Origin of the sequence: Paramesorhizobium endophyticum (assembly GCF_014640615.1) — a bacterium.
Lineage (GTDB): Bacteria > Pseudomonadota > Alphaproteobacteria > Rhizobiales > Rhizobiaceae > Paramesorhizobium > Paramesorhizobium endophyticum.
Genome location: NZ_BMHH01000010.1, coordinates 1 through 112,738, shown reverse-complemented (window position 1 = coordinate 112,738; position 112,738 = coordinate 1). Strand labels below are relative to the sequence as shown.

At 61.5% G+C, this 112,738-nt stretch carries 108 protein-coding genes, 1 tRNA gene and 1 other RNA gene (1 of these 110 cut by a window edge); 48 read left to right on the top strand and 62 right to left on the bottom strand.

All coding sequences use genetic code 11. The features are described 5' to 3' along the window. Both IEX53_RS13625 and IEX53_RS13620 read left to right on the top strand, forming a co-directional pair. Positions 1-1,441 carry the 3' portion of an aminopeptidase P family protein gene (locus tag IEX53_RS13625; RefSeq protein WP_188824720.1) on the top strand. It extends 428 nt beyond the left edge of the window, so only the last 1,441 of its 1,869 coding nucleotides appear in the window; its start codon lies off the left edge, out of view; its stop codon occupies positions 1,439-1,441. A 25-nt stretch (positions 1,442-1,466) separates the two neighbouring features. Next, positions 1,467-1,682: a hypothetical protein gene (locus IEX53_RS13620; protein WP_188824719.1), complete on the top strand. Its 216-nt coding sequence runs from the start codon at positions 1,467-1,469 to the stop codon at positions 1,680-1,682. A gap of 114 nt (positions 1,683-1,796) precedes the next feature. On the opposite strand, the gene IEX53_RS13615 is transcribed toward IEX53_RS13620, so the two are convergent. From IEX53_RS13615 to mraZ, 24 genes are all read right to left on the bottom strand, one after another. Then, a complete protein-coding gene (locus IEX53_RS13615; protein ID WP_188824718.1) occupies positions 1,797-2,096 on the bottom strand; it encodes an AzlD family protein in 300 nt (99 codons plus the stop codon). 2 nt (positions 2,097-2,098) lie between these two features. Next, on the bottom strand, positions 2,099-2,827 hold the full coding sequence (locus IEX53_RS13610) for an AzlC family ABC transporter permease (protein WP_373288647.1): 729 nt from the start codon (positions 2,825-2,827) through the stop codon (positions 2,099-2,101). Positions 2,828-2,981: 154 nt separating this feature from the next. Next, positions 2,982-3,683 carry a DUF2461 domain-containing protein gene (locus tag IEX53_RS13605; protein ID WP_188824717.1) on the bottom strand — a complete coding sequence of 234 codons (702 nt, stop codon included), beginning with the start codon at positions 3,681-3,683 and terminating at the stop codon, positions 2,982-2,984. Further along, entirely contained in the window at positions 3,680-5,839 is a 2,160-nt protein-coding gene (ligA, locus tag IEX53_RS13600) for an NAD-dependent DNA ligase LigA (RefSeq protein ID WP_188824716.1), read from the bottom strand. Before ligA ends, IEX53_RS13605 begins: the two co-directional genes overlap by 4 nt. Positions 5,840-5,977: 138 nt before the next feature. Then, positions 5,978-7,651 carry a DNA repair protein RecN gene (recN, locus tag IEX53_RS13595; protein ID WP_188824715.1) on the bottom strand — a complete coding sequence of 558 codons (1,674 nt, stop codon included), beginning with the start codon at positions 7,649-7,651 and terminating at the stop codon, positions 5,978-5,980. Between the two features lie 10 nt (positions 7,652-7,661). Continuing rightward, positions 7,662-8,504 (bottom strand): outer membrane protein assembly factor BamD, encoded by an 843-nt coding sequence (locus IEX53_RS13590; RefSeq protein WP_188824761.1) that lies wholly within the window; start codon positions 8,502-8,504, stop codon positions 7,662-7,664. A gap of 295 nt (positions 8,505-8,799) precedes the next feature. After that, entirely contained in the window at positions 8,800-9,708 is a 909-nt protein-coding gene (gene lpxC, locus IEX53_RS13585; protein WP_188824760.1) for a UDP-3-O-acyl-N-acetylglucosamine deacetylase, read from the bottom strand. Positions 9,709-10,217: 509 nt separating this feature from the next. Next, the gene (ftsZ, locus tag IEX53_RS13580; RefSeq protein WP_188824714.1) at positions 10,218-11,873 is read right to left on the bottom strand and encodes a cell division protein FtsZ; all 1,656 of its coding nucleotides are present in this window, start codon (positions 11,871-11,873) and stop codon (positions 10,218-10,220) included. A gap of 93 nt (positions 11,874-11,966) precedes the next feature. Further along, a complete protein-coding gene (ftsA, locus tag IEX53_RS13575; RefSeq protein WP_188824713.1) occupies positions 11,967-13,289 on the bottom strand; it encodes a cell division protein FtsA in 1,323 nt (440 codons plus the stop codon). Further along, positions 13,286-14,215, bottom strand: a complete 930-nt coding sequence (locus tag IEX53_RS13570) for a cell division protein FtsQ/DivIB (RefSeq protein WP_188824712.1) — start codon at positions 14,213-14,215, stop codon at positions 13,286-13,288. Before IEX53_RS13570 ends, ftsA begins: the two co-directional genes overlap by 4 nt. Next, positions 14,203-15,129 (bottom strand): D-alanine--D-alanine ligase, encoded by a 927-nt coding sequence (locus IEX53_RS13565; RefSeq protein ID WP_188824711.1) that lies wholly within the window; start codon positions 15,127-15,129, stop codon positions 14,203-14,205. Before IEX53_RS13565 ends, IEX53_RS13570 begins: the two co-directional genes overlap by 13 nt. Before the next feature lie 299 nt (positions 15,130-15,428). Next, a complete protein-coding gene (locus IEX53_RS13560) occupies positions 15,429-15,791 on the bottom strand; it encodes a hypothetical protein (protein ID WP_188824710.1) in 363 nt (120 codons plus the stop codon). Beyond that, entirely contained in the window at positions 15,754-16,749 is a 996-nt protein-coding gene (gene murB, locus IEX53_RS13555; RefSeq protein ID WP_188824709.1) for a UDP-N-acetylmuramate dehydrogenase, read from the bottom strand. Before murB ends, IEX53_RS13560 begins: the two co-directional genes overlap by 38 nt. Continuing rightward, entirely contained in the window at positions 16,749-18,155 is a 1,407-nt protein-coding gene (murC, locus tag IEX53_RS13550; protein WP_188824708.1) for a UDP-N-acetylmuramate--L-alanine ligase, read from the bottom strand. The genes murB and murC overlap by 1 nt, the downstream gene beginning before the upstream one ends. Then, on the bottom strand, positions 18,152-19,279 hold the full coding sequence (gene murG / locus IEX53_RS13545) for an undecaprenyldiphospho-muramoylpentapeptide beta-N-acetylglucosaminyltransferase (RefSeq protein WP_188824707.1): 1,128 nt from the start codon (positions 19,277-19,279) through the stop codon (positions 18,152-18,154). The genes murC and murG overlap by 4 nt, the downstream gene beginning before the upstream one ends. Before the next feature lie 3 nt (positions 19,280-19,282). After that, positions 19,283-20,446: a putative lipid II flippase FtsW gene (ftsW, locus tag IEX53_RS13540; RefSeq protein ID WP_188824706.1), complete on the bottom strand. Its 1,164-nt coding sequence runs from the start codon at positions 20,444-20,446 to the stop codon at positions 19,283-19,285. Positions 20,447-20,683: 237 nt separating this feature from the next. Beyond that, positions 20,684-22,069 (bottom strand): UDP-N-acetylmuramoyl-L-alanine--D-glutamate ligase, encoded by a 1,386-nt coding sequence (gene murD, locus IEX53_RS13535; RefSeq protein ID WP_188824705.1) that lies wholly within the window; start codon positions 22,067-22,069, stop codon positions 20,684-20,686. A gap of 4 nt (positions 22,070-22,073) precedes the next feature. After that, the gene (gene mraY, locus IEX53_RS13530) at positions 22,074-23,156 is read right to left on the bottom strand and encodes a phospho-N-acetylmuramoyl-pentapeptide-transferase (RefSeq protein ID WP_188824704.1); all 1,083 of its coding nucleotides are present in this window, start codon (positions 23,154-23,156) and stop codon (positions 22,074-22,076) included. 361 nt (positions 23,157-23,517) lie between these two features. Continuing rightward, the gene (locus tag IEX53_RS13525; RefSeq protein ID WP_188824703.1) at positions 23,518-24,951 is read right to left on the bottom strand and encodes a UDP-N-acetylmuramoylalanyl-D-glutamyl-2,6-diaminopimelate--D-alanyl-D-alanine ligase; all 1,434 of its coding nucleotides are present in this window, start codon (positions 24,949-24,951) and stop codon (positions 23,518-23,520) included. Further along, positions 24,948-26,402: a UDP-N-acetylmuramoyl-L-alanyl-D-glutamate--2,6-diaminopimelate ligase gene (locus IEX53_RS13520; protein ID WP_188824702.1), complete on the bottom strand. Its 1,455-nt coding sequence runs from the start codon at positions 26,400-26,402 to the stop codon at positions 24,948-24,950. Before IEX53_RS13520 ends, IEX53_RS13525 begins: the two co-directional genes overlap by 4 nt. A 55-nt stretch (positions 26,403-26,457) precedes the next feature. Continuing rightward, positions 26,458-28,164 carry a peptidoglycan D,D-transpeptidase FtsI family protein gene (locus IEX53_RS13515; protein WP_236016187.1) on the bottom strand — a complete coding sequence of 569 codons (1,707 nt, stop codon included), beginning with the start codon at positions 28,162-28,164 and terminating at the stop codon, positions 26,458-26,460. Next, positions 28,161-28,547 (bottom strand): cell division protein FtsL, encoded by a 387-nt coding sequence (gene ftsL / locus IEX53_RS13510; RefSeq protein ID WP_188824701.1) that lies wholly within the window; start codon positions 28,545-28,547, stop codon positions 28,161-28,163. The genes IEX53_RS13515 and ftsL overlap by 4 nt, the downstream gene beginning before the upstream one ends. Positions 28,548-28,550: 3 nt before the next feature. After that, the gene (gene rsmH, locus IEX53_RS13505) at positions 28,551-29,573 is read right to left on the bottom strand and encodes a 16S rRNA (cytosine(1402)-N(4))-methyltransferase RsmH (RefSeq protein ID WP_188824700.1); all 1,023 of its coding nucleotides are present in this window, start codon (positions 29,571-29,573) and stop codon (positions 28,551-28,553) included. Continuing rightward, positions 29,570-30,043: a division/cell wall cluster transcriptional repressor MraZ gene (mraZ, locus tag IEX53_RS13500; protein ID WP_188824699.1), complete on the bottom strand. Its 474-nt coding sequence runs from the start codon at positions 30,041-30,043 to the stop codon at positions 29,570-29,572. Before mraZ ends, rsmH begins: the two co-directional genes overlap by 4 nt. 599 nt (positions 30,044-30,642) lie before the next feature. Here mraZ and IEX53_RS13495 point away from each other — a divergent pair. From IEX53_RS13495 to IEX53_RS13460, 8 genes are all read left to right on the top strand, one after another. Then, positions 30,643-30,927: a FeoA family protein gene (locus IEX53_RS13495; protein WP_188824698.1), complete on the top strand. Its 285-nt coding sequence runs from the start codon at positions 30,643-30,645 to the stop codon at positions 30,925-30,927. Next, positions 30,920-32,791, top strand: coding sequence for a ferrous iron transport protein B (gene feoB / locus IEX53_RS13490; protein ID WP_373288646.1), 1,872 nt, complete (start codon positions 30,920-30,922; stop codon positions 32,789-32,791). The genes IEX53_RS13495 and feoB overlap by 8 nt, the downstream gene beginning before the upstream one ends. A 195-nt stretch (positions 32,792-32,986) precedes the next feature. Continuing rightward, positions 32,987-33,697 (top strand): J domain-containing protein, encoded by a 711-nt coding sequence (locus IEX53_RS13485; protein ID WP_188824697.1) that lies wholly within the window; start codon positions 32,987-32,989, stop codon positions 33,695-33,697. Further along, positions 33,694-34,473 carry an N-acetylmuramoyl-L-alanine amidase gene (locus IEX53_RS13480; protein WP_188824696.1) on the top strand — a complete coding sequence of 260 codons (780 nt, stop codon included), beginning with the start codon at positions 33,694-33,696 and terminating at the stop codon, positions 34,471-34,473. Before IEX53_RS13485 ends, IEX53_RS13480 begins: the two co-directional genes overlap by 4 nt. A 368-nt stretch (positions 34,474-34,841) precedes the next feature. Next, complete coding sequence (locus tag IEX53_RS24265; protein ID WP_308429143.1) at positions 34,842-35,528, top strand: lytic transglycosylase domain-containing protein; 687 nt, start codon at positions 34,842-34,844, stop codon at positions 35,526-35,528. A 92-nt stretch (positions 35,529-35,620) separates the two neighbouring features. Next, positions 35,621-36,056: RNase P RNA component class A (rnpB, locus tag IEX53_RS13470), an RNA gene on the top strand. A 53-nt stretch (positions 36,057-36,109) separates the two neighbouring features. Continuing rightward, positions 36,110-36,385 carry a BrnT family toxin gene (locus IEX53_RS13465; RefSeq protein ID WP_188824695.1) on the top strand — a complete coding sequence of 92 codons (276 nt, stop codon included), beginning with the start codon at positions 36,110-36,112 and terminating at the stop codon, positions 36,383-36,385. Continuing rightward, positions 36,354-36,632: a helix-turn-helix domain-containing protein gene (locus tag IEX53_RS13460; RefSeq protein ID WP_188824694.1), complete on the top strand. Its 279-nt coding sequence runs from the start codon at positions 36,354-36,356 to the stop codon at positions 36,630-36,632. Before IEX53_RS13465 ends, IEX53_RS13460 begins: the two co-directional genes overlap by 32 nt. 83 nt (positions 36,633-36,715) lie before the next feature. Here the strand turns inward: IEX53_RS13460 and IEX53_RS13455 are convergent, their stop codons facing one another. The 3 genes from IEX53_RS13455 to IEX53_RS13445 all read right to left on the bottom strand — a co-directional run bounded on the left by IEX53_RS13455 (position 36,716) and on the right by IEX53_RS13445 (position 39,890). After that, positions 36,716-37,117 carry a DUF1801 domain-containing protein gene (locus IEX53_RS13455; protein WP_210311649.1) on the bottom strand — a complete coding sequence of 134 codons (402 nt, stop codon included), beginning with the start codon at positions 37,115-37,117 and terminating at the stop codon, positions 36,716-36,718. A 101-nt stretch (positions 37,118-37,218) separates the two neighbouring features. Next, positions 37,219-38,544, bottom strand: a complete 1,326-nt coding sequence (locus tag IEX53_RS13450; protein WP_236016190.1) for an Nramp family divalent metal transporter — start codon at positions 38,542-38,544, stop codon at positions 37,219-37,221. A 434-nt stretch (positions 38,545-38,978) separates the two neighbouring features. Continuing rightward, positions 38,979-39,890 carry an NmrA family NAD(P)-binding protein gene (locus IEX53_RS13445; protein WP_188824692.1) on the bottom strand — a complete coding sequence of 304 codons (912 nt, stop codon included), beginning with the start codon at positions 39,888-39,890 and terminating at the stop codon, positions 38,979-38,981. 235 nt (positions 39,891-40,125) lie between these two features. On the opposite strand from IEX53_RS13445, the gene IEX53_RS13440 reads away from it, so the two are divergent. Then, positions 40,126-41,109: a 3-hydroxybutyryl-CoA dehydrogenase gene (locus tag IEX53_RS13440; RefSeq protein WP_188824691.1), complete on the top strand. Its 984-nt coding sequence runs from the start codon at positions 40,126-40,128 to the stop codon at positions 41,107-41,109. Between the two features lie 34 nt (positions 41,110-41,143). Here the strand turns inward: IEX53_RS13440 and IEX53_RS13435 are convergent, their stop codons facing one another. Together IEX53_RS13435 and IEX53_RS13430 are read right to left on the bottom strand one after the other, a co-directional pair. Next, complete coding sequence (locus IEX53_RS13435) at positions 41,144-41,431, bottom strand: hypothetical protein (RefSeq protein WP_188824690.1); 288 nt, start codon at positions 41,429-41,431, stop codon at positions 41,144-41,146. Between the two features lie 198 nt (positions 41,432-41,629). Then, positions 41,630-41,827, bottom strand: coding sequence for a hypothetical protein (locus tag IEX53_RS13430; RefSeq protein ID WP_188824689.1), 198 nt, complete (start codon positions 41,825-41,827; stop codon positions 41,630-41,632). 364 nt (positions 41,828-42,191) lie between these two features. Here IEX53_RS13430 and IEX53_RS13425 point away from each other — a divergent pair, with 364 nt between their 5' ends. From IEX53_RS13425 to IEX53_RS13405, 5 genes are all read left to right on the top strand, one after another. Then, positions 42,192-42,566, top strand: a complete 375-nt coding sequence (locus tag IEX53_RS13425) for an SPW repeat domain-containing protein (RefSeq protein WP_188824688.1) — start codon at positions 42,192-42,194, stop codon at positions 42,564-42,566. A 124-nt stretch (positions 42,567-42,690) separates the two neighbouring features. Next, the gene (locus tag IEX53_RS13420; protein WP_188824687.1) at positions 42,691-43,935 is read left to right on the top strand and encodes a BtaA family protein; all 1,245 of its coding nucleotides are present in this window, start codon (positions 42,691-42,693) and stop codon (positions 43,933-43,935) included. A gap of 1 nt (position 43,936) precedes the next feature. Then, on the top strand, positions 43,937-44,596 hold the full coding sequence (locus IEX53_RS13415) for a class I SAM-dependent methyltransferase (protein ID WP_188824686.1): 660 nt from the start codon (positions 43,937-43,939) through the stop codon (positions 44,594-44,596). A 137-nt stretch (positions 44,597-44,733) separates the two neighbouring features. Then, positions 44,734-45,555 carry a glycoside hydrolase family 25 protein gene (locus IEX53_RS13410; protein ID WP_188824685.1) on the top strand — a complete coding sequence of 274 codons (822 nt, stop codon included), beginning with the start codon at positions 44,734-44,736 and terminating at the stop codon, positions 45,553-45,555. Positions 45,556-45,683: 128 nt separating this feature from the next. Further along, entirely contained in the window at positions 45,684-46,913 is a 1,230-nt protein-coding gene (locus IEX53_RS13405) for a lytic murein transglycosylase (protein ID WP_188824684.1), read from the top strand. Positions 46,914-46,997: 84 nt separating this feature from the next. Here IEX53_RS13405 and IEX53_RS13400 read toward each other — a convergent pair whose 3' ends face one another. Continuing rightward, complete coding sequence (locus IEX53_RS13400; RefSeq protein WP_373288645.1) at positions 46,998-47,267, bottom strand: helix-turn-helix transcriptional regulator; 270 nt, start codon at positions 47,265-47,267, stop codon at positions 46,998-47,000. A 273-nt stretch (positions 47,268-47,540) separates the two neighbouring features. Between IEX53_RS13400 and IEX53_RS13395 the strand changes: the two genes are divergently transcribed. After that, on the top strand, positions 47,541-47,936 hold the full coding sequence (locus IEX53_RS13395; protein ID WP_188824682.1) for a helix-turn-helix domain-containing protein: 396 nt from the start codon (positions 47,541-47,543) through the stop codon (positions 47,934-47,936). Positions 47,937-48,018: 82 nt separating this feature from the next. After that, on the top strand, positions 48,019-48,327 hold the full coding sequence (locus tag IEX53_RS13390; RefSeq protein ID WP_188824681.1) for a HigA family addiction module antitoxin: 309 nt from the start codon (positions 48,019-48,021) through the stop codon (positions 48,325-48,327). Positions 48,328-48,330: 3 nt separating this feature from the next. Here IEX53_RS13390 and IEX53_RS13385 read toward each other — a convergent pair whose 3' ends face one another. The 3 genes from IEX53_RS13385 to IEX53_RS13375 all read right to left on the bottom strand — a co-directional run bounded on the left by IEX53_RS13385 (position 48,331) and on the right by IEX53_RS13375 (position 53,447). Beyond that, a complete protein-coding gene (locus IEX53_RS13385; RefSeq protein WP_188824680.1) occupies positions 48,331-50,802 on the bottom strand; it encodes a putative bifunctional diguanylate cyclase/phosphodiesterase in 2,472 nt (823 codons plus the stop codon). Positions 50,803-51,507: 705 nt separating this feature from the next. Then, positions 51,508-52,437 (bottom strand): methylenetetrahydrofolate reductase [NAD(P)H], encoded by a 930-nt coding sequence (metF, locus tag IEX53_RS13380; RefSeq protein WP_188824679.1) that lies wholly within the window; start codon positions 52,435-52,437, stop codon positions 51,508-51,510. Continuing rightward, positions 52,437-53,447, bottom strand: a complete 1,011-nt coding sequence (locus IEX53_RS13375; RefSeq protein ID WP_188824678.1) for an ArsR/SmtB family transcription factor — start codon at positions 53,445-53,447, stop codon at positions 52,437-52,439. The genes metF and IEX53_RS13375 overlap by 1 nt, the downstream gene beginning before the upstream one ends. A gap of 121 nt (positions 53,448-53,568) precedes the next feature. On the opposite strand from IEX53_RS13375, the gene IEX53_RS13370 reads away from it, so the two are divergent. Both IEX53_RS13370 and IEX53_RS24385 read left to right on the top strand, forming a co-directional pair. Then, complete coding sequence (locus IEX53_RS13370; protein ID WP_188824677.1) at positions 53,569-53,886, top strand: DUF2293 domain-containing protein; 318 nt, start codon at positions 53,569-53,571, stop codon at positions 53,884-53,886. Positions 53,887-54,027: 141 nt separating this feature from the next. Then, on the top strand, positions 54,028-55,041 hold the full coding sequence (locus IEX53_RS24385) for a glycine-rich protein (protein WP_188824676.1): 1,014 nt from the start codon (positions 54,028-54,030) through the stop codon (positions 55,039-55,041). A gap of 241 nt (positions 55,042-55,282) precedes the next feature. Here the strand turns inward: IEX53_RS24385 and IEX53_RS13360 are convergent, their stop codons facing one another. The 5 genes from IEX53_RS13360 to ettA all read right to left on the bottom strand — a co-directional run bounded on the left by IEX53_RS13360 (position 55,283) and on the right by ettA (position 58,988). Continuing rightward, entirely contained in the window at positions 55,283-55,906 is a 624-nt protein-coding gene (locus IEX53_RS13360; RefSeq protein ID WP_188824675.1) for an MOSC domain-containing protein, read from the bottom strand. Between the two features lie 94 nt (positions 55,907-56,000). Further along, positions 56,001-56,795, bottom strand: a complete 795-nt coding sequence (gene tam / locus IEX53_RS13355) for a trans-aconitate 2-methyltransferase (RefSeq protein ID WP_188824674.1) — start codon at positions 56,793-56,795, stop codon at positions 56,001-56,003. Further along, the gene (locus tag IEX53_RS13350; protein WP_188824673.1) at positions 56,792-57,055 is read right to left on the bottom strand and encodes a type II toxin-antitoxin system RelE family toxin; all 264 of its coding nucleotides are present in this window, start codon (positions 57,053-57,055) and stop codon (positions 56,792-56,794) included. Before IEX53_RS13350 ends, tam begins: the two co-directional genes overlap by 4 nt. After that, on the bottom strand, positions 57,036-57,278 hold the full coding sequence (gene relB, locus IEX53_RS13345; RefSeq protein ID WP_188824672.1) for a type II toxin-antitoxin system RelB family antitoxin: 243 nt from the start codon (positions 57,276-57,278) through the stop codon (positions 57,036-57,038). Before relB ends, IEX53_RS13350 begins: the two co-directional genes overlap by 20 nt. 60 nt (positions 57,279-57,338) lie before the next feature. Next, positions 57,339-58,988 (bottom strand): energy-dependent translational throttle protein EttA, encoded by a 1,650-nt coding sequence (gene ettA / locus IEX53_RS13340; RefSeq protein WP_188824671.1) that lies wholly within the window; start codon positions 58,986-58,988, stop codon positions 57,339-57,341. Between the two features lie 480 nt (positions 58,989-59,468). On the opposite strand from ettA, the gene IEX53_RS13335 reads away from it, so the two are divergent. The 5 genes from IEX53_RS13335 to IEX53_RS13315 all read left to right on the top strand — a co-directional run bounded on the left by IEX53_RS13335 (position 59,469) and on the right by IEX53_RS13315 (position 64,486). Beyond that, positions 59,469-60,401, top strand: coding sequence for an alpha/beta fold hydrolase (locus IEX53_RS13335; RefSeq protein WP_188824670.1), 933 nt, complete (start codon positions 59,469-59,471; stop codon positions 60,399-60,401). Between the two features lie 92 nt (positions 60,402-60,493). Beyond that, positions 60,494-61,672 carry a CaiB/BaiF CoA transferase family protein gene (locus IEX53_RS13330; RefSeq protein ID WP_188824669.1) on the top strand — a complete coding sequence of 393 codons (1,179 nt, stop codon included), beginning with the start codon at positions 60,494-60,496 and terminating at the stop codon, positions 61,670-61,672. Beyond that, positions 61,669-63,318, top strand: a complete 1,650-nt coding sequence (locus tag IEX53_RS13325) for a thiamine pyrophosphate-binding protein (RefSeq protein ID WP_188824668.1) — start codon at positions 61,669-61,671, stop codon at positions 63,316-63,318. Before IEX53_RS13330 ends, IEX53_RS13325 begins: the two co-directional genes overlap by 4 nt. 126 nt (positions 63,319-63,444) lie before the next feature. Continuing rightward, positions 63,445-64,164: a glycosyltransferase family 2 protein gene (locus tag IEX53_RS13320; protein WP_188824755.1), complete on the top strand. Its 720-nt coding sequence runs from the start codon at positions 63,445-63,447 to the stop codon at positions 64,162-64,164. After that, positions 64,157-64,486, top strand: a complete 330-nt coding sequence (locus tag IEX53_RS13315; RefSeq protein ID WP_188824667.1) for a lipid-A-disaccharide synthase N-terminal domain-containing protein — start codon at positions 64,157-64,159, stop codon at positions 64,484-64,486. Before IEX53_RS13320 ends, IEX53_RS13315 begins: the two co-directional genes overlap by 8 nt. Before the next feature lie 8 nt (positions 64,487-64,494). Here the strand turns inward: IEX53_RS13315 and IEX53_RS13310 are convergent, their stop codons facing one another. From IEX53_RS13310 to IEX53_RS13295, 4 genes are all read right to left on the bottom strand, one after another. Then, positions 64,495-64,791, bottom strand: coding sequence for a type II toxin-antitoxin system RelE/ParE family toxin (locus IEX53_RS13310; protein ID WP_188824666.1), 297 nt, complete (start codon positions 64,789-64,791; stop codon positions 64,495-64,497). Positions 64,792-64,793: 2 nt separating this feature from the next. Then, positions 64,794-65,045 carry a type II toxin-antitoxin system ParD family antitoxin gene (locus IEX53_RS13305; RefSeq protein ID WP_188824665.1) on the bottom strand — a complete coding sequence of 84 codons (252 nt, stop codon included), beginning with the start codon at positions 65,043-65,045 and terminating at the stop codon, positions 64,794-64,796. Positions 65,046-65,145: 100 nt separating this feature from the next. After that, on the bottom strand, positions 65,146-66,189 hold the full coding sequence (gene mgrA / locus IEX53_RS13300; protein WP_188824664.1) for an L-glyceraldehyde 3-phosphate reductase: 1,044 nt from the start codon (positions 66,187-66,189) through the stop codon (positions 65,146-65,148). Between the two features lie 73 nt (positions 66,190-66,262). Further along, positions 66,263-66,952 carry a D-lyxose/D-mannose family sugar isomerase gene (locus IEX53_RS13295; protein WP_188824663.1) on the bottom strand — a complete coding sequence of 230 codons (690 nt, stop codon included), beginning with the start codon at positions 66,950-66,952 and terminating at the stop codon, positions 66,263-66,265. A gap of 170 nt (positions 66,953-67,122) precedes the next feature. Here IEX53_RS13295 and pncA point away from each other — a divergent pair, with 170 nt between their 5' ends. The 4 genes from pncA (at position 67,123) to IEX53_RS13275 (ending at position 71,521) form a co-directional block, all read left to right on the top strand. Then, the gene (pncA, locus tag IEX53_RS13290; protein ID WP_188824662.1) at positions 67,123-67,722 is read left to right on the top strand and encodes a bifunctional nicotinamidase/pyrazinamidase; all 600 of its coding nucleotides are present in this window, start codon (positions 67,123-67,125) and stop codon (positions 67,720-67,722) included. Positions 67,723-67,813: 91 nt separating this feature from the next. After that, positions 67,814-69,208 (top strand): MATE family efflux transporter, encoded by a 1,395-nt coding sequence (locus IEX53_RS13285; RefSeq protein ID WP_373288652.1) that lies wholly within the window; start codon positions 67,814-67,816, stop codon positions 69,206-69,208. A 169-nt stretch (positions 69,209-69,377) separates the two neighbouring features. Then, a complete protein-coding gene (locus IEX53_RS13280; protein ID WP_188824661.1) occupies positions 69,378-70,214 on the top strand; it encodes a DUF5131 family protein in 837 nt (278 codons plus the stop codon). 53 nt (positions 70,215-70,267) lie between these two features. Further along, the gene (locus IEX53_RS13275; RefSeq protein WP_308429145.1) at positions 70,268-71,521 is read left to right on the top strand and encodes a three-Cys-motif partner protein TcmP; all 1,254 of its coding nucleotides are present in this window, start codon (positions 70,268-70,270) and stop codon (positions 71,519-71,521) included. A 21-nt stretch (positions 71,522-71,542) separates the two neighbouring features. Here the strand turns inward: IEX53_RS13275 and IEX53_RS13270 are convergent. Next, positions 71,543-71,619: transfer RNA gene (locus IEX53_RS13270), tRNA-Ile, on the bottom strand. A gap of 216 nt (positions 71,620-71,835) precedes the next feature. Between IEX53_RS13270 and IEX53_RS13265 the strand changes: the two genes are divergently transcribed. Then, positions 71,836-72,585 (top strand): SIMPL domain-containing protein, encoded by a 750-nt coding sequence (locus tag IEX53_RS13265; RefSeq protein WP_308429144.1) that lies wholly within the window; start codon positions 71,836-71,838, stop codon positions 72,583-72,585. 124 nt (positions 72,586-72,709) lie between these two features. Here IEX53_RS13265 and IEX53_RS13260 read toward each other — a convergent pair whose 3' ends face one another. From IEX53_RS13260 to dnaG, 5 genes are all read right to left on the bottom strand, one after another. Further along, a complete protein-coding gene (locus IEX53_RS13260; RefSeq protein WP_188824658.1) occupies positions 72,710-73,066 on the bottom strand; it encodes an antifreeze protein in 357 nt (118 codons plus the stop codon). A 121-nt stretch (positions 73,067-73,187) separates the two neighbouring features. Then, positions 73,188-73,646: a YcgN family cysteine cluster protein gene (locus IEX53_RS13255; RefSeq protein WP_188824657.1), complete on the bottom strand. Its 459-nt coding sequence runs from the start codon at positions 73,644-73,646 to the stop codon at positions 73,188-73,190. Further along, the gene (locus IEX53_RS13250; protein ID WP_188824656.1) at positions 73,643-73,933 is read right to left on the bottom strand and encodes an HlyU family transcriptional regulator; all 291 of its coding nucleotides are present in this window, start codon (positions 73,931-73,933) and stop codon (positions 73,643-73,645) included. The genes IEX53_RS13255 and IEX53_RS13250 overlap by 4 nt, the downstream gene beginning before the upstream one ends. 264 nt (positions 73,934-74,197) lie before the next feature. Further along, positions 74,198-76,219 (bottom strand): RNA polymerase sigma factor RpoD, encoded by a 2,022-nt coding sequence (gene rpoD / locus IEX53_RS13245; RefSeq protein WP_188824655.1) that lies wholly within the window; start codon positions 76,217-76,219, stop codon positions 74,198-74,200. A gap of 336 nt (positions 76,220-76,555) precedes the next feature. Continuing rightward, complete coding sequence (dnaG, locus tag IEX53_RS13240; protein WP_188824654.1) at positions 76,556-78,514, bottom strand: DNA primase; 1,959 nt, start codon at positions 78,512-78,514, stop codon at positions 76,556-76,558. 255 nt (positions 78,515-78,769) lie between these two features. On the opposite strand from dnaG, the gene IEX53_RS13235 reads away from it, so the two are divergent. Next, a complete protein-coding gene (locus IEX53_RS13235) occupies positions 78,770-80,434 on the top strand; it encodes a Na/Pi cotransporter family protein (protein WP_188824653.1) in 1,665 nt (554 codons plus the stop codon). Positions 80,435-80,438: 4 nt separating this feature from the next. Here the strand turns inward: IEX53_RS13235 and IEX53_RS13230 are convergent, their stop codons facing one another. Beyond that, a complete protein-coding gene (locus IEX53_RS13230) occupies positions 80,439-80,948 on the bottom strand; it encodes a GNAT family N-acetyltransferase (RefSeq protein WP_188824652.1) in 510 nt (169 codons plus the stop codon). Positions 80,949-80,957: 9 nt separating this feature from the next. After that, the gene (locus IEX53_RS13225; protein ID WP_188824651.1) at positions 80,958-81,410 is read right to left on the bottom strand and encodes a GatB/YqeY domain-containing protein; all 453 of its coding nucleotides are present in this window, start codon (positions 81,408-81,410) and stop codon (positions 80,958-80,960) included. A gap of 243 nt (positions 81,411-81,653) precedes the next feature. Between IEX53_RS13225 and carA the strand changes: the two genes are divergently transcribed. Continuing rightward, complete coding sequence (gene carA / locus IEX53_RS13220; RefSeq protein WP_188824650.1) at positions 81,654-82,868, top strand: glutamine-hydrolyzing carbamoyl-phosphate synthase small subunit; 1,215 nt, start codon at positions 81,654-81,656, stop codon at positions 82,866-82,868. Positions 82,869-82,931: 63 nt separating this feature from the next. Here the strand turns inward: carA and gstA are convergent, their stop codons facing one another. Beyond that, the gene (gstA, locus tag IEX53_RS13215) at positions 82,932-83,567 is read right to left on the bottom strand and encodes a glutathione transferase GstA (RefSeq protein WP_188824753.1); all 636 of its coding nucleotides are present in this window, start codon (positions 83,565-83,567) and stop codon (positions 82,932-82,934) included. A 145-nt stretch (positions 83,568-83,712) separates the two neighbouring features. Between gstA and IEX53_RS13210 the strand changes: the two genes are divergently transcribed. Together IEX53_RS13210 and IEX53_RS13205 are read left to right on the top strand one after the other, a co-directional pair. After that, the gene (locus IEX53_RS13210) at positions 83,713-84,036 is read left to right on the top strand and encodes a winged helix-turn-helix transcriptional regulator (RefSeq protein WP_188824649.1); all 324 of its coding nucleotides are present in this window, start codon (positions 83,713-83,715) and stop codon (positions 84,034-84,036) included. Positions 84,037-84,344: 308 nt separating this feature from the next. Beyond that, a complete protein-coding gene (locus IEX53_RS13205; protein WP_188824648.1) occupies positions 84,345-84,764 on the top strand; it encodes a type II toxin-antitoxin system HicB family antitoxin in 420 nt (139 codons plus the stop codon). A 35-nt stretch (positions 84,765-84,799) separates the two neighbouring features. On the opposite strand, the gene ypfJ is transcribed toward IEX53_RS13205, so the two are convergent. Both ypfJ and IEX53_RS13195 read right to left on the bottom strand, forming a co-directional pair. Beyond that, entirely contained in the window at positions 84,800-85,723 is a 924-nt protein-coding gene (ypfJ, locus tag IEX53_RS13200; RefSeq protein WP_188824647.1) for a KPN_02809 family neutral zinc metallopeptidase, read from the bottom strand. 127 nt (positions 85,724-85,850) lie between these two features. Continuing rightward, on the bottom strand, positions 85,851-87,032 hold the full coding sequence (locus IEX53_RS13195) for an MFS transporter (protein WP_188824646.1): 1,182 nt from the start codon (positions 87,030-87,032) through the stop codon (positions 85,851-85,853). A gap of 121 nt (positions 87,033-87,153) precedes the next feature. Here IEX53_RS13195 and IEX53_RS13190 point away from each other — a divergent pair, with 121 nt between their 5' ends. Further along, positions 87,154-87,501: an ArsR/SmtB family transcription factor gene (locus IEX53_RS13190; RefSeq protein ID WP_188824645.1), complete on the top strand. Its 348-nt coding sequence runs from the start codon at positions 87,154-87,156 to the stop codon at positions 87,499-87,501. A gap of 21 nt (positions 87,502-87,522) precedes the next feature. Here the strand turns inward: IEX53_RS13190 and IEX53_RS13185 are convergent, their stop codons facing one another. Further along, a complete protein-coding gene (locus tag IEX53_RS13185; protein ID WP_188824644.1) occupies positions 87,523-88,761 on the bottom strand; it encodes an MFS transporter in 1,239 nt (412 codons plus the stop codon). 299 nt (positions 88,762-89,060) lie between these two features. Between IEX53_RS13185 and carB the strand changes: the two genes are divergently transcribed. From carB to IEX53_RS13165, 4 genes are read left to right on the top strand one after another with little or no spacing between them, the layout of a single operon-like run. Further along, complete coding sequence (carB, locus tag IEX53_RS13180; protein ID WP_188824643.1) at positions 89,061-92,543, top strand: carbamoyl-phosphate synthase large subunit; 3,483 nt, start codon at positions 89,061-89,063, stop codon at positions 92,541-92,543. 30 nt (positions 92,544-92,573) lie between these two features. After that, positions 92,574-92,858: a hypothetical protein gene (locus IEX53_RS13175; RefSeq protein WP_188824642.1), complete on the top strand. Its 285-nt coding sequence runs from the start codon at positions 92,574-92,576 to the stop codon at positions 92,856-92,858. Next, entirely contained in the window at positions 92,855-93,034 is a 180-nt protein-coding gene (locus tag IEX53_RS13170) for a hypothetical protein (protein WP_188824641.1), read from the top strand. The genes IEX53_RS13175 and IEX53_RS13170 overlap by 4 nt, the downstream gene beginning before the upstream one ends. Positions 93,035-93,081: 47 nt before the next feature. After that, positions 93,082-93,222 (top strand): AbrB/MazE/SpoVT family DNA-binding domain-containing protein, encoded by a 141-nt coding sequence (locus IEX53_RS13165; RefSeq protein WP_188824640.1) that lies wholly within the window; start codon positions 93,082-93,084, stop codon positions 93,220-93,222. Between the two features lie 44 nt (positions 93,223-93,266). Here the strand turns inward: IEX53_RS13165 and IEX53_RS13160 are convergent, their stop codons facing one another. After that, complete coding sequence (locus IEX53_RS13160) at positions 93,267-94,991, bottom strand: ABC transporter ATP-binding protein/permease (protein WP_236016189.1); 1,725 nt, start codon at positions 94,989-94,991, stop codon at positions 93,267-93,269. Between the two features lie 389 nt (positions 94,992-95,380). Here IEX53_RS13160 and IEX53_RS13155 point away from each other — a divergent pair, with 389 nt between their 5' ends. Next, positions 95,381-95,590, top strand: coding sequence for a cold-shock protein (locus IEX53_RS13155; protein ID WP_188824638.1), 210 nt, complete (start codon positions 95,381-95,383; stop codon positions 95,588-95,590). Positions 95,591-95,652: 62 nt separating this feature from the next. Here IEX53_RS13155 and IEX53_RS13150 read toward each other — a convergent pair whose 3' ends face one another. Then, entirely contained in the window at positions 95,653-96,267 is a 615-nt protein-coding gene (locus IEX53_RS13150; RefSeq protein ID WP_188824637.1) for a glutathione S-transferase family protein, read from the bottom strand. Between the two features lie 255 nt (positions 96,268-96,522). Here IEX53_RS13150 and IEX53_RS13145 point away from each other — a divergent pair, with 255 nt between their 5' ends. After that, positions 96,523-97,725 carry a pyridoxal phosphate-dependent aminotransferase gene (locus IEX53_RS13145; RefSeq protein WP_188824636.1) on the top strand — a complete coding sequence of 401 codons (1,203 nt, stop codon included), beginning with the start codon at positions 96,523-96,525 and terminating at the stop codon, positions 97,723-97,725. A 748-nt stretch (positions 97,726-98,473) separates the two neighbouring features. Here the strand turns inward: IEX53_RS13145 and IEX53_RS13140 are convergent. Together IEX53_RS13140 and trxB are read right to left on the bottom strand one after the other, a co-directional pair. Beyond that, a complete protein-coding gene (locus tag IEX53_RS13140) occupies positions 98,474-99,379 on the bottom strand; it encodes a LysR family transcriptional regulator (protein ID WP_188824635.1) in 906 nt (301 codons plus the stop codon). Between the two features lie 36 nt (positions 99,380-99,415). Further along, entirely contained in the window at positions 99,416-100,390 is a 975-nt protein-coding gene (gene trxB / locus IEX53_RS13135) for a thioredoxin-disulfide reductase (RefSeq protein ID WP_188824634.1), read from the bottom strand. A 315-nt stretch (positions 100,391-100,705) separates the two neighbouring features. Here trxB and IEX53_RS13130 point away from each other — a divergent pair, with 315 nt between their 5' ends. Then, on the top strand, positions 100,706-101,176 hold the full coding sequence (locus IEX53_RS13130; RefSeq protein ID WP_188824633.1) for an Lrp/AsnC family transcriptional regulator: 471 nt from the start codon (positions 100,706-100,708) through the stop codon (positions 101,174-101,176). Positions 101,177-101,203: 27 nt separating this feature from the next. Here the strand turns inward: IEX53_RS13130 and IEX53_RS13125 are convergent, their stop codons facing one another. Both IEX53_RS13125 and greA read right to left on the bottom strand, forming a co-directional pair. Continuing rightward, positions 101,204-102,268, bottom strand: a complete 1,065-nt coding sequence (locus IEX53_RS13125) for a glycosyltransferase family 4 protein (protein ID WP_188824632.1) — start codon at positions 102,266-102,268, stop codon at positions 101,204-101,206. Positions 102,269-102,588: 320 nt separating this feature from the next. Continuing rightward, positions 102,589-103,062, bottom strand: a complete 474-nt coding sequence (gene greA, locus IEX53_RS13120; protein ID WP_188824631.1) for a transcription elongation factor GreA — start codon at positions 103,060-103,062, stop codon at positions 102,589-102,591. Positions 103,063-103,272: 210 nt separating this feature from the next. Here greA and IEX53_RS13115 point away from each other — a divergent pair, with 210 nt between their 5' ends. Together IEX53_RS13115 and IEX53_RS13110 are read left to right on the top strand one after the other, a co-directional pair. Next, the gene (locus IEX53_RS13115; protein ID WP_188824752.1) at positions 103,273-104,403 is read left to right on the top strand and encodes a PQQ-dependent sugar dehydrogenase; all 1,131 of its coding nucleotides are present in this window, start codon (positions 103,273-103,275) and stop codon (positions 104,401-104,403) included. A 240-nt stretch (positions 104,404-104,643) separates the two neighbouring features. Next, positions 104,644-105,528 carry a DMT family transporter gene (locus tag IEX53_RS13110; RefSeq protein ID WP_188824630.1) on the top strand — a complete coding sequence of 295 codons (885 nt, stop codon included), beginning with the start codon at positions 104,644-104,646 and terminating at the stop codon, positions 105,526-105,528. On the opposite strand, the gene IEX53_RS13105 is transcribed toward IEX53_RS13110, so the two are convergent. Beyond that, positions 105,525-105,875 (bottom strand): DMT family protein, encoded by a 351-nt coding sequence (locus IEX53_RS13105; RefSeq protein WP_188824629.1) that lies wholly within the window; start codon positions 105,873-105,875, stop codon positions 105,525-105,527. The genes IEX53_RS13110 and IEX53_RS13105 overlap by 4 nt on opposite strands. Before the next feature lie 223 nt (positions 105,876-106,098). Here IEX53_RS13105 and IEX53_RS13100 point away from each other — a divergent pair, with 223 nt between their 5' ends. Further along, positions 106,099-106,872, top strand: a complete 774-nt coding sequence (locus tag IEX53_RS13100; RefSeq protein WP_188824628.1) for an extensin-like domain-containing protein — start codon at positions 106,099-106,101, stop codon at positions 106,870-106,872. 161 nt (positions 106,873-107,033) lie between these two features. Here IEX53_RS13100 and IEX53_RS13095 read toward each other — a convergent pair whose 3' ends face one another. Then, the gene (locus IEX53_RS13095) at positions 107,034-107,417 is read right to left on the bottom strand and encodes an acyl-CoA thioesterase (RefSeq protein WP_188824627.1); all 384 of its coding nucleotides are present in this window, start codon (positions 107,415-107,417) and stop codon (positions 107,034-107,036) included. 195 nt (positions 107,418-107,612) lie between these two features. Here IEX53_RS13095 and IEX53_RS13090 point away from each other — a divergent pair, with 195 nt between their 5' ends. The 3 genes from IEX53_RS13090 (at position 107,613) to uvrB (ending at position 112,651) form a co-directional block, all read left to right on the top strand. Then, positions 107,613-108,770, top strand: a complete 1,158-nt coding sequence (locus tag IEX53_RS13090) for an alpha/beta hydrolase (RefSeq protein ID WP_188824626.1) — start codon at positions 107,613-107,615, stop codon at positions 108,768-108,770. A gap of 122 nt (positions 108,771-108,892) precedes the next feature. After that, on the top strand, positions 108,893-109,459 hold the full coding sequence (locus IEX53_RS13085) for an SH3 domain-containing protein (protein ID WP_188824751.1): 567 nt from the start codon (positions 108,893-108,895) through the stop codon (positions 109,457-109,459). A 543-nt stretch (positions 109,460-110,002) separates the two neighbouring features. Continuing rightward, complete coding sequence (uvrB, locus tag IEX53_RS13080; protein ID WP_373288651.1) at positions 110,003-112,651, top strand: excinuclease ABC subunit UvrB; 2,649 nt, start codon at positions 110,003-110,005, stop codon at positions 112,649-112,651. Positions 112,652-112,738: the final 87 nt, after the last annotated feature.

The window sequence follows — 112,738 nt, the reverse complement described above, 5'->3', positions numbered from 1 at the left end:
GGTGCCGGTCACCGACAATCTGGTCGATCTCGTCTGGACAGACCAGCCCGCCGCGCCGCTGGAGCCGGTCACCATCCAGCCCATCGCCTTTGCAGGAAAAGAGGCGAGCGTGAAGCTCAGGGAATTGTCCGAGGCTGTCGCCAAGGCAGGGGCTCAGGCGACCGTGCTGACGGACCCGTCTTCCATCGCCTGGGCGTTCAACATCCGCGGCAAGGATGTGAGCAACACGCCGCTGCCGCTCTCCTTCGCCATCATCCCCTCGGAAGGCGAGCCGTCGCTGTTCATCGACAAGCGCAAGCTGCCGATCGAAACGGAGGCCTATCTGACCCAGCTTGCCAAGCTGCGCTCGCCGGGGTCACTGGAGGATTACCTCAAAACCTGCGCGGCGGGGTCCCCACCATCGACCGAAGGGAGCTTAAAGGCGGGGCAGAAAAACGAAGCGATCTTGCTCGACCCCGCGCTCGCAGCGGAAAAGCTGCGCATGATCGTTACGGATGCGGGCGGCAAGGTGATCGAGGGCAAGGACCCTGCGCGCCTGCCTCGGGCGCTCAAGAACGCGGCGGAGCTTTATGGCGCGCGGCGGGCGCATGAGCGCGACGGCGTGGCCATGGCCTCCTTCCTCTCCTGGCTCGACGAGCAGGAGCCGGGCAGCGTCGATGAGATTGCCGCCGCAACGAAGCTGGAGGAAACCCGCCGCAGCGTGGCCGAAAGCTTCCAGATGCCACTGGAGGATATTTCCTTCGACACCATCTCCGGCGCCGGGCCGAATGGCGCGGTCATCCACTACCGCGCCAATACCAACACCAGCCGCGTGTTGCAGGGGGGAGAGCTTTATCTTGTCGATTCCGGCGCGCAATATCGTGACGGCACCACCGACATCACCCGAACCGTCCCCATCGGTACGGTATCGGCTGAACTGAAGCGCGCTTTCACCCTGGTGCTGAAGGGAATGATCGCCATTTCCACGGCGCGTTTCCCGAAGGGCACGCGCGGCATGGATATCGACGTGCTCGCCCGCATCGCGCTTTGGAAGCATGGGTTCGACTATGCCCATGGCACGGGGCATGGAGTGGGTTCGTATCTCGCCGTGCATGAGGGGCCGCAAAGCATTTCGAAGCGCGGCGCGCAGGAACTCCTGCCCGGCATGATCATCTCCAACGAGCCCGGCTATTACAAGCCCGGCAGCTTCGGCATTCGCATCGAGAATCTCATAGTGGTGACGGAGCCGGAAATGATCGAAGGCGGCGATATTCCCATGATGGGCTTTGAGACGCTCACCTTCTGCCCCATCGACATCAGGCTGATCGATACCAGCCTGCTGACGCGGGAAGAACTGGTATGGCTCGATGCATATCACGCTAAGGTGCGCGAAAAGCTGTTGCCGCATGTGGAAGGCAAGACGCGCGAATGGCTGATCGCAGCGACGGAGGGACTCGGCTAGGGGATATTTATCAAGGGAGGGGGAGATGAATACGATCTATAATGAGCAGACCAAGCTCTCGGCGAACAATCTGGACCGGTTGTCGACGGCTGTGATAGCCGTCGGTGTCCTTGGAGAGACGTTTGATCTGACACCGGGAAGGGGGCTGATGGTATCGGTTCTCACCGTGACAGCTTGGCTTTCTCTTGCCAGTGGACTACATTTAATTGCAAGACCCGTTCTCGGGAGAATGAAACCATGACCGGTCAGGAATTTATGTGGTTTGTATTCCCATGGATTGGGACAGCGGTATGTCTTGCCTGGCTTTTGTACGATAAGTACCTCGGCAAATACGCGGATCATCGCACCAATAAAGCTAAACCGGGAAAAAATATCGAAGCAGAATGATGCATGCTGCGCCGAGGCAGAACATCGGCACCATGCTGAGCCTAGTGGCGATCAGCCCGGCGAAAAGCAGCGTGACGAATTCCTTCCAGCCATTGGTGAAGGCGGCGGGGGCGACGAGGGTAGTCAGGACGGCTGCCGGCACCGCATTCAATCCCGCCTCGACGCGCGGGTGAATCCGGTCGAAGCGCGAGAGGACCAGATGGCCGCCGACGCGGGTCAGGAATGTCATCACGGCGCCGGCGAGGATGATCCAGGTGATGGTGGACATATTCAATTCTCCTGCTTCTCAGGCTTTGTCAGCGCAGCGCCCACCAATATGCCGGCGATAGCCCCGAGGCTGACATGCCAGGGCGAGCCGACGGTCTTGTAGGCGAGGACGGAAGCCGCGCCGCTCGCGATCACGACCGGCAGCCAGTTCTGGCGGGTGCGGAAACTCATGACCAACCCGAGGAAATAGACCGGCAATATCACATCCAGTCCCAGCGCATGCGGATCGGAGATCAGATTCCCGAACATGCTGCCGATATAAGCTTCCACGATCCACATCAGATAGACGGGCAGCCCGAGTCCCATATACCAGGCGAAGGTGACGGGACGGCCCGCCTCGGCGCGCTTTTCCGTCTCGGCATATTGCGGATCGACCAGCACGAAGAAGGCGGCCATTTTCTGCCAGAAGGTAAAGTGCCGGATACGCCGCCCGACCGCCGCTGAGTAGAGGACATGGCGAAAATTGACCGCGAAGATCGACAGCACGATCATCCACGGGGCAATTTTCTGACCGAAGAGTTCGAGCCCCACCATCTGGCTTGCTCCGGCATAGAGCGCGGTGCTCATCAACACCGCCTCGGGCATGGTGAAGCCATTGTCGATAGCCACAGCTCCGAAGAGCAGACCGAACGGCGCGATCGCAGCGACGAGGGGAAGCGCCAGGCGAACCCCTTCCCAGAATTCAGCGCGCGGGCTGCGCGCCACGCTTTCAGCGCCTGACATCTGGTCCATGATTGCTCCTTGAGGTGAAGGGCCGGGAGACAGTCACGAAATGGCGTGCGCCGGCTGGATGATCTTGATCTAAATCAAGCCGGAGGGGAATGTCACATCAGAACTGTTGATGGATGCGTCAAAAATATTGGATGACGGTGTCGGCTGAGCGCCCTCACGCCACCAACTTCTCTATCCTCTTTCCCCAGTCGATCAGCGGCTTCGACCGCATGGCGAAATCGAACAGCCGATCCGCGAGGTCCGGCGAGGTGATGCTGTCAGGATCGATCTCCATGCGCACGAAGAAATGCTTGTTGCGCACGGCTTCGGCGAGGTCCGGCTCCTGCACATGCTCGAACCCACGCGGCAGGCGCTTCAGCCGGTCGGTGTCGCGCAATTCCAGCCCGCCCTGCTTCAGCGCTTGGACCATCGCACGATACTCCCAAGGCTTTTCCACGATCGCCCTGCGCATGGCCAGGAGCAATTCCGGCCTCTGCTGCCACCAGGCGACACCCGCATAGCAATCGCGCACGCCCGGCAGGCCGATGCAGACATAGAAGCAGCCGCTCTCCGTCCGCTTGCTGCCATCGGCGGAAAGCAGCGCCGAGAGATGCCGGTTATAGGGGCTCTTGTCCTTGGAGAAGCGGGCATCGCGATAGATGCGGAACTGCGATTTCACCCGGTCACCCCGGAAGGGCAAACCGGCTTCGGCAAAGCGCTCCGTCAGATCCTCGACGAGATCGCCCAGCGGCTCCTTCAAATGCGCCTCGAACAGGCTCTTGTTTTCCTGAAACCATTCGCGGTTCTGGTGGAAGTCGAGTGCCTTCAGGAAAGGCAGCGCCTTGTCACCAAATCCTCTAAACTTCCGCTCGCTCATGGTTGTTCACCCACCAAGACAAACCACGCATCCTCGTCTATCACCTCGACGCCGAACTCCTGCGCCTTGGCGAGCTTCGAGCCCGCACCCGGCCCAGCCACGACGAGATCAGTCTTCTTCGACACCGAGCCCGACACTTTCGCGCCATAGCGCTCCGCCATGGCCTTGGCCTCGTCGCGCGACATTTTCTCGAGCGAGCCGGTGAACACAACCGTCTTGCCCGCAACCGGCGAGCCGGAGGCGATGCGCAGTTCTTCATCGAGCGGCGTCACCTGCGCGAGCAGCGCGTCGAGCACTTCCAGATTGTGTGGCTCGTTGTAGAAATCCACCACCGCTTCGGCGACGATCGCGCCGATGCCTTCGATATCGTTGAGCTCGATCCAAGCCTCGTTGCCCTTGTCCGCTTTGTCGGCAGGCGCTCGGGCGTCGCGCACTGCCTTTTCGAACGCCGCATAGGAGCGGTACGCCCGCGCCAGCCGCTTGGCGTTCACCTCGCCCACATGCCTGATGCCGAGCCCGAACAGGAAGCGGGAGAGCGCGATCTCGCGCCGCTCATCGATGGCGTCGAACAGCTTCCTCACCGAAACCGCGCCAAACCCTTCGATATTCTCCAGCTTGGTCAACGACCGGTTCTGCCGCTCGCGTAGCGTGAAGATATCGGCGGGCGAGCGCACACGCAGCGCCGGATCGGTGGCATGGAAAAAGAATTCCACCTGCTTTTCGCCCAGCCCCTCGATGTCGAAGGCATTGCGCGAAACGAAATGGCGGATGCGCTCCACCGCCTGCGCGGCGCAGATAAGACCGCCGGTGCAGCGGCGCACCGATTCGCCTTCCTCGCGCACCGCATGGCTGCCGCAAACGGGGCATGTGTGCGGAAAGACATAAGGCGCCGCCGAGGCCGGGCGCTCATCCATCGCCACATCGACGATCTGCGGAATGACGTCCCCTGCCCGCTGCACGATGACCATATCGCCGACGCGGATATCCCTGCCCTCACGGATCGGTTGGCCGCTATTGCCGATGCCCTTGATATAATCCTCATTGTGCAGCGTCGCATTGGTCACCACGACGCCGCCCACTGTGATCGGCTCCAGCCGCGCCACCGGCGTCAGCGCCCCGGTGCGGCCCACTTGAATGTCGATGCCTGTCAGCCGGGTAAACGCCTGCTCGGCGGGAAATTTATGCGCCGTGGCCCAACGCGGGGAGCGCGAGCGGAAGCCGAGGCGCGTCTGCAGATCGAGCCGGTCCACTTTGTAGACCACACCATCGATGTCATAGTCGAGATCCGGTCGCACCCGCTCGATATGGTGGTAGTGCTCCAATATCGCATCAAGCGTCGAGAGCCGATTCATCAGCGGATTGATGGGAAAGCCCCACGCGCCGAAAATCTCCACCATGCCCAATTGCGTATCGGCGGGCATATCCGACATTTCGCCCCAGCCATAGGCGAAGAAGCGCAGCTTGCGGCTCGCGGTCACCTTGGGGTCTAGCTGGCGTAGCGAGCCGGACGCGGTGTTGCGCGGATTGACATAGGTCTGCTTGCCCTCCGCCGCCATCTGCGCGTTGAGCGCCAGGAAGTCGCTCTTGGCCATATAGACCTCGCCGCGAATCTCCACCACATCGGGCACATCAGCCGGCAGCACGTCAGGTATTTCCCGGATCGTGCGGATATTGGCGGTTACATTCTCGCCCGTCGTGCCGTCGCCGCGCGTCGCAGCGCTCACGAGTCGCCCGCGCTCGTAGCGCAGCGACATGGAAAGCCCGTCGATCTTCGGCTCGGCGGTAAAGGCGATGGAATTGTCCGGCAGCCTGCCGAGGAAGCGATAGACGCTGCCGACGAAATCCCGCACATCCTCATCGGAAAACGTATTGTCCAGCGAAAGCATCGGGCGCGAATGGACGACCGTCGCAAACTGCCCGGAAGGCGCCGCCCCGACCTTACGCGACGGGCTATCAGGCCGAACGAGCTTCGGAAACCGCGCCTCGATCGCATCATTACGCCGCTTCAGCGCATCATATTCGGCATCCGAAATCTCCGGCGCATCCTTGCCATGATAGAGCGCATCGTGCCGCGCCAGTTCCCCGGCGAGAAACGCCAACTCCTCCACCGCTTCGGCTTCGCTCAACTCGGTGACAGGCTTTTGATTAGTGGGCATGCATGGAGACTCCGGTCATTCGGAATCGTTTTATTGAAAAATGGGAGATTGGCAAAGGTGCGAGAGGAGGATGCTGACAGGCAGAGCGCCACGCCATACCCCTCATCCGATGACGGGCGGCGACGTGCGCAAGCAAACTCACCCCGCCCCGCTCAACAGCCTCGCCGCCGCCGCTCGCGCTTCCTCGGTGATGGACGCTCCTGCAAGCATCCGGGCGATTTCTTCCTTGCGCGCTTCATGCTCCATATGCGTCACGCGGGTGACAATCATATCCGAGCCCTCACCCGCCGGGCCCTTGGAAATCAACATATGCGTGGTCGCACGGGCCGCCACCTGCGGCGCATGGGTGACCGAAAGCACCTGCACATTGCTCGACAACCGCGCCAACCGCTGGCCAATCGCATCAGCAACCGCGCCGCCGACGCCTGTGTCAATCTCGTCGAAAACCAGCGTCGGCGCAGAACCACGATCCGCCAGCGCCACTTTCAGCGCCAGCAAGAAGCGTGAGAGTTCGCCGCCCGAGGCAACCTTCATCATCGGCCCGGCGCGCGTACCGGGGTTGGTTCGCACCCAATATTCCACCGTGTCGATGCCGTCAGGCCCGCGCGTCTCCGGATCGCTCGTCATCTCGACGATGAATTCGGCGCGCTCCAGCTTCAAGGCAGGCAGTTCGGCCATGACGGCGGCTTTCAAATGCGCCGCCGTCTCGCGCCGCTTTTCGGAAAGCGCGGCGGCAACTTCGTCATAGGCAACCCGCGCCGCGACGGACTCTTTCTCCAGCGCCGCCAGCCGCTCGGTTCCGGCGTCGAGATCGAGGAGATCGGCGTCCATCCGGTCGCGTAAGGCGGCAAGGCCGCCCACCGGCACGGAGAATTTGCGCGCCGCCGCCCGCAGGGCGAACAACCGCTCCTCGACTTGCTCCAGCACGCGCGGGTCAAAATCGATGGCCCGCATCGCCGCCTCGATGCCGCTCTGCGCGTCGCTCAGGCTATCGAGCGCCTGGTCGATGGCCTTGATGACAGGCTCCAGCAATTGCGGCGCTTCACCCATCTTACGCTCCAGACGCCGCACAAGACTGGCGAGCGACGGAATCGGCGAGGCCGAGCCGGACAGAAGCTCCGCAGCCTCGTTCACATCAGAGGCGATCTTTTCGGATTTCATCATCGTCGCGCGCTTTTCGGCGAGCGATTCTTCCTCCTGCGGCTGCGGATCGAGCTTGGAAAGTTCCTCCACCGAGGCGCGCAGGTAATCCGATTCGCGCGCCGCCGCCTCCACCTTGGCCCGGTGGCGGGACAGCGCCTGCGCGGTATCGCGCCATATCTTATGGCGGCTACGCACCAGCGACACATCCGCCTCAAGCCCGCCGAAGGCGTCGAGCAGGTTGCGATGCAGATCCGTGTCGATCAGCGCCCGGTCGTCGTGCTGACCGTGGATTTCCACAAGCCGCCGCCCCAGTTCGCGTAGGAGCGACACGCTCGCCGCCTGGTCGTTGATAAAGACGCGGCTGCGCCCATCCGCCGTCTGCACGCGGCGCAGGATGATGTCGGCATCATCGTCGATTTCATTGTCGCGCAGGAAAGCCCGGGCCGGATGATTGCCGGGCACATCGAAAGCGGCGATCACCTGTCCCTGGTCCGCGCCATGGCGAACCAGCGAGGCGTCGCCGCGCGCCCCGAGCGCCAGCGAAAGCGCGTCGAGCAAAATCGATTTGCCCGCGCCCGTTTCGCCGGTCAGCACGGTAAGACCGCTGCGAAATTCCAGATCGAGCCTCTCGATCAGGACGATATCGCGGATCGACAGGTGCGAAAGCATGGGATGAAACTTACGATCCGCCGCCGCCGGTGATGAGCGCAGACGCCTTCGCCATCCAGGAACCGGAGTTCTGGCGCGGCTCAAGCCCGCCGCTCTGCAACAGCTTGTAGGAGTCCTTGTACCACTGGCTGTCCGGGAAGTTCTGGCCCAGCACCGCCGCCGCCGTCTGCGCCTCGGAGACGAGGCCGAGCGCGTAATAGGCCTCGACCAGACGCGCCAGCGCCTCTTCCACATGGCGGGTGTTGGAATATTCCTCGACCACGGTGCGGAAGCGCTTGATCGACGCCAGATATTCCTTGCGCTCCAGATAATAGCGCCCGACCTGCATTTCCTTGCCGGCGAGCTGGTCGCGGGCGAAACGGATCTTCGCCTTGGCGTCCTCGACATATTCGGATTGCGGGTAGCGCTCGACCACCTCGTTCATCGCCGCGATGGCCCGGCGCGTCGCTGCCTGGTCGCGCGTAACATCGGGAATTTGACGGAAATAGGAAAGGCCGATGATGTAATAGGCGTAGGCGGCTTCCTTCGACGTCGGATAAAGCGTCGTGTAGCGCTTCGCCATATTGATGGCTTCGTCGTAATTGCCCTGCCGGTAATTGGTGAACGCCGCCATCACCAGCGCCTTGCGGGCATATTCCGTATAGGGGTGCTGGCGGTCAATGGCCGCGAACTTCTTCGCCGCCTCGTTCAGGCGTCCAGCTTCGAGATTGGCGAGGCCCTGATTGTAGAGCTTGTCGGCGGGATCGATCGTTTCGACATATTTGGTCAGGTCGACATCGTCATCCTTGCTGGCGCAGCCCGCCAGGGGAATCGCCAGTGCGAGGAGACCTGTCAGCACCGCCTTGCGCAGCATGGCATTACGGCTTGAATCGGGGCTGACTTGGACGTTGAGCATAATGTTCACCGGCAAATTCGAACTCGTCATGCTGTCTTGGCCCCTCTCGGCGCTCGCAAATCTGATAGCGTCGGTCGCTCATAAACCACAGGTCGGGAAAATCAGCAACGCCGTTACCGCCAATTAACCCTGATTTTGTGATTCAAGGCGACCCCTACTGCGCCATCCATTGACGGCTCAATTATGGCTGGATTGCCACAAATCATCGTGGCAAAGGCAATCCACAAATTAAATGCAAAATCTGAAGATTAGGCTACCGTCCGAGACTTGCGGCAGCCCGCCCGACCGAACGCCAACCAGCGGCTTCGATGACTTCAAAGGCCGTGTGATCTGCAAGCAGCGCCTTAAGCGCCGCCGCGTTCAGACGGTGCCCGCCGCGATAGGAGCGGAAGCAGCCGACGAACGGGCTCCCCGCAAGCGCCAAATCCCCCACAGCGTCGAGCGTCTTGTGCCGCACGAACTCGTCCGGAAAGCGCAAGCCGCCCGGATTGATGACCGTATTGTCCTCGCCGATGACAAGAGAATTGTCGAGCGAGGAGCCGAGCGCGTGGCCGGCGGCCCATAGCATCTCGACATCCTTCATGAAGCCGAAGGTCCGTGCGTTGGCCAGTTCCCGGCGGAAAATCTCGCCGTTCATGTCGCTGGCAAACAGCTGCCGCCCGATCAGCGGACAATCGAAATCGATCTCCACCTCGAAGCGCATGCCGTCATAAGGACGGAACTCCGCCCAGGACGCACCCGCCTCCACGCGCACCGTCTTCAGCACGCGGATGAACCGGCGGTCGACCAGCTGGGAAACGATCCCCGCCTCATCGAATGCGTTGATAAAGGCAGCGGACGCGCCATCGAGAATAGGCACTTCCCCGCCCTCGATCTCGACGATGAGATTGTCGAGTTCCAAGGCCATCACCGCAGCCATCAGATGCTCGACGGTATCGATCCTGACGCCGCGATTGCCCAGCGACGTGCAGCGGTCCGTCTGGCCCACTTCCGAGGCAAGCGCCTTGATCTCGGTATAGCTGCCATCCGCATCCATGCGATGAAAGACAATGCCCGTATCCGGATCGGCGGGAAGAAAATGAACCGTTGACGGCTGGCCGCTATGGACGCCGATTCCGGATAGCATGACCGGATTCGCCAGCGTCTTCTGATATCCCAACACGATCCCCATGATCGGCCCACCTTGTGATTTTTTATAGTTTGGCAGACATGGCGGCCATGTCCAGCTTTTGTATACCCTAGGAAATCATTGTCCCCAAGCGGACATTGGCCTTTTTCGAAGGGCACGCCATCTCGGGGGCGAAAATAGTACTCGACCCGGACGCGTCCAAATCACGCTTTCTTTACGATTGTTAAGAAGAGGTTTCGTCCACAGCGCGCTTTATTGGCGACAGGCGGCTTGGCGCGCAGGTCGACGTCGGCGGGACAGTACCCCCCTCTGCCCTGCCGGGCATCTCCCCCACAAGGGGGGAGATTGGCCTTCATTGATGACACCGCTTTATTCTGTCACATCGACAGTTGGCGAAAGCCGATCTGATAGCCGATCTCCCCCCTTGTGGGGGAGATGCCCGGCAGGGCAGAGGGGGGTGGTGAAGCGCACCCACGTCAAAACAAAAACCCCCGCCAGCTTTCACCGGCGGAGGGTTATCTATGCGTAAATTTTCAAACGGCTCAGTTGGCCTGGCGGCGCAGGAAAGCCGGAATTTCCAGCTGATCCTCTTCCGAAACCTGGCGCGGCTGCGGGCGGCCCTGACCGTCGAGCTGTCCCTGGCGCGGCGCGTAGATCGAGGCATCCTGTGACAGCGGACGGCGCGGTTCCGCCGGGCGCATCGCCGGCTCGCGGTGCTGGGCGGGCTCGAGACGCGCCTGCGGCTCTTCCTCACGGCGGCCCGACAGGCCACGGGTCAGGCGGTTTAGCAGACCGCGCGGGCCGCGATCTTCAGCCGGAGGCGTATGCTGCGCGTTGAATTCGGCCTGTGCCACTGGCGGCAGGTCGGAAACGCTGGGCATGCGCGGCGCGGGGCGAGGAGCCGGTGCCGCCTGCATCGGATGCGGATGCTGCTGCTGCGTGGCGTATTGTGGCATCTGCGGACGCGGAGCGGCGGCTGCAATTCCGGCGGGAGCGCGGTTGTCGAAGGCTTCCGGCGCGGGAGCATTGAAAATGCGGCTCTGCGGACGGAAATCCTGCTCCAGCGCCGAGGCCATCTGCTGCGTCAGGTCGGCTTCGGCGGCATGGATTGCCTGTGCGACCGGGTCCGGCTGGACCGGCTGCTGCACGGGACGCTGGATCGGCGCGGCGGGCTTCGCGGCAGGCTTCAGCGCCTGGCGAAATTCCAGCGGCGCAGGCGCCGCGTCTCCAATCTGTTTGTCAATGCCCGTTGCCACGACCGAAACGCGGATGACGCCTTCCAGCCCTTCGTCAAAAGTCGCGCCAAGGATGATGTTGGCCTCCTGGTCCACTTCCTCGCGGATGCGGGTCGCCGCCTCGTCCACCTCGAACAGCGTCATGTCGCGTCCGCCGGTGATCGAGATGAGCAGGCCCTTGGCGCCCTTCATCGAGGTTTCGTCGAGCAGCGGATTGGCGATCGCAGCCTCGGCGGCGGCCATCGCGCGGTTCTCGCCGGAAGCTTCGCCCGTGCCCATCATCGCCTTGCCCATCTCGCGCATCACCGAGCGCACATCGGCGAAGTCGAGGTTGATCAGGCCTTCCTTGACCATGAGGTCGGTGATGCAGGCAACACCCGAATAGAGCACCTGATCGGCCATCGCGAACGCGTCGGCGAAGGTGGTCTTGTCGTTGGCAATGCGGAAAAGGTTCTGGTTCGGGATGACGATGAGCGTATCGACATTCTTCTGCAGTTCCTCGATGCCCATCTCGGCGGTCTTCATGCGTCGGGCGCCTTCGAAATGGAACGGCTTGGTGACGACGCCGACCGTGAGAATGCCCTTCTCGCGCGCGGCCCGCGCCACAACCGGAGCCGCGCCCGTGCCCGTGCCGCCGCCCATGCCGGCGGTGACGAAGCACATATGCGTGCCAGAGAGGTGGTCGTTGATCTCGTCGATGCATTCCTCGGCAGCGGCGCGGCCAACCTCGGGCTGCGATCCCGCGCCCAGGCCTTCCGTGACGGCGGCGCCGAGCTGGACGAGGCGCTCCGATTTCGACATTGCCAGCGCCTGCGCGTCGGTGTTCGCGACCACGAAATCAACACCGCGCAGGCCGGCATTGATCATGTTGTTGACGGCGTTGCCGCCGCCGCCGCCGACACCAAACACGGTGATGCGCGGCTTCAGCTCGGTGATGTCCGGCTTTTGCAGATTGATAGTCATCGTTCCTCGTCCTTTTTGCCTTTCCACCGCTTCGCCGCCGCGGTGCTGAATTTCAAGTTCGTTTTTGCCCTGATGTCTTTGTCTTGTCTGGTGTTAGAAGCTCTCTCTCAGCCATTGGCCCATGCGATGGATGCGCCCGCCCGTTCCCGTCATGCGGTTCACCGCATTGGCCGCCACGGCGCGCTCATCGATGCCTGCGATCTGCGGATAGATCAAAAGCCCGATGGTAGCCGCGAAAGCCGCCCCCTTCGCCGCCTCGGGAAGCCCCGCTATTCCCAGAGGACGACCGATCCTGACATTACGCGCGAGAATCCGCCGCGCCGCTTCGGACATGCCGGTAAGCTGGCAGGCGCCGCCCGTCAGCACCACCCGCTTCCCGACGATATGGCCGAGGCCCGACTGGTTGAGCCGGTCGCGCACCAGTTCCAGCGTCTCCTCGACCCGCGCGCGGATGATCCGGTTCAGCACCGAGCGCGGATATTGGTTCGGCACATCGTGGTCGTCCTCGCCGATGGGCGGAACGCTGATCATGTCGCGGTCGTCAGCCGAGCTGGACAGCGCCGAGCCGTACATCACCTTCAGCCGCTCCGCATCGTCCATGCGCGCCGAAAAAGCCTTTGCGATATCCATGGTCACATGGTTGCCGCCGATGGCGATGGCGTCGGCATGGATGAACTTGCCTTCGGAGAAAACCGAGATCGTCGTTGTGCCGCCGCCCATGTCGATGCAGGCCGCGCCCATCTCCGCCTCGTCATCGACGAGAACCGCCAGGCCGCTGGCATAGGGCGTGGCGACGATCGCCTCGACCGAAAGGTGGCAGCGGTTGATGCAGAGCTCCAGATTGCGCAGCGGCACGCTGTCGGCGGTCAGGACATGCATGTCCACGCCGAGCGAATCGCCGAGCATTCCGAGCGGGTCGCGAATGCCGCGCTCGCCGTCGAGCGTATAGCCCACCGGCAGCGCATGAACGACATGGCGTTCCGCGGCCAAGGCCTGCTTGGCGCCCGCGGTCAGGACGCGGCGGATATCCGCCTTGTCGATCTCATGGCCGCCCAGGCTGACGCTGGCGCTGAATTTCTCGCTCCTGAGCCGCCCGGCGGAAATGTTGACGATGAGCGACTCGACCGTCAGCCCCGCCATGCGCTCCGCCGCATCCACCGCCAGGCGGATGGACTGCTCGGCGGCGTCCAGATCGGTGATAACGCCGGACTTTACGCCGCGCGATTTCTGATGCCCGATCCCGAGCACTTCCATGCGATGAGTCCGCCCCGGCAGGAGCGTGCTTTCCTCGCGCGGCTTCAAGCGCGCGATCAGGCAGGAAACCTTGCTGGAGCCGACATCCAGAACGGTCAGCAGGCGCACGCGACGCCCTGAAGAACCGGCCTGGGAAGTGTTTTTTCCGCCAAGAATACTCATACGCGTTTCCTCGCACGGGCCAACTCTTTGTCGCGATCCTTAAGCACCTGCTCGCGGCGCTCCATCGCTGCAGGCGTGAGGCGGACACTCACGCGGTCCTCGATGCGCATATCCACGGCAAGGATATCGCGGGACAGCAATCCTTTTTCCTGGTCGAGCTTTTCGAGAGCCGCCAGCGTCGCCTCGGCCCCATGCTCCGGCAGCATCACGCGGACGCCGTTCTCAAGCATGAGATCCCAGCGGCGATCAGCAATGCGGATATAGGCCCGCACCTTGCCCGCCAGATGCGGATAGGAAGCAACCTTGGCAACGAAATCCTTGGCGGTGCTGCCCGCCCCCTCGCCCACGACCAGCGGCAGATCCGCATGACGGCCGGAAAAGGAAACGATGGGCATGCCGGCATCGTCGATCAGCGCGAGATCCTTGTCGCGCTGCCAGATGGCAAACGCCTTGCGCTCGGCGATGGAGACATTGACCGTTCCGGGATAAACCTTGCGCACATCAACGGTCTCGACCCAGGGCAGCCTCGCGATTGCCGCGCGCGCCTCTTCCGCGCTCATGCCGATCAGCGAGGTTTCGCCGTCGAGCGCCAGCGCACCCAGCACGTCGATCTCGGAGGTCTCGCGGTTGCCCGCCACATCGACCTTCTCGATCGCGAAACCCAAGGTGGACGTGGTCGCCTTGACGACTTCCGGCGTATGACCGCCGAGCTGCATGCCATAAAGCCCGGTGAGGCCAAGGAAGCCCAGCGCGCCGAGCGTACCGAAATGGCGCGGCACCGTGACATTGCCCTCGATGAGGCGCATGGCGAGACGAAACGGCTTGCGGAGGAATCTCGGCAGAACGAACGCACCCTGGGCCGCCGACGCCTGACGCGTCGCAGCCGCCCTATCGGCGCTGTAGGCTCTACCGTTCAACGCAGGCACGATGCGTCCTCCACCATCCAACTCAACAATTCGCCGAAGGAATGCCCCGCGGCCTTGGCAATATCCGGCACCAGCGATGTGGGCGTCATGCCGGGCTGGGTATTGATCTCCAGCCAGACAAGTTCGCCATCCTCCGAAAAACGGTCGTCATAACGGAAGTCGGAGCGGCTCACGCCCTTACAGCCAATCGCTTGATGTGCCCTGAGCGCCATTGTCTGTATTTTTTGGTAAATTTTCGGTAAAATTTTCGCCGGGCATTCATGTTTTGATGCGCCGGGAGCGTATTTGGAATCGTAATCGTAGAACTGATGGCCAACCGGGATGATCTCGCAGACACCTAGCGCCACATCCCCCATGACAGCACAGGTAAGCTCGCGCCCGGCAATATAGCGCTCCACCATGACGAAATCGCCATATTTCCACTCGGACGAGGTAATGATCTGCGGCGGATGCGACTGATCCTCCTTGACGATCACCACACCAAAGCTCGACCCCTCGCGCACCGGCTTCACCACATAAGGCGGCTTCATCGGATGGCTGGAGGTGAAATCGAAACGGTTCATCACCTTTGATTCGGCGACGGAGACACCGGCAGCGGCCGCGACGATCTTCGCCCGCCCTTTGTCCATGGCGAGCGCGGAAGCCATGACGCCGGAATGCGTATAGGGAATTTTCAGATATTCGAGGATACCCTGGATCGAGCCGTCCTCACCCAAGGGACCATGCAGCGCGTTGAACGCGACATCCGGCCTGAGCTCGGCCAGCACATGCGCGACATCGCTACCGACATCGACCCGGGTGACCTGATAGCCCTCCGCCTCCAGAGCCTCGGCGCACGCCGCACCCGACGAGAGGCTCACCGGGCGCTCCGATGAGAATCCCCCCATCAACATTGCGACATGCTTTTTCGCCATGCAAGAAACCCCTCTGCGTTCTGGATACCTGGAATCAACGCAATACTGATAGCGTCCCACAACCCCCACGACGAGGCCGTAGACAGACGAATAATCCGCCGACTCAAATCAGTTAACGCTTGTCCTATAAGAATCAGAGAGTTGATTCCGTGGCAACCCCCTTCGTCAAAAGGAGAGGATTGGGATCCAGTCGACTCAAAAAGCCCCAGCGGCTATTTCCCCACGGAGCCGCATGTCAGGGCCAGCCAACACCCTTCACGACAGGAAGCTACCGGAACAAATTAGGGTAATGAAGCGGGTTAAAGACCGGCCAGCCCAAATCTGATGAACGCAAAGGTTGCACCCATAATCGCGAATACCATCCCCAACAGCTGGAATATCGTAGGCATTTGAGAAACCCGGCCTTTGAGTTCGGCAACATCGCTCGTAAGCCTGTCCACCTTATCTGCCACCTTCTCTACCGTACTCGCAAGCGAATCAATTTTCGCTTCGATACGGACAAGCTCCCGCCCCATGCTGTCCAGCGTATTGCGGGTGCCCTCAGCGAGGCTTTCCAGTTTGGCGACACGTGCTTCCATGCCATCAAATGTGCCATCGCCGCCGCCCGTTTTCAAGGCGGCTGCTTCATCTGTCCGTTGAACTGTTGCCTTCCTGGTCACCATAATTTCCCCCCGGAAATTCCGGCACGTCTTTTCCCGCTTCGAATAAGCCTATACGCTTGATCTCCCAGTGCAGCCTTATGCCCGAATTCTCCAGCACGCGCGCCCGCACCGTCTCGCCCAGCGTTTCCAGATCGTGTCCGGTCGCATTGCCGGTGTTGATCATGAAATTACAATGCATCTCCGACATCTGCGCCCCGCCGACCCTCTTCCCTCTGCAGCCGGCCTTGTCGATCTCCTTCCAGGCCGAGGTGCCCTCGGGATTCTTGAAGGTCGAGCCGCCCGTCTTTTCGCGGATCGGCTGCACCGTCTCGCGATGATGCTGCACGGCGTCCATCGCGGCGCGGATTTCGTCGTGCGCGCCCGGCATCCCCTCGAACAGCGCAGAGGTGAAGATCAATTCCGGCGACGCGGATGAGTGGCGATAGGCATAGCCCATATCGGCATTGGAGAGAATGTGCAGGTCGCCCTTACGGTCGAGCGCTCTCACCTCGACCACGCGCTCGCGCGTCTCGACGCCGTTCGCGCCCGCATTCATGCGCAGCGCGCCGCCGATGCCGCCGGGTATGCCGTGGTAAAAGTGGAAGCCCGCAATCCCAGCCTCGAGCGCCGCCGCCGCCAGCCGCTTGTCGGGCGTCGCCGTGCCGGCACGAAGCTGCGTCTCGGAAACACGCTCGATCTCGCCGAACCCCTTGGCCGAAAGCCGCACCACGAAGCCCGGAATGCCCCCGTCACGCACCAACAGATTGGAGCCGATACCGACGACCATGACGGGGATTTCCTCCGGCACGGCTTTCAGAAACGCCGCCAGATCCTCCTCATCCGCCGGCTGGAACAGCACTTCCGCCAGCCCGCCGGCGCGGAACCAAGTGATCTTGTCCATCTCCGCATTGGGCGTGATTCGGCCCCGCAGCCCGGAAAGCCTGTCGCCCAGCTTCGCTATCAGCGCCGCGCCATCCATTATTTCGCTCCTCCCGACAATTCCTTCGGCAGCGCATACGCCCATTGCGTGATATTCCCCGCGCCCAGACACACGACGAAATCGCCTGAACCGGCAGTCGAAGCCACCAGCGGCGCCAGCGCGTCTGCGCCCGTCAAATACCGCGCATCGCGATGACCCGCCGTCTTGATGCGGCTGACCAGCGCTTCGGAATCGATGCCCTCGATCGGTTCCTCGCCCGCTGCATAGACCGGCGCGATGGCGACGACATCCGCATCGTTGAAGCAGGAGGCGAAATCGTCGAACAGGCTCGCCAGGCGGCTGTAGCGGTGCGGCTGGACGATGGCGATGACGCGGCCCTGCGTCGCCTCGCGCGCGGCTCTCAGCACCGCCTTGATCTCCACTGGATGGTGCCCGTAATCGTCGAAAATCTCGACGCCATTCCATGTGCCCGTATGGGTGAAACGCCTTTTCACCCCGCCGAAAGACGAAAGCCCCTTGCGGATGTCGTCGGCGGAAATGCCAAGCTCATGCGCCACGGCAACCGCCGCGGTGGCGTTGGAGACATTGTGCCGCCCCGGCATCGGAAGGGTCAGGCCGGTGATTTCGATGAGCTCGTCGTTCTTGCGCGAGCGGATCACCACGTCGAAGGTGGACGAAGCGCCCTTATAGGCGTGGTTCGTGAAACGCACATCCGCCTGCGGGTTCTCGCCATAGGTGATGACGCGGCGGTCCTCGATTCGGCTGACCAGCGCCTGCACTTCCGGATGGTCGAGGCACATCACGCCGAAGCCGTAAAACGGTACATTTTCCACAAACTGGCGGAACGCCTCACGCACATTGTCGAACGAGCCGTAATGGTCGAGATGCTCAGGGTCGATATTGGTGACAACGGCGATATCGGCGGGCAGTTTCAGGAAGGTGCCGTCGCTCTCGTCCGCCTCGACCACCATCCAGTCGCCCGCGCCCATGCGCGCATTGGTGCCATAGGCGTTGATGATGCCCCCATTGATGACGGTCGGGTCGAGATTGCCGGCTTCGAGCAGCGCCGCCACCATCGAGGTGGTGGTGGTCTTGCCATGGGTGCCGCCGATGGCGACCGCCTGGCGGAAGCGCATCAGCTCGGCCAGCATCTCGGCGCGGCGAACCACCGGCAGCAGCTTCTCGCGCGCGGCGACCAGTTCAGGGTTGTTCTTCTTGATCGCCGTCGAGACGACGACCACTTCGGCGTCGCCCAGATTCTCGGCATTATGACCGACGAACACCGCAATACCCTTGTCGCGCAGGCGCTGGACATTGGCGCCGTCCGACTGGTCCGAGCCCTGCACCCGGTAGCCCAGATTATGCAGCGCCTCGGCAATGCCGCTCATGCCAATGCCGCCTATGCCGACGAAATGCACGAGCCCGATGTTCAGCGGCATCTTCATGGCCGGGTTCCTTCCTTGAATTCCTTGATGGTTCTGCCCGCTGCAATAGCCTCTGCCAGATCGGCGAGCAACTGCGTGGCGTCCGGTCGGCCCACACTGCGCGCCGCATTTGCCATCGCCGCCAGCCGCTCCGGCTCGTTCATCGCATCGGTGATGATCTGCGCCAGCCGCTCCGGGGTAAGCTCCTGCTGGCGAATGACCTGCGCCCCGCCCGCCGCTTCCAGCGCCGCCGCATTAGCCGCCTGGTCATGATCGAGCGCATGTGGAAACGGCACCAGCACGGCGGGCCGCCCGATTGCCGCGATTTCCGAGACAGTGGACGCGCCGGAACGAGAGATGACGAAATGCGCCTTGGCGATGCGCGCGGGCATGTTGGTGAAGAACGGCGCGACCTCCGCCGCCATGCCCATTTCCCGATAGGTGGCTTTTACTTGCGCCTCGTCGTCGGCCCGAGCCTGCTGCGTCACTTGCAGCCGCGACCTGACCTCCTCGGGCAAAAGCTTGATCGCTGCCGGAATGGCTGACGAGAAGAAGCCTGCCCCCTGACTGCCGCCGAACACGAGGAGCTGAAACGGTTCACCCGGGCGTGCCTGATGGTACGGTTTATCGGTCTCGGCCAGTACCGCAGGGCGCACCGGGTTGCCCGTTTGCACGGTCTTTGCCGCAAAACTCTCCCCCCTCTCGGGCAGAAAGCCCCCAGCAATGGCGTCCACACGGGGGGCTAACCCCCTGTTTGCCCGCCCCATCACCGCGTTCTGCTCATGGATGAGGGTAGGAATTCCCATGCGCGTGGCCGCATAGAGGGGCGGCAGGGTCGGGTAGCCGCCAAACCCGGCGACGAGCTTCGGCTTCAAATCGCGGAAGAGTTTGCGGGCGTCGAGATTGCCCTGCCAGAGCCGCCACATGGTCCGGGCAATCGCAATCGGATTGCGCCCGGAAATGGTCGCGGAGCGGATAACGTGCAGCGACTTGGCGGGAAAGCTCCCGGCAAAGCGCTGCGCCCGCGTGTCGGTGGCAAGATGCACCTCCCACCCCCGCGCGGTCAGTTCATGCGCCAGCGCCTCGGCGGGGAAAAGATGACCGCCGGTTCCCCCGGCGCATAGAACGATGGCCCCCTTCGACATCTGTTACCCTCCGATCAGGGGAAGCTGACGGCCGCCGGAACCGAAATCGAGCGAGGCGGACATGCGCGCCTCGGGTCGGCGCCGCGTCAGTGCCAGCAGAATGCCCATGGTGATCGCCACCGCGATAAGCGACGAGCCGCCATAGGAGATGAAGGGCAGCGTCATGCCCTTGGCCGGCATCAAGTGAAGGTTCACCGCCATGTTGATGATCGACTGGAAGCCGAACAGGATGACGATGCCGGACACCGCCAGACGGGTGAACTCGTCGCGTTCTTTTAGCGCAATCGTGAGGCCGCGCACCACGATGAAGGCGAAGAGCAGCATGATCAGCAGGCAGAGGATAATGCCATATTCCTCCGCCGCCACCGAAAAGATGAAGTCCGTATGGCTGTCCGGGATGATGCGCTTGATCGTCCCCTCGCCCGGCCCCTGCCCGAACCAGCCGCCGCGCACGATTGCCTCGCGTCCCGCATCCACCTGAAACGTATCGCCCTCTCCGGTCAGGAAGCGGTCGATACGGCCCGCGACGTGCGGGAAGAAAGTGTAGGCGCCGAACCCGCCGGCAATCGCCCCTGCCCCGAGCACGACGATCCAGAACCACGGCATCCCCGCCATGAAGAACATCGCCCCCCACGTCGCCGCCGTCAGCATGGTCTGGCCCAGGTCCGGCTGGGCAACAAGCAGCGCCGCGACAAGTGCAAAAAGCAGCATGGCGAAGAGATTGCCGGGAATATCCGGCCGCCGCTCATGCTCCGCGAAAAGCCACGCGCAGATGACGACAAAGGCGGGCTTCATGAACTCAGAGGGCTGGATCGATATGCCCACAAACGAAATCCACCGCCGCGAGCCCTTGACCTCGACGCCGAAGAGCAGCGCGGCGACCATCATGAGCAGCGACACGCCCAGCAGGATCAGCGCAAAGCGCCTGATATCCCGCTGCCCCATGAAGGAAATCGCGATCATCACCACCAGAGCCGGGATCATGAACACGATCTGCCGCTCGACGAAATGGAAGCTGGAGAGCCCAATGCGTTCCGCCACCGCCGGGCTGGCGGCAAAGGAAAGCAGTATGCCCAGCCCCATCAGCGCCAGGCAGGCGGCCAGGAAAAAGCGATCAATCGTCCACCACCAATTCGCGACAGGCCCCCGGTCGACGCGGCTTACCATGGGTGGGCTCCTTTACTCTCGGACGGAAGCGTCTGCGGGACAGTCCTCCCCTCTGCCCTGCCGGGCATCTCCCCCACAAGGGGGGAGATTACGCTTTCAGAAACGCTCTGCACCAATCGCGGATGTTGCAGGATGAGCGCCGTGGATGATGCCAGCCGATCTCCCCCCTTGTGGGGGAGATGCCCGGCAGGGCAGAGGGGGGTGTTGCGCCAAGCGTGGGAATATAAAGTCGTCATCTCAAACCCGCACCGCTCCCAATTCCATCACCGCTTCCCGGAACGCCTCGCCTCGTTTCTCGAAATTCTGGAACTGGTCGAAGCTCGCACACGCAGGCGATAGCAGCACCACAGGCTCGGCCGCCTCATCCTGCCCCGCGTCGCGCGCCGCATGCTCCACCGCCGCAGCAATCGTGCCGGAAATTTCGTAAGAAACCGCTTCGCCCAGAGTCGCGGCAAATTGCGGGGCGGCTTCGCCGATAAGATAGGCCTTGGCGATACGCGGGAAGAAGCCGGAGAGCGACGCGATGCCGCCTTCCTTCGGCAACCCGCCCGCGATCCAGTAAATGCGCGGGAAAGACGACAGCGCGGGTGCGGCGGCGTCCGCATTGGTCGCCTTGGAATCGTTGACGAACAGCACCTTGCTTAAGCGAGCCACCTGCTCCATGCGGTGCGCGAGGCCGGGAAAGGATTGAAGCCCGGCGCGGATTTCCGCGATATCGAGACCCGCCGTGAGACACGCCGCCACCGCCGCCAGTGCATTTTGTGCATTGTGCTCGCCGCGCAGGGAGCCGATGCCCTCGAGCGAGGCAATTTCCTCCACCCTGCCCCCGCTCACCCGCATCAGCCGCGCTCCGTCGGCATAAAGCCCATCGGCCAAGGGCTGGCGCTTGGAAATGCGGATGACCGTCTTCCCCGTCCGCTCCAGCCGGTCGGCAATTTGGGCACAATAGCTGTCATCGACGCCGACAATGGCCGTGCCGCTCCCGGCCACGAGCCGCTCCTTGATATCGGCGTAATGCTGCATGGTGCCGTGCCGGTCGAGATGGTCAGGCGTGAGGTTCAAAAGGATACCGGCAGTCGGGTTGATCGAGGGCGCAAGGTCGATCTGGTATGAGGAGCATTCCACCACATAGTGCCGCTCGTCGGACGGCGCCTCCAGCGTCATAACAGCCGTGCCGATATTACCGCCAAGCTGCACGTCCCGGCCCGACGCCCTGACGATATGCGCGATGAGCGCCGTGGTGGTCGATTTGCCATTGGTGCCGGTGATGGCGATGAACGGGCAATCCGGCGCGGTCCGATTCCGCTCGCGGACGAAGAGTTCGATGTCGCCGATGATCTCCACCCCAGCCGCCCGCGCCAGATCCACGCTCCAGTGCGGACGCGGATGAGTGAGCGGCACGCCTGGCGAAAGCACGAAGGAGGAAAACCCCTTCCAGTCCGCCTGCCTCAGATCGCCTGTCGGGATGCCCGCCCCATTGGCCCGTTCCACGCTCGCCGGATTGTCATCCCATGCCAGCACAAGGGCCCCGCCCTCCTGGATGGCCCGCGCCGTGGCGATGCCGGAGCCGCCGAGCCCGAACAGCGCAACCGATTTGTCCTTGAAGGAATGGGCGGGGATCATGCGTTTATCTCAGCTTCAATGTAGACAGGCCGATGAGGGCGAGGATGATCGAGACAATCCAGAAACGGATCACCACCTGGCTCTCGGTCCAGCCCTTCTTTTCGAAATGGTGATGGATCGGCGCCATCAGGAATACGCGACGGCCCGTACGCTTGAACCAGCCGACCTGGATGATGACAGACAGTGCCTCGACCACGAACAGGCCGCCAATAATGGCAAGCACGATCTCATGCTTGGTTGCGACAGCCACAGCGCCGAGCAAGCCGCCCAGCGCCAGAGAACCGGTGTCGCCCATGAAGATTGCGGCGGGCGGGGCGTTGAACCAGAGAAAGCCCAGGCTGGCGCCGATCACCGCGCCCAGAACCACGGCAAGCTCGCCCGTGCCGGGGACGAAATGGATCTGCAGATAATCCGCGAAGATCGCATTGCCCGAGAGATAGGCGATGAAGCCGAAGGAGGCGGCGGCCACCATGACAGGCACGATGGCCAGCCCGTCGAGGCCATCGGTCAGATTGACCGCATTGCCCGCGCCGACCATGACGAAGGCGGCGACGGGAATGAAGAACAAGCCGAGATTGATGACGAGCTGTTTCATGAACGGAAAGGTCAGCGACGAGGAGAATGGCTCCTGCCCGGCATGCATGATGAACCACCCGGCGATGGCCGCGATGATGAATTCGATGCCGAGCCGCGCCTTGCCGGAAAAGCCCTTGTCCGACTGCTTGGTGACTTTGAGGTAGTCGTCGTAGAAGCCGATCGCGCCGAAGCCGACCGAGACGAGCAACGCCACCCAGACATAAACGCTCGTTAAATTCGCCCAGAGGAAGGACGAAGTGAGAATGCCGAACATGATCATCAGCCCGCCCATCGTCGGCGTCCCCGCCTTCTTGAAATGGGTCTGCGGGCCGTCGGCGCGGATCGGCTGGCCCTTGCCCTGCCGGATGCGCAACGAGTTGATGATCATGGGTCCGAACAGGAAGACCAGCAGCGCCGACGTGATCAGTGCCCCGCCGGTGCGAAACGTGATGTATCGGAACACGTTGAACCCGGGCACATAATCGGAAAATTGGGTCAGAAACGTCAGCATAAGGATTGCGATCCCCCTAGCAAACCCCCGAAAAGTTGCCGGCTTCCGGGGGAGATCATTCGGCTGGAATTTTTCATTTTCACTTGGAAACGCTGGCGAAAGCCACCCCCCTCTGCCCTGCCGGGCATCTCCCCCACAAGGGGGGAGATTAGGCCTTCATCAACTCTTGGCACCAAACGCGAACCTTGAAGAATGAGGGAAGCGGACCGTGTCAGCCAATCTCCCCCCTTGTGGGGGAGATGCCCGGCAGGGCAGAGGGGGGTGCCTGGCACTTCCATCAAAATAAGAATCCGTTTTTTAGAACCGAGTTCAAGAACAGGACGCACGAAACTGTTTCTACATCCCGCTCTGGAGCTGCGGGCTACTCAGCCGCTTCCATGGAGTCGGCAGGCGGGTACTTGTCGAGCAACGCCTTGACGATCCGGGAGAATCCGATCCCTTTCGACGATTTCACCATGACGGCATCGCCCGGGCGGAGCGCCTTGATCACCAGCGGCTGCAACTCCTCGACGCTCTGCCTGTATTCTGTGTGAATTTCAACCGGCAACGCATCGGGAAGCACAGACATCTCCGGCCCGCCGATAAAAAGTACGTCGACACCCGCCTCCTTGATCGGCTTTACCAGGTCGCGGTGCAGCTGCGCCGAATGCTCGCCCAGCTCCAGCATATCGCCGAGAACGGCGATGCGCCGCCCCTCGCCTTCCGGCTGGGCGGATTTCAACAGATCGAGCGCCGCCCGCATCGAAGTCGGATTGGCGTTGTAGCTTTCGTCGATCAGCGTGATGTCGCCTTGCGGATGGCGCAGGCGATAGCGCGCCCCGCGGCCTTCCTCGGCCCTGAGCGTGGCGAGCGCCATAGCCACCTTGGCCACATCCGCGCCCACCAGATGCGCGGCGCCGAGCGTCGCGAGCGCGTTCCACACGATATGCCGTCCCGGCGCGCCGATCTTCACCACCGCTTCCTGTCCGGCCAGGGATGCCGTCAGGCAGGAGCAATTGGGCAGAAGCTTCACCTTCTCCGCGCGATAATCGGCCCCCTCGCTCTCGCCGAAGGTGTGGACATGCGGGACGCCGGCCTTTTCCGCCAGTTCCTTCAACAGGCCGAAACGCTCGTCGTCGCGGTTGAGCAGCGCATAGCCGTCCGGCTCAACGCCTTCGAAGATTTCCGCCTTGGCCGCCGCGATTTCGTTCATGTCCTTGAAATGGCCGAGATGGGCGGGCGCGATCAGCGTGATAACAGCCACATGCGGGCGCACCATCTTCACCAGCGGACGGATTTCATTGGCATGGTTCATGCCGATCTCGAACACACCAAATTCGGTATCGTCAGGCATCCGCGCCAGCGTCAGCGGCACGCCCCAATGATTGTTGAACGAGGCGATCGAGGCATGGACCTTCCCGGCCTCGGATAGCACATGCCGCAGCGCTTCCTTGGTCGTCGTCTTGCCGACAGAACCCGTCACGGCGATGATCTTCGCCTTCGAGCGCGCCCGCGAGGCGATGCCGAGCCGCGCCAGGCTCTCCAGCACGTCCTCGACCACGATCATCGGCACATGCAATTTGCCGAGCGCCGGGAGCTTCGCCTCCGCCACCACGATCAGTCCCGCGCCTGCCGCCATGGCGATGGAAGCGAAATCATGGCCGTCGAATTGCTCGCCCTTAATTGCGAAGAAGGCATCGCCCGGCTTCAACGTACGCGTATCGATGGAAATGCCGTTTATGCCTTCCGGCAGCGTGCCGAACGGCCTGCCGCCCATCGCTTCCACCATATCGGCGGATGTCCATAGCCAGTTCATTTCAACCGTTCCTTGAGCGCAGCGGCCACTTCGGCGTGGTCGGAGAAGGGATGCGTCACCCCGCCGATGGTTTGGCCTTCCTCATGCCCCTTGCCCGCGACGATGAGCGTGTCGCCCGATTGCATCATGTTGACTGCCGTGCGGATTGCCTCGCGCCGGTCGCCGATCTCGGTGGCTCTCGGCGCCGCCGCCAGAATCTGCGCGCGGATGCTTGCGGGCACTTCCGAGCGCGGATTGTCGTCGGTGACGATGACCACATCGGCAAGGCGCGTCGCGATTTCGCCCATCATCGGGCGCTTGCCCGTGTCGCGGTCGCCGCCGCAGCCGAAGACGACGATGACGCGGCCTGTTGTAAAGGGACGCACGGAGGTGAGCACATTTTCCAGCGCGTCCGGCTTATGTGCGTAATCGACATAGGCGGGCGCGCCATCCTCGGTCGCCCCGACGAGATCGAGACGGCCCGGCGCGCCTTTCAGCCGCTCCAGCGCCCGCATCGCCGCCGCCGCCGGAACGCCCGTGGCAATCGCCAGCCCCGCCGCGACCAGCGCATTGGCCACCTGGAAATCGCCCGCCAGCGGCAGGCTGATTTCATGGATCTCATCGCCGATCCGAACTTCCGCATGCTGCCGGAAGCGCTCGTGCTCCACGCGCTTCAGTACGATGAACGTGCCCTTGCGCCCGACGGTCAGCACCTCATTGCCCGCCGCCTTCGCCACTTCGATGGCGCGCTGCGAGAACTCGTCATCGGCGAAGATGATCGCCGGAGCGCCCTTCGGCAGCAGCGTATCGAACAGCCGCATCTTGGCGGCGAGATAATCATCGACGGTCGGATGGTAATCCATATGGTCGCGCCCGAGATTGGTGAACGCGCCCGCCGCCAACTTCACCCCGTCGAGACGGCGCTGATCGAGCCCGTGCGAGGAGGCTTCCATCGCCGCGTGAGTAACGCCCTCTTCGGCAAGCTCGCGCAGGACGCGGTGCAGTTCCACCGGGTCCGGTGTCGTCAGCGAGCCGTAATCGCTGCGCGTCGGCGAGAACACGCCGGTCGTGCCGATATTGGCTGCCGGGAAGCCTGCATCCGCCCAGACTTGCCGCGTGAACGAGGCAACGGACGTCTTGCCGCTCGTGCCTGTCACCGCGACCATGATTTCCGGCTGCTTGCCGTGGAATGCCGCAGCAGCGAGCGCAAGGGTCCGGCGCGGGTCTTCCACTCGGATGACCGGCACATTCGGCGAGCCCAGCTCCGCATCCGGCCCGGCGATGACAGCGACCGCGCCACGCGAAACGGCGTCGGCGGCAAACCTGCCGCCATCCGCCTTCACGCCCTTCAGCGCGGCGAAGAGATAGCCCTCGCGCGCATTGCGTGAATCCGACGTAAGCCCGGCGATGTCCAATTCTCCGATTGCCTTATCGGGAACGCTGGAAAGATCGGCGATTTCCTTCAATTTCATTTGGAGTCCAGACATTTTTCTCTACGGGCTGTCTATAGGCTATGCGCGCCGCGAATCAGTCGTCGGCGTTAAGGTCGTATGAAACCAGCATGGGCGCGCCTTCTTGGCTGAAATCGGGCTTTACCCCCAAAAATGAGGCGGAACGGCGAATAATGTTGGAGACCATCGGCGCTGCGTTGAGACCGGCGGTGGCGGTGGCCTTGCCCGGCTCCGGTTTCGGCTCGTCGATGATCGTCAGCACGATATAGGTCGGGTCGTCCATCGGAAAGGCGGCGAGGAAGGCGTTGAAGCGCACATCCTTGGCGTAGCGCCCGCCCACGACCTTTTCCGCCGTGCCTGTCTTGCCGCCCACGCGATAGCCCGGCACCGTCGCCCGCTTGCCCGAGCCGCCCGGCGCCGTCGCGTTGAGGCGATAGAGATAGCGCATGTCGTTGCTGGTCTTCGGATTGATCACCTGCTTGGCCAGTGCGTTGGCCTGGTCTTCGCTGCGCGGCAGGAAAGTGGGCTGGATGAGCTTGCCGCCATTCATCAGCGCCGCCGCCCCCACCGCCACCTGCAAGGGCGTCGTCATCATGCCGTGGCCGAAGGAGATGGTCATGGAATGGACCTTCTTCCACACTTTCGGCTCCACGGGACGGGCGATTTCGGGCAGTTCCGTCTCCATGCGGTCGAGCAGGCCCATGCGCTTCAGGAAAGCGCGATGCCCGTCCACCCCCACCAGCTGCGCCTCATGGCCGGAGCCGATGTTGGACGAATAGAGGAACACTTCCGTCAGCGTCAGCGGGCGACCCTTGCCGTGGAAATCGCGGATCATCTGCCGCCCGAACCGGAGCGGCTTCGACGCGTCGAACACCGTGTTCAGTGTCGCCCCGCCATCGTTCAGCGCCATGGCGGTGGTGAAGCTCTTGATCGTCGAGCCCATCTCATAGGTGCCCGCCGACATGCGGTTCAGATGGTCCTTGTCGAGCGCGTTGACCGGGTTGTTCGGGTCGAAGTCGGGCACCGACCCCATCGCCAGCACCTCGCCGGTCTTGACGTTCAGCACCACCGCGCCCGCCGCGATGGCGCGATAGCGCTGCATCGCCTGGACGAGTTCGTCGCGCACGATATGCTGCACCCGCAGGTCGATGGACAGCTTGACCGGCTCCAGCGACTCCTGCGCCGCAAGGCCCGTCGTTTGCAAATCCGTCAGCCCCTGGCTGTCGATATATTTCTCCATCCCCGCAATGCCCTGATTGTCGATATTGACAAGGCCGAGAATGTGCGAGGCGGTCGGGCCACCCGGATAGAAGCGCATTTTTTCCGTGCGGAAGCCGACGCCGGGAAGCCCCAGCGCCATGATCTGGCTCTGCTGCCTGGGCGTCAGCCCGCGCTTGACCCAGACGAAGCCCGCGCCGCTCTTCAATTTCTTATAGGTCGATTCCCAGTCGAGATCGGGCAGCACCGTGGAGAGCATCTCGATGGTCTCGTCAGGATCGACGATGCGCTTCGGCTCGGCATAGAGCGAGAAGGTCTTGATATCGGTCGCCAGCACCTCGCCATTGCGGTCCACGATGTCGGGCCGCGAGGCGAGGTTCTGCACTGCAGGCCCCGAGGAGCCATTCTCGTCGTCCTGAATACCATAATAGACGAGCCGCCCGCCGATGACGGCGTAAATGCCGATGAAGCAGCTCATCGCCATGATCAGGCGGTTGCGGGCGCGGTTGCCGTTTTTCTTGCGCACCCCTTCGAAGGCGATCGGCTTGGGAGTGGGAGCGTTCACTGGCCCTGCTCCACGCTGCCGGTTTTCATGCTGTCGGTCTTGTTGATGGCCGCCAGAAGCTCGTCGCTGGAGGAGATGATGTTCTCGATATCATCAGGCGCGCGCTCGGGCACCTCGTCGATGCTGACGATCTGCCGGGGATCGATCGGCGCGAGATTGAGCTCCGAATGGTAGATTTCGGAAAGCTTCTGCAAGCGGTTCGGCTGGGTAAGCAGGCTCCAGTCCGCCTTGAGCAGCGTGATGGTGTCTTTCTCGGAATCGATCTTGCGCTGGAGCGTACGAATATCCGCCATCCGCTTTTCCGCGTCATATTTGATCTTGTAGGTCACGGTCGCCGCCGCCAGCATGATCGTGATCAGGATGATATCGAAGGTACGCAGCACTGGTTAATCCCTCAAACTATACGCATCGGGCAACTTGGGCAGCCCGAACAGGGAGAAATCCGCCTTGAGCGGCGGATTGGCGGTCCTGACCCCGGCGCGCAGCTTGGCCGAGCGCGCCCGCGGATTGCGTTCCTCCTCTTCCCTGGTCGGGCCGACAGCGCCCTTGGTCAGCGGCGTGAAACTGGCCTGCCTCTCATGAACCTGCGGCAGATGGCGCGAGCCGCCCGCGCCCCCTTCCCGGTCGGCGAAGAAGCGCTTGACGATCCGGTCCTCGAGCGAATGGAAGGTGACGACCACCAGCCGCCCGCCCGGCTTCAAGACCTGTTCCGCCGCGAACAGCGCGCGGGCAAGCTCGCCCAGCTCATCATTGACAAAAATGCGCAAGCCCTGGAAAACCCGGGTCGCCGGATGGATGCGGTCTTTCGGATTGCGCCCGACCAGCGCCTCGATGGCATTGGCGAGGTCGCGGGTGCGCGTGAACGGCTCGGTCGCCCGGCGCTTCTCGATCATCCGGGCGATGCGGCCGGCATGCCGCTCCTCGCCGAGGAAATTGAAGATGCGCGCGAGGTCCCCCACTTTCAAGCGATTGACCACATCGGCGGCGCTGACGCCCTCGCCCGACATGCGCATGTCGAGCGGCCCGTCCTTCTGGAAGGAGAAGCCGCGCTCCGCCTCGTCGATCTGCATGGACGAGACGCCGATATCGAGCACGATGCCGTCAGGCTCGCCCGCAACAAGCGTATCGAGATCGGAAAACCGGCCCTGCACCAGCGTCAGCCGGCCGGGAAATTCCTTTTCCATGGCGCGGCCCGCCGCAATCGCGGTCGGATCCCGGTCGATGGCAGTGACGGAAGCGCCGAGGTCGAGGATGCGCCGCGTATAACCGCCCGCCCCGAAGGTGCCGTCGACGATATGCCTGTCCGGCTGCGGCTCCAGCGCCGCAATGACTTCGTCGAGGAGAACCGGAATGTGGCGGGCCGGTCCGCCATCGGCATGAGAAGCATCTCCGCCGTGGCCCGCCATCATTCCGCTCCCCCTTGGGGTGGGAGTGCCACCCCGCCTGCCATCTGCCGCCGCGCGGCCAGCCTTGCACGCACCGTCGCGCGATGTTCCTCGAAACGCTCCGGTTGCCACATCTGGAAATGCGTATTCGCCCCCGCGAATGTCACATCCGTGCCGATACCCGTATGTTCCCGGATGAAATCCGTCACCGTAATGCGCCCATCCTGATCGAGCTTGAGAAACGTTCCGTCCGCATGGAGATAAAAAGACATGTCGTCCGCCGTTTCTGCAAAAGGGTCTTCGCTTGTGAGCCGTCCGTCGTAGCGCGTCAGGAAATCCGGCCCGCCGACGTCCAGCGCCGGGAGATGGAGCGAGCGCAAGGCGTAAAGCTCCAAATGTCCGGCCTTCTGGATCAATGAACGGAAATGCGCCGGAACGGAGACCCGCCCCTTCGCATCGATCCTGTTCGTTACATGACCCAGAAACCGGTCCACCAACAATTACCGCCGTTTCCGCTGCATCTATCCCGCAACCTCGATTAGTCGAGGTTGCATGCCGTCCCAAGGGCAAAACCCTGGCGCGGCCATAAAAATTCGCACGAACGAGCGGCATCCGGGCTGCAAGCCTAGCCTGACGGCCCCACACGACCGCCCCTGACCATGTCGGGAAACACCGCATCGAACGAAGATCATCGATGTTACGAATGGTTATCATGGGACACTATGGGCGTCAACGGGATCAGGCTACACACACATGGGAACGCGACCGGTCACGGGCGCATTTCCCCTCTTCCCGATTTATCGAATATTAAGCTTAAAGAAGCGTTAGCCGGGCTCGCCTTTCCCTTCCCCTTGCGGGGAGGGTGGCCCGAAGAGTCGGGTGGGGGTGGTGCCGCGTGCGCTTTTGCCGGAGACCTTGGTGTAACGTCACCACCCCCATCCGTCCGCTGACGCGGCCACCTTCCCCGCAAGGGGGGAAGGAAGAGCGAGCGCTCCTCCTCTCACCATCCTCACAAAATCCTGATTTGAACGGTCAACTTAAATATGCCCTGTAGCGCCGCGTGGGGACGCAACCTTTAGAGGAAACGTCAAACATGGCACAAGAACGGGAAGAACTGACGCCTTTGGGCCTTGCGTCACGCGGCTATCGCGGCGTCATTCATGAGATCACGCCTCTAATCTCCTCCAGCCTTTCGCCCGAGGAAATCGAGCGCCGGCTGCTGGAGCTGGGCTTCAGCGAGGGGGCGGAAGTCGCCGTACTGCATGAAGGCCCGATTTCCCGCGATCCGATTGCCGTGCGCGTCGGCGGCGTCGTGGTGGCGCTGCGGCGGCAGGAGGCGATGGCCATTCTCACCCGCGAAGGCCCCTATCATGCTTGAAGTGAACATGCAGAAGGTCCGCCGGATCGCGCTCGTGGGCGCGCCCAATTGCGGCAAGACCGCCCTCTTCAACGCCCTGACCGGCAGCCGGCAGAAGGTCGGCAACTATGCCGGCGTCACCGTGGAGCGCAAGAAGGGCATTGCCCTGACGCCCGGCGGTCGCTCGCTCGAAATCGTCGACCTGCCCGGCACCTATTCCCTGCGCGCCCGCAGCCCCGACGAGGAAATCACCCGCGACGTGGTTCTGGACCGCAGGCCGAACGACACGCCCGACCTTCTCCTCGCCGTCGCCGACGCCACCAATCTGCGCTCCGCCTTCCGCCTTGTTTCCGAGTTGATCCAAACCGGCAAGCCGCTGGTGCTGGTGTTGAACATGATCGACATTGCCCGCCATCGCGGCATAGAGATCGATACGGATAAGCTTTCAAGCCTGCTCGGCGTCCCCGTCGTCGCCGCCTGCGCGGTCCGCCGCGCGCACATGGCCGATCTCTGGCAGATGCTCGACCAGCTCTCCGAGAACGGCGCATCCGCGAAACGCGAAAACAGCTGGTCCGAGCCGTCAGCAGCACAGCTGCGTGGCCTGCAGCGTGAGGCCGACCGGCTCATCGCGGAAACGGTGCGCTATCCCGAAAAGCCCGACACGTTGACCACCCGGATCGATTCCGTGCTGCTTCACCCCATCGCCGGGCTGGCCGTGCTCCTGACCGTGCTTTTCCTGATGTTCCAGGCGGTCTTCGACTGGGCGCAGCCGGTGATGGACCTGATCACGGCTGGTTTCAATTTCCTCGCCACCATGATCCAGCAGGTGATGGGACCCGGCCTTGTCGAGAGCTTCCTCGTGGACGGCGTCATCGGCGGGGTCGGCAATGTCATTACCTTCCTGCCGCAGATCCTGATCATGTTCCTGTTCATCCTCCTCCTGGAGGATCTGGGCTACATGGCCCGCGCGGCCTTCCTCATGGACCGCATCATGGGCGGCGTCGGCCTGCACGGACGCGCCTTCATTCCGCTCCTGTCGAGCTTCGCCTGCGCAATCCCCGGCATCATGGCGGCGCGCGTAATCGACAACAAGCGCGACCGGCTGACGACCATCCTCGTCGCTCCGCTGATGACCTGCTCGGCTCGTATCCCCGTTTATACACTCATCATCGCCGCCTTCATCCCGGCCACGCGCGTCGCGGGGTTCTTGAGCCTCCAGGGCCTCGTCATGTTCGGCCTTTATGCGGCGGGCATTGCCAGCGCGCTCGGCGTGTCCCTCCTCGCCAAGCTCATGTTCTGGCGGAATGAGCCGGCCCCGCCCTTCATGATGGAACTGCCCGATTACAAGCTGCCCCGCCTGAAGAACGTGCTGATCGCGCTGCTGACGCGAGTGAAGATGTTCCTGCACCGCGCGGGCACGACCATCTTTTCCATGGCGATGGTGATCTGGTTCCTCGCCTCCTTCCCGGCGGCTCCCGCCAACGCCACCGAGCCCGCGATTTTCTACAGCCTCGCCGCAACCATCGGCCGGGTGCTGGAGCCCCTCCTCGCCCCCATCGGCTTCACCTGGCAGATGAGCGTCGCGCTCGTCCCCGGCATGGCCGCACGGGAGGTTGTGGTCGCGGCGTTGGGCACGGTCTATTCCATCCAGGGCGGAGATTCGGCGGCGGCCCAGGTCGGGCAGGCCCTCGCCCACAACTGGACGCTCCCCACCGCGCTCTCTTTCCTCGCCTGGTACATCTTCGCCCCGCAATGCACCTCGACCCTCGCGGTGATCAAGCGCGAAGCCGGCGGCGCGCGCTGGATGTGGATCAGCTTCGGCTACATGCTGGCCATGGCCTATATCGCCTCCTTCATCGTCTACCGCACGGCGCTGATGTTTTAGAGCATGATCCCCGAGAGTTGCAGGTAAGACCATGCGACAAAACAAAGACAGGAGCGGCAGGGTGATCCCCTGCCGCTTTCGTTCATTCTGAAAACACTATTCCCGAAAACGGACTCCCGCTTTTCTCAACGCTCATCTATAGATAGGCCTTGTTTCGCATGTTCTCTTGCCCACCCCTGTCTATAAGAAAGCCCTATGTCGATCTGGGTTCGTGTCGGTGATTTCATAGCCAATCTAGCGTCGTGCGCTCTGACGAGCCTCGTCGAAGGCGTGCGCACGGTGTTCGAAGGCGATCCCGAGACGCGCCGCCGGGTTGCCTTTTCCATTGCCATGATTGCGCTTTCGGCCAAGATGGCGCGGGCGGATGGCATCGTCACCGACCAGGAAATCCGGGCGTTCCAGCAGATTTTCATCGTCCCACGGGAAGAGCAGGCGCATGTGGCGCGGCTCTATAATCTCGCCAAGCAGGATATAGCGGGGTATGAGAGCTATGCCGCGCAAATGGCGAAGCTCTGCGGCACGCAGGACCGCAACTGCAAATGCCTCGAGGATATTCTCGACGGCCTGTTCTACATCGCCAAGGCGGACGCCTATGTCCACGAGAAGGAGATGGCGTTCCTCTCGCGCGTCGGCGAGATCTTCGGCTTCGACGAGGCGCATTTCGAGGCCATCGCCGCGCGCCACGTCGATCTGGGCGAGGCCGATCCCTACCGGGTGCTGGGCCTGCCGCGCGGCGCCAGCTTCGATGAGGCGCGACGGCGCTATCGCCAGCTCGCGTCGGAGAACCACCCTGATCGCCTGGTGTCGCGCGGGGTCCCGCAGGAATTTCTTGTCATCGCCAACAATCGCATCGCTGCCATCAACGGCGCATGGGAAAAGATCGAAAAGGAATTGAAGGCCGCATGAGCGACAATGAGAATGCCGCCTTCGCCCCGGATTACCGCGGCGCCACGCTTCGCCCCTCCCCCAATTTCGGTCCGCGCAAGGATGGCAAGCAGGTCTCCATCCTGATCCTTCATTATACGGGCACGGAAAACGGCGCGGTGGCCGAAGAGCTTCTTCGCACACCGGAGAGGGAGGTTTCGGCGCATTATGTCGTCCATGAGGACGGCCGCATTGTGCAGATGGTCGCCGAAAGCGAGCGGGCCTGGCATGCGGGACAGAGTTTCTGGCTCGGCGAGACCGACATCAACTCCTGTTCGGTCGGCATTGAGATCGTCAATCAGGGGCCGCTTGCTGATTTTCCGGAATTCCCCGATGCGCAGATCGAGGCGGTGATTGCGCTCAGTCGGGATATCTGTGCGCGCCATTCCATAGAGCCGCGAAAAGTCCTCGCGCATTCCGATATAGCCCCTCTGCGCAAAATCGACCCCGGCGAAAAATTCCCCTGGGAGCGGCTTTCTCGCGCCGGTCTCGGCCATTGGGTAGAGGCGTCGCCGATCCGTGGCGGCCGCTTCCTGGCGCTGGGCGACCAGGGGCAGCCGGTCGAGGCATTGCAATCAATGCTGGCGCTTTATGGCTATCACACTCCGGTCGATGGTACACTCGGCATGGAGACGGAAGCGGTCATCAAGGCCTTCCAGCGCCATTTTCGCCCGCAAAAAGTCGACGGTGTCGCCGATGTCTCGACCATTGAGACACTGCACAGGTTGCTTTCTGCACTTCCCGCCCTCACTAGCTAAGACATTGAAAATAAGTAGTTTATTAACCTACCATTCCGGTAGGCATGGTCCATTTGTTACGAAAGTTAATGGAAAGTTACTTGCCCGGCCAATCTCTGGCTGCATTTCGCCGCCAGATCAACGGGCAGTTTCCTGAGGCAATCTTCGTGGTTCAACTCCACCGCCTCGTAAAGGAACGACACGGGCCGGCGTTTTAAAGAAAGGGGCGGTCCACTACCGAAACAGTGTAAAACGGTTAGGGTATGAGTAAAAAAATTAGTTTTGTGTGCGCCGTCGTCGGCGCGATGGGAATGCTTGGCCTCAACGCGGCACAGGCTGCACCTCACCCCGAGAAACGGCACGTTACCGAGAAACGTCCGGTTCACGCAATGAAAAAGGCCAAGAGGGAGGGCGTGGCGCACATCGTCAAGACCTCCGAAGCCAAGGTGGAACACCGCGCGAAAGCCCGCCATGCGGTGCGCAAGGTGAAGCCGGTGAAGCGCGCGGAGAAGGCGCGTCTCGAGCCGGTTGCCCTGCGGAGGGTGCCGGTGCCGAAGGCCCGAGAAGGCCGGGTCGAGCATTGGGGCAAAATCCCCGTCAGCATCAAGGTGCGCGACGAGGTCATCACCAAGAAGAGCACCGAGGGCGGAATCTTCGGCAAGCTTTTCCCCGTCTCCAACAAGGTTCCGGCGGACGCGGAAAACAAGCCTTTCTCCGGCATCATCAACCATTATGCCGAGACCTATGGTGTGCCGCTGCCGCTTGCCCATGCGGTGGTTCACCACGAAAGCAATTACGATCCCGATGTGCGCGGATCGGCGGGCGAGATCGGCCTGATGCAGGTCAAGCTCTCGACGGCGCGCAGCCTTGGCTACACCGGATCGGCGCGCGAGCTCTACAATCCCGTGGTCAACGTGCAATATGGCATGAAGTACCTGGCCATGGCGCGCGATCTCTCCGGCGGTTCGGTTTGCGGCACCATCCTCAAATACAATGCCGGCCATGGCGCGACGCGCATGAACCCGATCTCCGCCAGGTACTGCAACCAGGTGAAGGTTTATATGCGCTCGTTCTAAAATAACTGAATATGCGTATATGAAAAAAAGCCGGGCTTATGTCCGGCTTTTTTATTGCGTTTTCCCGGCAAAGCACCTTTATAAGGCCGATGTCAGTTGGCTGGGCAGCCGCGCCTGTCATATGCCGAAAGGCGGCAGGTGAGGAAAGTCCGGGCTCCATGGAAACACGATGCCGGGTAACGCCCGGCGGGGGCGACCCCAGGGAAAGTGCCACAGAAAGCAGACCGCCCCGCCTGCAAATCGGCCTGTTCATTGCGTTGCGAAGGACCGATTTGCTGGCGGGGTAAGGGTGAAAGGGTGGGGTAAGAGCCCACCGCGCCTCCGGCAACGGCGGCGGCAAGGTAAACCCCATCGGGAGCAAGACCGAATAGGGACGGCGTGCCGGGTGAAAGCCCGGCGATCGGTTTCCGGATCAGCCGTCCGGGTAGGTTGCAAGAGGCGGGTGGCGACATCCGTCCCAGATGAATGGCTGCCACGTTGGGCGAAAGCCCAGCCATACAGAACCCGGCTTACAGGCCAACTGACATTATAGATTTCGCGAAGATTGCAGGATATACGGAAATCCCGTATAATATCCCTCCATGGGGGAAGACAGATACGATCTTGTAAAGGACGCAACCAACCGTGAGAAGCATAAGCTATCTCTGGCCTTTGGCGATCGGATTTTCGAGGACGGTTACCATCTAATGCTTCCATCTTTTCGTCTCGAGGATGGTGAAAAGCGGTACAAGGTAATAGGCCGAGTTGGTGAGAAGCTTTTTACTGGCGTGTTCGTTTGGCGCGATGCGCTACCCCGATTCATCTCGGTAAGAAGGAGTAACAAGGGTGAAGAAAGACAGTATCGTTCTGCCCGCTGACCCGGATGACGCCGAAGATTTTGACGTAACCGCTGAAGCGTTGGAATGCGGTCAGCGCGCCCGGCTGATCCGCATGACGAGAACCGAACTTGGTCTCTCACAAACCGAATTCGCCAGCCGTTTCCGCGTTCCCGTAGGCACGCTGCGCGATTGGGAACAGGCGCGCGCAACCGCCCCCGACTTTGCCGTCGCTTATGTGCGGGTGATCCGGCAGCATCCGGATCTGGTGGCGAAGGCGGTTGCGTAGGAGAGATTAAAGCTTCTCCCCCGGAAATTTGCCGATTTGCGAACTGCCGCCTGAGAGGAGCTTGGGTTCGCCTCGCCATCCGCCTACTTTGCGGTGGATGGCTTGCGCTTTTTCGTTTCAAAATTCAGCGCCGCCGCCGCGCGGATCAACTCCGCCAGCGCTTTCTCATCGATCGCCTCGCCCTCACGAATATCGATAGCGCGCCGCACCTTGCCTTCGATGCTGGAGTTGAACAGGCGCGCGGGGTCTTCCAGCGACGCGCCCTTGGGAAAGGTCAGCTTGATGGCGGTCTTATAGGCCTCGCCCGTGCAGATGATACCGCCGTGCGACCAGACCGGGGTTTCCCATTTCCATTCCTCGACGATTTCCGGATCAGCGGCCCTGACGATCGCGCGAACCTTCGCCAGCGTCTCCCCGCGCCAGCCGCCCAGTTCCGCGATCCTTGCATCGATCAGCGCCGATGCCGGTTTTTCCTCGTCCGCCATGCGATCCTCCTTTACGGTTCCGGCGGAATCATAACGCATTTCAGGGATGAAGCGACAGGCCCTTATGATCTTGTCGATCGCCTTGCGGTCCGCATGAGGCCTTAATTCCCCGCCACGAAATCGATCACCAGCTTGATATTGAGCACCACAATGATGGCGGCGGTGATGGTGGCCAGCACGGTGACCCAGCGCGAGGCGGCGAGCGTGCCCATCTTCGCCCGGTTGGCGGTGAAGATCACCAGCGGGATCACGGCGAAGGGCAGTTGCAGGCTCAGCACCACCTGCGACAGGATGAGAAGCTTCGCCGTGCCGCTCTCCCCGTAGAGGATGGTGACCACCGCCGCAGGTACGATGGCGATGACGCGGGTGAGCAGCCGCCGCAGCCAGGGAACGAGCCGGATATGCAGAAAGCCTTCCATGGCGATCTGCCCCGCCATGGTCGCGGTCACTGTGGAGTTGAGCCCGCAGCATAGAAGCGCGATGGCGAAAAGGCTGGGCGCGATTGCCGATCCGAGCAGCGGGCTCAGCAGATTGTGGGCGTCGCCCAGTTCCTCGACATTGGTATGGCCGGTGGCATGGAAGCTGGCGGCGGCGAGAATCAGGATCGACGCGTTGACAGCAAGCGCAAATGTCAGCGCGATGGTGGAATCGAGCGTCGCATAGCGGATCGCCGAGCGCTTTTCCTCCACCGTGTCGCCATGGTCGCGCGTCTGGACGATGCCCGAGTGAAGATAGAGATTGTGCGGCATGACGGTCGCGCCGATGATGCCGAGCGCGATATAGAGCATGTCCGGATTGGTGACGATTTGCGTCGTCGGAGCAAAGCCGCGCAGCACCGCGCCCCATTGCGGGTGCGCCATCACGATCTGGACGATGAAGCAGACCGCGATCACCCCCAGGAGAGTGATGATGAGCGCCTCCACCTTCCGGAAGCCCTTGTTCTGGAGATAAAGCACCAGAAACACGTCGAGCGCCGTAAGGACCACGCCGATCTCCAGCGGTATGCCGAAAAGCAGGTTGAGGCCGATTGCCGTGCCGATCACTTCCGCAAGGTCAGTGGCGCAGATGGCGATTTCGGCGAGGAACCAGAGCGGCCAGTTCACCCAGCCCGGATAGGCGTCACGGCAGGCCTGCGCCAGATCGCGGCCCGTGGCGATGCCCAGCCGGGCGCAGAGCGATTGCAGGATCACCGCCATGATGTTGGAAAGGAGGACGACGACCAGCAGCGAATAGCCGAAGCGCGATCCGCCCGCCAGCGACGTCGCCCAATTGCCGGGATCCATATAGCCGACGGCGACGAGATAGCCGGGACCGAAGAAGGCAAGCGCCTTGCGCCAACCGGGGCCGGTCTTGCGCACCGCAATCGATCTGTGAACCTCGGAAAGCGAAGCCTCCCCCCGCTCCCGCCGCCATCCCGCAAGCGTCATCTCACGTCCGGCCTCGACCGCCGCGGGCTTCATCGATGCCGATGCATGCTGGTCCATGTGAGTTAATCCAAGATATGCAATTGCAAATTATTTGCAATTAATAGGGAGAAGCGGACAATTGGTCAAGGGGCGCTGGGAACTGGAAGCCTGGGCGTGTTTTGCTTTTGTATGAAGCGATGTGCTTCCAGAGTGGTTCGTGATTTGATGGAATTGCCAAGCGCCCTCGCCCTTCGAGGCTTCGTTCCGCTGCGCTCCACTACACACCTCAGGATGAGGGCTACTGCGGCGTTGCGGTCCCTTCACCCTCATGGTGAGGTGTGAATGGAGCGCAGCGGAATTCGCCTCGAACCACGAGGGCGAAGGGCGCACAGTTGGTTCCGTATAAATACGAATGCTCTATCGGCGCGGCTGGTTCACCATCGTGGCAGAGAGCGTTAGAGATGAACCAGTGGATGCACCTCGGCAGCCGAAGGCGACGCCTTGCTGCCGCCGAACTTCTCCGCCAGCCAAGCCGCGACGGTCCGCGGCTGTATGTTCAGCAGGCGTTGCGCGCTGGTCTTCTCGGCGATGACATCCTCTGGCACCTTTGCCAGCGTGTCGTAGAATTTCACCACGCCCGACGCCGCTGCCGCGCCCAATATCGGCGAGATCAACGCGCCGAATTCCTGGGGCTTTATCGTTTCGTAGGAGACATCATGCCCGAGCGCGCTTGCGAACCCATCCGCAAGCTGCGGCCCGGTTAGGCCCGGCAATTGTCCCACGCCTACAATGCCGCTGATGGCGGTGTCGGTGAGCAGGCGTGCGGCGACATCGGCCACGTCGAGATGCGAGCACCACGAGGCAGCGAAGTTCCCGGCAAGCGGATAGCGCAGCGCGTCCTCCAGTTTTATCGGCTTGAATACCGGCGGCAGAAGAAGGTTTTCCAGATAGAGCCGCGTCGCCATGATGGCATGGGACACGCCGCTTTCCTCGACGCCGCGTATCAGGATTGCAATCGCGCTATCTTCAGGCGTTTGCAGCGGCGTGTCCGGCTGGTCGATGACGGCTCCGCTCGTGGTGATCACCACTCGCTTCGGCCTGCCCTGCCGGATGGCTTCGACAATGTTGCGAGCATATTGGACGCGCCCCGCCTCGGCTCCTAAAGGGATATGGATAAACACGCCGTCAGCGTCCCGATAGGCAGCAACCAGTGAGTTGACCGAACCGAGATCCACCTTGATGGCCGGCTGTCCCTTGAGATTTGAAACGTCCCGGACCGCGCCGAGAACAGATTTTCCGCTTTTCAGCAGGAGGTTATATAGGGGCGCGCCCTGCGCGCCTGTCGCTCCATGAATGATATAGGCCATGATGGTCTCCTATGTTCATCCTCTCCTGGCCTTTCACATAGGCACATGGCGGGCATAGTCATCAAGCAAACTGTCAAATGGAAGTGATCGCAGCGCAAAAACACGCGGTATTATCCAGCAAAATCCATAAGATAATATTTTTATATTTAAATTCTCATCACCTCCATTTGAAGAAACAGCGCCGTAACTGAACCTATATCCACAGGAGGACAGGCATCAACACAGGGAAACTCCCATGACCAATCCTGAACCAATCGCCTGCCTCGGCGCCGGGCGCATGGGCTGCGGCATCGCCGTGGTGTGGGCCTATGCCGGGCATCCGGTCAAGCTCGTGGACTTCAAGGAGCGCAACGAAGACGATTTCAAGACGCTCGAAGCCGGCGCGCTCAGTGGAATTCGCGGCGTCCTCTCCAACCTCGCCGGCTTTGGCATGTTCGATGCCGCAGTGATCGACACTATTATGTCGCGCGTCGGCATCGTGCCCAGGCAGGGTGCGAAGGATGCGCTTTCGTCAGCCGCCCTCGTCATTGAAGCCCTGCCCGAAGTGCTCGACATCAAGCGCGGAGCGCTGGCAAGCGCCTCGGAGCTCGCCGGCCCCACCCCGATCATCGCATCGACCACATCGACCATCCTCGTCGACAATCTCTCCAGCGCCGTTTCCCATCCCGAGCGTTTCCTCAATGCCCATTGGCTGAACCCGGCCTATCTCATGCCTCTCGTCGAAATGTCCCCGGGCAAGGAAACCGATCCGGCGGTGACAGCACGCCTTAAGACCATGCTCGAAACCATAGGCAAGGTGCCCGTCGTCTGCACCGCCTCGCCCGGCTATATCGTGCCACGCATCCAGACACTGGCGATGAACGAGGCCGCGCGCCTTGTGGAACAAGGTGTCGCCAGCACCGAGGACATCGACAAGGCGACCAAATATGGCATCGGCTTTCGCTTCGCCGTGCTGGGCGTGCTGGAATTCATCGATTGGGGCGGCGGCGACACGCTGTTCTATGCCAGCCGCGACCTTGCTAAGGAGCTGAACAGCCCCTGCTACGCCTCTCCCGAGATCATCGATAGCAACATGGCGCAGGGCCGCATCGGCCTAAAGACCAAACGCGGTTTTCTCGATTATGAAGGCATGGATATAAATGCATATCGCGACGAACGCCTGAAGGCATTCGTCGCGATGCTGCGTCATCTGGATCTGGTCAAGCCGCCGGTGGTGTAGAGTCCCCCGGCCAACCTCACAGACCGAACCGCTCTTACTGCACGCCAAGCGCCTTCTTGGCTTCCATCGCCGCGGCGTCGCCTGCCTGCTGCACCAGCGCATCGCTCTGGCCGGCAGCCTTGGCGGCAGATTCCGCGGCGGAGCGCGCCTCGTTGACGGCGGCAGCCTTCTGCTGCGGCGTCATCGAGCTTGCCAGCGTCTGATCGATCTTGGACACTGCACCCTCAACCGCCGCCGCCGTGTTGCCGCCCGTCTCGCTCTCCGAGCAACCGGCAAGAGCGATAAGCGAAACCGCGGTTATCGCAAGAATGTACTTCTTCATGGTATAATCCCTCTTAAGAAGAATATCTCTCAATTTTCCGCAGTCTCACTGCGGGAAATCGCCGGGATTATTAAAGTACAATCATGAGATAAGCTTTAAATACAGCGATAAATATTTAATTTTACAAACGAAAACGCTCCGACATTTCTGCCGGAGCGTTTCCTTGATGCCGCATCTCCTTGGAGATCGAACCCGACCTTACTGGCTGGGCGTCGTCGTGCCGGGCTGCGACGGCGTCGTGTTGTTGGCCGGCGGCTGCGACGGCGCCGGGCTGGGCTGGGTTGCCGGGGGCTGCTCGGCCGGCGGGTTGGCATTGTTGTTGTTGCCGCTATCGTTGCAAGCGGCGAGGCCGAGCACCGAAAGCGCGGCAACGGATGTGATCAGAAACTTCTTCATAATACTCTCCTTTATCATCCAAAGATTAGACAAATCCCCACAGGGCGAAAGAGTCAGGGACAAAACGGGCAATATCGTGGAAGGTTCCTCTCAACTTCCGTTACATGCCGTTACACGAGCGAATACTGGGAAGTGCGGGAGCCGAATAAAAGGATGCAGTTTCGCTCCGCCGGAAAACGATCCAATCAAGCCATTGTCATCGCCTGTTACCGGCTTTTGCCCTGAAATCATTGCATAAAAGGCGATATTCCGGCAGAATGCGGGCAGTGCGTACGAACATCCGCTGAGGAGTTCGGACCTATCGCACAAGAACCTCCTCACGGATATCCGGTTACGCATAACGTAGCCTGAAGGAGGATTTATCATGGCTATGACCAACCCTGTAGGCCGCCCGGGGCTGATTCAGCACCGTAGCTGGGAGGATAATGCCATCATGGCTCTCGGGGCCATCATTTTCCTTTCATCGCTGTTCTTTCCCGCAACCGACAATATAGCCATCGTCATCAACACCATGCTGGTAGGAGCCGTCATCACGGCTCTCGGCATCATGGAGGTGGCCCGGCTGCGCCGCTGGCAGGAGGTTCTGGCGTTTCTCGCCGGCCTGTGGGTGATCGCTTCACCCTATGCCTTCGATTATGCGGATGCGCTCCGCTCCTGGCATGTCGCGCTCGGCGTTATCGTCGCCGTCATCGCTGCGCTGCAGTTGTGGCAGGATCGCCACCGTCGGTTCGAGGCATAATCAGCCGGTTGATTGGCCGCTGGAGCTTCGGTTCCGGCGGCTATTCCCCTGCCCGCGTCACGGCGCTGTTACATGCGGGTGCTAGGCGAGGCGAAATTCCCCGGAACCTAGGGATTCGCGCTCCATGCCAGCAATCAGGACCAAGCAGGCCCGCAATGAAAAGGTGAAGCGCGCGATGCAGCGCAATTCGCTCTTCTCCCGCGCCGGCCTTTCCGAACGGCTCTTCGCCCATTTGTTCAAGGGCCTGGTCTATCCGCAGATCTGGGAAGACCCGGAAGTGGATATGGAGGCGCTTGAGATCGGCCCCGGCCATCGCATCGTCACCATCGCCTCCGGCGGCTGCAACGCGCTGTCCTATCTGACCGCCGACCCCGCAAGCGTCGAGGCGGTCGACCTGAACCCGGCGCATGTCGCCTTCAACCGGCTGAAACTCGCCGCCCTCGCCCACCTGCCCAACTATGACGCCTTCTACCGCTTCTACGGCACGGCTGACGACAAGACCAACTGGCAGGCCTATCAGCGCTTCATCCGCCCGCATTTGGACGCGCAAAGCCGCGCCTATTGGGAGAAGCGGATGCTCTCGGGCCGCCGCCGCATTTCCATCTTCTGGCGCGATCTCTACCGCCACGGCCTGCTCGGCATTTTCATCGGCATGGGCCACCGCGTCGCCCGGCTCTATGGCATCGACCCGCGTGATATACTGAAGGCGCGCACCCTCGAAGAGCAGCGCACCTTCTTCGACACGGCCCTGAGCCCCCTTTTCGACAAGCGCATGATCCGCTGGGCCACCGCGCGAAAGTCTTCGCTCTTCGGCCTCGGCATTCCGCCGCAGCAATATGATGCGCTGGCGACATCAGGCAATGGTGACATGGCGGCTATCCTGCGCGGACGGCTGGAGAAACTCGCCTGCGGCTTCCCGCTGAACGAGAACTATTTCGCCTGGCAGGCATTCGGCCGTGGCTATAGCGAGGACGCCGAAACCGGTCCTCTACCGCCCTATCTCTCCCGCGCCAATTTCGAGAAAGTGCGCGCGCGTGTCAGCCGCATGAGCGTCGTCAACGCCTCCTACACCGAGCTGCTGGCCGCCAAGCCCGATGCCTCGGTGGACCGTTTCATTCTGCTCGACGCGCAGGACTGGATGAATGACACCCAGCTGGGCGACCTCTGGCGCGAGATCACCCGCACCGCCGCCCCCGGCGCCCGCGTCATCTTCCGCACCGCCGCCGAGCCCAGCATCCTTCCCGGTCGTGTCGATCTCGCCATTCTCGACCGCTGGGACTATCGCGAGGAACAGTCGCGCGAACTCCACGCCCGCGACCGCTCCTCCATCTATGGCGGCTTCCATCTCTATTGCCTGAAGGACGCCTGATATGTTCGGCAAGGCGCAAAAGCTCGACCATGGCAGCCTGATGGACCGCGTCTATCGCCGCCAGCGCCATGTCTATGACGCGACGCGCAAATATTATCTGCTAGGGCGCGACGAGATGATCGCCAGCCTGCGCGTCCCCCCAGGCGGCAGCGTGCTGGAAATCGGCTGCGGTACGGGAAGAAACCTCATCAAGACGATGAATCATTTTCCCAATAGCCAACTCTACGGCATTGATATTTCTCATGAAATGCTCGACACTGCGAAGAAAGCGGTCGAAAAGGCAGGTATAAGCGACAAGGTCCGCCTCGCCCATGCCGACGCCGCAAGCTTCGACCCGCAAGCGTTGTTCGGACAGAAGGATTTCGACCGCATCTTCATCTCCTACGCCGTTTCGATGATCCCGCAATGGCAGGCGGTCATGCGCGAGGCGGTGGCGCACCTGGCCCCCGGCGGCGAACTCCACATCGTCGATTTCGGCGACTGCGGAAGACTGCCGCGCTGGTTCCGCGCGGCGCTTTATCAGTGGCTTGAATGGTTCCACGTAACGCCGAGGAACGATCTTTTCCAAGTAACGGGTAATATCGCCGCGCAGACGCAAGCCTTGGCGCAGGCACGCGTCCTTTATCGCGGGTTTGCGTGGATATCGAAGATAGTGAGATAGGGAATAGTGAGGTAGTGAGGTAGTGAGGTAGAATTTTTCCCCTACTCACTATCTCACTATCTCACTATCTCACTATCTCACTGACCCTCGAATCGCGTAACGCTTTATCAACCCTGTTTCCTCTATGGCCTTGGTTCATGAAGCGCATCGTCCCCGTCCTCATGTCCCTGTTTTTGTCCGCCTGCACGTCGGTGGACTATGATCTGTCGGAGGCGACGAAGACGGTCAGCATCGAACGGAAGGCGACCTTCGCCTACCCCGCCGTGCGCGCGCCGAAATTCGGCGACCGCGACCCACATGACTGGAAGGGCCGAACGCCCTGGCACTATGCCGTCCACGGCACCGACGTATCCAAATACCAGAGCAAGGTGGATTGGAAGACGGTGCGCGACAGCGGCATCTCCTTCGCCTTCATCAAGGCGACGGAAGGCGGCGACCGGGTGGATGACCGCTTCCATGATCATTGGGCTTCCGCCGCTGCGGTCGGCATGCCGCGCGGGGCCTACCATTTCTATTATTTCTGCCGCCCGGCCATCGAGCAGGCGCAATGGTTCATCCGCAACGTCCCGCGCGATCCGAACGCGCTACCGCCGGTCCTGGACATGGAATGGAACCCGCATTCGCCCACCTGCAAGCGCCGTCCCGCGCCGGAAGTGGTGCGCAGCGAGATGAAGATTTTCCTTGAGGCCGTCGAGCGCCATTACGGAAAGCGCCCGATCATCTATACCGCCATCGATTTCTTCGAGGACAATGAGCTTCATCGCTTCAAGGGCTACCCCTACTGGCTGCGCTCGGTCGCGGGTCACCCCAGCGAGCGCTACGGCGACCATCCCTGGGCGTTCTGGCAATATACCGGAACCGGCAGGGTGCCCGGCATCGATGGCGACGCCGACATCAACGTCTTCGCCGGCTCGCCGGAAGAATGGCGCGCGGTGGTCGAAGGGCGCCGGAAGCGCTGAAACGCGCAACCACACAAGTTTTACTTCATTTCCGCGCGGCGATAGGGCAGAAGCGAGGCCGCAGAATTGTCTCATTTGCGCGCATCGTGCTTTTTCGAAGAAAGCAATGCCGGAAAGAAGTTTAGGAAATGAAGAAAACCGCCCTGCTGCTGGCAGCATCGCTCATCGCCTCCACCGCGTTGGCTAGCGCACAGCAAGCCCCGGCATCGCCGGCCGCTCCAGCCCAGGGAACGGCCGCGCCGCAGCCTGCCTGTGGCGGCGACCTGAAAACCTGGCTCGATGGCGTCGCTGCCGAAGCGCGGGCCGATGGCGTGGGCGAGCAAGGCATCAGCGAGCTTTACCAGGCCCAGATTGATGACAAGGTACTCGGCCGGGACCGTTCGCAGGGCGCGACGTTCAACCAGACCTTCGCTGATTTCTCCCGCAAGCTCATCTCCGACGCGCGGCTCAAGAAGGGCCGCGAAATGCTCGCCAAATATGCCGACGTCTTCAAAAAGGCCGAGGACACCTACGGCGTTCCCGGCCCCGTCATCGCCGCCTTCTGGGGCCTGGAAACCGACTATGGCGCTATCCAGGGCAATTTCGACACGCTGAATGCGCTCGTGACGCTTTCCCATGATTGCCGCAGACCGGAGCTTTTCCGCCCGCAATTGATCGCGCTGCTGAAGCTCTTCGACACCGGCGTCGTCAATGCGCAGACGACAGGCGCATGGGCCGGTGAGATCGGCCAGATGCAGATGCTGCCGCTCGATTATCTCGAGCGCGGTGTGGATGGCGACGGCGACGGGCGCGTCGATCTGAAGAACAGCGTGCCTGATGTGATCATGACGGCGGCGCGGATGATACGCGATCTCGGCTGGCAGAAGGGCCAGCCCTGGCTGGAAGAGGTCAAGCTGACGAAGGATCTTCCGTGGGAACAGGCGATCCGCACCAACCGCCTCCCCCATTCCAAATGGACCGCCTGGGGCGTGGAAGGATTGAACGGCCCGCTCGGCCCCGATGACGGCAACGCATCCCTGCTCCTGCCAATGGGACGCAAGGGCCCCGCCTTCCTCTCCTACCCGAATTTCGATGTATTCGTGGAGTGGAACAAGTCGATCGTCTACGCGACGACCGTCGCCTATTTCGCCACCCGCCTCGCCGGCGCTCCGGCATTCGAGCTCGGCAATCCCGATCCCGGCCTCACCACCGACCAGATGAAGGAATTGCAGACCAAGCTCGCCGCGCGCGGCTACGACATGGGCAAGATCGATGGCGTCTTCGGCGTAGCCACCCGCGACGCCGTCCGCGCCGAACAACTGCGCTTGGGGCTGCCGGCGGATTCCTGGCCGACGGTGGAATTGCTGAACAAGCTTTAATGAAGTAGCGAATTAGTGAGATAGAGAAGGCTTCTATCTCACTATATGGCGATGGGACAGCGCCCCTAACGATTGTGTTTGCGCCTACTCTGCAGACCCGCTCAAGCCCCTGGGCTTGGTAAACCGGACGCCAGCGCCTTTGCGATCATCGTCTGGAATGAGTTCAACCCCGGCGCGTTCCAACGCCGCTGCGATGCTTGCAAGATTATTGCTGATGGGCAAATGCGCACCACGCTCAAAATCAGCTACGGTTTGACGAGATATGTTTGCCGCCTTCGCCAGTTCCATCTGACTCCAGCCCAACATCGCTCGCGCACCACGGCACTGCTCTGCTGTCAGTGTATCTCTAGTCAAGGCAAACTTTCTGATTGACTTCTATCATTTTGTATGGAATTCTGTTTTCATCGATCAAACAGGTGCTGGAACACCTGCTTGATCTGACCACATCAAAGCTGTTGGGAGCTCGGATCATGGCTGATTCCGACAATAGCAGAAGTTTGCCCTTCGTCACGCGCCATAGATTACTTTCCCCTTCCGCATACCAACGAATTCGAACACGACCCGCCTGCATCACCAGGAATCATTGAGCATAACGCGGGAGTGGCTACATGCTGCTGGGGGAAATGATTGAGAAATAAAAAGAAACCGGACCCGACCGATGTAGAGATCGGTGCCCGGATCAGGATGTACAGAATTTCGAAGGGGATTACTCAGAAGGAATTCGGCACCGAAATCGGCGTTACCTTTCAGCAGGTACAAAAATACGAAACGGGAACGAACCGCATCGGAGCCAGCCGGCTTGCGCAGATAGCGGAAACACTGAGCATGCCAGTGGAAAACCTATTTACCGGCAGAGACTCAGGTGGCATGCCGGACAAGAAGCCCTTGGGTACAGAAGTCATGCGCTTCCTTGCCACCAAGGACGGGAAAAACCTCGCTTATGCCTTGGCGAAGGTAAAAGACCCTGCCACGCGGCACGCAATAATTACGCTTATCAACATACTCGCAGAGGCCAAGGAATAAGAACCCGTGACAACCTCGTCGTGATCAATATGACACCGCTGCTTGAGTACGTGCCCTTTCTCCCGGACGAAGAGGGAATGCTATGACTGAATATCCAGCTATTCGCGACCCCAACCGCTGCCCCACTCATCCGGGGGCGGTTCTTGCTGATATCCTGATCGATATCAAGAAGTCGAAGGCTGAGATTGCCCGATTGCTCGGCATTTCCCGGCAGCAGCTTTATGACATTCTCGATGAGCGCCGCCCCGTCACGCCGGCCATGGCTGTCCGTATCAGCAAGATGTTCGGCGGGAGCACGGAGTCTTGGGTGCGCATGCAAGGAGCATACGATACCTGGCACGCCGAGCGCGAAGTGGATGTTTCTCATATTCCGCGCCTGCACGCGGCCTGAGCCTCACGCCACCCGCTTCTCCTCGCCGAAGAACGCGCCGATGATCGCGCCGACATTGCCGGGCGCGACGGGCGGGCTGAACAGGAAGCCTTGCAGTTCTCCACACTGCTCCGCCCTGAGCGTCTCGAGCTGGGCGGCGGTTTCGACGCCTTCCGCCGTGGTGTCGATACCGAGGCTTGCGCCAAGCCCGATGATCGCACGGACGATGGCGAGGGATTCCGGGCTGTTCTCGATCTCGCGCACGAAGGAGCGGTCGATCTTGAGCCGGTTGAACGGGAACTGCTTCAGATAATGCAGACTGGAATAGCCGGTGCCGAAATCGTCGAGCGCGATGCGTACACCCCGGTCGCGCAATTGGCGCAGCAAGGCCAGGTTATCGGCGCTGTCATCGAGCAGCACCGTTTCCGTGATCTCGATTTCAAGCCTTGCCGGTGCAAGCCCGCTTGAGCGGAGCGCCTCGTCGATCGCCTCGAACAGTGTGCCGCTGCGAAACTGCACAGGCGACACATTCACCGCCACCATCAGCGGGTCCGGCCATGAAGCGGCTTGCGCACATGCTTCTAGCAGCATCCAGCGCCCGAGACGGTCCACCTGCCCCGTTTCCTCGGCGATGGGGATGAACTCCATCGGCGGCACCATGCCGCGCGAAGGATGCCGCCAGCGCATCAGCGCCTCGAAGCCGCATAATTTACCCGTCTGCACCGAGATGATCGGCTGGAAATGCGCCTCGAACTGCTCGGCCGGGTCAGCATTGCGCAAATCCATCTCCAGCGCACGGCGGTTCGAGACCTGCGCATCCATCTCCGGCTCGAAAAACCGCACCTCGCCCTTCAGCGAACCTTTGGCGCGGTAGAGCGCAAGATCGGCGCAGCGCAGGAGATCGTCCGCCTCGGTCGCGTCCGCCGGGGCCACCGCGCCGCCGATGCTGGCGCCGATGCGAATGGGGCACCCTTCTATAGAGGTGATCAGCGCCAATTCCTGGCTGATGCGACCGGCGAGCACCTCGATCTGTTCGCGCGATTCAAGCCCCGGCGCAAGCACGGCAAACTCGTCGCCGCCCAGCCGCGCCACGATATCCGCCTCGCGCAGCCGCTTCTTCAGCCGCTTCGTCACTTCCACCAGCACCGCGTCGCCCGCCGCATGGCCGAGCGTATCATTGACCAGCTTGAAATCGTCGAGGTCAATCATCAACACGCCGAAGGCGCGCCCGCCATCGGCGAGCTTCGCCGCCGCCCGCTCGATTTCGCGGGTGAAGACCGTGCGGTTCGCAGCCCCCGTCAGCGGATCGTGATGGGCGAGATAGGTGACATGCGCCTCCGCGCGGCGGCGCTCGGTAATGTCCATTATGGTGGAAAGCGTGGCGGGCCTTCCGTCGACCATCACCTCGCTGGTATATTCGATGATGTCGAGCGTGCGGCCATCGGCCGTGCGATGCTTAAGCGCCGTCTCGGACGACCCCGCATCCTCCTCGGAACCCTCGATTGCGATATCCGCCACGCCCAGCTTGAGAAAAGTCTCCCTCTCATAGCCGTAGAGCTTGAGCGCGGCCTCGTTGACGTTGAGAAAGCCCTCCTCGCCATGGGCGCGCACATACATCGGCGCCGGATTATCGTCGAAGAGCGAGCGGAACAGCGTGACGCGGGATTTGAACTCGCGGATATCCGTCAGCGTCACCACAAGGATGCCGTCGGCAAAATTCACCCCAGCCTGCAGCGCCAGCGGATTGCCGTCCAGTTCATAGGCCAGTTCAAACGGCTCGACCGGCTCGCCCAGCGCTGCATGCCGCATCGGCTCGGGCGTGACGATGCCGAGGCGGGAGAATGCCTGCGAGAGAAGCGTGAATTGCAGATGCTCCGGCTCGCCTCCCAGGAAGCGCGCGGCGGCCTCGTTGATGCTGAGCACATAGAAGTCACGCGGCATCCCGTCCTCGCCGGGCACAGGAGAGAGGCCCAGAATACCCTGCTGCGAGGCGTCGATCAGCAGCCGCGGCAGGTTCAACTGCGCCTTGCGCGGGCGCGTCATGACCAGGAAATATTCCCCTCTCCAGCGGCAGGAAAGCGGGAAGGTTACGATCTCCACCGTCGAGACCTTGTTCTCGATCAGCCAGCGGCAGAGCGCAAGGCTAGGGCTTCCGGCGAGGCGCGAGCGGCCGATCGCCGAAGCGATGGCCTGCCGGAAGACATATGGCACGTCCAGAAAATCGACCGTCCCCTCGCCCAGGCGAATGATCGAGCGCACTCGCTTGCCGGCGCGCAGCATCCGCGCGGGCTTGCCCGGCAGGCAATGGATCACCGCGATCTCGTCGGCAAAGCGCCCCATATTGCCGAGCGTGAAATCCTCATAGGACGGTAGCGACGTGTTGATGCGCGCCGCCTGCCAGCAATGCAGCATATAGCGCACATCGTCGAACTCCGTCGGGATATCGATCGCTTCCTCAGTCGGTGACGGGGTCGTTTCGATCCGGGATTGAGACATGCCTGAAAGCCATGAGACGGGTGGGACATGGGACATGCCGATGGAAACTCGGCTTGGCAGGACGGCATCATGCCTCGCGCTGCTACCGTTGCAATTGATCTGCCGCATGTTGGGAGAAAAGACATGCCGATGGCCGCGCGCCGTTCAAGCGAACTTTAGGCAATGTGTATTACGAAGTGCTTAAACGAACTGTCATGCCGATGTCATGTGAGTCGCCGGCTCTGCGCGAAACAAGCGAAGGAAAGCATATTCGAAAATGGCAGAATTCGGATTTTTGGGCGTCCGGAGGTTACGGTTCACAAAACGTGAACGGATGAAGTAAACGTTGTTTTTCAATAATTTAGGCCCATAAAGGAAATAATTTTCCCCGCCGTCTCTATTCAGCAACACGAATTCCGCTTTTTTTATGGCTCGACTGAGCATAGATTCCCCTCGTTAACCCAACGCCACAAGGAGCCGTGGCGTCTGAAAGGAGGCAGACCGATGGGACTTACACATTCGCTGAATGTCCTGATGATCTGTGCAGCGTTCGCATTTCTGGGTGCGATGGTAATGGGCCTCATCCCCTGAGCATTTGCGGCCAGGCGAAGCTTGGCATCGCACGAATGCTACGACGGGAGAGGCAAAGACTGCGGGTCGAGGGTCCTCAATCCCTTGGGAAAACAAAAGGAAAAAGCCCGGCATAGCGTCCGGGCTTTTTCATGTTTATGCGGCCGCGCCCGCCAATTTAGCCCCGGCGACGTCCCGCTTGTGGGGACGGATGCCAATCATGTGGCAGATCGCGAAGACGAGATCCGCGCGGTTCATCGTGTAAAAGTGGAAATCCTGCACGCCGCGCTCCACCAGATCCAGCACCTGCTCGGCGGCCACGGCTGCGGCAACCAGCATATGCGTTTGCGGATCGTTTTCGAGCCCGTCGAAGCGCTCGGCAAGCCAGGCGGGGATATGGGTGCCCGCGCGCGAGCCGAAATTCACCACCTGCTTGAAATTATGGATAGGGAGAATGCCCGGCAGGATAGGAATATAGATGCCTGCGCGGCGCACCTTCTCCACATAGCGCTCATAAAGGTCATTGTCGAAGAAGAACTGGGTGATCGCCCGCGTCGCGCCATTGTCCACCTTGCGCTTCAGCATGTCGATATCTGTGGCGAAGTCGGGGCTTTCCGGATGCTTCTCAGGGTATGCGGAAACGGAAATGTCGAAATCGGCGAAGGCTTTCAGCCCCGCCACCAATTCGGCGGCGTTGAGATAGCCGCCCGGCGTCGGTCGGTACTGTTCGCCGATGCCCGCAGCCGGATCGCCGCGCAGCGCCACGAAGCGCTTGATACCGAGGGCGGCGAACTCGCGCACCACCGCATCCACCTCTTCCTTGGTCGCATCGACGCAGGTCAGATGCGCGGCGGGCGTCACATCGGTTTCTTTCAATATCCGCGCCACCGTGCGCGCGGTGCGCTCGCGCGTCGAGCCACCCGCGCCATAGGTCACGGAAACGAATTCCGGCTTCAGCGGGGCGAGCCGCGTGACCGTCTCCCACAGGCGCGCTTCCATCTCTTCTGTCTTCGGCGGAAAGAACTCGAAGGAGACGCGGATCGCCTGCCCGATATCGGAACGGCGGGAAAGTCCGAAAACGCTCATCAAACACTCTCCGTCATATTTTGGGAGGAAACGGGATCCGCGATCAAAAGGCGCGGGTCGCGGGCAAGCCAGAGCTTCACCGTGAGGCCCGCATCACCGCCCTTCGATTCGAGCTCCTGGGCTTCATCGAGGGCAAGCCCTGCCTCGTCGAGCCACCCGCGCATAAGCTCGTCGCTGAAGCCTAAGCGCAGATGCGCATGCTCTTCACGCAGGAATTCAAGGGTATGCGGCGCGAAATCGACAATGAGAAGACGTCCGCCGGGCCTGAGCGCCCGCGCCGCCTCACGGATCGCCGCCTGCGGATCCTCCAGGAAGTGCAGCACCTGATGGATGGTCACGAGGTCGAAGCTCTCCCGGTCCACCGGAAGCGCATAGACATCGCCCTGCCGCACTTGTGCGTTCGTAATTCCGGCGCGGTCGAGATTGGCGCGCGCCACCGTCAGCATGTCGCGGTTGATATCGATGCCGAGCCCGCGCACATAAAGCGGCGAGAAAAGCTCGAGAAGCCGCCCCGTCCCCGTGCCGACATCAAGCATGGCCTGGAACGGCGTCTTGCCGACGATGCGCTTCAAGGCCGTTTCCACCGCGCTCTCGGAGACATGCAGCAGGCGAATACGGTCCCAGCTTTGCGCATTGGCGCTGAAATAAGCCGCCGCCCTCTCCTGTCGCTGCGTCTTGACCGCTGCCAGCCGCTCCAGATCCCGCTCCAGAAGGGGATCGGTGCTGTCGAGCCGGGCGATCAGCGCGCGGGCGAGCGCGCCGGCGAGGCCATCGTCGGAAAGCCGGAAATAGGCCCATGCACCTTCCTGCGAGCGATTGATCAGTCCCGCCTCATAGAGCAGCTTCAGATGGCGCGAGACACGCGGCTGCGACTGGCCGAGAATGGAGGTAAGGTCCGAAACCGTCAAATCGCCGCGCGACAGCAACGCCAGAATGCGCAACCGGCTGGATTCCGCCGCCGCTTTCAGCGTATCGACCATGGGGTCGAGATGGAGACTGGCATTGCTCATGGGCATTTGGACCGATGCGAGGTTTATGCAAAAGACATAAAGATATGTTTATGTGAAAATGAGAAGCCGCGCAAGCGAAAATGGCCGCGAGACGGAAGCGAAGTATAACAAGAGGTGAAAAATGAGCATAGGCACCGCGCGTCAGCGCGCCATCGGCAAGGCCCTCACGGCCCTCCTGCCAAGCGTGCCCTACTCGGATTCCGAGCCGATCCGCGCCGCGGCATTGGCGCCCCACATGAAGACGCTGCCGCCCTCCACAGCCGTTTGGCTCGCCACGGTCGCCCACATCCGTCACGCGCACACCGACTACGACGCACTGCGCGACGAAGGCTACGACAAGGATTCGGCGCGGTTCTTTGTGCTCGACGCAGTCAACGCCAAGCTGACGGAATGGCGAGCGACGAGGCTGCTGGAGGCGGATGAAGAGGAGGGTATTTAAAGGGATGTCATTTTAACACACTATTATCCAAATGCGCGAAAAGGGCAAACAAATACGTTTCTAAGTTGTATACATCGCAACGCGCAACGTCTGATGGCGCGTACTCGATTATGGATGTTTATCACTTGAAAGGAATAATCCATGGAAAACCGACATTTTTCTGCGCACTGGAAGTCACCCTCCAATTTCATCCCTCTGCGGTCGGCCTCCAAGCTCCTCCTGCTCACCCTCCCGGCTTGCTTCCTTGCATCTCCTTTTGCGCGCGCCGATGTTCTCCCGCCGCAATGCCATCATCCTTACAACGAACCGAATAGGGTGACCTGTGTCTATACCTTCACAGGCAGAGAACAAACTTTCGCGGTGCCTGACGGTGTAACATTGCTGGATGTCACTGCGATCGGCGCCGCCGGTGCGGCAGGAGAAGCGGGAGATCCTTCACGATCCGGCACCGGTGGTAAGGGCGGTCGTGCAGACGCGCTTATAGCCGTCACCCCCAATTCCACATTGTATGTGGAGGTCGGTGGTATTCCTACCGCGGACATAGCGCGCTGTTTTAATCCCCCGCTTTTGTGCGTGGGGGGATGGAATGGTGGCGGATCGACTGGGTTTCAGAATATTACCGTGGGCTTAGGGGGCGGCGGTGGGGGCGCATCGGATGTACGGACAATCTCCATGTCCGTCCCCGGATCACTAAACAGCCGGCTTATTGTCGCCGCCGGTGGCGGTGGGGGCGGCTCGGGCTGCGGGAACGGGAAAGCTGCCTGTAATGGCGGCAATGGGGGCGACGCTGGCAGTCAAGGCCAGAATGGCCAGCCTCTTCCGTCCCAATCGGGAGGAACGGGCGGCGGCGCTGGCACTCAGTCCGCGGGAGGAACGGGCGGGACGCAAGGAGGCGGCGCGGGAAGCCTCGGCCTGGGCGGCAATGGGGGAACGACCCCTGCTCCCTCCTTCTACCTTCCCGTTGCTATGGGCGGTGGCGCGGGGGGGGGCTACTATGGCGGCGGCGGGGGTGGCGCTCCGCAAGACCCGCTTTCAAGCCCAGGCGGCGGTGGGGGCGGATCCTCTTACGTTCCGGAAGGTGGATCGACGGATATCTCCACTCAAGCTGCATCGGTAACCATTAAATACATTCTTCCGCCCGCTACGGAAAAATAAACTCTGATTGCATAAAAGCACCGTCACGAGCGCGCCGCTCGTGACGGTGCTTTTATGCCTTGGCGGAATTGGAGTTTGCCGCCATCTGCCTGATGCGCCGCATATTCGCCACGCTACACTCGAATTACAATGCGTCATGGAATGAGGGCCGGCACGCTTCACCTTGCTTCGGCGCATTAGCATCAGACTGGATAGCATGGCGGTGACGAGGCTGCCGAGTATCGAGAAGGAAGATGTATAATCACCCCGGATAAATCCACTGCTCCGGTATCTTGACTTCCACCTTCTCGCCCGCCTTCACCGTGCCGGGCTTTTCAACCCATACGACCAGCCCACGCAAGCGTTTGGCCACCCGTACAAATTCCAGCGACACCGCCGTTACATCGGCAACGCCGGCATTCTCGGCCAGCCGCTTTCCGGCGATCTTGCAGGGTCCGTTCTGCCCGTCCACCTTCAGCGTCACCCCGCCCTCGAAGAACAGGAGCGTGCGCGGCGCCAGCATGGAGAAGGACGGGATGCCTTCGATGAGCATATTGGCGCCGATCCATTCGGGCCGGACTTCAGCTATGCCAAGCCCCGCCGCTATCGCCGCAAGCTCATCCGGCGCGACGAGTGAAAGTTGGCGCTCGTTGCGGATCTCGGTGCCGCGCGGATACCATGGCTCGCGTCCGCCGGACTTGCGCGTCACCCCGGCATGATAATCGCCGCGAACACCCTCGAACGTCAGTTCCAGCGCATCCGCCGCCTCAGTGCCGAAATGGCCGTTGAGAGCGTCGTACACACCCGCGACCCTTCCCGAAATCCTGCGCCCCGGAATGATTTCCGGAAGAGCCTTATCCTCAAGCAGTGATAACAGATCGGTCATGGCACTTTCCTCCGGTTTCGTTCTTTCGGTTTACTCCAACCGGACCGCTCGTACCATCGCACGGCCTGATAGACCTGCGATAAACTCTCATGGATCAGCCTTTTTGCGCCACGAGGAAGAAGCGCGGGAAGCGCAGCAGCGCCTTGCCGTCGCGGGCGAGCGGATAGGCTTCGGCGATGCGCGCGGTATAGGCGGCGAGGAAATCCGCCTGTTCTTCCGGATCAAGCGCGTCGAGGAAAGGCCGCAGAGCCGTGCCCTTCACCCATTCAACAATCGCTTCCGCCCCGGCCAGCGGGTGATTGTAGATCGTATGCCAAACGTCGATCCGCGCCGCCTGCCCTGCGAGCGCATCATAATAGGCCGAAACGGGCGGCAGCGGCGCGCGGGGCTTGTCTCCAATCCTTGCCGCCCAGCGCGGATCGCGCGCAACCTCCGCCATCAGCCGGTGCGTCGGCTCGGTCAGATTGTCCGGCATCTGCACCGCCAGCACCGCCCCCGGCTTCAACGCCGCGAAAAGCCGCGTGAGTTCCGCGATATGCTCCGGCAGCCACTGGAAAACAGCGTTCGAAAACAGAAGATCGACATCCGCATCGGGCGTCCACTGCGACACGCCAGCCACCTCGAAGCGAAGCTGCGGCAGTCGCACCCTCGCCTTCTCGATCATGTCGGGCGAACTGTCGAAACCGGAAATCTCCGCCTCGGGCCAGCGCGCCGCGAGAAGCTCGGTGGAATTGCCCGGCCCGCACCCGATATCGACGATTTTCCGCGGCGCGGCCAAAAGCACCTGCGCGATCAAATCCCGCGCCGGCCGGCTGCGCTCATCCTCGAATTTCAGATATTGGGCAGCGGACCAGTCGGAAGATTTTCGGTTATGAACCTGATCGGTCATCGATATACCTCTCTGCGGTTGCCGATGCGCATAACGTAAATGGTGATTTCCCTATCGCTTATTCGGGCGATTACGCGAAAGTCACCAACCCGATAACGCCAGAATCCGGAAAGCGGGCCCGCCAAGGCATCGCCAATTGAGCGTGGGTCTTCGCGATGAGCCAAACGATTGTGAAGAAATCTCAGAATGCGTTGACGATCTGTTCCCGACAGCCGGCCAAGTTCCCGCTCGGCCTTGGCGTCAATTCTGATCGTCCACACCTGTCACGTCCTTGTCGATCTCCGCATATTTCTTCATCACCTCTTCGAGCAGGACCGTTGGGCCATTTTCCTGGGCGCGTTGCTCGGCGAGATAGAGATCTTCAAGGTCATCGATATGCTCAAGGATAGCCTCACGAGCATAATAGCTCTTCGTCCGGCCCGTCTTTTTGGCCAGATCATCCAGACGCTTCTCGATATCCGGTGGCAACCTTAGAGCAAGCATGAAAAAGCTCCTTTGCTATACATGTATAGCAAAGGAGCGAGAAAGGCAATGGACCGCCTGTTATCGTGTCAAACGCTTATACGTCACCCGCTTGGGGTTGACGCTATCAGGCCCCAGCCGGCGGATCTTGTCGGCTTCGTATTCCTGGAAATTGCCCTCGAACCATTCGACATGGCTGTCGCCCTCGAAGGCGAGGATGTGCGTCGCCAGACGGTCGAGGAACATGCGATCGTGCGAGATGATGACCGCGCAGCCCGCGAAATTTTCCAGCGCGTCTTCCAGCGCCGAGAGCGTTTCGGTGTCGAGATCATTGGTCGGCTCGTCGAGCAGGATGACGTTGCCGCCATTCTTCAGCATCTTGGCGAGATGTACGCGGTTGCGCTGGCCGCCCGAGAGATTGCCGACCTTCTGCTGCTGGTCGCCGCCCTTGAAGTTGAACGCGCCGCAATAGGCGCGGCTGTTCATCTCGTGCTTGCCAAGCTTGATGATGTCGTTGCCGCCGGAAATCTCTTCCCAAACCGTCTTGTTGGCGTCGAGATGGTCGCGGCTCTGGTCGACATAGCCGAGCTGAACCGTATCGCCGACGCGGATCGAGCCAGCATCCGGTTTTTCCTGTCCGGTGATCATCTTGAACAGCGTCGATTTACCCGCGCCGTTCGGCCCGATCACGCCGACAATCCCACCGGGGGGCAGCTTGAAGTCGAGCCCGTCGATCAGCACGCGGTCGCCGAACGCCTTGGTCAGCCCTTCCGCCTCGATCACCACCTGCCCCAGCCGCTCGCCGGCGGGGATGATGATCTGCGCCTCGCCCGGACGACGCTCGTTGGCGGCCTTGACCAGTTCATCATAGGCCTTGATGCGCGCCTTGGATTTCGCCTGCCGCGCCTTGGGGCTGGAGGCAATCCACTCCTGCTCGCGCGCCAGCGCCTTCTGGCGGGCATCTTCTTCGCGATTCTCCTGGGCCATTCGCTTGGCCTTCGCGCCGAGATAGGCCGAATAATTGCCCTCATAGGGAATGCCGCGACCGCGGTCGAGCTCGAGAATCCAACCCGTGACATTGTCGAGGAAGTAGCGGTCGTGGGTGATAATCAGCACCGCGCCCGGATATTCGCGCAGATGCTTTTCCAGCCACGCCGTCGTCTCGGCGTCCAGATGGTTGGTCGGCTCGTCGAGCAGCAAGAGGTCCGGCTGCGAGAGCAAGAGCTTGCACAGCGCCACGCGGCGCTTTTCACCGCCTGAAAGCTTGGTCACGTCGGCATCGGCAGGCGGGCAGCGCAGCGCTTCCATCGCCATCTCGACCTGCGAGTCCAGATCCCAGAGGTTCTGGCTGTCGATGATGTCCTGAAGCTTCGCGCCCTCATCCGCCGTCTCGTCGGAATAATTCATCATCAACTCATTGTAACGGTCGATGATCGCCTTCTTCTTGGCGACGCCCTCCATGACATTGCCGAGCACATCCTTGGACGCATCCAGCTCCGGCTCCTGCGGCAGATATCCGCAGGTCGCGCCGTCGGCGAGCCAGGCTTCGCCGGTATATTCCTTGTCGATTCCCGCCATGATGCGCAGGACCGTCGATTTACCCGCGCCGTTCGGGCCCAGAATGCCGATCTTGGCGTCCGGATAGAAGGACAAATGCAGGTTTTCGAGAATCTTCTTGTTGCCATAGGCCTTATTGAGCCCGGCCATGTGATAGATGAATTGGCGTGCCATTGCGCGCGTCGTCTCCAGTGGAAATGAATTGCACGCTATGTAGGCGAAATGACTGGTGGGGGCAACGATTGAAAAATGCGAAACCGGGTGCGGATATTTCCGTCACCCGGTCTCCCCTCTGGTTCCGCTTGCGGAAGCTTCCTCTCTTCCTTGGGCGGCATGTAAAAGGTTGAAGGCAAAGCCTCCCCGTCGAGACCAGGACAGCTGCCCCAATCCCCGATCAGTCATTCGATTGTTGAAAAGAACACCCGATAGCCCGCCAGCCCCAGAAATGCCGTCTCAACCAAATTCCACAGTCAGTTTTGCGCAGCTTTTTAGAATTAGCAAGCGGTTTTGCAAAAAAATATTGCAAAGCATCATAAAGATTAAAAAATAGGCAATTGAGGTCATGCCTGCATATGGCGACATCATGACAGAACGCCAATTGACTATTGGATCGCCAGATCGTCAACTTGCTGAGGTCATCAGGAGGAGACTGGCGTGCCTTTCCAGACGGCGGAATTCCTGGCCTCGCCTACCGGCGCGAGCCTTTGCCTGCGCAAGCAACTGGCGGAGGGCAGCGCGCGCGGCATCGTGCATGTCAATCACGGCCTCGCCGAGCATTCGGCCCGCTATGCCCGCTTTGCCGAAGAACTCTCGCAAGCAGGCTTTCATGTCTACGCGCACGATCATCGCGGGCATGGCGAAACCATAGCGCCGGATGCGCCGCAGGGCATGTTTGCGTCCCGCAATGGGGCGGAGAAGGCCATTGCCGATGTCGCCGCCGTCAACGCCCATATCCGCGCCGCCCATCCCGGCCTGCCGGTCGTCCTTTTCGGCCATTCCATGGGCGGGTTGATCGCACTCAACTACGTCCTGAAACATCCCCTTACCATCGACGCCGCCGCCATCTGGAACGCCAATTTTTCCCCCGGGGCAGCGGGCAAACTTGCGCAAGTCATCCTCGCGGCGGAGAGAATGCTTATCGGCTCCGACGTGCCGAGCCTAATTCTTCCCAAGCTCACCTTCCGCGAATGGGGGCGCAAAATCCAGGGTGCCCGCACCGACTTCGACTGGCTCTCCCGCGACCCCGGCGAGGTGGACGCCTATATCGCCGACCCCAAATGCGGATGGGACGCCACGGTCGCTCTATGGATCGATGTCTTCCGCCTCGTCTTTCAGGGCGCGGACAACAGCCATTTCGGCAATGTTCCCCGCGCCATGCCGTTCAACCTCGTCGGCGGTGACCAGGACCCGGCGACGGATAATGGCAAAGCGATTGCCGCCCTGGCCCGGCGTCTGCGCGCTATGGGATTTACCGACATACACGAATGTATCTATCCAGGCACCCGCCACGAAAGCCTGAACGAGATCAACCGTGAAGCGATAACGCAGGATTTTATCGTCTGGGCAAATCGCGCGGTGCAGGGTTGAGTGTAGTGATGTTGCCTCTGCGCCCTACTACCCCTCATCCGACCGCGCGGAGCGCGGTCGGATGAGGGGTCATTGCCAAGGAGCTTGTTATAATGACTAATGCACCTCTCTCCGGTATCAAGGTCATAGAGCTTGCGCGCGTGCTGGCGGGGCCGTGGGCAGGGCAGATCCTTGCCGATCTTGGCGCCGATGTGATCAAGGTCGAAAGCCCTGATGGCGGCGACGAGACACGCGGTTGGGGGCCTCCCTTCGTCACCGGCGCGGATGGCGAAAACCTTTCCGCCGCTTACTTCCATGCCTGCAATCGCGGCAAGCGGTCGATCACCGCCGATTTCACCACGCCGGAAGGGCGGAAAACCGTCTGCGCCCTCTGCCGCACCGCCGATGTGGTGATCGAAAACTTCAAGGTCGGCGGGCTCAGGAAATACGGCCTCGACTACGAGAGCCTGAAGGCACTCAACCCGCGCCTCGTCTATTGCTCGATCACCGGCTTCGGCCAGACCGGGCCTTATGCGAAACAGGCGGGCTATGATTTCATCATCCAGGGCATGTCCGGCCTGATGTCCGTCACCGGCGAGCCGGACCGCGAGCCGCAGAAGGTCGGCCTCGCCGTCGCCGATATCTTCACCGGCCTTTACGCCGCGACCGCTATTCAGGCCGCGCTTATCCATGCATTGAAAACCGGCGAAGGCCAATGGATCGACATGGCGCTATTCGATGTGCAGTCCGCCGTGATGGCCAATCAGGCGATGAACTATCTTGTGAGCCACAACAGCCCCAACCGCATGGGCAACGCCCATCCCAACATCGCGCCCTACGAGGTGGTGCCGACCTTCGACGGGCATCTGATCCTCGCCGTCGGCAATGACGGCCAGTTCGCCCGCCTCTGCACGATCCTGGGCTTGGATAGCTTCCCTAAAGATCCACGCTTCGCCACCAACCGCGCGAGGCTGGAGAACCGCGCCGCGCTGACCGCTGCGATCAGCGCCGAAACCGCGAAGCGCACCCGCGCCGATCTGCTCTATGCCTGCGTCGAGAACGGCGTTCCCGCCGGGCCGATCAACCGCATCGGCGAGATGTTCGCCGACCCGCAGATCGTCGCCCGCGGCCTGCGCCTCGATCTGCCTGATGGCCACGGCAACACCATCCCCTCGGTGCGCACGCCCATCCTGATGTCGGCAAGCCCGCTCGCCTATGAGCGCCCCTCGCCGCGTCTGGGAGAGCATACGGAAGAGATATTGGAAGAATTGCACCGGGAGGAACGGAAATGAAAACGGGTGGCCAACTGATCGTCGAAGCGCTTGCCGCCAATGGCGTGGAGCGGCTGTTCTGCGTGCCGGGCGAGAGCTATCTCGCCGTGCTCGACGCGCTCTACGATGCTGATATCGCCGTCACCGTCTGCCGGGCGGAGGGTGGCGCGGCGATGATGGCGGAGGCGTGGGGCAAGCTGACGGGCGAGCCGGGCATCTGCTTCGTCACGCGCGGCCCCGGCGCCACCAATGCCTCCCCCGGCCTCCACGTCGCCATGCAGGATTCAACCCCAATGATTCTCTTCATCGGGCAGGTGGCACGCGATGCACGTGAACGTGAAGCGTTTCAGGAGGTGGAATACCGCCGCCATTTCGCCGACATGGCGAAATGGGTCGCCGAAATCGATGATCCCGCCCGCGTTCCGGAATTCATCACCCGCGCCTTCGCGGTCGCGACATCAGGCAGGCCCGGCCCGGTGGTGCTGGCGCTGCCGGAGGATATGCTGACCGAACAGGCCGATGCCCCTGCCCCACAACGCTGGCAGCCGGTCGAAACCGCGCCCTCGCCCGCCGCAATGAAGGAACTCGCCACTCTGCTCGAAACTGCGAAGAAACCGTTCATGATCCTCGGCGGTTCGCGCTGGAACCCGCAAGCCGTCGCCAGCATCACCCGCTTCGCCGAACGCTGGGAACTGCCGGTCGGATGCTCCTTCCGCCGCCAGATGCTGTTCGACCACCTCCACCCGAACTATGCCGGCGATATTGGCCTCGGCATCAATCCGGCCCTCGCCGAGCGGATAAGGAACGCCGATCTGATCCTGCTCGTCGGTGGGCGCTTCGGCGAAGTCCCCTCTTCCGGCTATACGCTGATCAATAGCCCCTACCCGCGCCAGAAGCTGGTGCATATCCACCCCGCCCCGGAAGAACTGGGCCGCGTCTACCGCCCGACCCTCGCCATCAACGCCGCGCCCGACGCCTTCGCCAAAGCTGTAGACGAATTGACGCCCCTCGGCCCCCTGCCCTGGTCAGGCGAGGCAGCCGCCGCCCATACCGCCTATCTGCAATGGTCCACCCCGCCTGAAACCGGCCCCGGCGCGATCGCCATGGGCCCAATCATAGCCTGGCTCGAAGCAAACCTTCCCGAAGACGCGATCATGACCAATGGCGCAGGCAATTACGCCACCTGGCTGCACCGCTTCCATCGCTTCCGCCGCTATGGCACGCAGGCCGCGCCGACTTCTGGCTCCATGGGCTACGGTCTCCCTGCCGCCGTCGCCGCCAAGGCGCTGCATCCGAACCGCATGGTCGTCTGCTTCGCCGGTGATGGCTGCTTCCTGATGAACGGGCAGGATTTCGCCACTGCCGTGCAATATGGCTGGCCTATCATCGTGCTCGTCATCAACAACGGCATGTACGGCACGATCAGGATGCATCAGGAGCGCGAATATCCGGGCCGCGTCTCAGGCACCAAGCTCAGCAATCCCGATTTCGCCGCCCTCGCCCGCGCCTATGGCGGCCATGGCGAAACGGTGGAAAGAACCGAGGATTTCGGCCCGGCCTTCTTGCGTGCGGTCGAAAGCGGCAAGCCCTCGATCGTCGAAATCAGGCTCGATCCTGAAGCAATCACGCCCACCAAGACGCTGACGCAGATCAGGGAAAAACGGTAGGACTCCTGCTCTCATCCCAACTTCTTCTGTGGCAATGCGTCATTTTCGGTGCTATTCACCCGCGCATTGTTCGGCTGGGCGGCACCTGCGCCCGCATCCCGAAGGATTTGGAATTTGACTGAAACGATGATCTCGGTGGTCATTCCCTGCCGGAACGAAGCCGACAATCTCGCCTTCCTGCTCGACGAGGTGGACGCCGCCATGCAGGGCCGCGCCTATGAGGTGATCGTCGTGGACGATGGCTCCACCGACGCGACCGGCGATGTTCTGGCAAAGCGCATCGAGGCCGGACTGCCGCTGCGCCACATCCGTCATGATCGCTCCGCCGGACAGAGCGCCGCCGTACGCTCCGGCGTCTTCGCGGCCCGGGGCGATATCGTCGTGACCATGGACGGCGACGGCCAGAACAACCCCGCCTATCTGCCGCAGCTTGCCGATGCGCTCATCAAGGCCGGCCCATCTGTCGGCATCGCCGCCGGGCAGCGCCTGAAGCGCACCGACACGAAGCTCAAGCAAATCTCATCCCGCCTCGCCAACAATCTGCGCGGCGCGATCCTCAACGACAACACCCGCGATTCCGGCTGCGGCCTCAAGGCGGTGCATACCAGCCTCTTCCGGCAATTGCCCTTCTTCGACGGCTGGCACCGTTATCTGCCCGCGCTGGTGATCCGGGAAGGATACGGCGTCGTCCATGTCGATGTGGTTGACCGCGAGCGCCGCCACGGCAAATCCAATTACGGCATTCTCGACCGCGCGGCGCGCGGCGTGCTTGATCTCTATGGCGTGTGGTGGCTGCGCCGCCGCCGCAAAACCGTGCCTCGCGTGACGGAAATCACCAATGGTTGAAATTTTTACCTATCTAGCCGATTGGCTCCACGACGTCTTCGTCAAGCAGTTGGACGCCTGGGTCATCCTCGGATTCGTCGCCCAGGCATGTTTCAGCATGCGCTTCGTGGTCCAATGGGTCGCCTCGGAAAAAGCCAAGCGCAGCGTCGTGCCGGTCGCCTTCTGGTTCTTCTCGCTCGGCGGCGGCGCACTTCTTCTGGTCTACGCCATCCAGCGCCAGGACCCGGTCTTTATCGCCGGCCAGGGCATGGGGCTGCTGATCTACATCCGGAATCTCTGGCTGATCGCCAACGAGAAGAAATCCGTGACGAAGGTGGATTGAGGCTTCGCTTACTGAATACTCTCGCTCGTCCAGTCCGCGTGGGCGTTCCGTAGCGCGAGGATCAGAACATCGCCATTCTCCTCAATGCGGTAAATTATCAGATGCGCTTTGTGCGGATGCACACGCACTGGCGGCGAAATCTCATGCCGCTCACGCGCCATATGAGGGTTGGCAGCGAGCAGCGCGAAAATCGCTTTTATTTCGTGAATATAGCGCTTGGCTTGTGCATATCCGAACAGCTTTATTCCCTGTTCGGCGATACTGTCGAGGTTTTCATCCGCTTCCGCCGAAAGACGAAACCTCATGATCAACTATCCCGCGATATTCCGACGCGCCGCGCCGCTGCTTCAAAAATCTCATCCACCGTTCTATTGCTGATACCACTCGCCAATCCCGCATCCACAGCCTGCTGCATGACGGCAATCTTCTCTCTACGCACCTGATCCTGCCGGATCAAGTCCCGCACATAGTCGCTGGCATTGGCATAGCGGCCTGTTTCAGCTTGGGCCTCGACCCATTCCTTCATCGGATCGGGAAGGGAAATATTCATCGTCGCCATATCAGCCTCCATTTTCCGCCAATATGGCATATTTTGGCAAACTTTGCCAACATCAGCCTGCCACCGGTCTCATCCAGCGGCAGGCTGAATATGATCAGTGTTAGCGCGCCGGCCCTGCCCGTTCCGCCGAAGCGGCCCAGATGTTGATGTCGGCATCAAGCGCGAGCGCGTCGATCTCGCGCAGTTCCTCTTCCGTGAAATCCGGCTTCTCCAGCGCCATGACGCAATCCTCGATCTGCTCCGGGCGGCTCGCGCCGATGAGCGCGGAAGTGACGCGCCCGCCGCGCAGCACCCAGGCAAGCGCCATCTGTGCCAGCGTCTGCCCGCGCCGTTCGGCAATGGCGTTGAGGCCGCGAATACGCGCAAGGGTCTCGTCGTTGAGGAACTCCGTCCGCAGCGACTTGCCCTGCGCCGCCCTGCTGTCCTCCGGAATGCCTTTGAGGTATTTCGCCGTCAGCATCCCCTGCGCCAGCGGAGAGAAGATGATCGAGCCGATGCCAAGCTCCTCCAGCGTGTCGATGAGACCGTCATCCTCCACCCAGCGATTGATCATGGAATAGCTGGGCTGATGGATGACGCAGGGCGTGCCGAGGTCTTTCAGAATCGCGGCAGCTTCACGCGCGCGCTTCGAATTATAGGAGGAGATGCCGACATAGAGCGCACGCCCCGAGCGCACGATATGGTCGAGCGCCATCATGGTTTCCTCCAGCGGCGTCTCGGGATCGAAGCGGTGGGAATAGAAGATGTCGACATAATCGACGCCCAGCCGCTTCAGGCTCTGGTCGCAGCTGGCGATGAGATATTTGCGGCTGCCCCATTCGCCATAGGGCCCCGGCCACATGCGATAGCCCGCCTTCGACGAGATGATGAGCTCATCGCGATAGCCCCTGAAATCCTCGCGCAGGATCTGCCCGAAGGCGAGTTCCGCCGAACCCGGAAGCGGACCGTAATTATTGGCGAGGTCGAAATGATTGATGCCCAGATCGAAAGCCGTGCGGCAGAGCGCCCGCTTCGTCGCATGCGGCGTGTCGTCGCCGAAATTGTGCCATAGCCCCAGCGAAATCGCCGGCAGCTGCAGGCCGCTGCGTCCGCACCGATTGTATTTCATGGTTTCATAGCGCTCAGTGCGCGGTTCCCATGCCATCGCAAACTCCTCCAGATAGATTGAAAAAGAAAAAGCCGGGCATGGCACCCGGCTTCGATATGTCGGCAAACCGTCAGGCAAGCCACTTGTCGTAGTCGGACACCAGCAGATGCACAGGCGCGACATCCTCCTCGACGGTCGAGAAGCGGCCGATCTTTTCGCGGAAGATGTTGTCGGTCAGATCGTCATTGACCGTCGAGACTTCGCCGATCAGCACATCGCCCCCCTCGCCCCAGAAGGCATGCCAATTGCCCGGCAACAGCGTGACGCTCTCACCCGGCTGAAGCTTCAGGAGCCCGCCGGCCTTCAGAGTGCGCAGACGCCCGTCGGTCGCAACGGTCACGTCCGTTTCCTCGTCGATGCTGCCATCGGGAAGCGAGTTGAAGAGTTCCAGCGTCAGGGTCGCGCCACCGCGATTGATGATGTCCTCCGCCTTCACGATATGGCGGTGCATCGGCGAAAGCTGGTCCTTTCGCGAGATCATGATCTTCTCGGCATAGAGCATGCCGGTGCCCTTCTTCAAATCCTCCGCATTGCCGTTGCGCGTGGTGAAGAGGAAGAGCCCCAGATCGGCGAACTTGCCCTGGCCGTAATCGGTGATGTCCCAGCCCAGCCGCGCATCCCGGATCGCCGCCGCATCATCAGCCGTGCGCGCCTTCATCTCTTCGGGCGACCAATAGGCGAAAGGCGGCATGACATAGCCGAAGGAGCGGATGAAGGCGTCGCTTTCGCGGATGATTTCGTTGATTTCGGAGCGTTTCATGGCGTTCTTTCCTCCCATGCGGGCATTTCGAAACTGGCCGCATGTCGTAGCTCCCTTTCCCCGCCCATGGCAATGCAAAAATCCGTCCGGCGCATCCAGTCAGTTGACGAAACGGCGTTTCTGGCGCACCTCTCTTTTTCGAAAAAAATAAGCGTCGCAAGGAGGATAGGATGGCCGAGGAAGCGCTGGTTGTGATCGATGTGCAGAATGATTTCTGCCCCGGCGGCGCGCTGGCTGTCAGCGGCGGCGACGGGATCGTGCCCGAACTCAACCGCCTCATGCGCGAGTTCGACCATGTCATCGTGACGCAGGACTGGCACCCCGAAGGCCATTCCAGCTTCGCCATCAGCCATCCGGGCCGGCAAGCGTTCGAGACGGTCGAAATGCCCTATGGCGAGCAGACTCTATGGCCGAGCCATTGCGTGCAGGGTAGCCACGGCGCGGAATTCCACCCCGGCCTCAACTGGACCCGGGCGGAGCTTGTGATACGCAAGGGCTTTCGCAAGGAAGTGGACAGCTATTCGGCGTTCTTCGAGAACGATCACATCACCCCCACCGGCCTTGGCGGTTACTTGCGCGAGCGCGGCATAAAGCGCCTCACCATGGCCGGGCTCGCCACCGATTTCTGCGTCGCCTATTCGGCGCTCGACGCGGTGGAACAGGGCTTCGGCGTGACCGTTCTGCTGAACGCCAGCCGCGGCATCGACTTCTCGGGTTCCATGGCCCTTATGACCGCGCGAATGCGCGAACGAGGCGTGATACTCGCCTGATCCCGGCGCCCGGCCCTCCCGCCGGGAACCCTCACCCGATCGATCTGGTTTTCTCCCGTCCCCCTGACGGGCTTTTTGCGGTTTGACTATGATGACCCCTATTACCGAAGCGCGCGTGCTCAAGGCCAACTCGTTCTGGGAAGAAGCCCGCGCCATGCTGACCCTCGCCTGGCCGATCATCCTCACCAATCTGGCGCAAACGGCGATGACCGCGACCGACGTCATGATGATGGGCTGGCTGAGCCCGGATACGCTTGCCGCCGGCGCGCTGGGCTCGAACCTTTATTACACGCCGATGTTCTTCGGCATGGGGCTGGTGCTCGCCACCTCGCCCATGCTGGCGAAGGAACTGGGCACCAACCGCCATTCGGTGCGCGAGGTAAGGCGCACCGTGCGGCAGGGTCTCTGGCTTTCGATCATGATCTCCCTGCCCCTCTGGCTCATCCTCTGGCACACGGAGGAGATATTGCTGCTGATGGGGCAGAAGCCGGACCTCGCCCATGAGGCGGGCCGCTACATGCGCGCGCTGCAATGGAGCATCCTGCCCTTCTATGGCTATATCGTCCTGCGCTCCTATGTGACGGCTTTTGAGCGGCCGGGCTGGGCCACCATTGTCGTGCTCGTCGCCGTGCCGTTCAACGCCTTCATGGACTGGTGCCTGATCTTCGGCAAGCTGGGCTTCCCGGCTTTGGGCGTGGTCGGCGCGGGGCTCGCCACGACGCTCTCCAATATTGTGATGTTCGCCGGCCTTGCCATCGTCGTGCTCAGGGAAAAGCAATTCCGCCGCTATCGCCTCTTCGGGCGGTTCTGGAATGCCGACTGGCCGCGCCTCTGGCAGATCATGCGCCTGGGCCTGCCGATTGCGGCGATCGTCGTCTTCGAAGTCGCGCTCTTCAACGGCGCGGCGCTGCTGATGGGCCTCATCGGCGCGGCGGAACTGGCCGCCCACGCCATCGCCATCCAGATCAGCGGCATCGCCTTCATGGTGCCGCTCGGCTTCGGCCAGGCGGCGACGGTGCGCGTCGGGCGCTTCTTCGGCGCAGGCGATCAGGAAGGCGTCCGCCTCACCGGCTGGACCGCTTATGCCCTCGGCGTAGGCTTCATGGGGCTGACGGCGCTGCTGATGCTGCTCGCCCCCCGCCTCCTCATATCCGGCTTCATCGATCTTAACGACCCGCACAATGCGGACGTCATCCGCCACGCCATCACCTTCCTCGCCTTCGCCGCCCTCTTCCAGATCGCCGACGGCGCGCAAGCAGTCGGCAGCGGAAACTTGCGCGGCCTCCACGACACCACCATGCCGATGATCTACGCCGCCATCGGCTATTGGGGCATAGGAATGCCCCTGGGCGCCTGGCTGGCGTTTCATATGGGGCTGGGAGGGGCTGGGATATGGACGGGGTTGTTCTTGGGGCTGGCGGTGGTGTCGGCGCTGCTGCTGTGGCGGTGGATTAGGCGGGGCAGATGGGTGAAGGGGGCCGGATAGGGGCTACGTTCATGGAAGTGCCGCCCTATAATCAACAGTGATCATGTCCCGCGGACCACGGTCTCGATGTTAAAGCACATTTAAAGGACTTTTGAAGGCGATTTTAAAGTTTTTGGAACGATGTGAGAGTGAAGATACAGCCGACTGATTTGCTACAAGGAGAAGCGCGATGGCCATGAATTCGACGATTGAATGGACCGATCACACCTTCAATCCTTGGACAGGCTGTACCAACATCAGCCCGGGATGCGATAATTGCTACGCGGAGGCGTGGTCAAAACGCTCAGGGCAGGTCAAATGGGGCAACTCACCGCGCAAACGAACAACTGAAGCCTACTGGAAAGCTCCGCACATTTGGCAGCAAAAAGCTGCTCAGTTCGCAGCACAGCACGGGCGCAGGCAGCGGATATTTTGTGCGTCACTCGCTGACGTCTTCGATAATCAAGTTGACCCGGCATGGCGAAAAGACCTTTTTGACGTAATCAAAGCCACGCCCGCGCTGGACTGGCAGCTCCTAACTAAGCGCCCTCAGAACATTCGCAAAATGCTGCCTGATGACTGGGGGACCGAGGGCTATTCGAATGTTTGGTTGGGCTTTACAGCCGAAGATCAAACACGATTTGAGCAACGTAAACGGTTCTTAGCCGAAATTCCAGCAACGATTTGGTTTATATCGTATGAGCCGGCAATCGGGCCTCTCCGCTTGGCAGAAGACGATCCCAAGCCAAATTGGCTAATCAGCGGTGGGGAAAGCGGCCACGGCGCTAGGCCCATGCTTGCCCAATGGGCACGCGATATCATTGCAGACTGTCGTCGTTTCAACATCGCGGTCTTTCATAAGCAATGGGGAGCTATCAACAATAACCCGCTCGTTCAGGAACTGGGTATGTCGCCTACAAGAGCGAAAGAACTCGATACCTTTGGGAAAGGTGGTGGCCTCTTAGATGGCAAACTTATCAGAGAATTTCCTCGGATAGGTAGTGGCGAGGAACGCATGAGAGCTTGACGAATCGGCTCTTACTCCACTTAATCTTGCTGTGATTAGAAGGAGTTACGCTCATCGCAGACTTTGGTTGGAAAATTGGCTCAACGCCACCCCCGCTACATGATCACAGCCAGGCTAAATTAAAGCTCATTGCCCAATATTTGGAAAGTTATTTTCCAGCCGTTCTTGTCCATCCAGCACAAAGTCGACAGCGCATTACGCTGGTGGATGGCTTTTGTGGAGGTGGGAAATTCGTTCGAGACGAAGAGTACATCAAAGGAACTCCGTTCCTCTTTCTAGAGGCCGTCGAGAAGGCCGAGCAACAAGCTAACCTCGGTCGGACGAAAAAGCTCTCTATCGATGCCGAGTTCCATTTTGTTGACAGCAAAAAGGATCACATCGAATTTTTGCGTAACGAGCTCGTTCAAGCCGGATATCTCGCAAAAATTGATCGATCGATATTCCTACATCACCGCGAATTCGAGGACGTGTTCCCGGAAATTTCCCGCCGGATCGAAGAGCGAACCCGCAATAATGTGGGCCGATCGATTTTTCTTCTCGATCAATTGGGCTATACTGATGTCACATTTGAAACTGTCAGAAAGATACTCCGATTTTCAGCTGCTGAGTGTATTCTGACATTTGCGGTGGGATGGCTTATTGACTATTTGAGCGACAAACCTCAAGTTCTACAACGTGTAGCGCCTATCGAGCTAACCCCTGAACAAATCTACGAATACCTACATCTCAAGGGCGAGTGGGGTGGCCGTTACGCCATCCAGCGCCTCCTACTTCGGCATATCTCGCAATCCACCGGCGCAAATTTCCAAAGCCCGTTTTTTCTGCGCTCACGAGAAGCAAGGAAAGATCTTTGGCTTGTGCATCTTTCACAGCATCTCAAGGCCCGAAATGTGATGGTGGACAGTCATTGGCTAATTAATAACACATCGCTTCATCAAGGGCATGGTGGACTGGAAATGCTCGGCTTCGATCCGAATATTGATCAAAGTGGCGCACCTGATTTTTGGTTTGGAACCAACGATAATATCGCAATGAGGGACCGTTTAGCGGAAGATTTCCTCAAACGTATTCGAGACCGACACGCAGATGCCGCAATTTCTTACCATGACTTTATCAAATCCATTGCAAATGAAACACCCGCAAGGTTGTCCGACTTAAACAGCGTTACATCGCTGCTTGTCGAAGAAAGAGAACTCGATCTCAGGAACGAGTACAACACAACGAAACGAAGCTCGACGCCGAGTAACCGTGATACTATTGCAATAGCACGACAGCCCAAGCTGTGGTCTTTTGCAAAAGCCCAATAGTCAACTTCTTGTTTAGATAACTGGTGGGCCCGGCAGGACTCGAACCTGCAACCAAGCGGTTATGAGCCGCCGGCTCTAACCAATTGAGCTACAGGCCCCACCCTCATCGCCGATATATGGGTTGCGCTTGGCGATAGCGCTTTACGTTTCGTCCCGTCCCGCAAAGCACCAATGCAACCATCCGGCTTCCCCATGCTCTAGCGTAAACCGCCAGCTTAAACAAGCGCCAACAAGCGTCCTGCCCTATTACGCACATATTCACTTGTGACAGCTAAATTGTAGGGACAATTTTTCGATTCGGAGAGTTTTTGATGATCAGCAAGGCAACATCTCGTTATCTCGGGGCGACTTTTTTCGCGGCGGCGCTGGTTTGCGCCGTGTCCCTGCCCGCCATGGCTCAGGAGGCCGATATGGCAAAGCCCGTAGCGAAGATCGCCGTCACCGGCGAAGGCGAGGCGCAGGCCGCGCCTGACATGGCTATCCTCACGCTCAACGTGCTGCGCGAGGCCGATACCGCCCGCGAAGCCATGACCGCCAATAATGAGGCGATGGGCAAGGTGCTCGCCGCCATGAAGGAAGCGGGCATCGAGGATCGCGACCTTCAGACCGCAGGCATCAACATCCAGCCGCGCTATCAATATCCCGACGACAAGAACGGCCTCAAGGAGCCGAAGATCACCGGCTACACCGTCACCAACTCCTTGACCGTGCGTGTGCGCGACGTGACCAAGGTCGGCGAAGTGCTGGACAAGTCCGTCTCGCTCGGCGTCAACCAGGGCGGAAACCTGACCTTCACCAATGACAACCCCGCCGCCGTCATCAACGAGGCGCGCAAGCGCGCCGTCGCCGATGCGCTCACCAAGGCGCGCACCCTCGCCGATGCCGCTGGCGTCGGCCTTGGCCGCGTGCTGGAAATCAGCGAGCAGCCCTGGCGTCCGCAGCCCGTCCCCTTCGCCCGCGCGGAGATGAAGATGGCCGTGCCGCAGTCTGACGCCGCGCCGGTCGCCGCAGGCGAGAACAGCTATAATGTGCAGGTTAACGTCACCTTCGAACTGAAGCAGTAAGCTTCCCAATCCATGAATCGAAAAGGGCGCCGCGAGGCGCCTTTTTCTTTGGCCGATGTTCCATCTCGTCCTGTTGGTTTTGCCGCACGTATCCGAAAAGTCCGCAACTTTTCGGGATCATGCTTTAGCGGACGATCGGGCATCCCGGAGCGCGGGCGAAGGTCACGCTCGAGCGGAAGCCCTTGCGCACGCCATAGACGCGCACCGTATTGCGGCGTACGTCGACGCGGGTCCGGCGGAAGCCCATGCGCTCGGCCTTGCGGGCGGCATGCGCAGCCGAGCACGCATTGCGGGCCGGGCGGTAATGCTGCGGGCGATGGTCCCAGCGATGATCGACCTGAACGATATGGCCGCCAGCGGCGGGCATGGCCGATACAGCAGGCGCGATGGGCGCGGCATTGGCGGCAGCTCCCGCCGAGAACATGATCGCCGCTCCGATGACGGCTGGCGCAATAAGGCTCTTGAAGGAAATACGGGACATGGAGGCTCCTTTCCATTCTCAACTTTGCCGGCTGCTTTTGTGGCCGGCACCGAGCATAAACTAACGCGCGGAAACTGAATAAACAGCGAACCGGTCATTCATTTTCGGTTCATGCCAGCCCCTACCCTCGCCGGTCGTCTACGCCCGTCATATGCTCCAGATAATCGTCGTCGCTTTCCATGTCGTGGTCGAAGGCCGTGATCCTGCCGCGCACGGAGATGCCGGCTTCATGCACCGTGTCGGGGCTGCCTGAAACGAGCGGGTGCCACCAATAGAGGCCGCTTCCCTCGGCCACCAGCCGGTAGGCGCAGGTCCTGGGCAGCCAGTCGGCTTCACGGATGATTTCAGGCGTCAGGAATACGCAGTCCGGCACCTTCTTTTTGCGGCCCGGATAGTCGGAGCATTGGCAGGTTTCGGCGTCGAGCAGGGTGCAGGCGACGCTGGTCCAGTAAATCTCGTCCGTATCCTCGTCCTGCAATTTATGCAGGCAGCACTGGCCGCAGCCGTCGCAAAGGCTTTCCCATTCGGTCTTCGTCAGCTGCTCAAGCGATTTCCTGAGCCAGAACGGTTTGTCATTCACCCGAAAAGCTTCTCGCCCTGCTCGTTGACGATCTGGCGTCCCTTGGCGAGCGTGATGTTCACCGCATCGTCTAGGCTGGCGAACTTGTCGGCGCGGATGAATTTGTGCTCCTTCGCCACGCCGTCCACTTCCTTGGAGATGACGCCGCAGACCTGATATTGCCCGCCCTCACTCATGGGCGTTGCAACGATCAGGAAGCCTTCGTGCTCGGCCCGTCCGGCCTCCTTGGCTGGGGCGGGCTGGGCGACACTCCCGCCGCCACCGAAAAGACGCTTTAAAAATGACATAACGTTCTCCCGGAGCGCTTCACTTCTGAATGGAACGATGAATACCAATGTTCTTATGCGTAGTAGCTGCGGTATCGTTGAGGAATGGATCCCAGTGACAAGCACTGGGATGACGGATTGGGTTTGCGGTCGGCGCTAATCTCCACCGTCTTCCACCTGCAAGAACGGCTTTTTGCCAGGTGAAACATTTCCACCCCGTCATCCCAGTGCTTGTCACTGGGATCCATTCCTCTACGTTTCCATCACCACAACAGCCCGGAAGCCTTAGCTATCCAGGAACGAGCGCAGCTTGCGCGAGCGGCTCGGGTGCTTCAGCTTGCGCAGCGCCTTCGCCTCGATCTGGCGGATACGCTCGCGCGTCACCGAGAATTGCTGGCCGACTTCTTCCAGCGTGTGGTCGGTGTTCATGCCAATGCCGAAGCGCATGCGCAGCACACGCTCCTCGCGCGGCGTCAGCGAGGCGAGCACCCGCGTCGTCGTATCGCGCAGGTTTGCCTGAATGGCCGCGTCGATGGGCAGCAGCGCGTTCTTGTCCTCGATGAAATCGCCCAGATGCGAATCCTCCTCGTCGCCGACAGGCGTTTCGAGCGAGATCGGCTCCTTGGCGATCTTCAGCACCTTGCGCACTTTTTCGAGCGGCATGGCCAGCTTCTCGGCCAGTTCCTCAGGCGTCGGCTCGCGGCCGATTTCGTGCAGCATCTGGCGCGAGGTGCGCACGATCTTGTTGATCGTCTCGATCATATGCACGGGAATGCGGATCGTTCTTGCTTGGTCCGCAATGCTGCGGGTAATCGCCTGCCGGATCCACCACGTCGCATAGGTCGAGAACTTGTAGCCGCGGCGGTATTCGAACTTGTCCACCGCCTTCATCAGGCCGATATTGCCTTCCTGGATGAGGTCGAGGAACTGCAGGCCGCGATTGGTGTATTTCTTGGCGATGGAGATGACGAGGCGTAAGTTTGCCTCCACCATCTCCTTCTTGGCGATGGCCGCCTCGCGCTCGCCCTTCTGCACCTGGTTGACGATGCGGCGGAATTCGCCGATGGAAATCGCCGTCTCCTGCGCCAGGTTCTGGATCTCGGCGCGCAGGTTCTGGATCGCCCTCACCTCGTTCTTGGCGAATTCCTTCCAGCCGCGCGACGGCAGCACGCCGATGCGCTCCACCCAGTTCGGGTCAAGCTCGCTGCCCTGATATTCCCTAAGGAACTCCTCACGGCGCACGCCATAGGATTCGGCGAGCCGCAAGAGCTTGCCTTCGTTCTGCACCAGGCGCTTGTTGATATCGTAAAGCTGCTCGACCAATGACTCGATGCGGTTCTGGTTGAGCGACAGCGACTTCACCGCCGTGATGAGCTGGTCTTTCAGCTCCTTGTAGCGGCGTTCCTGGCTGGTGGAAAGTTCGCCGGTCGCGGCCAGGCGGCCTTCCACCTGCTGGTCCTGCAGCTTGCGCAGCTTCTTGTAAGTGTCGGCGATGAGGTCGAGCGTCTCCATCACCTGCGGGCGCAGTTCGGCTTCCATCGCCGCCAGCGACAGATTGGCCTCGTCGTCGTCCTCGTCATCCTCCTCGATGAGGGATTCGCCGCCGACATTGGTGATGTCATCATCGTCGCGCGAGGCGCGGCGCGGCTTTTCTTCCACGCGCGGCTTTTCTTCCTCGACCCGCTCCACCACCGGTGCCTGCTTGGCCTCCGGCCCGGCATAGGTGGTTTCAAGGTCGATGATTTCGCGCAGCAGAACCTTCGACTCGTTGAGATCCTCGCGCCAGATGATGATCGCCTGGAAGGTCAGCGGGCTTTCGCACAGGCCCGCGATCATCGTCTCGCGGCCGGCCTCGATGCGCTTGGCGATGGCGATTTCGCCCTCGCGCGACAAAAGCTCCACCGAGCCCATCTCGCGCAGATACATGCGCACGGGATCGTCGGTGCGGTCCGTCGGCTCGCGCTTGGTCGTGGTCGTGGCAACGGCGGTGCCGGTGGCCTCGGTGAGCTCGCCGCCCTCGGACTCCTCGTCGCCCTCGCTCTCTTCCCTGTCGGCGTCCTGCTCGTCATCCTCCACGACATTGATGCCCATGTCGGAGAGCATCGCCATCGTGTCCTCGATCTGCTCGGACGTCACTTCCTCGGAAGGCAGGACGGCGTTGAGCTCGTCCATGGTCACATAGCCGCGCTTCTTGGCGAGCTTGATCATCTTCTTGACAGCGTCGTCAGAAAGGTCGAGAAGCGGTCCATCGGTTGCGCCTTCGCGCTCGACTTCAGCCTCTTCGTTTTCCTTTACCTTCGTTGCCATATGCTTGTCTCCAGGCGACCTTGGATCGCTTTGTCTTGTCAAAGTAGAGCGTGCGGACGGCTTGCACTTAAGCTCATGATGATCAGCGAGTAGCTGCTTCCTGTTAATAGCCGATTAACCCTGATTCCGGCCTCACAGGATTTTTACGTTTCAGGGCGGCGAACGGCCCGTTTTCGGGCAATTTCGCGAAAAACCCCGGATGGGCCTTGCAGGCTTGCCAGTTTTACCCAATGATTAAAACGTCCTGATTCCGTCGTTTCCGCCGCTCGTCAAGAGCGAATCATCTGATTCGCATCAAAAAAGCGAATCATTTTATGCGTTTGCCGAAGAAACGAATCAGAAGCCGCCGGCTGGACGCCCGGACGGAATTCCGAAACCGTCGATCAACGCCTCGGTTGCTTCCGCCCTGCGGATTTCATTCTGGATGTCGAGGAGACGCCCGAAAACTTCGCCCGTTTCATCGTCCATGAGCGCGGCTTCCACCGCTCTCAGCTCCTTATGTAGAACTCTCGCCCGCTGATGCAAGTGAACCGCCTGCTTGAGCGCTTCGCGTGCATCTTCCTCCGCCGCGCGCTCCGTCGCAGTCCAGACGCGGGCGCGGCGCACCAGCGCATCGAGCGCTTCGATCGCCTCGCCATGGCCGGCGGCGCGCAGCGCCTCATGCATCTGCGCGCCGTCTGCGATATGCCTCTCCGCCATGGCGTCAAGCATCGCAAGATGCAGGCGGCGCAATTGCGGATGGTCGAGGTCGAGCGCGGCAATGGTCTCGAAATCCTCGTCGATCAATCGCGGATGATGGAGAAGAATCAACAGGATCGCCGTTTCGCGCAGCGGCGGCATGGAGGCGCTGGAAGCGCTCTTGACCAGTGACGAACGGGCAAGACTGTCGGAAACCGCGAGCCGCCCGGAAGCCGCGCCCCTCCCCCGCTGACCATATCCGCCCTGGCCCTGGCCATAACCGTTGCGATTGTTGCCGCGATTATTGCCCTGCCGCGATTGGCCGAAGAACGCCTGAGCCCGGTCGCGCATGTCCTGCGCATAATGCCGCCGCACATTCTCGTCACCGATGCGCGAGGTGATTTCACGCAAGCGTGCTTCCAGCTCCGCGCGGCGCTCCGGCGTATCGAACACGCCGCCCGCCGTCTCGCGTGCCCAGAGCATGTCGGCGAGCGGCCGCGCATCTGACAGCACAGATTGAAACGCCTGCGGGCCATCGGCCTTGACGAGATCGTCCGGATCCTTGCCTTCGGGCAGCACGGCGAAGCGCAGCGAGCGGCCCGGCTTCAGCCCCGGCAGCCCCAGATCGACCGCGCGGTGGGCGGCGCGAATGCCCGCCTGGTCGCCATCGAAGCAGAGCACCGGCTCGGGGCTCACCCGCCATAGCAGTTCGAGCTGGTCCTCGGTCAAGGCGGTGCCGAGCGGCGCGACCACTTGGTGGAACCCCGCCTGCGCCAGCGCGATGACATCCATATAGCCTTCGACCGCGATGATCGCCTTGGCCGCCTCGCCGCCCTGCGGCTGGCAGGCCTTGCGGGCGCGCAGGGCGTTGTAAAGAATCTGCCCTTTGTGGAAGAGCTCCGTTTCCGGCGAATTCAGATATTTCGCGGGCACGTCGGGCGAAAGCGCCCTGCCCCCGAAGGCGATGACGCGCCCGCGCATATCCTCGATGGGAAACATGACGCGGTCGCGGAAACGGTCGTAGGAAACGGCGATGCCATCGCCATGCACGACAAGGCCGCAAGCCTCCATCTGCTCGCGCGTCACGCCCTTGAGCGCCAGATGCTCCTTCAGCGCGTTGCGGCTTTCAGGCGCATAGCCGAGGCGGAACGCCTGCTGCGTGGCGGTCGAAAGGCCGCGCTCGCGCAAATAAGCCCGGGCCTTGGCGCCTGATGCGGATTGCAATTGCTGCTCGAAGAAGCGCGCCGCCATGTCCATGACGTCATGCAGCGTCGCGCGCTGCGCCTCGCGCTTTTCAGCCTCCGGATCGCGCGCCGGCATCGGCACGCCGGCCATATCAGCCACGCGCTCGACGGCTTCAGGGAAGCTCAGGCCTTCCAGATCGGTCAGGAACTTGAAATGATCACCCGTCACGCCGCAGCCGAAGCAATGGTAGCGGCCCTTGCGATCTTCGCAATGGAAGCTCGGCGTCTTTTCGCCATGGAACGGACAGCACGCCCAGAAATCGCCCTTGGAAGCGTTCGTCTTCTTGCGGTCGAACGACACGCGCGTCCCGATCAGCGTCGAGATCGGCACGCGGTCTCGTATCTCATCGAGAAATGAAGGCGGAAAACGCATCTGAATGCTACTCTGGGAACCTTGGGGCTTAAAGCCGCTTATCATAGCCGGAATGGCGATGAGCGCCAAACGGCGAGTGCCGCTTATCCCCCGAGGAAAGGGCAAACAAAGCCGTGCAATGAAAGTTACCGCATTTTTCCAAGATAGTGGCCATATTAGACAAGAAAACTGTTTGAATGGAGTATATTATCCAGTTCAATCTAAATTTAACCGGCTATCATAGTCGCGTGTTGATGCCTGTAAGGAAGTAATATCTTGAATGGCTCGGTAGTCTTGCTGCATCTGGCAGGGGCGGTGGCCCTGCTCCTATGGGCGACCCGCATGGTTCGCACAGGAGTGGAGCGCACCTATGGCACCGCCCTGCGCCAGCGCATGCGCAAGGTGGTGAAGCGTCCGATCCTTGCTGTCGGCTTCGGCGCAGCGCTAGCGATCGTGCTCCAGAGTTCGACCGCCGTCACGCTGCTGATCGGCTCCTTCGTGGGATCCAATTTCGTCAGCGGCATTGCCGGGCTTATGGCCGTGCGTGGTGCGGAAGTCGGCTCCGCGCTCGTCGTCAAGATATTGAACTATGACCTGACACTCCTCGTGCCCATCTGCCTTCTGGCCGGCACCATCATCTTCATGACGACGGAACGGCGGGACTGGCGCCAGAACGGCCGCATCCTGGTCGGCATCGGCCTTCTCATCCTCTCGCTGGAGATGACTGGGCAGGCGACGGAGCCGCTGCGACACAGCGAACTTCTGCCCGTCATCGTCAGCTATCTATCAAGCGATCCCGTCACCGCCTATCTGCTGGCCGCGCTCATTACCTGGCTGTTCCATTCGAGCATCGCAGGCGTCATCCTGCTCACCAGCTTCGCCTCGCGCGGGCTGATTCACCCGGAACTGGGCCTGATCATGGTGCTGGGCGTCAATCTCGGCTCCTCGATCATCGCGCCGATCCTTACCCGCAACGCGCCGCCCAAGACCCGCGTGGTGCCGCTGGGCAATCTTCTGATGCGTGGCGCCGGTTCGCTCATAGCCCTCCTGCTGTTCCTCGCCTTCCAGCCGCCGGTGAGCCTTCTCGGCAGCACCCCGGTGGAGCAGATCGTCAACGCCCATATCCTGTTCAACGTCCTCATCCTGATCGCCGGCATCCCGCTTTCAGGTCTGGTGCTGCGCGCGACTGAAGCGTTGGTCCGCCTCAACACGCCCGTCAAGCCGCGGCTGGCGGCGGAAGAGGTCAGCGCCCTCGACCCAAGCGTCCTCGGCACCCCCTCGCTGGCGCTCGCCAACGCCACGCGCGAAGTCGTGCGCGTTTGCGAAACCGTGGAATTGATGCTCCAGCGCATCATGGATCTCTATGAGAACCCCGATCAGGCAAGCATCGATGAGCTGGCCGCGCTCGACGACAAGGTGGACCGGCGACATGCCGCGATAAAGCTCTACCTCGCCCGCCTCGCCACCAGCAATCTCACCGATTACGAGGCCTTGCGCACCCAGGAACTGCTCGGCGCCTGCGTCAAGCTCGAACAGGTGGGCGACATCATCGTGCGCAACATGCTCGCCCAGGTGAAGAAGAAGATGAACCGCAAGCTGGAATTCACCGAGGAAGGCTGGCGCGAGCTATCGCAATTCCACGCCTTCGTGCTGGCCAACGCCCGCCTGGCCTTCAACGTGCTGGTCTCGCGTGACGAGCACACTGCGCGCCAGCTAGTTCAGGAAAAGGACCGCCTGCGCGACATCGAGAAGGAAACGAGCCAGCAACACTTCTCGCGCCTGCGCCAGGGCTCGGAGCGCAGCATCGAGACAAGCACCATCCACCTCGACACCATTCGCGACCTGAAGCAGATCAACTCCCTGCTGGCCGCCATCGCCTATCCTGTGCTCGAGGAACAGGGATTGCTCAGGGGTTCGAGGCTGCGCGTGGCGCGGAGTTGAGCGCCTATCCTTGGAAAGTAAATTGCAGGACGTGGTTGGGATAAGCCTGATTGCCGATCCGAAACAGTGTCTCGCCAGCCTTTTTGAAGCCGTTCCTCAGATAAAAATCAATCGCCCGCTGGTTCTCGGCATTCACCGTCAGCCAGACATCAGGCTTTCCGGTCGATGCGCAATGCGCCAACGCCGCATCCAGCAACCGCCACCCCGCGCCATTGTTCTGATGGCGCGGCTGGACGTAGAGCGTTGAAATTTCAACATCGGAGCAACCCGCGACCGGAGCCGTCGCTCCTTCCAAGACATGAGCGAATCCGACAATGCCTGCAGCACCTTGCGCAACCCAGATATGCTCGTTCTCCCGGGAGAGGATTTCCTCGAAGCGCGCCGCTGTGAAATGGGCGAGCGCATAATCGGCAAAGAAAGCACTCACACCATCCCGGATATAGGTATGGAGCCACACTTCCAGCCCGACCGCGGCCAGGCTGGAAGCGTCGCCTATCTCGGCTCTCCTGATCACCCTTCCGGCCTACGCCAGCAGTTCCTTCACGATCCCGCTGGCCTTGCTGAAATCCATCTGGCCGGAAAAGCGCTCTTTCAACACGGCCATGACCTTGCCCATGTCCTTCACGCCGCTAGCGCCGGTCTCGGCAATCGCGTCGGCGATGGCCTGCCGCGTTTCCGCTTCGCCCAACTGCTGCGGCAGGAACTCGCGGATGATCTCGATCTCGCCGCGCTCCTGGTCCGCCAGTTCCGGACGGCCGCCATCGTCATAGAGCTTGGCCGATTCCTCGCGCTGCTTGATCATCTTGGCGAGAATCGAGCGCAACTCGTCATCCGCGACCGCCTCCTTGCCCGCGCCGCGATTGGCGATGTCGCGGTCCTTCACCGCCGCCATGATTAGCCGCAGCGTCGAAGTGCGGCGCTGGTCGCGCGCCTTGAGAGCGGTGGTGAGGGCCTGTGCAATCTCGTCGCGCAGCATGACTATCTCCTGATTTGAAACTTGAGACCTATAATAGAGGTGAAATCGATTCCGTGAAGCGTTGACCCGGGGCCGTAGTTTCTTTATTGACCGAAGTCTAGCTGGACAATTTTCATTTGGACACGGGGCGACGGGCTTGAATGGCTTGGTCCGCGTTTTGCCGTGCCTATAGCATGATCCCGAAAAGTTGCAGACTTTTCGGACAAGATTATGCTGCGAACGAAACACCACATGGAGTGCCCGATGACCGATAAAACCGCGCCGTGGACCACGGCTAAACCGACCGCCCTGCTGGTTCTCGCTGACGGCACGGTCATCGAGGGCATGGGCCTTGGCGCGACCGGCGCCGTTGAGGCCGAGGTCTGCTTCAACACCGCGCTGACGGGCTATCAGGAAATCCTGACCGACCCTTCCTATGCCGGGCAGATCGTCACCTTCACTTTTCCGCATATCGGCAATGTCGGCACCAACAATGAAGACATCGAAGACCTGACGCCCGCCAATCGCGCAGGCGCGGTCGGCGCGGTGTTCAAGGCAAACATCACCGAGCCCTCCAATTATCGCGCGGCAAGCCATCTCGACGCATGGCTGAAGGCCCGCGGCGTCATCGCGCTCTGCGGCATCGACACGCGCGCGCTGACCGCCCTCATCCGCGAAAAAGGCGCGCAGAATGCCGTCATCGCGCATGAGCCTTCCGGCGTGTTCGACCTCGCCGAACTCAAAAAGCGCGCCGCCGCCTGGCATGGCCTGGAAAATCTCGACCTTGCCAAGGAAGTCACCTCCGGCCAGACCTCCGTCTGGAACGAGGAGCCCTGGGTGTGGAACAAGGGCTACGCGACAGGCGAAGCGCCGCGCTACCATATCGTCGCCATCGATTATGGTGTGAAGCGCAACATCCTGCGCCTGATGGCCGGGCTCGGCGCGAAAGTAACGGTACTGCCCGCTACCGCGACGGCAGAGGACGTGCTGGCGCATGATCCCGACGGCATTTTCCTCTCCAATGGTCCCGGCGACCCGGCGGCGACGGGCGCATATGCCGTTCCCACCATCCAGAAGCTGATCGAGACGGGCATTCCGCTGTTCGGCATCTGCCTCGGCCATCAGATGCTGGCGCTGGCGCTGGGCGCCAGGACGCAGAAGATGCATCAGGGCCATCACGGCGCCAACCATCCGGTCAAGGACCACACCACCGGCAAGGTGGAGATCGTGTCCATGAACCACGGCTTCGCCGTCGATTCCGCCTCGCTGCCCGCGGGCGTCGAAGAAACCCATGTCTCGCTCTTCGACGACTCCAATTGCGGCCTACGCCTTGCCGGCAAGCCGGTCTTCTCCGTGCAGCACCACCCCGAAGCCTCGCCCGGCCCGCAGGATTCGCACTACCTCTTCACCCGGTTCTTCAACCTGATCCGCGAGAAGAAGGGCGAGCCCACGGTGGAGGAGCGGCCCAAGGCGGCGTGAAGGCAAGATAGCCAATTTCATGATTGATGCCTCGTCGGATTATCGCCGAGGCATCAAAGCACGTTAGTTGAAATCAAGACCTTCTTGAAGGATGGATTTCTGCACCGCATCGCGACTTTTGAGACGCTCGTACCAGGCTTGCAGATTTTTCAGCCTTTCAAAGTTAATAGGCGCGTTATAATAGGATTTCAGCCAGGATGCTTGGCCCCACCCCGTCAAGGCGAACAGGTAGGCGTCGGCAACCGTGAAGCAATCTCCCATGAGGAACAGCTTGTCGGCCAGATGCTCGTTGATCCACGCATAGCGTTTCTCCAGCTTCGGCTTTGCGGTTTCGAGATAATCACCGGCCAAACGGGCATAAAGAAGCGGAATGAAGCCCTTGTGGATTTCCGTTGACAAGAAGCTCAGCATTTCCTGCAGTTTGTAGCGCTCAAAGGTTCCGTTCGCGGGAGCCAAACCCATCTCGGGCTTTTTGTCTGCAAGATACTGAACAATGACAGCCCCTTCACGCAGCACATTTCCGTCGTCCAGTTCAAGCGCGGGAATGTAGCCGTGCGGGTTTACCTTGTAGAAGTGCTGCCCCTGCTCGGTTGTATGATCGTTGTGATCGACTTGGATGAACTCGACATCGAGGCCGAGTTCATTCGCGACGATATGAGGTGAAAGTGAGCAGGCGGCAGGCATGTAATAGAGTTTCATCATAGAGCCGCTCCATGGTTTCCAGTTGGGGCCTTCGCTTTAGAAGGGTTACAGCCATGTAGCCCAGGCGGTATAAAAGCGTAAGAACGCAAAATTTTGTCGTCTAGGTACATAAATTATACCTAGTCTGATCGAGAGGTTATCGATGAAGGACACAGTGTCGGGTTGCTCCGTTGAAGAAGCCATGCATTTGCTCGGCGGACGCTGGCGTCTGCTCATCGTCTCGTTTCTTGTGGACGGACCAAAGCGGTTTAACGAACTTCGGCGGCTTGTGCCGGGCATCTCGCAGCGGATGCTCACACTCGATCTCCGCGCGCTCGAAGACGCGAACCTTGTCCAACGCACCGTCTATCCTACCGTACCAGTCAAGGTGGAGTACGCTCTCACGGAGGATGGCAAACGGCTGGACAAGGTGGTGAGCGTTGTTCAGGAGTTTGGCTTGTGGCTCAAAGCTCGGAATGCTGCGTGAGGTTTTATGACCGCGCGCACCCGGCATAATGGTGCGCGCTGTTGTAAAAATTGCGATTTGCGCAATATAATGCGCATAACGTGTATTGGGGGGACACGATGGGATGCCGAAATTCGAAGATGATCGCCGCAAGATCGTAGCGCGTCTCCTCGCCGAAGGTTACCAGCAAAGGGGGCAAGGAGCATGAGAACTTCATCAAGCCCGGCCACCGGATGATTCAGGTCCCGCGTCACAGAACCCTAACCCAGGGTGTCGCGCAATCGATTGCAAAGGCGGCGGGTTGGGGTAAGTCCCAAGGAGAGTGAGCCATGACAACGACCAGGTATATCGCCTTGATTGACGGCAAGACGGGTGCCTATGGCGTGACGTTCCCTGACGCTCCCGGCTGCACGGCCATGGGGAAGACCATCGATGAGGCGATCCGCAATGCCGTCTCCGCCCTTGCGGAATGGGTTGAGTACTCCGATGCCGAGGATATGCAGCCGATGCCGGCGCCCCGCACGGCCGACGAATTGCGCGGGAATCCGGAGGTCGCAGAGGAGATTGCGAACGGAGCCGCAATGGTCGTCATCCCGCTGGTTCGTGAAAAAGGACGCCAGGTCCGCGCCAACCTTTCGATAGACGCGGGACTGCTGGAAGCAATCGATGAGGCGGCGGACGCCTCAGGATTGACTCGCTCGGCCTTTTTAGCAAGCGCTGCGCGAAAGAAGATTTTGAGCGAAGTTTAAACGCTAGGCGCTGACTTAAACGAGAGCCGGTTTCCTCACATATTCGCGTTGAACGTATCGCAGGAGTCCAGCTTGCCGGAATTGTAGCCGCGGGTGAACCATTCTGCCCGCTGCGCCGACGTGCCGTGGTTGAAAGTTTCGGGCACCACATAGCCTTGCGTACGCTTCTGAAGCGTGTCGTCGCCGATCTGGTGGGCGGCGTTGATCGCCTCTTCGAGATCGCCCGCCTCGACGATGCCCTTCTGGTTGGTGTAATAGCCCCAGATGCCGGCGAAGCAATCTGCCTGCAATTCCACGCGCACCGACATGGCGTTGGCCTGCGCCTCGTCCATTGTCTGCCGCGCCTGATTGAAGCGCGGCAGGATGCCGAGCAGGTTCTGCACGTGATGGCCCACTTCGTGCGCAAGCACATAGGCCTGCGCGAAATCGCCGGACGCGCCGAAGCGATTGGCAAGTTCGTTGTAGAAGCTGAGGTCGATATAGACCTTGCGGTCTCCCGGGCAATAGAACGGCCCCGAGGCTGCGCTGGCGAAACCGCAGGCCGAGCGCACCTGATTGCTGAACAGCACCAGCGTCGGCGGCGTATAGGTTGCGCCATTGGCCTTGAAGATGCCGCCCCACACATCTTCCGTCTCCGCCAGCACGGTGCGCACGAATTGCGTCATCTCGTCATTGCGCGGGCCGGCCGGAGCGCCGGAAACCTGGCGGGAGCTTTGGGCCGGAGCCAGATTGCCCGTCAGGAGGAACTGCATGGGGTCGAGCCCGATGGCCTTCATCCCGAAGAAGGCAACCACGAGAAGGATGATGCCCGGAATTCCACCGTTGCGCACCAGCTGGAATGCCGGCCCCACGAGCCCGCCGCCGCCAAACCTTCCCTGTCCCAACCCGCTCTGCGGAGCGCCGGTCTCATCGCGAAGGTCTTCCACATTGTCGCTCTGCCTGCCGCCCTGCCAGCGCATCAGCCCACTCCCTGTCCGTGAAACCCCATCAAGAACAATCGTTACACAAACACATGGATTCGCAACAGCGAAACTCGGCTTCCCGGTCGATCACGAAAAATGGCGAATGGTTACAGGGTGTATCCCCTCAAGCCGCAGCACGTGCCGCAGCCTGCGCGGCCGGTTTCTGGAATACGACCAGCGAGAACATCGCCAGCATTTCGAACAACGCCGCGGCGTAGCCGAGTTCGGCCACAGTGCCATATTTCAGCACCAGCCCTCCGACGAACGAGCCGAACGCCACCCCGAGATAAAGCGCCGAATTGTTGAGCGACAATGTGATCGGGGCCAGCTCAGGCGAGACGCCGACAATATGGCTCGCCTGCGCCGGCGGGAATGCCCAGCCGATGAGGCCCCACGGGATCATGGCCGCGACGAGCAGCCAGCCCGCAGCAGGGTGCGGCACGAACAGCGGAATGACGGAAAACATGGCGAGGGCGACGGCAAGAAGGCCGAGCACGACGAACACGGTCTGCGCTGCGCCGAAACGGTCGGCCAGATAGCCGCTGCTGAGATTGCCCGCTGCCGCGCCGACACCGAATGCAAGCAGCATGCCCGGAAGCGCGGCGGCGCTTAGTCCCGCCCCCTCGGTTGCCAGCGGCGCGATGTAGGAGAAGACGATGAAGGCCCCCGTCATGCACAGAAAAGTGGTGACCAGCGATGGAAATATGCCGGGCTGCACCGCTGCAGTAAGGCGCGCGCTTAACGCCAGCCGCGTGCCCCTGAGTCCGTCCGGCAGCTTGATCCAGAGAATGACAGCTGCGACCGCAGCCAGCGCGGCCACGGACAGGAAGGTTCCCCGCCAGCCGAGCGCGGCTCCGATCAGCGCGCCGAGCGGTGCGCCCAGCGCAACTGCTACGGTGGTGCCTCCGACAATGATGGAAATCGCCCGTGCCCTATGCTCCGGTCCGGCGAGTGCCACCGCGGTCGCCTGCGCCGTCGCGGCGAAGAGGCCGGCTGCCAGCGCCATCATGATGCGGGCGATGAGCAGCAGCGCGAAGGAGGAACTCGCCGCTGCAAGAAGATTGCCGGCGACGAAGAGCGCCATCGTCACGGCGATAACCCGCCTGCGGTCAGCCGACCCCGCGAATGTGGTGAGCACCGGCGCGCCGATGGCATAGGCGAGCGCGAACGCGGTGATGAGATAACCCGCCTGCGGCAGCGATATGCGCGCATCGGCGGAAATAGCCGGGAGAAGGCTAGACATAACGAAACTCTCGGTGCCTATGGTGAATGACCCGACAGCCAACCAGATAAGGCGTTTATCCATAGAGTACCTCTTAGTTCGAAATTCATTGAACTATTGAACAAAAGCTAACCGAATGTCAATCCGATGCCATGGGCGCCCCCGCCGCATTGAATTCCTTTGGGGTTGGGTTTATCTCTGGCTCATGTCACTGCCGCACCCGGATATAGACCAGATCGAGCTTGCAAACGTGCTTTCCGCGCTTGGCGACGACACGCGGCTGGCCATTGTCGGCTATCTCGCCCGCCATGACGGAGACCCGCTGCCCTGCAGCCGGTTCCACCATTTCGGCTCCAAGACCAATATCAGCTATCATGTGGCCAAGCTGCGCGAGGCGGGCGTCGTCAATGTCGAGCCATGTGGCACCGCGCGGCTCGTCAGCCTGCGCCGGACCGATCTCGACCAGCGCTTCCCCGGCTTTCTCGACAGCATCATCGCCAGAGCCGTCGAGATGCCGCTGGTTCTTCACGGCGACGCCATTGACGCTGCGTAGAATATCGCGCGCTGCGCGACCCTATCGCGCCACAGCACCGGGCATCTGCTGACGCGGCGCTTTGCCACCGGCCCGGCGTGATTTTACCCGTTTGACAGCCCGAAGTGCCGCAGGCTGCTGGAAAACCAGAAGCGAGACGATCGCCAGGAGCGCGAAGAGCGCGGCGACGAAGCCAAGCTCAGCGAGCCAGCGATATTGAAGCACCAGGCTGCCGATAAACGAACCGAACGCGACGCCGAGATAAACCACCGAATTATTGAGCGACAGCGTGATGGGCGCAAGCTTTGGCGCGACGCTGACGATATGGCTCGCCTGCGCCGGTGGAAATGCCCAGCCGATAAGGCCCCACGGGACCATGGCCGCGATGAGGATCACACCGGCGAGAGGGCGCGGCGCAAAGAGCGGGATGACGGAAAATGTCGCGAGGATAATCACGTCGAGCGCAAGGACGATAAGCCCCGTCCGGAACGCGCCAAAACGGTCTGCGAGATAGCCGCCAGCCAGATTGCCGATTGCCGCGCCAATGCCGAAGAGAAGCAGCAGGAGCGGCAGTGCGGATACGCCGAGCCCCGCCCCCTGCATCGCCAGCGGCGCGATATAGGTGAAGATGGCAAAGGAGCCGACCGTGAAGAGAAAGGTCGTGACCAGCGTCGGGAACACGCCGGGCTGCACCGCTGCCGCCAAACGTTCGGAGAGCGGCTGGCGCGGGCCGGTGAGGCCCTTGGGCAACTCTCTCCACAGGATAAGCGTTGCAAGGCCGCCAAAGATCGCGACGGTAACGAAATTTCCCCGCCACCCGACCAGATTTCCAATCAAAGCGCCAAGCGGCGCGCCGAGCGTCACCGCCACCGTCACCCCGCCGGCAATGATGGCGATCGCGCTGGCCCTTCGCTTCGGTCCGGCAAGCGCCACGGCGGTCGCCTGCGCCATGGCGGTGAACGGTCCCGCGGCCAGCGCCATGACGATTCGGGCTGCCATCAGCATTGCGAAGGACGAACTCGTCGCGGCGATGAGATTGCCGCAAACGAAGAGGGCCAGCGTCGCGGTGATGACGCGCCGCCTGTCCGCCGAGGCCACCAGCGAGGTCAGTACCGGCGCGCCGATGGCATAGGCAAGCGCGAATGCGGTGATGAGGTATCCCGTGTGCGGCAGGCTTACTCCGAGATCAGCCGAAATGTTGGGCAGAAGGCTCGATATGACGTAGCCTTCGGTGCCGATGGCAAATGATCCCAATGCCAGCCAAATAAATCGCCTGTCCATGACCAACTATACCTATGGTTTGTCAGTACTATTGATATTTACTACCGAAAGGTCAACCAATAGTGGTGCGCACTCACAAACATGTCATTCCAAGGGAATTTTAGCGCCACGCGCCATGCATGCCGGCCGGATCGGCAGAAACCCACATAAAACCATGAAAAATCCTGATTTTGGGGGTTACGTCGCGGGCCGCCTTTGCCTATAAGGCCCGCTTAGCCCATAGAAATCTGCTGCCAGCCTGCCGAGGTCATACCTTGCGCGGGTTCTTATCGCGCGGCCCAAAGCGACGGAACAGACCCATGCCGAAACGTACAGACATCAAATCGATCCTGATCATTGGCGCGGGACCGATCGTTATCGGACAGGCTTGCGAGTTCGACTATTCCGGCACTCAGGCCTGTAAGGCCCTGAAAGAGGAAGGCTACCGCATCATCCTCGTCAACTCCAACCCGGCGACAATCATGACCGATCCGGGCCTGGCGGACGCGACCTATATCGAGCCGATCACGCCCGAAGTCGTCGCCAAGATCATCGCCAAGGAGCGCCCCGACGCGCTGTTGCCGACCATGGGCGGTCAGACCGCGCTCAACACTGCCCTGTCGCTGAAACGCATGGGCGTTCTCGACCGCTATAATGTCGAGATGATCGGCGCCAACGCCGCCGCCATCGACAAGGCGGAGGACCGCGCCCTCTTCCGCGAGGCGATGGCGAAGATCGGGTTGGAGACGCCGCGCTCCATGCTCTCCAACGCCACGGAAGTGAAGGAAAAAGACCGGCAGGCCCATGACGAAAAGCGCCAGGCGCTGAAGGCGAAATATTCCGGCGACGAACTCGACGCTGCCCTCGACCGGCTGGAGACCGAATGGCAGCTGGGCGAAGTCGACCGCAAGCAGCGCTACATGACCCATGCCATGAGCCTGGCGGCGCAGGCGCTCGACCATGTCGGCCTCCCCGCCATCATCCGCCCTTCCTTCACGCTCGGCGGCACCGGCGGCGGCATCGCCTATAACCGCTCGGAATTCTTCGAAATCGTCGAGCGCGGCCTCGACGCTTCCCCAACCACCGAAGTGCTGATCGAGGAATCTGTGCTCGGCTGGAAGGAGTATGAGATGGAGGTCGTCCGCGACAAGGCGGACAATTGTATTATTGTATGCTCCATCGAAAATCTCGACCCGATGGGCGTCCACACCGGCGACAGCATCACTGTCGCCCCTGCCCTGACGCTGACCGACAAAGAATACCAGATCATGCGCAACGCCTCCATCGCGGTGCTGCGCGAGATCGGCGTCGAAACCGGCGGCTCCAACGTGCAGTTCGCCGTCAACCCCAAGGACGGCCGCCTCATCGTCATCGAGATGAACCCGCGCGTCTCGCGCTCCTCGGCGCTCGCCTCCAAGGCGACAGGCTTCCCGATTGCCAAGGTGGCCGCGAAGCTCGCCGTCGGTTACACGATGGACGAGCTGGAAAACGACATCACCGGCGGCGCGACGCCCGCCTCCTTCGAGCCGTCCATCGATTACGTCGTCACCAAGATCCCGCGTTTCGCCTTCGAGAAATTCCCCGGCGCCTCGCCCATTCTGACCACCGCCATGAAGTCGGTCGGCGAAGTCATGGCCATTGGCCGCACCTTCCAGGAATCGCTCCAGAAGGCCCTGCGCGGCTTGGAGACCGGCCTCACCGGGCTAGACGAGATCGCCATTCCCGGCATCGAGGACGGCGACGAGAAGAACGCCATCCGGGCCGCCATCGGCACGCCGACGCCCGACCGCCTGCGCATGGTCGCCCAGGCGCTGCGCATGGGGATGACGGTCGGCCAGGTGCACGAGATCTGCAAGATCGACCCGTGGTTCTTAGAGCAGATCGAGGGCATCGTGAACATGGAAGCCCGCATCCGCGAGCACGGCCTGCCCAAGGATGCCGAAAACCTGCGCATGCTGAAGGCGATGGGCTTCTCCGACGCCCGCCTTGCCAGCCTCACCAGGCAAGACGCGAAGGATGTCGCCAAGCTGCGCGCTTCGCTCGACGTGCATCCGGTCTACAAGCGCATCGACACCTGCGCCGCCGAATTCGCTTCCCCCACCGCCTATATGTATTCGACCTACGAGACGCCCTTTGCCGGCGAAACGCGCTCCGAAGCGCAAGTCTCGTCAGCCAAGAAGGTCGTCATCCTCGGCGGCGGCCCGAACCGTATCGGCCAGGGCATCGAATTCGACTATTGCTGCTGCCATGCCGCCTTCGCGCTTGGTGATGCGGGCTATGAGTCGATCATGATCAACTGCAATCCGGAGACGGTCTCCACCGACTACGACACCTCCGACCGGCTCTATTTCGAGCCGCTGACGGCGGAAGACGTGCTGGAGATCCTGCGCGCCGAGCAGGCGGCGGGCACGCTCGTCGGCGTCATCGTCCAGTTCGGCGGCCAGACGCCGCTGAAGCTCGCCGACGCGCTGGAAAAGGCGGGTATCCCCATCCTCGGCACCTCGCCCGACGCCATCGACCTTGCAGAAGACCGCGACCGCTTCCAGAAGCTCCTGATGAAGCTCGGCCTCAACCAGCCGAAGAACGGCATCGCCTATTCGGTCGAGCAGGCGCGGCTCGTCGCCGGCGATCTCGGCTTTCCGCTGGTGGTGCGCCCTTCCTATGTGCTGGGCGGCCGCGCCATGCAGATCATCAATGACGAGCGGGCGCTGCAGAACTATCTGCTCGACACCGTGCCGGAACTGGTGCCGGAAGACATCAAGGCGAAATATCCCAATGACAAGACCGGCCAGATCAACACGCTGCTGGGCAAGAACCCGCTGCTGTTCGACACCTATCTGAGCGAGGCCATCGAGGTGGACGTCGATTGCCTCTGCGACGGCAAGGACACTTTCGTCTCCGGCATCATGGAGCATATCGAGGAAGCGGGCATCCATTCGGGCGACAGCGCCTGCTCGCTCCCCGTTCACTCCCTCTCCGCCGAGGTCGTGGCCGAACTCGAACTCCAGACCGCCGCGCTCGCCAAGGCGCTCAATGTCGGCGGGCTGATGAACGTGCAATACGCCATCAAGGACGGCACCATCTATGTGTTGGAAGTGAACCCCCGCGCCTCGCGCACCGTGCCCTTCGTCGCCAAGACCATCGGCAGGCCCATCGCCAAGGTTGCCGCGCGCATCATGGCGGGCGAAGCGCTGGACGCCGCGCTTGGGGCCTATGGAGGCAAGCCGGATCAGGCCTCGCGCCCGCATATCGCGGTGAAGGAAGCTGTCTTCCCCTTCGCCCGCTTCCCCGGCGTCGATACGCTGCTTGGACCTGAAATGCGCTCGACGGGTGAAGTCATGGGCCTCGACTACGACTACGCCCTCGCCTTCGCCAAGGCGCAGCTGGGCGCCGGCGTGGATCTCCCCCGCGACGGCACCCTGTTCGTCTCCGTCCGCGACGAGGACAAGGCGGGCATCCTCCCGGCGGTGAAGCGTCTGGCCGGGATCGGCTTCAAGGTCCTCGCCACCGGCGGCACCCAGCGCTTCCTCGCCGAGAACGGCGTCGAGGCGACCAAGATCAACAAGGTTCTAGAAGGCCGCCCGCATATCGAAGACGCCATCCGCAACCGCCAGGTCCATATCGTCTTCAACACCACCGACAGCGCGAAGGCAGTATCGGACTCGAAGTCCATCCGCCGCGCCACGCTGATGCAGAAGGTGCCGTATTATACGACACTGGCAGGCGCGGCTGCGGTGGCCGAGGCGATTGCAGCGCTGAAGGCGGGGAGCTTGGAAGTGAGGCCTCTGCAGGATTATTTTTGACAGGGGCCGAAGCGGGAGGGGGCAAACACAATGATACCGGCGCCGGAGCATGACAGAGAGGAACTGCATCGGCGCTTTCTGGAGCGTGAGGCGGAGAAAAAGCGTGCCGCTACGGCTGAGAATGAACGTATCAAGCTGACGGCCACGATGGTCAGCCAGATCGGCGTGATCGTTGTTACCATAGGGTTCGTCACGCCACTTCTGACGACCGGATTACGCTGGCTTCAGGAGCAAAGAGTCATTTCAGCCATTTGCATAATCCTATGGATCGGCTTACATTTGGTGGCAAGACGGCTGTTGAGAGGTCTCAAATGAGCGATCCTTTCGCCTATATGATCGGTTATATGTTAATTGTCGTTGTGATCTGCGTGGGCTTGGCGGTCTATCAATTGCGCGAGAGCCGAAAGGTCGACGAGAAATTGGCGCGTATCCGCGAAGAGCAATACGAGATTCAACGCCAATTGCGTGCGCTCGACGCAAAAACGCATTGAGGGTCATTTCGCCATACCGTTCCATCGGAGAGACAGGCATCGGAGGCATGAAGCGCGTCACCGTGCCAAAGGCGCGTCCGCGTTACAGTTTGGCTGAACTCCTGGCTCAATACGACCCATCTGTCCCGCTTTCCGCTGAAGAACGTGAATGGATCGATACGCCGCCGGTCGGTCGCGAACTGATATAATAGAAACGAGACCTTTAGATTCGTCTCACACAGTGCCGGTTCTCTTAACTTTCCCCCGCCTCCACCTTATCCAAATGCAGCACCCGCGAGAACACATGGTCATGCGGCAGGCGCTTGCCGATATGGATGACCGCCGCTTCCTGCATGTAATTGCGTAGAATGTCGAGCACGCGGTCGAGCGCCTCCTCTTCCATGCCGTCGAGCGCCTCGTCCACCACCACCCAGCGCGGGTTGATGAGGCTGAGGCGCGCGAAGGCGAGGCATTGCTGCTCGTCTTCGCTCAAGACCCGGTCCCAGCGCGCCACGCGGTCGAGGCTTGAGACGAGCCGGTCGAGGCCGCCGCGTTTCAGCGCTGCCTTGAGATCGTCCTCCGAAAAACGGCCGCTATCCAGCGGATAGGCGAGCGCACCGCGCAAGGAAGTCGGCGGGAAATAGGGAATGCGCGGCATGTAGAAGACTTCTTCATCCTTCGGCAGGCCGATCCTACCCGCCCCCCACGGCCAGAGCCCGGCAAGCGCACGGAAAAGCAGCGTCTTGTCGGCGCCCGGCTGTCCAATGATCAGCACCCGCTCGCCAGGCTTCACCTCCACATGCGCCTCGCGCAGCCGCATTCCGCCCTCGGTCGAGACGATTTCCAGATCGTCGATGGTGAGGGTTTTGGCCTCGTTCTCCTCGGTCGTGATGCGCTGCTCCAGCGGGGAGAACTCGTCCATCTGCATGACCGCCTGCCGGAAGGAAGCGACGCGCAGCAGCGTGGCGCGCCAGTCGGCGATGGCGCCGAAATTGTCCACGAACCAGCGCAGCGAGGTATGAACCTGCGTGAACGCGCCCACCGCCATCATCAGCCCGCCAAAGGTGAGCCCGCCCGAGAAATAGACCGGCGCGGCCACCAGAATGGGCGCGACGATGGTGAACCAGCCATAGCCGGCGGTGACCCAGGTCAAATTGGTCAGAGCATAGACGATGCGCCGGATAGCGGTCAGCACCGCGCCCAGGTCGAGGTCGAGCCGGCGCTTTTCGTCTGCCTCGCCCCGCGTCAGCGCAATGGCGTCAATATGCTCGTTGACCCGCATCAGCGAGAAGCGCAGATCCGCCTCTCGCGCATAGCGGTCGGCATTGATCGTCACCAGCCTGCGCCCGACGATCCATGTCAGCCATGAGGCAGAAGCCGCGTAGAAGATCGCCGCCCAGACCATGTAGCCGGGAATGGAAAAATTATAGCCGCGGACATGGAAGATGAACCCGGCAGACAATTGCCAGAGCACGCCGATGAAGCTGATGAGGATGATCGAGGCCTGCAACAGCCCGATGCCAAGATCCGCCGTCGTTTCGGCCAGATGCCTTGCGTCCTCGTGCAGCCGCTGGTCCGGGTTGACGCCGATTTCCCCCGCGCCGGAAAGGCGGAAGGCGCGGCCCGGCACCATCCACTCCCTGATGAGATCGCCCGCCAATCCCTCGCGCAGCTTCATCTTGAACATCTGGTTGAGCCAGGTCTGCGTCACGTTGAGCACCAGCAGCGTCCCGGCGATGCCGACGAAAACCAGCAGCTGGTGCAGGAAGGCGTTCACATCCCGCCGCGACAGCGCATCGTAAAACGGAACGTTCCAGCTGTTGAGCCAGAGCTGGCCATAGGCGATGGCGGCGATGAGGAGGAAGATCAGGCTGCCGGTTACGAGCAGCGTGTTGCGCACGGGCGATATCCAGAAGGCGCCGATCATCATCGTGCCCTGCGCCACTATATCGGTCCGCCCCGGATCGGCGCGGCCCATCAGGCGCGACAGGCGGGAGGCTTTCTTGTCCGGTTTCGGTTCGGAAGCTCCGCTTGAGGTCTCCACAGCTGGCCCTTTTTCCCTCTGGGACGAATCGCCATCGATCCGCTTCATTCCCAAGATGTATGGGCGCACGCTGTTAAGGCAATAAGGCAGCGACGCAGTATGTAACTCCCCTTTGATACTCGGTTATCGCTCCGTTGCTTACTCCCTTGCCATCCGGCCGATTGTGCCCTAAAATCCCTTTCATCGATATTTCGGTCGAGAGACTTTGCGACCTGCTCGGACTATCCGCGCTTCCTGATGATCTCCTCTCCATAAATCTCGATTCGCGGTCCCGCATGCCCTCATGTGGGTGCCATCCTCTATGACGTTAAAGGAATTTTCCCATGGCTAAGGGAACAGTGAAGTGGTTCAACAGCACGAAGGGCTTCGGCTTCATCCAGCCGGACCAGGGCGGCGCGGACGTTTTCGTCCATATCTCCGCCGTTCAGCGTGCGGGCCTCTCCTCCCTCGATGAAGGGCAGAAGATCAACTACGAAATCGTGCAGGACCGCCGCTCCGGCAAGTCCTCCGCCGACAATCTCTCGGTCGCCTGATTCTTCCGGCTCTCTCGAGCATGCAAATATAAGGCGGGGGCAACCCCGCCTTTTTGCTATGTTTATTCCGGTATCCAACCAATCGGCACATGGCCCGAATCCGCGGCAACACGCTTGAGCCACGCCGATACAGCCGGATAGCGCTCAAGCTCGAAGCCGCCTAGATGCGCCTCGTGCGTATAGGCGTAAAGCGCGATGTCGGCGACGCTCATCTCGTCCCCGGCGATGAACGGCGTCTGCTGCAATTGCGTTTCCATCACACCCAGCGCCTTTTCTCCGCCCGCAAGCGTCGCGGCCAGCTTCTCCGGCGTCGCCTCCCTGGCCCGCTCAGGGTATACCATCAGCGCGCGGCGCACCGCGATATGGGGCTCGTGGCTATATTGCTCGAAGAACAGCCATTGATAGACGAGCGCGCGCTCATAGGCATCCTCAGGCAGAAAACGCGTCCCCTCCGCCAGATGCAGCAGAATGGCGTTGGATTCGGCCAGAAAGCGCCCATCATCGAATTCGAGCAGCGGCACCTTGCCGTTCGGGTTCTTGGCCAGATAGTCCGGCTTGCGCGTCGAGCCATCGACCGAGGAAACGGTGACATGGCGGAACGGAATGCCAAGTTTTGCCATTAAAAGCCGCGGCTTATAGCAATTTCCGGAATCGGGTTGCGAATAAAGGATGGGCATAAGGTATCTCCGGTTACGCGCGAGTATCGCAATCGCCGCCCTGCCCGTCCAATCAGTTTGGCTGAAGCTTTATTCAACGAATGCTGATGCTTTCGCCTTTTCCTGCAACACCACATCGCAAATCGCCTGAGTGTGATGCGCCAAATCAAAGCTTTTCTTGCGCTTCGTTCCCGCTTGCGACATAGAAAGTGCCGCGAAACCGGACCGACGCCCGGCCTCCGGCCGCTAAACCACTGCCATTCAGGAGTACGAACCATGGCATTCCTCGCCGACGCCCTATCCCGCGTAAAGCCTTCCGCCACCATCGCGGTCAGCCAGAAAGCACGCGAGCTGAAGGCGAAAGGCAAGGATGTGATCGGTCTTGGCGCGGGCGAGCCGGATTTCGATACGCCTGATAATATCAAGAAAGCGGCCATCGCCGCCATCGAGCGCGGCGAGACGAAATACCCGCCCGTTTCCGGTATTCCGGAGCTGCGTCAGGCCATCGCCGCCAAGTTCAAGCGCGAGAACGGGCTCGACTACAAGCCCGAGCAGACCATCGTCGGCACCGGCGGCAAGCAGATTCTGTTCAACGCCTTCATGGCGACGCTGAACCCAGGCGACGAGGTGATCATCCCCGCGCCCTACTGGGTCAGCTATCCGGAAATGGTGGCGATCTGCGGCGGCGCGCCCGTCTTCGTTGACACCAAGCAGGAGAACAATTTCAAGCTCACCGCCGAGGACCTCGAGAAGGCGATCACGCCGAAGACGAAATGGTTTCTCTTCAACTCGCCCTCGAACCCGACCGGCGCCGCCTATACGCAAGCCGAGCTGAAGGCGCTGACCGATGTGCTGGTGCGCCATCCCCATGTCTGGATCCTGACGGACGACATGTATGAGCATCTGGTCTATGGCGATTTCGTCTTCACCACGCCCGCGCAGGTAGAGCCCTCGCTCTATGACCGCACGCTCACCATGAACGGCGTGTCGAAAGCCTATGCCATGACCGGTTGGCGCATCGGCTATGCCGCCGGGCCGATCGAGCTCATCAAGGCGATGGACATGATCCAAGGCCAGCAGACCTCCGGCGCTTGCACCATCGCGCAATGGGCTGCGGTCGAGGCGCTGAACGGCCCGCAGGACTTCATCCCCGAAAACAAGGCGATCTTCCAGGGCCGCCGCGATCTGGTCGTCTCCATGCTCAACCAGGCCAAGGGCATCGTCTGCCCGACGCCGGAGGGCGCGTTCTACGTCTACCCCTCCTGCGCCGGCCTCATCGGCAAAACGGCTCCTTCGGGCAAGGTGATCGAGTCGGACGTCGACTTCGTCACCGAGTTGCTGGAAGCCGAAGGCGTGGCGGTGGTGCAGGGTTCGGCCTTCGGCCTCGGCCCCAACTTCCGCATCTCCTACGCCACCTCGGAGGCGCTGCTGGAGGAAGCCTGCACCCGTATCCAGCGCTTCTGCGCCTCGCTGCGGTAAGTGAATGCCCCCTTCCCCCTTGCGGGGATTGAGGAGCGTTCGGCCGCAGGCCGAGGAAAAGCCAACGATTTGGCTTTTCCAGCGACGAACGCCGCGTTAGCGGGCGGATGGGGGTGGTGACGGGTGCGCTTGCTTCGAAGATCGTCGCACAAACGTCACCACCCCCACCCGACCCTTCGGGCCACCCTCCCCGCAAAGGGGAGGGAAGGCGATAATCGGGGCCCGCGCGGCCCCTTTTCTTTTGTCTAGAAAACAGCTTGCAAAACTCAAAAAAAAAGCCGGACAAATGTCCGGCTTTGAGTTTTGAAGGTGCCGTTTCCGGCAAAACCTCCAGAGGGGAACACTCAAGGATGCGCAATGGGAGGAGGAGACGCATCACTTAAGATGCGCTGGATATGCGCCCCTCCCCCCTTTTATGCAACCCCGCTAATTCGCATTGCAGCCATGCGCGGCACGCATAGCGAATAAGTTCGAAAAATCGCATATATTTCAAATATTTAAAGACAAGTAGGTCCGAGAATAGTCCGGAAATCTTCGGCGTGAGCGCAAACTTCTTCCGATCTCTTCGCTCATTTGTGACGCGATGCGACCAAAATATGAGCAGTGACGCTGATTTCCGAAAAGGCTGCTTGCCCATATAAGCGGCTGGTTGGGATGGAATGGCTCCTCCCATCGCCGTTTTCTTACCGCTGCTCGACTGCCCCGGTGCCTGCTCACGCACGTCAACACGCTGGAAGCGCGTCGTGCCTCAATAAACCCAGCTGCGCGCTTTCGAAAACAGGAAATCCCGGAAGGCATGCAGCTTCGCGGAATTCTTCAGCGCTTCCGGGTAGCAGAAGAACGTATCGAAGGACGGAATCTCCTCCATCTCGGGGAGAAGCCGCACAAGGCCCGACTCCTTGTCGACCATGTAATCGGGCAGCACGGCGATACCGACGCCGCGCTGGGCGGCACGCTTGATCGAAAGCAGATTGTTGACCTGCAAGGTCGGAATGCGCGGGCTGCCCTCGCTGCGCCCCGCCACTTCCAGCCAGTTGAGCCCAGTCAGATAGCTTGGCGCGGGCTCGCCGAAGGTGACGATGCGGTGCTCGTCGAGTTCGTCCACACAAGTCAGCTTGCCGTGCCGCGCAATATAGTTTGCCGAGGCATAGACATGCATATGCACAGTAAATAGTCGCCGCTGGATCAGGTCCGGCTGCTGCGGCTGGCGCAGGCGGATGGCGCAATCCGCATGGCGCATGGTCAGGTCGAGTTCCTCATTGTCGAGGATCAGCTGCAGCCGGACATCAGGATAAAGCTCGATGAACTCCTGCACCCGCTCCACCAACCAGCCGGAACCCAGCCCCACCGTCGTCGTCACCCGCAGGCGGCCGGAAGGCTTCTCCCGGCTTTCGGCGAGCTTGGAGCGCACATTCTCCAGCTTCATCAGCACGTCATGCGCCGTGCGATAGAGCATTTCGCCCTGCTCGGTAAGGATCAGCCCGCGCGCATGGCGCTGGAACAGCGGCACGCCCACATCCTGCTCCAGCGCGCTCACCTGGCGCGAGATCGCCGATTGCGAGAGATGCAATGTCTGCGCGGCATGGGTAAACGATCCTGCCTCAGCGGCGGCATGGAATATGCGCAGCTTGTCCCAATCGAGCGGTGCAACCACTTCCCTAGTCCTTCCTCCCGGATTTCACCCGGCGCTCTATTCGGCGGCCTGACGGATCGGCTCCTGCGCCGCGAGCCAGCGCTCGGCTTCGAGCGCGGCCATGCAGCCCATGCCCGCCGCCGTCACCGCCTGGCGAAAAATGTCGTCGGTAACATCGCCCGCCGCGAAGACGCCCGGCACATCCGTCGCCGTCGAATCGGGCGCGGTCCAGAGATAGCCGTTCGGCTTCTGCTTGAGCTTGCCCTCGAACAAGGACACCGCCGGCGCATGGCCGATGGCGACGAAAACGCCGTCGGTCGCAAGCTCGCTCATCTGCCCGGTCTTGATGTTCTTCAGCCGCACGCCGGTGACGACAGGGCCCATCGGTGCCTTCCCCTCGGTGCCAACAATCTCGTCGACGACCGTATCCCAGATGACGCGGACATTCTCCTTGGAGAACAGCCGGTCCTGCATGATCTTCTCCGCGCGGAAGCCGTCGCGCCGGTGGACGACCGTCACGGATTTCGCCAGATGCGACAGATAGAGCGCTTCCTCGACCGCCGTATTGCCTCCGCCGACCACGACCACGTCACGCCCGCGATAGAAGAACCCGTCGCAGGTGGCGCAGGCCGAAACGCCGCCGCCCATGAAAGTCTGCTCGCTCGGCAGGCCCAGCCATTTCGCCTGGGCGCCGGTGGCGATGATCAGCGCGTCACAGGTGTAATCCGTGCCGGAATCGCCCTTGAGGCGGAACGGACGGACCGAAATATCGACCTCGGTGATGATGTCCTGCACGATCTCCGCGCCGACATTCTCCGCCTGCTTGGCCATCTGCTCCATCATCCACGGCCCCTGCACGGGGTCCGCATAGCCCGGATAATTCTCCACATCGGTGGTAATCGTCAGCTGGCCGCCCTGCTGCAGGCCCGCCACGACGATTGGTTTGAGCATCGCCCGCGCCGCATAGATCGCCGCCGTATAGCCCGCAGGGCCGGAACCGATGATGAGAACGGGCGCGTGGCGCTGTGACATGGGGAAATCCTCGTAAAGCGGCATCGATTCGACGATGCCGGGCGACCATCCAGGCAATTGTTGTCAAAGTAATGTTTGGCATGGCCCTTTTGCAAGGTTTCCACAGGCATTACGGTCGTTTAGCCACAGGCTAATCCCATGGACGCGGTGCGGCGAAGCGTCCGGGGACAGAGCAACATCCAGTTGCGGCGGGATGGGAATCGGATATGATTATTGCCTTCAAGCGCAATATCCTTGCGCCGTGCATTTTACGGCTGGACGAATGATGCGGCGTCGTACAAATGCAAGAACAAGTGATTCCCTCCGGAGCCATGCATGCCCATCAAGGCCGATCTCGACGACATCGACTGGAAAATCCTCAGGGAATTGCAGAATGATGGCCGCATCACCAATGTCGAGCTTGCGGACCGCGTCGGCATATCCGCCCCGCCCTGCTTGAGGCGGGTGCGCAAGCTGGAGGAAAGCGGCGTCATCCGCGGCTACCGCGCCATCCTCAACGGCTCGGCGCTGGGCCAGGATCTGGTCGCCTTCTGCTCGGTCGGCCTCCACCGGCAGGCGGATGCGGATTTGAAGGCCTTCGCCGAAAAGACCAAGCACTGGCCGCTGGTGCGCCGCGCCTGGATGGTCTCGGGCGAATCCGACTTCCTCCTCCACTGCGTCGCCCCCGACATCAACACCTTCCAGACCTTTGTCATCGAGGAACTGACGGCGACACCCAATGTCGATTCCGTCCGCACCGCGCTGACCATCAGGGCGGTGAAGGACGAGGCGTTGATGCTGATTTAGGAGTGAGATAGTGGGCAGGAGAAACCTCTACTCACTACTCACTATCTCACTGACCTTCCCATACACCTCCCCGATCGCCCTCGCCTCCTTATCCAGCGGGAAATTCTCCCGCACATGGGCGAGCGCATTGTCGCCATGGGCGATTGCCAAGGCGGGGTCGGCGAGATAGGGGCGAATTGCCTCGCGTAACGCCGCGCCGTCGCCCGCAGGCACTACGGCGCCGGTCTTTCCCGTCTCGATCATTTCGGCATAAGCGCCGGCATCGCTCGTCACCGACGCCGTGCGCGAAGCTCCGGCTTCAAGCGGGGTGAGGCCGAAGCCTTCATTGCGCGATGGCGCGACATAGAGCGAAAGCCGCCGGTACCAGACCTTGATATCCGGCACCTCGCCCAGAAAAACGATACGGTCCTGCAATCCGGCCTTGGCGATGCGCGCCTTGAGATCATCCTCAAAAGCCTTGTGTTCCGCCGTTGTGCGCCCGGTGATAACAGCCGTCCAGTCGGGATAATCGGGCAGCAGCGCGATCATCGCATCGACGAACAGATCCGTACCCTTCTGATGACGTACCCGCCCGAAACAGCCGATGGCATAACGCCCCGGCAGACCGGAAGCGGCGAACTCGTCCTCCCCCGTGTGCGGCGGGTGGAAGCGCTCCGTATCGACGCCATGCATGATGACGGTATGCGGCACTTCCAGATAGCTGCCGGACCGCGCGCTGGTGGCGATCACCGCGTCCATGCGGCGGATCAGCCATTTGGTGAAAGGCTTGTGGTTGCGCTGGGCGGCGGAGGTAAAGACAAGGCGCAGCGGCATGCGCAGCACATCGCGCATGATGACGCCCGCCACCATCTCATTGTTGCGCCGCGCGTGCCAGATGCGATGCGCGCGCCGCTTCGGCCTTTTCCAGAATTGCAGGAGGGACAGCCAGCCGAGTTTCGGCAATCCGTCCGGCAGGCCGGGCCCCATCGTCGCGATGCGGAGGCCCATCCGCCGTTGCAGCGGAATAAGCTGCACGATGGTCGAGGTTACCCCCGAAAGCTGGCGCTTGAAATTGGGCGCAACGATCTCGATATCCGTTATGCGCTCTGGCATGGCTGTGCCTTTCCGAGCGAACAGAGCACTCTAAACGGATATTTCAGCGGGACAGCGCCCCCCTCTGTCCTGCCGGACATCTCCCCCGCAAGGGGGGAGATTACGCCTTCATCAATACTCGATGCCAATCGCAAACGTTGCAAGATGAATGCCGCAGGTCGTGCCAGCCAATCTCCCCCCTTGCGGGGGTTAAGGAGCGTTCGGCCGAAGGCCGAGGAAAAGCCAACGATTTGGCTTTTCCAGCGACGAACTCCGGCAGGGCAGAGGGGGGCGCCTCGCGCATCCATCAAAACACGACCCCTCTGACGAGCACCAATCCCTTACGAATATTTCAGCCCGATGATCTCATAGGACCGCGAGCCGCCGGGTGCGTTCACCTCGATGGTGTCGCCCTCGCTCTTGCCGATAAGCGCCCGCGCGATGGGCGAGGAGATGGAGATTCGGCCCTGCTTCACATCGGCTTCCTGGTCGCCGACGATCTGGTAGACCTTCTCCTCTTCGGTATCCTCGTCGATCATCGTCACCGTGGCGCCGAACTTGATCTTGTCGCCGGAAAGCTTGGAAATATCGATCACTTCCGCGCGCGCGATATAATCCTCGAGCTCGCCGATGCGGCCCTCGTTCAGGCTCTGCGCTTCCTTCGCCGCGTGATACTCGGCATTCTCGGAAAGATCGCCATGGGCGCGCGCCTCGGAAATCGCGTCGATGATGCGCGGCCGTTCCTCCTGCTGACGCCAGCGAAGCTCGTCCTTGAGCTTGTCGAAACCGCCTTGGGTCATCGGGAACTTTTCCATGCTCAAATTTCCTTTCCCTCAACCTATGCCGCCTTGCAAAGCGGCGACTGGACACAAAAAGAAAACGGCCCCCGAAGCAAAGCCTCGGAACCGTCCAAATCATCCTGCCTAATATATAGCACTGATTACAACGATTTCACGAAGAAAAATTACGAGGGCGCGCTCCGCTGGCTTGATACCTGTCAATGCGTCGCTAAATTCATGTTCATGATGAACAGAACGACGACTGCCCTAGCCGCCCTCTTCACCATTGCCGGCCTGTCCAGCGCCGGCGCGCAGGAGTTCACCACGCAGAAGGCCCGGATCGAGGCCGAGACCGTGGCGACCGGCCTCGCCTCGCCCTGGAGCCTCGCCTTCCTGCCGGATGGCGCGCTGCTCGTCACCGAAAAAGCCGGAACCATGCGCATTGTCAGCAATGGCAAGGTTTCCGAACCCGTAGACGGCGTGCCCGAAGTCTGGGACAACGGCCAGGGCGGCTTGCTCGATGTGGCGCTCGCGCCGGATTTCGCCAAGAGCGGCACGATCTATTTCACCTTTTCCGAGCCGGGCGATGGCGGAGCCGGCACGGCAATCGCCAGCGCGCGGCTTGAACGGGATGGCGGCAAGGCCCGTCTCACCGATGTGAAGACGCTGTTTTCGACAAAGAAAAAGACCTCGCGCGGCCAGCATTTCGGCTCGCGCATCGTCATCGCGCCCGATGGTACGCTGTTCGTCACCTTCGGCGAGCGCGGCGACATGGAGCGCGCGCAAGACTTTTCGGATCCCGCCGGTTCGGTTCTGCGCATCAATGCCGATGGCTCGGTGCCCGCCAACAATCCCTTCGCCGATGGCGGTAAGGGCCTGCCGCAGATCTGGTCGAAAGGCCATCGCAACGCGCAAGGCGCCGCCTGGGATCCGCTCACCGATGCACTTCTCGTCACCGAGCACGGTCCGCGCGGCGGCGACGAGGTCAACAGCCCCGAGGCAGGCAAGAACTATGGCTGGCCGCGGATCGGCTATGGCGTTCACTATTCCGGAGCGAAGATCGGCATCGGCACGGCGGCAGAGGGCTATGAGCAGCCGCTTCATTACTGGGACCCGTCCATCGCGCCGTCCGGCCTCGCCGTCTATGAAGGCGAGATGTTCCCCGAATGGAAGGGCGACCTTCTGGCCGGCGCGTTGAAATATGAGATGCTCGTGCGCCTCGACCGGGATGAAAAGGGGAAGATATCAGGCGAAGAACGGCTGCTGGAGGGCAAGTTCGGCCGTATCCGCGATGTCCGCGTGGCTCCTGACGGGTCGGTGTACCTGCTCTCCGATGGCGATGATGCGTCCATTGTTAGGCTGTCTCGGGCGGAATAGTGACGCGGCTTTGGCTCCCTCCCCCTTGCGGGGAGGGTGGCCCGAAGGGTCGGGTGGGGGTGGTGACGTTTGCGCTAGGGTCTTCGAAGCAAGCGCGAACGTCACCACCCCCATCCGCCCGCTAACGCGGGCACCTTCCCCGCAAGGGGGAAGGAGGGAGCCAGGCAGGACAAAGGGCCGCGCCGTCCCGCCCGCATAATTAATTTCCGCGCAGAACAAACCAGTCGATCAGGAGCCCCCATGCCGCGCAGTCGCGCCAATCTGCTGCTTCTCCTTGCGGGCGCGATATGGGGCCTTGGCTTCGTCGCGCAATCGACCGCGATGGCGAGCATCGGCCCGTTGATGTTCATCGGCCTGCGTTTTGTGCTGGCGGCGCTCACCGTGCTGCCGCTTGCGCTGCGTGAGGCGCGGCAGGCTCATAGGGCGCTGAAATCCTCAGACCATTTCGGCTTCCTGTTCATCGGCCTTCTGCTCTTCGCCGGCATCGCCGCGCAGCAATTCGGCATGCTGACGACGTCGGTCACCAATGCGGGTTTCCTGACCGGGCTTTATGTGGTGATGGTGCCGTTCGTCGGCATCATCCTGTTCCGCCATTGGCCGCACCCGATCATCTGGCCCTGCGCCATTGCGGCGCTCGCCGGAATATGGCTCCTCTCCGGCAGCGCGCTCGAAGCCCTGATTCCAGGCGACTGGATGGTCATTCTCGGTGCCGTCTTCTGGGCGCTGCAGGTTGTCTTCGTTACGCGCTACGCCAACCGAACCGGAAGGCCGATGATGCTCTGCCTCGTTCAGTTCACGCTCTGCGCCGTGCTCGGCCTCGCGCTGGCCCTCGTGCAGGAAGGCATCGACTGGAACGGGATGCGGGCCGCCGCGCCGGAAATCCTCTTTGCCGGCGTCTTCTCGTCGGGCATCGCCTTCACATTGCAGGCAGTCGGCCAGCGCTACACCACTGCCCCGCAGGCGGCGATATTCCTGTCGTCGGAAGCGCTGTTCGCCGCCCTCTTCGGCGCATTGCTGCTGGGCGACCGCCTGCCGCCCTCGGGCATCGCCGGATGCGCGCTGATCTTCGCCGCGATGCTCGCCGTCGAGCTCGTTCCGATGATGCGGGCGCGCCGGGCCGCCTAAGCCTTGAAGATCAAAGCAGCGCCGCAGGCAATGAGCGCGAAACCGAGGAGATGCTGCCAGGTCAGCGGCTCCTTGAGGTAAAGCACGGAGAACGCCACAAAAACCGTGAGCGTGATGACCTCCTGTATCGTCTTCAGCTGCGCCGTCGAATAGATGCCATGGCCGATCCGGTTGGCCGGGACCGCCAGGCAATATTCGACGAGCGCAATGCCCCAGCTGATGAGAACGACCGTAACCAAAGACGCCTTGGGAAATTTCAAATGCCCATACCAGGCGAATGTCATGAACACATTCGAGGCCGCCAGCATCAAAATGGGCAGGACGGAAGGAGAAAGCAGAAACCGCATATGGCATCCGGGATAAAATGAATAATGGCCGCCATTGCATTGAGAGCCACGCATAATGCAAGCGCGAAGCCCACCATTCACGCCGAATTCAACCCGCTGCCGCTTTTCGGACACAGCCCTTAACCAAGCCGCTTAAGCTTCCTTTACGCTTGGCGCTTATCGTCCGTCTCACACCATCAATGGAGCACTCGCCCTCCCCGGGGCGCGGGATGGAAAGACGGACATGAGTATTGCGTTGTCCCCGCGGCCGTATCGGCTCGCCACGCTATTTATCATCTGTGCAACGGTCTTGATGGCCTCATGCTCGCGCGAAACAGTGCGCCGGCCAGAGGCGGATGTCGGCATGTCGCTTGCCGCCCCGGTCGAGGACGCTCAGGCGGATTACGGTTTCCAGCCGCGCGTCGAAAACCCGGTCACGGCGGCCGAAAATCTCTACGCCCAATCCTCCGGCGAGATGGCCTGTCGCGTGCGGTTGAAGCGGCTGGGCGTTGTCTTCACCGAGCTACCCCCGATCAATGACGGTGGCACCTGCCGCATCGACAATCCCATCCTCGTATCCGGTTTCGCCGGGAGGGCGATCCGCTTCCAGCCCGCCGCCAAGCTCAATTGCGCCGTCACCGAGGCGTTCGCCCGCTGGGTCAAGGGCGATCTCGTACCGTCGACCCGCTTCCGCTATCTCTCGGGCGTCAATACCATCTACAATGCCGGCGGCTATTCCTGCCGCACCATGAACCACCGGCGCGGCGCAAAGATGTCGGAGCACTCACGCGGAAACGCCATCGACGTCACCCGCATCCGCCTGAACAATGGCGACCTCATCAAGGTAGAGAAGCCGGGCTGGTTCTCCTTCCGCAAGCGCGGACTGCTCAACAGCGTCCGCTCCGAAGCCTGCGATTATTTCACCACCGTGCTAGGGCCGGGCTACAACCGGGAACACGCGGATCACTTCCACTTCGATCTAATGCAGCGGCGGAATGGGTACAGAGCGTGCCGGTAAAGAGCCTCCTTCCCCCTTGCGGGGAAGGTGCCCGCGGGAGCGGGCGGATGGGGGTGGTGACGGATGCGCTTGCTTCGAAGACCGTGGCGCAAACGTCACCACCCCCATCCGGCCCTTCGGGCCACCCTCCCCGCAAGGGGGAGGGTGCGCGCGTGGCCGCCCTACTCCGCAGGAACCGCCTTCGGCTTCCCGTTCAGGTCCAGCGCCACCATGACGAATTCGGCGTGCGTCACCAGTTCCATGTTGAGCGTCAGATAGCGCTGCGCCCAGGCCTCGACGCGAAGCGTGATCGAGGTGCGCCCGACGCGGACGATATCCGTATAGACGCAGAGCGTATCGCCGATCTTGACGGGCTTGGCGAAGGACATCTGGTTCACGGCGGCGGTGACGACGCGACCGCCTGCCCGTTCCGCCGCCCTGACCGCGCCGGCAATATCCATCTGCGACATCACCCAGCCGCCGAAAATATCTCCCGCCGCATTTGCGTCCTTCGGCATGGCCTGGGTGCGCAGGGTCAGAACACCCGTGGGTTTCGCTTCCTTCATCGATTGTCCTTTCAGAGAATGGAATGAGAATCGTCTCTATCACCATGATGGATGCAGGGGAACATCGCTGGAAAGAGCCATTCGCCAGTGGATAGCGGCTGCGCGCGGGTTGCAGTGCAGCATTATTGCTGGTCTTTTCCGACTCAATCGCGTCCATAATTTGGCTGGGCGTATGCGGGGACCGCCGGAGACCGAATGATCGCAGCACGACTTGGCCTATTCCTGCTGATGGCCCTCTCTCTGGCGGGATGCAGCGGACGCGCCGTCCTGTGGGCCGGCCCCCGCGCCGAAGCCGCCATGGTCCGCATGGGTGAGAAACCGGCTGCCGTCGTACCGGTTTACGTCGCCACCACCCGCCAGCGGTCGGACAATCTCTCCCTGCCCTATAACGCCAAGCGCTCGCTCGCGCTCAATTTCGCGCGCGTGGATGTCGGCATTCCGCCCACCCACAAGAGCGGCATCGTCGAGAAAACCGATCGCGTGCCCGATCCCGCCAAATATTTCGCCGCCGTCGCCCTCCAGCCATATGACAACCGCAAGGTTTTTGCAGAGAAGCTGAATGCGGCGCTCGCCGCGCGCCCGACCAACGAGCAGGAAATCCTGGTGTTCGTGCACGGCTACAACAACAATTTCGCCGACAGCACTTTCCGCGAAGCGCAGTTCATCCACGATTACGGCTTCAAATCCGTCGCCGTCCACTATGCCTGGCCTTCCGCCGGCGCGCTTGGCCTTTACGTCTATGATCGCGACAGCGCCAATTTCGCCCGGGATGGGTTGGCGGAACTGCTGGAGATTGTCAGCCGAACGAGGGCGAAGCGCATCATTCTGGTCGGCCATTCCATGGGCTCGCTGGTGGTGATGGAAGCCTTGCGCACACTTGCCATATCGGGGCGGCGTGCCCCCATCGATAGGCTGACCAGCGTGATGCTCGCCGCGCCCGATATCGATGTCGACGTGTTTCGTGAACAGGTGCGGGACATCGGCAAATTGCCGCGCCCCTTCGCCGTGCTGGTGTCGCGGGAAGACCGGGCGCTCAACATCTCCTCCCGCATAACCGGCGGCCACCCCCGCGTCGGCGGCGGTTCCGACATCGCCATGCTCAGGGAAAACGGCATCACCGTGCTCGACCTGTCCGATGTCGATGAAGGTGGCCATGACGTCTTCGCCTCCTCGCCGACATTGATGACCCTCGTCAAACGCGGCGGCCTGACCGAGCGCACACTGGAAGGCGAAGGCCCTACCCCCGGAGAAACCATCCTTGCCGATGGCTCCTCGGTCCTGCGCGGCGCGGCCTCGCTGGTGCTCTACCTGCCAACGCGCATACTGACGGCAGCCACGGACCTGCCCCGGTAAAGTAGCCTGTCGGGAATGCACCGAAATTGAATTGGCTTTCTGCGGCCAGACACTATTCTGCCGGGAACATGCCTCTTCAGTCCCCGTTAACCCGGACAGAGGGATGGGTTAAGGAGAGTATGATGAGATCACTATTGAGAACTGCCGCCCTGGCTGTCGGCATCTTCGCCACCACCGCCGCGCAGGCCGCTACGGCGCTGGTTACCACCGACCTGAACGTGCGCACGGGGCCGAGTTCGGGATATCCCGCGCTTGGGGCTTTACCCAATGGCGCCGTGGTCAATGTCGCGGGTTGCACGGCGGGCTATGGCTGGTGCCAGGTTAATTATGGCGGATTGTCCGGTTGGGCCTCCTCCCGCTATCTGGCGATGCGCGAGGGGTCGTCCACCTATTCCGGCAATGATTTCGGTTCCACCGCCGCCGCCATCGGCATTCCGCTGATCGCGGGCGCAGTGATCGGCGCCGCCATCGCCGACCGCGACCACGACCGCTGGGAACGCCGCCATTGGCGTGACCGCGATCGCTGGGAGCGCCGGCACTGGCGTGATCGCGACCGCTGGGACCGTCCGCGCTGGCACTCCCGCGACCGCCGTGAATGGCGCGACCGGCGCGATTGGCGTGACGGCCGCCGCTGGGAGCGGCGCGGCGACTGGCGCGGACGCATGGGTGACGGCCCGCACGGGCGGTAATTTAGCGCCCTCCCTCCCCCTTGCGGGGAGGGTGGCCCGAAGGGTCGGGTGGGGGTGGTGACGCACCGCCACTGTCTTCAGCAAAAGCGCATCCGTCACCACCCCCATCCGCCCGCTGACGCGCGCACCTTCCCCGCAAGGGGGAAGGAGGGAGATCTTCCTGACATCACCCTGTCAGGAGGAACCTCATGGAAACCGGGACATCTTTCCCGCCGCGCCCTTTTCATTCTCGCTGACTCTCTCCATATTGGCGCCATGGCATCATCACCGAAAAATTCACCCAAGCCGCGTGATCCGGACCGGCTGGAGACCAGCGACAGCTACGACCCCTATGGCTTCGGCGAAGCGCCGCAGGCCGAACTGACGGGTACGCCCCTGTCCGGCTCCATTGCCGATTGGGCGAAGGAAATCGGCGCGGAAGCCGAAAAGGCGAAGGCCGCCAAGGTAAAACAGTCTGCGCCTCCGCGCGAAGCGCGGCAAGGGCGACCGCCCGTCGCGCCTCGTGGCGCGCCCTCGCGGAGCGAGCCGCGAAGCGGCGACAGCGTGAGCGCGAAAAAAAAAGCCGGAGGAACGACGGCCCGCGGCACATCCATGGGCGGCGCTGCCTCGGCGAAGGAGCGTGCGGCGGCGGGGCTCAATCCGGTTGCCGGCCTCGATATCAGTCTTGAGGACGCGACAGGCCTGTCCCCGTCAGGCGCGACCGCCACGGTGCAGGCGCTGGCCGACCTGATCGAATCCGGCAATCCACTGTTCAAGAACGGTGTGTTGTGGACGCCCCACCGCCCTGCCCGGCCCGCCAAGTCGGAAGGCGGCATTCCCATCCGCATGGAGACGCCGTTCCAGCCCTCCGGCGACCAGCCGACGGCGATCCGCGACCTGGTGGAAGGCTTGCGGAACGAGGACCGTACGCAGGTGCTGCTCGGCGTCACCGGCTCGGGCAAGACCTTCACCATGGCCAAGGTGATCGAGGAAACGCAACGCCCTGCCCTCATCCTCGCGCACAACAAGACGCTGGCCGCCCAGCTCTATGGCGAGTTCAAGAGCTTCTTCCCCAACAATGCGGTGGAGTATTTCGTTTCCTATTACGATTACTACCAGCCGGAAGCCTATGTCCCGCGCTCGGATACCTTTATCGAGAAGGAATCCTCGATCAACGAGCAGATCGACCGGATGCGCCACTCCGCCACCCGCTCCCTGCTCGAGCGCGACGACGTGATCATCGTCGCCTCGGTCTCCTGCATCTACGGTATCGGCTCGGTCGAAACCTATACCGCCATGACCTTCGAGATGAAGATCGGCGACCGGCTCGACCAGCGCCAGCTTCTCGCCGATCTCGTGGCCCAGCAATACAAGCGGCAGGACATTAATTTCGTGCGCGGCTCGTTCCGGGTGCGCGGCGACACCATCGAAATCTTCCCTGCCCACTTGGAAGACCGGGCATGGCGCATCTCGCTGTTCGGCGATGAGATCGAGGCGATCACCGAGTTCGACCCGCTGACCGGCCAGAAAACCGGCGACCTGAAATCGGTCAAGATCTACGCCAACTCGCACTATGTCACGCCGCGCCCGACGCTGAACCAGGCGATCAAATCGATCAAGGAAGAGCTGAAGCACCGGCTGGACGAGCTGACTCGCGCCGGGCGCCTGCTGGAAGCGCAGCGGCTGGAGCAGCGCTGCACCTTCGACCTCGAAATGCTGGAGGCGACCGGCTCCTGCAACGGCATCGAAAACTATTCGCGCTATCTCACAGGCCGCCGCCCCGGCGACCCGCCCCCGACCCTGTTCGAATATATCCCCGACGACACGCTGGTCTTCATCGACGAGAGCCACGTCACCATCCCGCAAATCGGCGCAATGTATCGCGGCGACTTCCGCCGCAAGGCGACGCTGGCCGAATATGGCTTCCGTCTGCCCTCCTGCATGGACAACCGTCCGCTGCGCTTTGAGGAATGGGACGCGATGCGCCCGCAGACCGTCGCCGTCTCGGCCACCCCCAGCAAGTGGGAGATGGAGCAGGCGGGTGGCGTCTTCGCCGAACAGGTCATCCGCCCCACCGGGCTGATCGACCCGCCGGTGGAAATTCGCCCCGCCAAGAGCCAGGTGGACGACGTGCTGGGCGAAATCCGCGCCACCACCGCCAAGGGCTACCGTACGCTGGTGACGGTGCTGACGAAGCGCATGGCCGAGGACCTGACGGAATATCTGCACGAGCAGGGCATCCGCGTCCGCTACATGCATTCCGACATCGACACGCTGGAGCGCATCGAGATTCTGCGCGACCTCCGCCTCGGCGCGTTCGACGTGCTGGTTGGCATCAATCTCTTGCGCGAGGGCCTCGACATTCCCGAATGCGCCCTCGTCGCCATTCTCGACGCCGACAAGGAAGGCTTCCTGCGCTCCGAAACCTCGCTTATCCAGACCATCGGCCGCGCCGCGCGCAATGTCGATGGCCGGGTCGTGCTCTATGCCGACCAGATGACCGGCTCGATGGAGCGCGCCATCGCCGAAACCAACCGCCGCCGCGAGAAGCAGACCGAGTACAACCAGATCCATGGCATCACGCCGGAGAGCGTGAAGAAGAACATCGGCGACATCCTCAACAGCGTCTACGAGCGCGACCACGTGCGGGCCGATATCTCCGGCTTTGCCGAGGAAGGCGCGCTGGTCGGCAACAATCTCAAGGCGCATCTGGAGCATCTGGAAAAGGAAATGCGCGACGCCGCCGCCGATCTCGACTTCGAGCGCGCCGCCCGCCTGCGCGACGAGATCAAGCGCCTGCGCGAAACCGAACTTGCCATCCTCGACGACCCCATGGCCCGCGATGCGGGCGTGGACAACACGCAGGAGAAGCGGAAACAGGCGGCCAAAAAGGGAAGCCCTCATGGTGAGGTGCGAGCGCAGCGAGCCTCGAACCACGAGGGCGGCGCGACGGAACGCAACGCATCCGGCCAATCCCTCTTCCGCAAACCCTCCCTGGACGAAATGGGCACCTCCGGCGACCACGCCGTCCCTGCCGGCGAAAGCCTGTTCCGCAAGAACTCGCTGGACGAAATGACGGTGCGGCGCACGGAAGTTCCCGACGGCGAAGCACCCGTCCGCCGCGAGCGCGCCGGCATCGGCTCCTATGAGGACCCGGCGGAGGTCTCGCGCAAGAAGCGCCGCCCGAGCAAGACCGGCAGGCCGGGACGGTAGCGCGCCCTCCCTCCCCCTTGCGGTAGGGGAATCGCACATGAGTATAAAAGCGTTGTTGCAAGTTAGCGGAAAATAGATTCTGAGGGA

What these genes read in the sequence shown, in the direction of transcription:
- ftsA (WP_188824713.1), bottom strand. Translation starts at nt 13,289, where the DNA reads ATGAGTATTCTTGGCGGAAAAAACACTTCCCAGGCCGGTTCTTCAGGG.
- IEX53_RS13605 (WP_188824717.1), bottom strand. Translation starts at nt 3,683, where the DNA reads ATGAGCGAGCGGAAGTTTAGAGGATTTGGTGACAAGGCGCTGCCTTTC.
- gstA (WP_188824753.1), bottom strand. Translation starts at nt 83,567, where the DNA reads ATGAAACTCTATTACATGCCTGCCGCCTGCTCACTTTCACCTCATATC.
- IEX53_RS13155 (WP_188824638.1), top strand. Translation starts at nt 95,381, where the DNA reads ATGGCTAAGGGAACAGTGAAGTGGTTCAACAGCACGAAGGGCTTCGGC.
- IEX53_RS13130 (WP_188824633.1), top strand. Translation starts at nt 100,706, where the DNA reads ATGCCCATCAAGGCCGATCTCGACGACATCGACTGGAAAATCCTCAGG.
- IEX53_RS13115 (WP_188824752.1), top strand. Translation starts at nt 103,273, where the DNA reads ATGAACAGAACGACGACTGCCCTAGCCGCCCTCTTCACCATTGCCGGC.
- IEX53_RS13440 (WP_188824691.1), top strand. Translation starts at nt 40,126, where the DNA reads ATGACCAATCCTGAACCAATCGCCTGCCTCGGCGCCGGGCGCATGGGC.
- IEX53_RS13190 (WP_188824645.1), top strand. Translation starts at nt 87,154, where the DNA reads ATGTCACTGCCGCACCCGGATATAGACCAGATCGAGCTTGCAAACGTG.
- IEX53_RS13455 (WP_210311649.1), bottom strand. Translation starts at nt 37,117, where the DNA reads ATGGCGGACGAGGAAAAACCGGCATCGGCGCTGATCGATGCAAGGATC.
- murG (WP_188824707.1), bottom strand. Translation starts at nt 19,279, where the DNA reads ATGTCGAAGGGGGCCATCGTTCTATGCGCCGGGGGAACCGGCGGTCAT.
- tam (WP_188824674.1), bottom strand. Translation starts at nt 56,795, where the DNA reads ATGACCGATCAGGTTCATAACCGAAAATCTTCCGACTGGTCCGCTGCC.
- pncA (WP_188824662.1), top strand. Translation starts at nt 67,123, where the DNA reads ATGGCCGAGGAAGCGCTGGTTGTGATCGATGTGCAGAATGATTTCTGC.
- greA (WP_188824631.1), bottom strand. Translation starts at nt 103,062, where the DNA reads ATGGAAAAGTTCCCGATGACCCAAGGCGGTTTCGACAAGCTCAAGGAC.
- IEX53_RS13520 (WP_188824702.1), bottom strand. Translation starts at nt 26,402, where the DNA reads ATGAAATTGAAGGAAATCGCCGATCTTTCCAGCGTTCCCGATAAGGCA.
- IEX53_RS13250 (WP_188824656.1), bottom strand. Translation starts at nt 73,933, where the DNA reads ATGTCATTTTTAAAGCGTCTTTTCGGTGGCGGCGGGAGTGTCGCCCAG.
- IEX53_RS13110 (WP_188824630.1), top strand. Translation starts at nt 104,644, where the DNA reads ATGCCGCGCAGTCGCGCCAATCTGCTGCTTCTCCTTGCGGGCGCGATA.
- IEX53_RS13165 (WP_188824640.1), top strand. Translation starts at nt 93,082, where the DNA reads ATGAAGCGCGTCACCGTGCCAAAGGCGCGTCCGCGTTACAGTTTGGCT.
- IEX53_RS13280 (WP_188824661.1), top strand. Translation starts at nt 69,378, where the DNA reads ATGGCCATGAATTCGACGATTGAATGGACCGATCACACCTTCAATCCT.
- IEX53_RS13485 (WP_188824697.1), top strand. Translation starts at nt 32,987, where the DNA reads ATGTCGATCTGGGTTCGTGTCGGTGATTTCATAGCCAATCTAGCGTCG.
- IEX53_RS13480 (WP_188824696.1), top strand. Translation starts at nt 33,694, where the DNA reads ATGAGCGACAATGAGAATGCCGCCTTCGCCCCGGATTACCGCGGCGCC.
- IEX53_RS13445 (WP_188824692.1), bottom strand. Translation starts at nt 39,890, where the DNA reads ATGGCCTATATCATTCATGGAGCGACAGGCGCGCAGGGCGCGCCCCTA.
- feoB (WP_373288646.1), top strand. Translation starts at nt 30,920, where the DNA reads ATGCTTGAAGTGAACATGCAGAAGGTCCGCCGGATCGCGCTCGTGGGC.
- recN (WP_188824715.1), bottom strand. Translation starts at nt 7,651, where the DNA reads ATGCTTTCGCACCTGTCGATCCGCGATATCGTCCTGATCGAGAGGCTC.
- IEX53_RS13175 (WP_188824642.1), top strand. Translation starts at nt 92,574, where the DNA reads ATGATACCGGCGCCGGAGCATGACAGAGAGGAACTGCATCGGCGCTTT.
- IEX53_RS13435 (WP_188824690.1), bottom strand. Translation starts at nt 41,431, where the DNA reads ATGAAGAAGTACATTCTTGCGATAACCGCGGTTTCGCTTATCGCTCTT.
- IEX53_RS13170 (WP_188824641.1), top strand. Translation starts at nt 92,855, where the DNA reads ATGAGCGATCCTTTCGCCTATATGATCGGTTATATGTTAATTGTCGTT.
- IEX53_RS13620 (WP_188824719.1), top strand. Translation starts at nt 1,467, where the DNA reads ATGAATACGATCTATAATGAGCAGACCAAGCTCTCGGCGAACAATCTG.
- IEX53_RS13465 (WP_188824695.1), top strand. Translation starts at nt 36,110, where the DNA reads ATGGGGGAAGACAGATACGATCTTGTAAAGGACGCAACCAACCGTGAG.
- IEX53_RS13565 (WP_188824711.1), bottom strand. Translation starts at nt 15,129, where the DNA reads ATGGCGAAAAAGCATGTCGCAATGTTGATGGGGGGATTCTCATCGGAG.
- IEX53_RS13150 (WP_188824637.1), bottom strand. Translation starts at nt 96,267, where the DNA reads ATGCCCATCCTTTATTCGCAACCCGATTCCGGAAATTGCTATAAGCCG.
- dnaG (WP_188824654.1), bottom strand. Translation starts at nt 78,514, where the DNA reads ATGCGTTTTCCGCCTTCATTTCTCGATGAGATACGAGACCGCGTGCCG.
- IEX53_RS13295 (WP_188824663.1), bottom strand. Translation starts at nt 66,952, where the DNA reads ATGAAACGCTCCGAAATCAACGAAATCATCCGCGAAAGCGACGCCTTC.
- IEX53_RS13105 (WP_188824629.1), bottom strand. Translation starts at nt 105,875, where the DNA reads ATGCGGTTTCTGCTTTCTCCTTCCGTCCTGCCCATTTTGATGCTGGCG.
- IEX53_RS13315 (WP_188824667.1), top strand. Translation starts at nt 64,157, where the DNA reads ATGGTTGAAATTTTTACCTATCTAGCCGATTGGCTCCACGACGTCTTC.
- IEX53_RS13425 (WP_188824688.1), top strand. Translation starts at nt 42,192, where the DNA reads ATGGCTATGACCAACCCTGTAGGCCGCCCGGGGCTGATTCAGCACCGT.
- IEX53_RS13185 (WP_188824644.1), bottom strand. Translation starts at nt 88,761, where the DNA reads ATGGACAGGCGATTTATTTGGCTGGCATTGGGATCATTTGCCATCGGC.
- carB (WP_188824643.1), top strand. Translation starts at nt 89,061, where the DNA reads ATGCCGAAACGTACAGACATCAAATCGATCCTGATCATTGGCGCGGGA.
- ftsW (WP_188824706.1), bottom strand. Translation starts at nt 20,446, where the DNA reads ATGGTAAGCCGCGTCGACCGGGGGCCTGTCGCGAATTGGTGGTGGACG.
- metF (WP_188824679.1), bottom strand. Translation starts at nt 52,437, where the DNA reads ATGAGCGTTTTCGGACTTTCCCGCCGTTCCGATATCGGGCAGGCGATC.
- IEX53_RS13525 (WP_188824703.1), bottom strand. Translation starts at nt 24,951, where the DNA reads ATGAACTGGCTATGGACATCCGCCGATATGGTGGAAGCGATGGGCGGC.
- IEX53_RS13405 (WP_188824684.1), top strand. Translation starts at nt 45,684, where the DNA reads ATGAAGAAAACCGCCCTGCTGCTGGCAGCATCGCTCATCGCCTCCACC.
- IEX53_RS13375 (WP_188824678.1), bottom strand. Translation starts at nt 53,447, where the DNA reads ATGAGCAATGCCAGTCTCCATCTCGACCCCATGGTCGATACGCTGAAA.
- murB (WP_188824709.1), bottom strand. Translation starts at nt 16,749, where the DNA reads ATGGATGGCGCGGCGCTGATAGCGAAGCTGGGCGACAGGCTTTCCGGG.
- IEX53_RS13100 (WP_188824628.1), top strand. Translation starts at nt 106,099, where the DNA reads ATGAGTATTGCGTTGTCCCCGCGGCCGTATCGGCTCGCCACGCTATTT.
- relB (WP_188824672.1), bottom strand. Translation starts at nt 57,278, where the DNA reads ATGCTTGCTCTAAGGTTGCCACCGGATATCGAGAAGCGTCTGGATGAT.
- IEX53_RS13310 (WP_188824666.1), bottom strand. Translation starts at nt 64,791, where the DNA reads ATGAGGTTTCGTCTTTCGGCGGAAGCGGATGAAAACCTCGACAGTATC.
- IEX53_RS13370 (WP_188824677.1), top strand. Translation starts at nt 53,569, where the DNA reads ATGAGCATAGGCACCGCGCGTCAGCGCGCCATCGGCAAGGCCCTCACG.
- IEX53_RS13420 (WP_188824687.1), top strand. Translation starts at nt 42,691, where the DNA reads ATGCCAGCAATCAGGACCAAGCAGGCCCGCAATGAAAAGGTGAAGCGC.
- IEX53_RS24265 (WP_308429143.1), top strand. Translation starts at nt 34,842, where the DNA reads ATGAAAAAGGCCAAGAGGGAGGGCGTGGCGCACATCGTCAAGACCTCC.
- rsmH (WP_188824700.1), bottom strand. Translation starts at nt 29,573, where the DNA reads ATGATGGCGGGCCACGGCGGAGATGCTTCTCATGCCGATGGCGGACCG.
- mraY (WP_188824704.1), bottom strand. Translation starts at nt 23,156, where the DNA reads ATGCTGACGTTTCTGACCCAATTTTCCGATTATGTGCCCGGGTTCAAC.
- carA (WP_188824650.1), top strand. Translation starts at nt 81,654, where the DNA reads ATGACCGATAAAACCGCGCCGTGGACCACGGCTAAACCGACCGCCCTG.
- IEX53_RS13360 (WP_188824675.1), bottom strand. Translation starts at nt 55,906, where the DNA reads ATGACCGATCTGTTATCACTGCTTGAGGATAAGGCTCTTCCGGAAATC.
- IEX53_RS24385 (WP_188824676.1), top strand. Translation starts at nt 54,028, where the DNA reads ATGGAAAACCGACATTTTTCTGCGCACTGGAAGTCACCCTCCAATTTC.
- IEX53_RS13320 (WP_188824755.1), top strand. Translation starts at nt 63,445, where the DNA reads ATGATCTCGGTGGTCATTCCCTGCCGGAACGAAGCCGACAATCTCGCC.
- mgrA (WP_188824664.1), bottom strand. Translation starts at nt 66,189, where the DNA reads ATGGCATGGGAACCGCGCACTGAGCGCTATGAAACCATGAAATACAAT.
- murD (WP_188824705.1), bottom strand. Translation starts at nt 22,069, where the DNA reads ATGATCCCCGCCCATTCCTTCAAGGACAAATCGGTTGCGCTGTTCGGG.
- IEX53_RS13090 (WP_188824626.1), top strand. Translation starts at nt 107,613, where the DNA reads ATGATCGCAGCACGACTTGGCCTATTCCTGCTGATGGCCCTCTCTCTG.
- IEX53_RS13195 (WP_188824646.1), bottom strand. Translation starts at nt 87,032, where the DNA reads ATGGATAAACGCCTTATCTGGTTGGCTGTCGGGTCATTCACCATAGGC.
- IEX53_RS13385 (WP_188824680.1), bottom strand. Translation starts at nt 50,802, where the DNA reads ATGTCTCAATCCCGGATCGAAACGACCCCGTCACCGACTGAGGAAGCG.
- IEX53_RS13590 (WP_188824761.1), bottom strand. Translation starts at nt 8,504, where the DNA reads ATGCTGCGCAAGGCGGTGCTGACAGGTCTCCTCGCACTGGCGATTCCC.
- ftsZ (WP_188824714.1), bottom strand. Translation starts at nt 11,873, where the DNA reads ATGACTATCAATCTGCAAAAGCCGGACATCACCGAGCTGAAGCCGCGC.
- IEX53_RS13095 (WP_188824627.1), bottom strand. Translation starts at nt 107,417, where the DNA reads ATGAAGGAAGCGAAACCCACGGGTGTTCTGACCCTGCGCACCCAGGCC.
- murC (WP_188824708.1), bottom strand. Translation starts at nt 18,155, where the DNA reads ATGAAGATGCCGCTGAACATCGGGCTCGTGCATTTCGTCGGCATAGGC.
- IEX53_RS13430 (WP_188824689.1), bottom strand. Translation starts at nt 41,827, where the DNA reads ATGAAGAAGTTTCTGATCACATCCGTTGCCGCGCTTTCGGTGCTCGGC.
- IEX53_RS13410 (WP_188824685.1), top strand. Translation starts at nt 44,734, where the DNA reads ATGAAGCGCATCGTCCCCGTCCTCATGTCCCTGTTTTTGTCCGCCTGC.
- IEX53_RS13330 (WP_188824669.1), top strand. Translation starts at nt 60,494, where the DNA reads ATGACTAATGCACCTCTCTCCGGTATCAAGGTCATAGAGCTTGCGCGC.
- IEX53_RS13615 (WP_188824718.1), bottom strand. Translation starts at nt 2,096, where the DNA reads ATGTCCACCATCACCTGGATCATCCTCGCCGGCGCCGTGATGACATTC.
- IEX53_RS13495 (WP_188824698.1), top strand. Translation starts at nt 30,643, where the DNA reads ATGGCACAAGAACGGGAAGAACTGACGCCTTTGGGCCTTGCGTCACGC.
- IEX53_RS13260 (WP_188824658.1), bottom strand. Translation starts at nt 73,066, where the DNA reads ATGTCCCGTATTTCCTTCAAGAGCCTTATTGCGCCAGCCGTCATCGGA.
- IEX53_RS13415 (WP_188824686.1), top strand. Translation starts at nt 43,937, where the DNA reads ATGTTCGGCAAGGCGCAAAAGCTCGACCATGGCAGCCTGATGGACCGC.
- IEX53_RS13210 (WP_188824649.1), top strand. Translation starts at nt 83,713, where the DNA reads ATGAAGGACACAGTGTCGGGTTGCTCCGTTGAAGAAGCCATGCATTTG.
- IEX53_RS13125 (WP_188824632.1), bottom strand. Translation starts at nt 102,268, where the DNA reads ATGCCAGAGCGCATAACGGATATCGAGATCGTTGCGCCCAATTTCAAG.
- IEX53_RS13160 (WP_236016189.1), bottom strand. Translation starts at nt 94,991, where the DNA reads ATGGGCCGCGCCGATCCGGGGCGGACCGATATAGTGGCGCAGGGCACG.
- IEX53_RS13560 (WP_188824710.1), bottom strand. Translation starts at nt 15,791, where the DNA reads ATGGTGACCAGGAAGGCAACAGTTCAACGGACAGATGAAGCAGCCGCC.
- IEX53_RS13325 (WP_188824668.1), top strand. Translation starts at nt 61,669, where the DNA reads ATGAAAACGGGTGGCCAACTGATCGTCGAAGCGCTTGCCGCCAATGGC.
- rpoD (WP_188824655.1), bottom strand. Translation starts at nt 76,219, where the DNA reads ATGGCAACGAAGGTAAAGGAAAACGAAGAGGCTGAAGTCGAGCGCGAA.
- IEX53_RS13285 (WP_373288652.1), top strand. Translation starts at nt 67,814, where the DNA reads ATGACCCCTATTACCGAAGCGCGCGTGCTCAAGGCCAACTCGTTCTGG.
- IEX53_RS13610 (WP_373288647.1), bottom strand. Translation starts at nt 2,827, where the DNA reads ATGGACCAGATGTCAGGCGCTGAAAGCGTGGCGCGCAGCCCGCGCGCT.
- IEX53_RS13225 (WP_188824651.1), bottom strand. Translation starts at nt 81,410, where the DNA reads ATGCTGCGCGACGAGATTGCACAGGCCCTCACCACCGCTCTCAAGGCG.
- IEX53_RS13305 (WP_188824665.1), bottom strand. Translation starts at nt 65,045, where the DNA reads ATGGCGACGATGAATATTTCCCTTCCCGATCCGATGAAGGAATGGGTC.
- IEX53_RS13145 (WP_188824636.1), top strand. Translation starts at nt 96,523, where the DNA reads ATGGCATTCCTCGCCGACGCCCTATCCCGCGTAAAGCCTTCCGCCACC.
- IEX53_RS13450 (WP_236016190.1), bottom strand. Translation starts at nt 38,544, where the DNA reads ATGACGCTTGCGGGATGGCGGCGGGAGCGGGGGGAGGCTTCGCTTTCC.
- ettA (WP_188824671.1), bottom strand. Translation starts at nt 58,988, where the DNA reads ATGGCACGCCAATTCATCTATCACATGGCCGGGCTCAATAAGGCCTAT.
- ypfJ (WP_188824647.1), bottom strand. Translation starts at nt 85,723, where the DNA reads ATGCGCTGGCAGGGCGGCAGGCAGAGCGACAATGTGGAAGACCTTCGC.
- ligA (WP_188824716.1), bottom strand. Translation starts at nt 5,839, where the DNA reads ATGCCCACTAATCAAAAGCCTGTCACCGAGTTGAGCGAAGCCGAAGCG.
- IEX53_RS13085 (WP_188824751.1), top strand. Translation starts at nt 108,893, where the DNA reads ATGAGATCACTATTGAGAACTGCCGCCCTGGCTGTCGGCATCTTCGCC.
- trxB (WP_188824634.1), bottom strand. Translation starts at nt 100,390, where the DNA reads ATGTCACAGCGCCACGCGCCCGTTCTCATCATCGGTTCCGGCCCTGCG.
- IEX53_RS13205 (WP_188824648.1), top strand. Translation starts at nt 84,345, where the DNA reads ATGACAACGACCAGGTATATCGCCTTGATTGACGGCAAGACGGGTGCC.
- IEX53_RS13390 (WP_188824681.1), top strand. Translation starts at nt 48,019, where the DNA reads ATGACTGAATATCCAGCTATTCGCGACCCCAACCGCTGCCCCACTCAT.